Genomic DNA, 115343 nt, shown 5'->3' with positions numbered 1-115343 from the left:
GGGTTAGCTACACTTACTCTAGATCGCTGGTAAAAGTTAATACCGGCACTACCACCGACATGATTAATAAAGGAAACTACTACCCCAGCAACTTTGATAAACCCCACGACTTTACTTTAATCGGCAATTACCGGTTTAGCCGCCGTTTTAGTACTTCATTAAACTTTACTTATAATACGGGGCGGCCTATTACTTTGCCCTTGGCTAAATATTATGTAGGTAACTCCACCCGGGTATATTACTCCGACCGCAATGCGTACCGGGTACCCGATTATTACCGCGCCGATTTTGCCATGAACATCGAAGGTAACCATAAAGTAAAAAAACTAGCCCATAGCTCCTGGACCTTGGCCATCTATAACCTAACCGGACGAAAAAACCCGTATTCCATTTATTTTAAATCAGAAGGCACTAAGATTAACGGGTACCAGCTTTCTGTTTTTGGGCGGCCTATTCCAACTATCACCTATAATTTTAAATTTTAGATGTTCCGATTAAAACGCCCCTGGATAGTGCTGTATAGCTATTTTTTATTGCTGGCCTTAAGCAATTGCGTAGACCCTTTTGACCCGCAGGTAAAAAATATACCACAAAGTTTTTTAGTAGTAGATGGCTTTATTAATGCCCAGGGAGTTACTACCATTAAACTATCCCGGACGGTAAATTTAAGCGCTGATTCTATTGCACCCCCAGAAAGTAATGCCACGGTTTACATTGAGGAGGAAGACGGTGCCCCCATTTATTTAGCAGAACAGCAAGCCGGCACTTATACTTCGGGTAGTCTAAATTTAAATTTTTTAAAAAATTACCGGCTACATCTAAAATTAGCTTCTGGCAAAGAATACACTTCGGATTATACCCTTATTAAAACAACGCCACCTATTGACGAAGTTACCTGGGAAAGCAAAAGTAATGGCTTGCAGATTTACGTAAACAGCCACGATGCGAGTAAAGCTACCCAATATTACCACTGGCAGTACGAAGAAACCTGGGAGTATACCGCCGCCTATCAGTCGCCGCTGGAGTATAGCAACGGAACCATCATCAGCCGGAAAGAAGATATTTACCGATGCTGGAACACGCAACTTTCTAACGCCATCCGGATTGCCAGTACGGCTCGGCTTAGTCAGGATGTGGTTTCTAATTACCCTTTGGTTATTGTTCCTTCTAACTCTATAAAACTAGGGGTACGGTACAGTATTTTGGTAAAACAATATGCGCTTTCGCCGGAAGAGTACCTGTACTACGAAATGCTGCAGAAAAATACCGAAAACATTGGTTCTTTGTTCGACCCGTTGCCAACCCAGTTAACCGGCAACATTCATGCGGTAGCAGATCCCACGGAGCCAGTAATTGGTTTTGTAGGCGCTTATTCCGAAACGCAAAAAAGAATATTTGTTAACCACGACGAACTACCAAAAACCTGGGATATCGACTATGAAAGCTGCGTTGCCCCTGATTCTATCGTTATCGATAATTTATTTTATCGCAATCTTGCAGAGGTAGAAAATCACTTTAGCACCGGTATTTATTTACCCTTGACTCCCATTTTTTCTAAAGGCATACCCCGGTTAATCGGGTACACCGCCACAGCCGCTGGCTGCGCCGATTGCCGCCTGAAAGGCACCAACGTAAAACCTGATTTCTGGTAATAAAAACTTGGCTTCCGGGATAAATTTTAAAAAACGTAGCAAATTAAAAATTGATGAAGTATTTAAACCCACTTACCAGTTTTTACGGCCGCCAACCAAGCTTCCGGATATTGCATTTCTTTTTTTTGCTGCTCGCATTTTTAAATTCAAAGCTTGTTTACAGCCAAACCGATACATTAAAAAGTATTACCCGGCAATTTAAGCAGTACAGCGAACACCACTTATCCGAAAAATTATTTCTGCACTTAGACCGGCCTATGTACCTGGCTGGCGAAACCATGTGGTTTAAAATTTATGCCGTTGACGGTACTTTTCAAAAGCCACTGGATCTTAGTAAAATCGCTTATATAGAAGTACTGGATAAAGAACAGAAACCCGTGCTGCAAGGTAAAGTAGATTTGTTAGATGCTACTGGCCAAGGCTCTTTTGTGCTCCCAAGTTCTTTAACGTCGGGTAACTACCTGGTGCGGGTCTACACTAATTGGATGAAAAACTTTAGCCCGGAATATTACTTTCAAAGCCCCGTAACTATTGTAAACACTTTTACGAACCTCGGCTTAAAGCCCAATAAAGACTCGGCAGCGTACGATATTCAGTTTTTTCCGGAAGGCGGTAACCTGGTAAAAGGTTTAACCAGTAAGGTAGCATTTAAAATAACCGACAAATCGAGTCGGGGAATAGACGCTGACGGCTACCTCCAAGATAAATCAGGCAATAAGCTTACAACCTTTAAAACGCAAAAATTTGGCTTAGGTAATTTTACTTTTACCCCTTCCGAGGCAACTGCCTACCAGGCTACCTTAAAACTGGCAAATAGCAAAGTAGTTACAGCAACTTTACCGGTAGTTTACGAGCAAGGCTACGTGATGCAGTTAACAGATGTAGATGCCGGACAAATTAAAATTACGGTACAAACGAATGTAACAGACCAGGCTAATAGTGATATTTTTTTATTGGGGCACGCGCGGCAAAATCCATTAGTATCAACCTATAATCGGTTAAACAACGGCCAGGCAGAATTTACCATCAATAAGAAAAACCTAGCCGAAGGCATTAATCATTTTACTCTTTTTAACTCCCGGAAACAGCCGCTCTGCGAAAGGTTATACTTTCAGCAGCCGCATCATCAGTTAGCCATTGCGGCCACCACCGATAAAACGACTTACACTACCCGCGAAAAAGTAATTATGGAGCTAAGCACGGCTGATCAATCGCAAGCAGCTACGCCGGCTAACCTATCCTTGGCCGTTTACCGCCTCGATTCGCTGCCCACCACTACCCCGCCAGCTATTAACAACTATCTTTGGCTTACTTCCGATTTGCGGGGCACTATCGAAAACCCGGAATATTACTTTAGCCCGGCTAGCCCCGAAGTTGCCCAAGCGGCAGATAATTTAATGCTAACCCAGGGCTGGCGCCGCTTTCAATGGGAATCTGTTTTTTTTAAAAAATCCGATTCTATTCAGTTTGTACCGGAATTAAATGGTCATTTAATCCGGGGAAAGATTACGGATCGGCAAACCGGGCAACCAGTTCCCAATATGGCCACGTATCTGGCTTCACCGAGTCGTTTGGTACGGCTTTATCATACTACCAGTAAGGCTAACGGCGCTATTCAATTTGAAGCCAAAGATTTTTATGGTTCCCGCGAAATAGTAGTACAAACCGGCCTTCCGCAAGACAGTTTATACCGCTTCGAAATACAAAACCCTTTTTCTGATAAAAACTTTACAACCCAGGTTCCGCCTTTTACTTTAACCGAAAAATTTAAAATTGATCTGGAGCAACGCCATGCGCAGATGCAGGTACAAAACGCTTATTTTAAAAAATATGCGAGCCGGTTTAAACCCACAGTAACAGATAGCATGGCATTTTACGGCCAACCCGATGAAAAATATAAGCTGGACGATTTTACCCGTTTTAAAGTAATGGAAGAAGTTTTGCGCGAGTACGTGCCCGGGGTACAAGTCCGGATCCGGAAAGACGGCTTTCATTTTATGGTATTCGATAATGTAAACAAAACCATTTTCCGGGACAACCCGATGGTTTTGCTGGACGGCGTACCCGTATTTAACATTAACAAAATAATGGCTATGGATCCGCTTAAAATTCAAAAGCTGGAAGTAATTACAAGCCGGTATTTTCAGGGCACGGCAACGTACAATGGTTTGGTTAGTTTTTCGACGTATAAAGGCAATTTGGATGGCTTTGATTTGAACCCGAACACGTTTGTGCAAGAATACGAAGGTCTGCAGTACCAGCGGGAGTTTTACGCACCGCGCTACGAAACCACCACCGAAAAACAAAGCCGCTTACCCGACCAGAGAAATTTATTGTACTGGAACCCACAGGTTATTACTACTAGCAACAAACAAAAACTAGAATTTTATACTTCAGATAAAGCGGGAAAATACCTGATATCTATTCAAGGATTATCTAAAACCGGCTTAGCAGGTAGCACCAATCTAATTTTTGAAGTAAAACAAGCCTTATAGTTTTTTATTAGGCATAAAAAAGCCTCTTGGTTAAGAGGCTTTTTTAAAATTTTGAATTTTAGCGGAATAATTTCTTGCAACTCTAACATCCAATATCCAACATCTAATATCTATATTCCTACTTGTGCTGTTTACTTAGCCTGCACGTGCCAGATGGTATTAGCGGCATCATCGGCTACCAACAAAGCACCACTGGGCAACACGGCTAAACCTACCGGACGACCGTACACTTCGCTTTTAGCGGCATCGGCAATAAAGCCTGTTAAAAAGCTTTCGGGTTTACCGGCCGGTTTGCCATCTTTAAACGGTACAAATACCACTTTATACCCCACAAATTCTGAGCGGTTCCAGGAACCGTGTTGCCCTACGAAAGCGCCATTGCGGTATTTCTCCGGAAAAGTTTTACCATCGTAAAAAGTTAAACCCAAACTAGCCGTGTGCGATCCCAAAGCTACATCCGGTACAATGGTTTTCTTTACCATGTCGGGTTGTTGTTCTTTTTCCATACGGGGGTCGGGGTGAGGTCCCCAGTAGGCAAACGGCCAACCGTAAAACCCGCCATCTTTTACGCTGGTTAAATAATCAGGTACTAAGTCGTCGCCTAAATTATCGCGTTCGTTTACTACGGTGTATAAGGTTTTTGTGCCGGGTGCCCAATCCATCCCAACCGGGTTTCGTAAACCGCTGCCATACACGCGTTCGCCGGAACCATCGGGGTTTATTTCCAGGATATTTGCCCGGCGTTTTTCATTATCTAAACCATTTTCGGCTACGTTACTGCCCGATCCTACCGAAATATAAATTTTAGAACCATCGCTGTTGGCAATAATATTACGGGTCCAGTGGTTATTGTAGCCGCCAGCGGGTAAATCCAAAATCTTTTCGCCTTTACCGGTAATCTGGTCCTGACCTTCTTTGTAAGGATACTTCCAAAGGCCATCGGTGTTGGCTACGTAAAAGGCATTGTTTAAAATTAACATGCCCAAAGGCTGATTTAAATTTTCCAGAAACGTTTTATGTACCTCGGGTTTTCCATCCTGGTTGGTATCCCGGAACAGCGTAATCCGATTGGCACTGCCGCCAGTATTTACTTTTTCGCTTTTACCGGTACCTACGTTTTGTACTTTTTTAAAAATACTTTCTTCGGTGCTTGCTTCGGCCACTAAAATATCGCCGTTGGGCGCTACGTAAATCCAACGCGGGTTGCGCATTTTTTCGGCAAATTTAGTAACCGTAAAACCATCGGGCGCCTGCGGCATTTTACCGGCCGGCCAACCAATTACTTTGCTGTTTTTGGCAGTTGGTGGGGTAGCAAAAGGTTTAGGTAAGGTATCGTTGGCGGCGGTGGTAGCCGTTGAATCGGTAGTTTCGGTGGCGCTGGTGGTGCTATTTTCTGTTTGCGGTTTGGAGTTACACGCCCCCAAGGCAAGCGCCAATAAAAAACTACATTCTACTAATTGCACTTTCTTCATAATAAGAATAATAAATTAATTTTTAGTTCTTTACCAATCTGTAAAAATGTAAACAGATTCAAGTTATAGATGTTACTCCTAATTCTTGGTTTTCGTTATTATTTTTGGCAGGTTGCTAAAAAACAGAAAAAATGTTTGCCTGTTAAAAGTTTTCCGAAGCTGGGGTTTATTGCTTAAATTTTTAAAAAATTTTCTTTTCGGTCAGGCAAAAACTACCTGGCATTAATTGGTTCTCTTTGGGTAAGCACGGTTCTTTACTATTTTCAGAATAAACCTTTATTCTTATATTCCTTATCAGTAACTATGCAGGCTGTTGCAGAATCAAACTAAATTTGCGTTAGTAAATACTTTAAATTGCCTTGCGCTACTACACCTCTACAAAATAAATAATGGACAGAGATTCCGTTTTAGAAATTATTAAAAGCAACATTACCTGGGATTTAGTAATTATTGGCGGTGGGGCTACCGGTATTGGCGCTTTGCTGGAAGCAGCCTCGCGGGGTTACAAAGCTTTATTGCTGGAACAATCGGATTTTACAAAATCGACTTCTAGTAAAAGTACCAAATTGGTACACGGCGGGGTGCGTTACCTGGCGCAAGGTGATGTAAAATTAGTGCGCGAAGCCAGTATGGAACGGGGATTATTGTACCGAAACGCACCGCATTTAGTTAAAAATCAAATCTTTATAATACCAAGTTATACCTGGTGGGGCCGACCCTGGTACACAATAGGTTTAAAATTATACGATTTTTTAGCCGGTAAACTGAGTATGGGCGCCTCGGTGGCTATTTCTAAAGCTGCCACCATCGCCCATTTACCAACTATTAAACCCGAGAATTTACGGGGTGGCGTATTGTACCACGACGGGCAATTCGATGATTCGCGGCTAGCCATAAATGTTTTGCAAACGGCTTTTGAGCAAGGCGGTTACGCCATTAATTACATGGCCGTAACTAACCTGCTGAAAGATGCGGCGGGTAAAATAAATGGGATACAAGCATATGATTCCGAAAACCACCAGGCGTATACTTTGCAATGCAAAATGGTATTAAATGCGACGGGGGTTTTTACCGATCAGATTTTAAGATTAGATAACCCGGGCAATGCCCCTAGCATTCGGCCCAGCCAAGGTGTGCATTTGGTACTGGATAAAGATTTTTTGCCCGGCAACCATGCCTTAATGGTTCCTAAAACCGAAGATGGCCGGGTTTTATTTTTGGTACCCTGGTACGGCAAAGTAATTGTGGGCACCACCGATACCCCAATTGCGGAAGCTTCGTTGGAACCTCAGGCGCTGGAAAGCGAAATTGAATTTATTTTAAAAACGGCTGGTCAATACTTAACCCGGGCACCCCAACGGACAGATGTGCGGAGTATATTTGCTGGTTTGCGGCCTTTGGCGGCAGTAAACCAAAACTCGCAACGCACCAAAGAGGTATCGCGCAGTCATAAAATTATGGTGTCCTCATCAGGCTTAGTTTCTATCTTGGGCGGTAAATGGACTACCTTCCGCAAAATGGCAGAAGAAGCTATAGACCAAATAGAAACTACCGCTAACTGGCCGCACCAGCCATCGGTAACCCATAATTTAAAAATTCATGCGGCAGCAGAACCTGATCCATCAAACCAGCTAAGTAACTATGGTACCGATGCTGTACTTATTCAAAAGTTAATAGCCGAGCAACCCGAATTAGGAGCATATCTAAGCACTTCCTTAGGAATTTTAAAAGCGCAGGTAATTTGGGCGGTTAGAGAAGAAATGGCGCGCACCGTGGAAGATTTTTTGGCCCGACGCGTTAGAGCGTTGTTGCTGGATGCCCAGGAAAGCATCCGGATGGCACCCGAAACTGTCCGCCTGATGGCCCAGGAACTAAACTTACCCGAAACCTGGCAACACCAACAAGTGCAGGAATACACGAAACTAGCCCGTAATTACTTATTAAAGTAACCTTCCTGATTTTTTAAATTTTTCCTTTTTAGCAGAAGTTATTTTATTAAAAGCAGTTTTTGCTGCAGGTGTTTTACCGGGGTTTGTAATTGTAGGATGTATATGCCGCTGGTATTGTTACTGGTTTGCCACTCTACCTGGTAATTTTTATTTGCCTTTACTTCTTGCTGAAACAAGATGGCAACCTCGTGACCTTGGCTATTATATACTTTTACAGCGGCCATTTGAGTTTGGGGTAAGGCAAAACTTACCATTGTTTTATTAAACACCGGATTAGGAGAAATTTTTAAAATAATTTGTTCTGTTTGGGTACTTGTTTTTTCTGACAAGTCAGATTTTCGGGTGGCAACGATTGCTTTAGCTTCCAGAGCCACTTTAACTAGCCAATAATCCATACCACCCTGACTAAACTGCGTTCTATCGCCGCTTACCCCAGAATCAGACTTTCCACCCAAAAGCAAACCACCATCCGGGGTTTGCGTAACAACCCGGAGCTCTTCGGCGCCACTGCCGCCAAAACGTTTATCCCACTGGTACATGCCGTCTTTATCTGTTTTTACGATCCAATAATCACTATCTCCCCGGCTTTCTTGCGTCTTGTTACCACTCTTGCCCGAGAACGATTTACCGGCTAACAAGTACCCGCCATCTTGGGTCTGAATACTGGCCCGTAGTTCATCATTTTGGCTACCCCCAAAGCGTTTATCCCACACTTTTTCGCCGGTACTGGTTAGCTTCAAAAACCAGAAGTCTAAACCTCCTTGTGTTCCCCGGGTTTTATCCCCGCCCGCCGGAGAATCACTTTGTCCGGAGATAAAAAATTCTTTCCCATTTCGGCCTAAAGCATAAGCCTCGTCCTGGCCGCCGCCACCGTACGTTTTGTCCCAGATTTTTTCACCGTTTTTATCTACCCGGATCAACCAAAAGTCGCTACCGCCTTGGCTCACCTGGCTTTTATCGCCGCTTTTACCCGATACGGAACTACCTCCGAGCAAATAACCTTTATCTGCTGTTTCTACAATTCCCGTTAGCGTTTCATTTAAATTGCCGCCGTAGCGTTTATCCCAGATTTTGGTACCCGTAGCACTGACTTTAACGAGCCAGAAGTCAGTTCCTCCTTGGCTTCCCTGGCTTTTATCGCCACTGGCCGGAGAGTTACTGTAACCCGCCAGGATAAACTCGCCAGTGGTAAGCTGAATTACTTTTTTAAGTTCATCGTAACCTGAGCCGCCAAAGCGTTTATCCCATTGTTTTTCGCCGGCGTTATTTATTTTCACAATCCAGTAATCGCGGTCGCCGCGGCTTGCTTGGGTTTTATCCCCACCAATGCCCGAGCGGGAAGAACCGGCTAAAAGGTAACCGCCGTCTTTGGTTCGAAGAATCCGGTTTAAATAATCGTCCTGGGTGCCCCCATACCGGTACTCCCAAATTTTTCGGTTGTACTTATCACTTTTTACCACCCAGTAATCGTTTTTGCCCTGGCTAAGTTGGGCCTTATCGCCGCTCACGTCTGAGTTAGTGTACCCGCCCGCTAAAAAGCCGCCATCGGGAGTTTCAATGAGCGTTGTTAAATTTTCGTTGCCGGGGGCTCCGTAGCGCAGATCCCAGGTTGTAGTAAGCGGATTATTTTCTTTTATTTTTACTAACCAAAAATCAGTGGTGTCTTTCAGGTCAACGGTTTTATCGCCGCTTATTTCCGAGAAAGAAAGCCCGGCTAGTAAATAGCCATTATTCGGGGTAGTAAACAAAGTTGTTAGGTTATCATGGCCATCGCCCCCAATGGTTTTATCCCAAACTCTATTGCCCTGGCTAGTTACCTTAATAACCCAATAATCGTCGAGCCCTCGGCTAGGCTCACTTTTATCGCCCCATTCCGAGCCATCATCCGACGACTGCCCGCCAATCAGGTAACCGCCATCCGGAGTATTTAACAAAGTGGTGAGTTCCTTATTAAAACCAACAGGACTGCCGTACGAATTACGCCAGAGAAAATCTCCGGTATTCGAAATCTTTGATACTGCGTAGTAAGAACCAAATTCAGAATTATTATTGTCGTAATACTCGGTTGCCCCCAGCAATAAGCCCTTGTCGGGTGTTAAGATCATGGTGGCAAAAGCGGGAACATAACTGCCGGTACCGTATGCTTTATCCCATATTTTACGGCCCGCCGGGTCTATTTTTATGATCCAATTGTCCCAGCTAGACCAGGTAGGATATTCTTCGGTAATCGGGTTACTGCTTGTGTTATCGTTACCGGCAAAAGAGTTGGTAGAACCGCCTAATACGTAATTACCATCGGGAGTAGCTAGCATTGTCTTAAAATAAGAATGGCCGGTAGTAATGGTATCGGCTTGTGGTTCGCCATCCGGGCCATAATAATAAGTGAGCGCTGGCCGGATAACTCCGCCAAAAGAGTTATCCCAAAGTTTCTGGCCGTTCTTATTTATTTTAACTATCCAATAATCCGAATATCCTTTTCGGGGTTGCGTTTTATCGCCGCTTTTACCCGAGTAAGAAGTACCGCCTAATAAAAAATTACCGTTTTCATCAGCTATCAAGCTCGAGAGGGTTTCGGTGCTATCGCCGCCAAAAGTTTTTTCCCACACTTTTGCCCAGTTTTGGTTGATTTTCAATACCCAATAATTGTTATTGAAATTGCCGCCTATTAGGTAGCCGTTATCGTGGGTAGCAATTAAGGTAGTCATAGCTCCATTACTACTGGCCACCGTTTTCTGCCAAAGAGATTTTCCATCTTTGCTGATTTTAGTAAAACGAATAACCCGAACCCCGGGGCTGGCTATTAAATACCCGCCATCCGGGGTGGCAATAATAGGCTGGGGGCCAGCGTACTGGGCGGATATGCTTTGTTGCCATTCAAGAGTTTGCGCTATTACCGTAGAGCAAATACTACTCATTATTAATAACAGCAGACTAGCTTTTGTAAACCAGCCATAATATCTAGGTAAAATAACAGTTACAGAAAGGTAAGGCGGTACCATAAAATGATGTTAAGAAGTAAAACACGGAAGGTAACTAAAGCAGCTTTGGAGTAAACCGCCTATATTTTTAAAATAAAAGCAGGAAATAGACATAATAACAGGCAATTACTCAGGTAAGCTTACGCGTAACTGCTTGCTGGTACCAGCAGATTAGATATTTACCAGGAATTTAAAAAATTACACTTAAGGGTATAATACTGGCTATCAGTTCTGTAGTTTTAAAGTAAGTAATTCTATCATCCAAAGCAAGGCTATTTTGAACAAATACAGCTACTAACTCAATAATTTTTAAATATTTAATAATTAACTTAATTCAAAAGTAGCTTCGAAAGCTACTTACTTAAATTAACACATTAAACCAGCACTTCTTCCTCCGTTACTACGCCCGAAAATGCCAGTTGTTGTTTAGTGGTGTTAAACTCGTTTTCGCTTTTGGCAATTACAATAGTAGCTACCCCGTTGCCGATAATATTGGTGATGGCCCGCGCTTCGGACATAAACCGGTCTACACCGAGCAGCAAAGCTAGCCCTTCTACCGGAATAATTTTGGTAGCTGTAATGGTAGATGCCAGCACAATAAAACCACTGCCGGTAATACCGGCGGCCCCTTTGGAGGTAAGCATCAGAATGGCAATAATGGTGGCTTCCTGGGCCAGCGTGAGGTTAATATCAAAAACCTGCGCCAGAAAAATAACCGCAATACTCAGATAAATACTCGTACCATCGAGGTTAAAAGAATAGCCCGTAGGCACTACTAAGCCCACTACCGGTTTCGAGCAACCCATTTTTTCCAGTTTGCGCATGAGCTGCGGCAACGCCGACTCTGAAGAAGAAGTACCCAGTACCAGCAGCAGTTCTTCTTTAATAAATTTTAAATATTGCCACAGGCTGACTTTATAATAAGCCATAATCAGGTTGAGCACCACAAAAATAAACAGGAACATGGTAAGGTAAACCGTAAGCATGAGTTTACCTAAAGGCAATAAAGTATCTATGCCGTATTTGCCAATGGTAAAAGCCATGCCGCCAAAAGCGCCCAGCGGTGCCAGTTTCATGATAATAGCCAGCACCCGAAAAAATACCGCCGCCAGTTTTTCGAAAACCGCGATAATAGAACGACCAGCTTCGCCTACTTTGGTTAAAGCCACCCCAAACAACACCGAGAAAAACAAAACTTGTAAAATATCGCCTTTGGCAAAAGCATCGACAACGCTGGACGGAATAATGTGCATGAAATATTCGACCCAATTAATTTCGGCGGCTTGTTTGGTGTAGGTACTAATGTCGCCTTTAGCCAGAGCTGCCAGATTAATACCGTGGCCCGGTTTTAAAGAATTAGCGGCTACTACACCAATTATTAAAGCAAACGTAGTTACCACCTCAAAATACAACAGCGCTTTGCCGCCAACCCGACCTACTTTTTTTAAATTTCCCATGTTGCCGATGCCCAGCACAATGGTTAAAAAAATAATGGGCGCAATAACCATTTTAATCAGGTTAATAAAAATCTCGCTGATGGGCCGGAGTTGGGCCGCCGTTTCCGGAAAAAGTACACCCGTAAGAATACCTAAGGCAATCGCGAGTAAAACCTGGAAAGTAAGGTTGCGGTAAAGTAAGCGCATAAAATTTTTCTATTTTCGCTTAAAAGATAAACAGAATTACCCGAAACTTCCCACAAGTTTAAATTTGGGCTTTAGAAAAAAGAAATAGAAAGGTTGATTCTTGCCTTTTGCTTCACCACACCGGATTAAATCAATTACCAGGCTTGTAAACCAGGTGGCTACTTCTGCAAAATCTTATTTTTTAAATTTTTTTAAAAATGGGGTTGTAATAAGGCGAAGGGCTGGAACAGGAAGTTACCACGTAAAACATGCGACGCCTTTGCCTATTTATATAGTAAGTTGGTTGATTCTTGGCAATGCAATTTATACCGGATCCCATATTCCGGCCGGTTAAAAAATCAAATTTTTAAAAATTAAAATTTTGGCTATTCGGCGCGGGCAATTTCTTTCCGGGTATTATCTGCTTTCCGGGTTTTAATTTTGTTTACCACCAATTCTCCTACCTGCCGGCCTTCGGTTTGGCCGTTTGTAATGGATGGTATGTAATGAATACCGCCGTACAACCGGCTAACGGCTGCTTCTTCGGCGGCCTGGTGAAACGACTTAAATTGGCGGGGAGGCAACCCAAATACTATTTCGGTAGAGTCGGTGTAAGCAAAGTTGTCGCCGTATAATTCGGTAAGCGCAACCGCTGCCGCTGTAGAAATAACGCTATGCCCACTCGGATACTCCGGAAAAGGCGGAGTTTGCAGTAAGGGTACCCAATCTTTATCGATGTAGGTGTTAATAACAGTTTCGGGCCGGATGAGGGCGCTGCGGTATTTTTCGTCCCAGCACGATATAAAGCCATCGGCCACCGCCACCGATACCAGCGTATACGTTTCTACGGTTTTCATAAAATCGGCTTTCGACTTTTTAGCGGCTACCGCGGCAATATTAACCCAATGGCCGCCCGGGCTAATTTTTTTGGTAGCGTACATCACGTGGCCCGTGTTATGCATCACAAACGGATTACAATCCCAGAAAGAAGCAATGGCCCGTTGTTCTTCGGTAAGGTTTATACCGGCATCGTATACCTGCATTACTTCTTTATAAAAATCGCTGTTTTTACTTACATCAAATTTGCTGGGCACTGCCGGTTTAAATTGGCTGCAGGAGTCTAAAGCAAACGGCCGGATTTTGTACCAGAAAGGTTCTACGGCATCCATGTAAGCGGGCGGCGTAGGTTGCCATTTTCCGGGGTCGGTAACCACGGTATAACGCTGGCCGCGGGTTTGGCGGTAACCATCTTCGTTGGCCCATTCCAATATAGTTTTACCTACGGCTTCGCCAAACGCCATAGAACGGTTATACACTTCTTCGTTTAGGCCGGCTTCTTTGTATTTTTGGTAAACCAAGGGTTCAAATTCATCTATTTTGTCGCCGGAAAATGTTAAGGTACGGCCCACCGTTAAGAAAGCGCGCAAACTAGCCAAGGGGTAGCAATATTCCTGATTGGGCGCTGGTTGCGGTAAATTTTTTAAATTTTTTAATTGCCCGGCTAACGATTGGTAATCCGGATGCCCCGGCACCAAAGCTTCGTAAGCCGCAATATTGGCGTAAGCGTAAATGCGACTGGCTACAGGCGGCGAAAAAATATCGTGCACCATTACGTCGGTTAGCTTCCGCACGGTAGTATGCATCACATCCGGATTGGCCAGCGTAGCTTCGTCAGCCTTTTTTTTCTGGCAACTTACTCCGACTAGTAAAACAAGGGCAACTAAAATAAATTTAAATAGACGCATCACAAGAAAAACAATGCGCTTTCACCAGAAATTACCTCAGTTCTGGCAAAGGCGGCATTGGTATATTTTATTAAAGATACTAAATAAATAACAAAGGTTAAATTGATAAAAATTTAAAAAACTGCTTTGCTTAGTAGCAATTTAAGTAATTGAGAAAAGAGTAAGAAATATTAGAATGATAACGCTTAAGTTCTTTACCTTAATAACTGCAACTTTATCTTTCTATAATTAAACCTTCTTCCTTTAATTGTTCCAAATAGAGCAGTTGATCATTAATCGGAGGGTAAACTTTTTTAATTATTTCCCAGATAACTTTATTCTTGTTTTCATTGGTAGATTGTAAAATAGAGTAATTCCGCCATGTTCTGCCACGAGTAAAGAACATTCCTAAATCTTCATTCCAATAGAATTCGACGCCACTATCTATTGCTCCATTGGAGGCCGTAAAATGATCTATTTTATAATTTTTGCTTCCTATTTTAATGAAATATTCTTTTACAAGGTGAATGGTATCTGCATCAAAATAAGGGCTAACTAACTTTAATTTTGTTTTAGCTTTTTTATCAATCCTATAAGAAACAGTATCAAAAGCAGTTTTATAAGAAAAAAGAATGCTATTTGCCTGGATTTTTTTTTCAACAATAACTTTAATTGTGTCAATCGTTCTTTGCCCCACCAATATTCTTTTAATAAAATATTCTTCTGGTTTAGGCGTACACGAAACTAAACAGAAGTAAAATAAGGCTATAATGGAGGCGTACTTCATCCTGACTACCTGTAACTAAATAATACTCTACTTACTAACCAGAGCATTTACCGAGCCAGCAGAATTTTTTGGGCGAAATACTTGCAAAGGAGCATTGTTGCGGGAAACCAGATAAATAAGACCAGTAGCCGTTTTTAAAGTTTTAATATCCCTAACTTCGCCGTTAAGCAGAAAACCGCTGCTGGTAGGCATTACCGGCTTAAAGGCGCCTTTGCCGTTGCCCTGTAACATTAACCCGTAACTGGCATCGTAGCGGCCCTGGTACATGCTCACCCCGTAAAAATTACCGCCCAGTAAAACGTCTAAATTCCCGTCCTGATTAACATCGGTGGGGTAAAAAGTAAAAATTTTAGAAACCTGGGCCTCCAGGGGCAAAGGCACTACTTTAAACTGTTTTTTACCGTTATTTTCTAAATACACCGACTCAAACTGATTTACTTCTAATACTTTAGCTTCTTTCAATTCGTCTTTGTCAAATATTTCTTCAATGGTTTTACCCGGAAATTCTTTGTAGTTGGTAAACTTTTTATTGATGAACGGCATCTGCTTGCCCATTTCGTCTTTGGTGGCTACAGGAAACCATTTATCGCCTAAACTATAAGCCAGAATATGATCGAGGGTTTGGTTACCGTCGAGGTCTTTTACGTACAGCCGCAGTTTGGTATCGGGCTGTTTGCGCAGCTTGGTGTTAGTTCCCAGGTTGCCCACTACAAAATCCAGATCGCCGTCTTTATCAAAATCGGCGGCCTGAATAGTTTGCCACAAGCCATTGGTTTGCGCCAAACCGTTCGGAGCGGTAGTTTCTACTAAGCGGTTCTTCTGATTTTCAAAAATGCGGATGGGCATGTAATCGCCCACCACAATTAAATCTAAATCGCCGTCCTGGTCGTAATCAGCCCAGGCAGCATCGGTAATCATGCCGGCTTGCTGAAGAGCCGGAGCCAACTGCGCGGTTTGGTCGCTGAACTTTCCCTGACCGTTATTAATAAGCAAGTACGAATGCGGCGAATTACCATATTGATAGCCCACCACACGCCCGCCGACAAAAAGATCTAAGTCGCCATCTTGGTCATAATCAGCTACTTTCACGCAACTTTTATTATCGTACATGGGCGGCAGGTTGGCGCTTTTGGTGAATGTTCCTTTCCCATCGTTCAGATATAACCGGTCGAATTGCTCAGGCATTTTGCCGTAAAACTCGTTGCCGCCACTTACCACGTATAAATCTAAATCGCCGTCTTTATCAGCATCAAACAAAGCGGCATCCACGTCTTCAAAAGTAGAATCAGCCTGAAAAAGCGCCTGGTTAGTGGCCAGAAACTTTCCGTTTTTCTGCTGCACAAACAATTTACCGGCCTGCCATTTGCCGCCGCCCACGTAAAAATCATCTAACCCATCTTGGTTTACATCGCCTACTGCCAGCTTAGGCCCTTCGGTAGAAACCTGGAACGGCATTAAACTTTCGCGGTAAAAATCGAGGTAGTTATTTTCCTGATGTTTATAATCGATGCCCGTCGTTTTTGTAATATCTTCAAAAACCGGCGGCGTTTTCGGGAATAATTGCGCGTAGTACCTGGTGGCTTCTTCCTGGGCCTCGGCTTGTTTTAAATTTAGGGTAGCGTTCGCCTTTACATTGGTTTTGACTTGCACTTTTTGGTTCGGCCAGATCACAATCACAGTATCGGCTTGGGAGGCTTTGCCTAAGCCAAAATTTAAAACGGGCTCTACCGAAGATAAAAACCCGCGGGTTGGTGTAAGTTGCTGGTATTGCAATTGGCCAGCGTGCTTTACAAACACCTTCGCTCCCAGCCCGTAGGTATTTAGTTGTTCGCCTTGCAGCTTAATTTTTAAAAAATGGTGCTTGCTTAATTTGTCGCTTTGGTTTTGGTAAATGCTGGCAGGCGCATTAATGTTATTCGTAATTAAATCTAAATCGCCGTCGTTATCCAGATCGGCGTAAACGGCCCCATTAGAAATATTTGGTTCGGCAAATCCCCAATTCGTCGATTCATCCTGAAAGCGCAGACTGCTGGTACCACGGTATATGTAATTATGCACTTTCCCTTCCGGCATCATACTGATGGCTTTTTGATTGAGACTGCTGGATGTTTTCATAGCATAGCGCAGCGAATCATCAGAAGCAAACTTCACATAATCCAGGTTATTCGGGCGGTGCACAATGCCGTTGGTTACAAAAATATCTTTGATCCCATCATTATCGTAGTCAGCCAGCAGCGTGCTCCAGCTCCAGTCGGTGGCGGCTACACCGGCCATTAAACCTATTTCGGAAAACTTCTGACCCACCATATTTAACTGCAAGCAATTACGGCTGTATTGGTTATGGTAACCAAACTGAAGTTTATACTGGTAAATGTCGTAAGAATCTTCGCCCAACGATGATTTTTCAATTTTTTCATCTTCCGGATACATATCCAGAGTCATAATATCCGGGTAGCCGTCGTTGTTCATGTCGGCGGCATCGCAACCCATCGAAAACCGGCTTAAATGTTGAAAATGATTTTTAACACTTTCGGTAAAAGTGCCGTCGCCATTGTTCAGGTAATAATAATCATCTTCGTGAAAATCGTTGGTTACGTAAATATCTTCCCAGCCATCGTTGTTATAATCGCCCACCACAATGCCTAAGCCGTAGCCCATGGCGGCGCCGTAAATACCGGCCTTTTGGCTCACATCTTTAAATTTTACCGGCTTGTTTGAAGGAGCAACTTTACCACCTGAAATTAATTGGTTTTCTAAAAGATAATCTCCAGCTTCGTTGTTGCGTAAATGGCGCGTAGAAACCCGGTCGTAGCTGCGCGAGGTATGTACCGCATGGTTCAATAAATACACGTCTAAATCGCCATCGTGGTCGTAATCAAAAAAGGCGGCCTGGGTGGCAAAACCAGTAAAATCTAAACCATAATCGGCGGCTTTTTCGGTAAACGTTACGCTTCCATCAGGTTCGGCGCCATTATTAATGTACAACTCGTTCGCCCCTTCCAGGCCTTTAAAATTACCCACGGCACTCACGTAAATATCGAGCCAGCCATCGCCGTTTATATCCACCATAGTAACGCCGGTTTTCCAATCGGCAAATCCGCCAATTCCGGCCTGCTCCGAAATATCCTGAAACTGGAAATTGCCTTTATTTAAGTATAACTGGTTTTTGCCCTGGTTTGAGACAAAAAACAAATCTGTTAGCCCATCTTTATTTAAGTCGCCGGCAGCTACGCCGGCCCCATTATAGAAGTACAGGTAATCCAGAATATTAAGATCATCTGTTTCTTTTAAATTATTGGCAAACGTAACGTGGGTTTTGGCAGAATCTAATGCCTGAAAAAGCGGTTTACCGGCGGGTGTGTTTTTTTTAGTATTGGTGCACGCCGCAAACAGGCACAACACACTAAACAATGCTCCGAAAATGGTAAATGAAATGTTATTTTTGGTAACGATATACTTGTAATTTGTCATTGTTTTTAGCTAAAATAAGAAGTGGCTGGCCGTTGGCTCCTGTTATAATTTGGGAACGGCGCACCTGTCCTTTCACATGTAATCCGGATTTTTGCGGGGGTACCGCGCTAAAGTTGCCTTTGCCCAAGCCTTGCAGCATTAAACCCAAATTAGCATCGTAACGGCCAAGTTCCGGGAGTACATCAAAAAAGTTACCGGTTAGCAGCAAATCGGTAATCCCATCGTGGTTATAATCTAAGGTTTCGATGCCGTAAATAGGAGAAAATTGTGCTTCGATGGGTAAAGCTTTGGGTAAAAATTTAAAATTTCCGTTGTTAATCAGGATGGTAGTATTGGGGTTGGCAACTTTTTTTACAATGGCATCTTGTAAATCTTCTTCCGAGAAAATATCAGTTACTTGTTTATTAGCGAAGTTGGCGTACTTAATAAATTTCTTTTTAATGCCGGGCACCTGTTTTTGTAAATCGTGTTTCAGAACCATGGGGTAGCTTTTCCCATCTTCGGAATAACACGATATAATCTGTTCTACCGAACCATTTTTATCGAAATCACCGGCGTATAATTCGGCAGGTTGCTGGGCGGTAGCCGTAATGCGGCTGTTTCTACCGGCGTTACCCAAGATAAAGTCTACATCGCCATCGCCATCTACATCGGCAGCTTTAATGGTATTCCACCAGCCTGTTAAATTTTTAAATTCGGCTGGTTTACTGTTTAATAACTGGCGGCCTTTATTGTTTTTATAAATTTCAACGGACATCCAATCGCCCACTACAATTAACTCCGGATATTTATCGCCGTCTACATCGGCCCAGACAGCGTCGGTAACCATGCCCAATTCATTTTTGGGCAAGTAGCGTTTGGTATAATTTTTAAAATTTCCGCTTCCGTCGTTTATATACAAAAAGCTCGGTGGGTCGTAGCCGTATTTGCCCGAAATCATGCGGCTGCCAATAAACAAATCTATGTCGCCGTCCAGGTCAAAATCTGCGGCGGCTACGCAGGAACCATTTTCGGCAATATTGGGCAAACGATCATCCCGGGTAAAATTACCTTTACCATCATTCCGGTAAAACCGGTCCAGCAGTTCCGGCGCATTCGCTTCAAATTCGTTGCTTCCGGTTACTACATACAAATCCAGATCCTGGTCGTTGTCGGCGTCAAAGAAAACAGCGTCTACATCTTCGTAGATACTATCGGCTTTAAAAGCAACCGGCGATTTATCCGTGAAAGTACCGTTCTTTTGTTGAATGTAAAGTTTTTTCGCAGAACCAGCTGCCCCCCCTACAAACACATCTTCCAGGCCATCCCCGTTTACGTCGCCGGTAGCTAAGGCGGGGCCTTGTGTCGAGAGCATTTGCTTTAATAAGCCGTCGCGGTTATAATCTACAAAATTGCTTTCTACGTGCTGGTAGTTGAGCTTTACTTGGTCGGTTACATCGGTAAAAGTTTTCTTAACCGGTGTATTTTTAAATTTATACGTTTGGTTAGCCTGTTTATAATCGAGCAATAAGTCTTGGTTAGATTTTACCTGCGGCAAAACCTGCATTTTATCATCGGGCCAGATAATACGTACCGAATCGATGGCAGCCGTTTTACCCAGGCCAAAAACTAAAACCGGATCTACGGATGACTCAAAGCCTCGATTGGGGATTTGCTGCTGGTATATTTTTTTGTCTTTTTGATATATATAAACCTTAGCTCCTACGCCATTCGGGTTTTTATCCGGGCCTTTTAACTTTACCCGTAAAAAGGCATTTTTTAATTTTTCGGTAGTTTGGTTACGAAAAATAGAAACCGGGGTATTTACATTATTTACTACCAGATCTAAATCGCCATCGTTATCTAAATCGCCGTAAGCCGCCCCATTAGAGAAACTCGGTTCGCCTAAGCCCCAATCAAAGGAGTGATTTTTAAATTTTAAATTTCCGTAATTTTTAAAAGCGTAGTTCGGAATAGGAGTAGCCGGTATCTTATCTAGAAATTCTTTAAAATTAAATTTTTTACCGGCCGCCATTTGCCGCATATTATTTTCGTCGGCTAAAAAATTTACAAAATCCTGATCGGTAATATCTTTGGCAATACCATTGGCGACGAATATATCTTTCAGGCCATCATTGTCCATGTCAAAGAGCAAAGCGCCCCAACTCCAATCGGTGGCCTGCACCCCGGCTAAACGGGCCACTTCGTTAAAAGCACCATCGCCGTTATTCAGGTGCAACATATTCTGTAAGTACTGGTAATGAAAATCGCGGGAAAGTTTTAGTTGAAACAGCTCATAACTATCGGTAGTAAACATGGTTTTCAGGCGGCGGTCGTTGCCGGGCAGCATATCCGTTACAAAAATATCCAGGTTACCGTCGTTGTTAATGTCCGCTATATCGGCCCCCATAGATGATAAGCTCTGGTGCTGCATCCAATCTTTCGACGATTCCGTGAAAGTACCATTTTTGTTATTGATGTATAGGTAATCGTGCTCGTAAAAATCGTTAGAAATGTAAATATCCAGCCAATTATCGTTATTTACATCGCCTACCGTAATGCCCAAGCCAAAACCAATAATGCTGCCGTAAATACCAGCTTCTTCGCTTACATCGGTAAAGCGTGCACCATCGTTCCGGAAAAACTTATGCCCACCCAGCGAGTCGCGCTGTTCGCGCAAATTGCTGTACTGCAGGCGCCCCACCGGAATAAAGCTGTTATTCAGCAAAAACATATCTAAGTCGCCGTCGCGGTCATAATCAAAAAAAGCGGCGTGGGTAGAGTAGCCCTTATCATTTAATCTATATTCATCCGCTTTTTCGGTATAAGTAGGAATGCCTTTATCAGATAAGCCCGTGCAGATATACAATTCATTCGCGCGGTCGTCCTGGCTTCGGTTACCGGAATTGCACACGTATATATCTATCAGGCCATCGCCATTTACATCGGCAAAAGTAGCCCCGGTACTCCAGGCCCGTTTACCAGCTACCCCGGCCTCTACCGTTATATCTTGAAAGGTAAAGTTTCCTTTGTTCAGGAATAATTTATTTTCCTGCATGTTCGAAATCAGGAAAACATCGGACAACCCATCATTATTTACATCACCGAGGGCTACGCCACCGCCGTTATAAAAATTGCGATAATTAAAAATATTAAACTCTTTATCGTCAGTTACCTGGTTGGTAAAATAAATATTGGTTTGTTGCGGAGATAAAGTTTCAAACAGAGGATCGGTGGGCGTTTTCGGGTTAGATTCGGAATTTTGACTTTTATCGCGACACCCCAGCAGAGTAAGAAAAACAAAAATTAAAATTTTGCGCATACGCGTAATTCAAACAGTCTATAAATGTAATTAAAACTTACAAGTAAAATAAGCCCTAGACCGTAATTATTAAACAGTAAAGATTTTAATGAATATAAAAAAAGCAAGCCCGTTCCCGAGCTTGCTTTTCTAAATTGTTTTATTAGAATTAATAACCCGGATTTTGTTTCAGCTTCGGATTTAATGAAATCTGGCTGGTTGGTATCGGGAACAAATTTCTAAAATCTTCTGATTGCTCCTTAAACCTTCTGGCGGCAGTATATTTTCCGAAACGAATTAAATCTTGCCGGCGGTGATACTCCCAGGCGAGTTCGCGGCCACGCTCCGCTAAAATCATATCTTCATTAAGCGTTGTAAACGGATCTACGCCTCTTAATTCCCGGATAAAGTTAAAATCTTCCAGAGCTCCGGCCAGATCCCCATTCCGGAAACGAGCTTCGCCCCGCATAAGGTAAACATCGCCTAAACGGAAGATAACAAAGTCATTGTCCTGGTCGGTGTTTGGGTTATTTCTTTGAATTTCGTACTTCTGGCTTCTTACCCCGGCGGCCCGGGCTACAGGGCCGGCTGGCATTTCAAAGGCTGGAATTTCGGGAGTAAAAGCTAAAGGCTGGCCATCGTCTAACAGCGGCGTACCATCGGCTTTATACTGCTGGCCCACAATCCACATTTTTTTACGCACGTCTTTATCTTCGAAGGAGTTATAAAACTCAGCTAAAGTAGCGTAACCATTCCAGGGAGCAGTACCAATGTTATACGTTTGCTGGTTTAAATAATGCAGCGTCCGCATCTGAATATTCATGCCACCCCGTTTACTTTTATCGAAAGGCGTAGCCAGAATAATTTCAGGCGAAGTTTGGTTAGTGATACTGAAATTAGATAAAAAGTCGGTAGCCATCTGGTATTTACCCGAGTTGATTATCAAATCGGTTTGCTCAATAACTTTAGCCCACTGGGGTGTACCGGTATATACTTGCGCGTTTAGGTACAGCTTCGCTAAAATCATGTTGGCTACATACTTGTTCATCCGGCCGTACTGCACCGCACCTACTGTTTCCGGTAAATCTGGTAAAGCGGCCAGCAATTCTTTTTCTACCCAGGCATATACTTCGGCTCTGGATTTTTGCTCCGGGCTTTCGGTACCTACCGTTTCGGCAATAATTACGTTGCCAAAATGATCCATAGCGATGTAATGGTAAAATGCCCGCAGGGTTTTTAATTCCGCAATAGTGGCTTTATCGGTAATGGCCGGGTTAGCTAATTGCCGGTTAATAGCAGTAGAGTTATTGTAAACCCAGGTCCAGAGCCCGTTAAAGGCACCATCGTCCTGCGATGGGTTCCAGGTATGCTGGTAAAGGCGTTTCCAGGCATCGCCATCTTTCCAGTCACCACCGCGGGTAGGTACAATTTGTTCATCGGTAGTAGCATTAAGCTGCTGATACCGGTCGAAGTAACCGCCCAATTCGCCGTAAAGCGGCCCGATTAATGCGCTAAGTTGCTCGGGATTATTCCCAAAAGCATCCTGCGAAAGCTGATCACTTACTTCTTCGTCCAGATCGGTACAGGATTGGACAAATAGCAGCCCAAGTGCCGAACCAGCGAAAAGTAAAGGTTTAATATATTTATTCATCTGAGTATTTTTTAATTTTTTATGAATCAAAGAAATATGTATGTGCCGGATTCTTAATAGTTAGTTCTAGAAAGTTAAGTTTACACCCAACTGGAAAGATCTGGTTTTTGGATAAATACCGGTATTATCTAAACCAAGGGTGTTAGGCCGTTGGCTTCTGCCATTATCCCGTAAGTCGCCGCGTACTTCTAATTCAGGGTCAATGCCTTTGTATTTTGTAATTACAAATAAGTTATTACCGCCAAAATACACGCGGGCATTTTTAACAATTTTAGCATTAACAGGAACATTGTAACCTAACTGGAAATTATCTAACCGAACAAAGGCGCCACTTTCCAGCCATAAATCAGATAATTGGTTGGCGCTATAGTTCGTTTGGTAGTTAGCAATTTCGGTAAGCTGGTTACTTTCCAGGATACTACCCGGAATGGTTAAGTTAGAACGCAGGTTGTTCATGATTTTGTTACCAAATACCCCGCGCAACTGGAAGTTTAAGTCAAAATTACCATGCTGGAAAGTATTTATAAACGAAGCAGATAAACGAGGTTGGGCTACGCCGGCTTCGTATAACTTGGCTTTAGTATAATCAGTAGTTGGAGTTCCGTCTTGGCCTTCCATTAAAACTTTACCATCGGTGCTAAAGCCTTCAAATTTAGGGATAAAAAACTCTCCCAGTGGATGACCTTCCCGCAGCTGCGAAGCAAACACATCCGATAATCCCCGTCCACCAAACTCATTGTACCGGATAATACCTACGTCAAACATGTCGTTCTGTAAGCTTTCAATGTTGTTTTTGTAAGCAGTACCTACAATCCGGGCATTCCAGGAGAAGTTATCGGTTTTAACAATGTCGGAGCTTAAAGACAACTCAATCCCTTTATTACTCATTTCGCCTACGTTAGCGGTAATGGTATTTACAAAGTACTGTCCGTTAGAAGGTACGTTGTAGTTATACAACATGTCTTTGGTACGCTTGTCGTACACATCCACAGTACCGTTTATCCGTCCGAATAAAGTAAAGTCGATACCGATGTTAGCTTGCTGAATAATTTCCCATTTCAGGTTAGGGTTACTATTTTGCGTAACGGCATAACCCGGTACAAAATCGCCAATGCTACCATCATAATAAGTTCCTTGGCGGCCATACAAGAATAAAGACTGATAAGGAGAAATACCTTCGGAGTTACCGGTTTGTCCCCAGCCAGCCCGCAATTTTAAATAACTAAGCGCTTTGTTGCCTTGCAGGAAGCTTTCGTTAGAAATAGTCCATCCGGCGGCAAAGGAAGGGAAAACCGCCCATTTGTTATTAGCCCCGAACTTAGAGCTACCATCCTGACGCACGGTGGCAGTCAGGTTATATTTGTCTTGTAAATTCACAGTTGCCCGGCCAAAGAAAGATACCAGGGTAGTGCGGTTGCGGTAAGAAGTAGCATAATCCGAACGGCCAGATAATAAAGTACCCCGACCACCTGATAAGTTGTTATAACCAAACTGCTCATATAAACCACTGATATAGTTGTTGTTATTGGCACCAAAACCATCATCCACGTTATCTTGGTAAGAATAACCACCTAAAACATTAAAGTTGTTTACGCCACCTAATGACTTGGTATAAGAACCGGTAATTTCTAATAACTTATTATTGGTTTGATACAAGTTGCGGGAAGTATTACCTTGGTTAGAAGTATAAGCCAATACGTTTCGGTTATAAGCCTGGCTATTTACCGTATTGTCATTTTTTAAGGCCCCGTTTACGCCCACTACAAAACCATCCAGCACTTCGTATTTAATGTTCATAGCGCCAATCATTACCCGTTTAAAATCATTATTCTGGTAATTATTCAGCATCGCCACCGGATTGTAAAGGTCTTGCGTTCCGGGAATTTCGTAGTAAGAACCGTCTGGGTTTTTAACAGGCAAAGTAGGTAAAAACAAGGTAGCCCGGGCAATAATATTATCGTTCCGGTTTTCCTGGTCGGTTTGCGTATAAGATAAGCTATACTGCACATTTAAGCGGTTATTCAGCGCTTTTTGGTCTAAGTTAATTCTACCGGTTAAGCGGTTGAAGCCCGTATTTTTAATTACCCCTTCCCGTTTAATATAGTTAATAGAGCCCCGGTAAGAAAAAGCTTCGCTACCACCCATAATAGACAGGTCATGGTTATTCGTCATACCGGTGCGGCTGATTTGATCAAACCAATCGGTGTTATAACCTTGTCCGCTGGGATCCTTAGGAAAACGTAAGTTATCATTTAAGGAACCCTCGCCTTTAATTTTAGCTACTTGTTCCCGGTAAGCATTCGCATCTAACAAGTCGAGCCGATTAGAGATAATATCAGCGGCTACATAGTTGTTGAAACTAACGCTGGTAGTACCGGCTTTACCTCTTTTAGTAGTAATAATAATTACCCCATTTGCAGCCCGGGAACCATAAATAGCCGATGCGGAGGCATCTTTCAGCACGTCCATGGTTTCAATATCGGTTGGAGAAATACTGTTGATAGGCACGCCAATAATTCCATCTACCACGTAAAGCGGATCGCTACCCCCAGCCAGGGAAGTATAACCTCTTAAACGGATGGTAGGATTCTGGTTAGGGTCGCCGTTAGGTTGCGTAATAACCAAGCCGGCTACTTTCCCTTGAATGGCTTGCAGCGGATTAGGATTTACACCAGAGTTAAATTCCTTAGCTGTAACCTGGGTTACTGATCCGGTTACATCTTTCTTTTGCTGCGTTCCGTAACCCACTACCACTACTTCCTGTAAGGTTTTGGTATCTTCCGCAAGCGTAACATTAATTGCCCCTGGTCCGGTAAACGCTTTTTCCTGAGTAGTATAACCAATAAACGAAATTACCAGAGTACCCGCCGTTTCCGGCACCGATAGAGTAAAGGTACCATCGGCCCCGGTGGCGGCACCTGCAGAAGAACCTTTTAAAACTACGGTAGCACCCGGAATAGGCTCTCCTTTTTCATCGGTAACTTTACCGGTAAGCTCCCAATTAATAACTTTTAGATAAGAGTAGGTAGGATTTAATAGCGTACTGGAATACCCCGGGCTTCCTAGTGCTAATAATAAAAGTAAGCAACTATTCCGTTGCCAACGTTGAGTAACGTTTTTCATAGACAAAAGCTTGTTTTTGTTAAGAGAATATAAATTTTATAAATATACGAAGATGGTTCTTGAGTATATAACTAATTATAACAATAATTTTATTAAATATAATTTATTAAACATAGATTCACATACATTGAATATTTTTTAAAATTATCACCTTTTAACTAAATATTTAATAACAATAAAACTATATCGGATTGCTAGAATAAGAAATTTTATTTTTTAAACTCTCGCTTCGGTAACGTTATCAGTAAATACCAAGTATTGGAATTTGCTGGAATCTGGCAATATACCATTTACTAGTTATTGTACTTTTTACATTTTGCTCCTGCTACAAGTTTAAAATAGATTTTGTTGCTGCTGGAAGTAAAAAATTTTAAAAATTCCGGTTAAAACAATACAGAAAAGTACATAATTAGCTATTTACCATTAACTTGAGAGCTTTCTGGTGAGTATGAGTGCTTCAGGCTTTTTCTTTAAAGCAGATAAATAATAACAGCTCATTAAACCGTTCACAGCATTAACCCTTTTGTTTTCAGAGCTTAAAATAGATTTAAAACATCCTGCGGTTTCATTAATAATTCTAAACTTAACTCCGGCAGGCTTTTACATAAAGGTATATAGCGTTATGCATATAAAAATCCCTCCTGGTAAGTTAGGTTTAACCGCAATACGCATGAACGGATTTAAATACCGGCATTTACTGGTTTTTGCTTGCTTTTACTTATTTCTGGCGCTAGTTACCATACCTGCGTTTGCCCAATTTAAACTAACCGGTACCCTTACGGATGAAGCAACCCAAAAACCTGTAGTGGCGGCTAATATTGTAGTGCAGAATACCAGCAAAGGCGCCATCACTAACGAGCAAGGTAATTTTAGTTTATTGCTACCCGCCGGTAATTATCAAATTACTTTTTCTTCGGTGGGGTACCAGCCGCAAACCCGGCAGGTGCAAATAAGCCAAGACACCCGCCTGGATGTGGCTTTGTTGCAGGATAACAAGCAAATGGATGAATTAACCATTACGGGCAAAGCTGCCGACCAGAATATTAAAAGTATTCAGATGAGTAAAATTCAGCTGGATATGCTGGACATTAAAAAAATACCCGTTGCTCTGGGTGAAAGCGATATTATTAAAGTGCTGATGCTGCAACCCGGCGTAACTACTGTAGGCGAAGGCGCCGGCGGGTTTAACGTGCGCGGCGGGCGCGTAGATCAAAACTTAATATTATTAGAAGGAGCGCCGCTTTTTAATACCTCGCATTTGCTCGGTTTTTTTGCCAGCGTTAGTCCGGAAGCTATTCAGGATGTTTCGTTATATAAAGGAGGCATTCCGGCTCAATACGGCGGGCGACTATCTTCGTTGCTCACTTTAAAAATGCGGCCGGGTAATCCCGAAAAACTTATGCTATCGGGTGGTATTAGCCCCATAAGTACCCGTTTGTTGCTGGAAGGCCCGATTTTAAAAAATAAATTAACTTTTCTGGTGGGCGGGCGCATAGCTTACCCTAACTGGATTATTCGGGCATTTCCGGGGGATACCAAGAAAAACAAAGCTTTTTTTTATGATTTCAATGGTAAACTACAATATAAAGTAAACGACAAAAATTTCACCTCTCTTACTTTATACCGCAGTTTCGATAATTTTAAATTTCCGGAAGATACCCTTTATTCCTGGCAATCAAACGCAGCTTCGTGGCAGTGGAATAGCTTATTATCCGATAAAATAGCTGTTACTATAAATGCAATTCACAGCGAGTACGGCTTTAATACCGAAGGTTTAAAAGCGGATTATGGCTTTAAACTTTCATCTGCTATCCAACACCAGGAAATTAAAGCAGATTTTTCCTACACGCCTAATCCCCGTCATAAACTAGACGCGGGCGCCTCAGTTATTCAGTATCAAATAAGTCCCGGAGAAATAAAACCGGCCAGCTCGGAGTCCAACATTAATCCGCAAAAATTAGAAAAAGAATTTGGGGTAGAACAAGCCGCCTACCTCAGCGAGCAATGGAATTTATTACCAGAAGTTTCGGTGCAAATGGGGCTACGGTATTCCTGGTTTAATAATAAAGGCGCCGGCCAGGTAAATGTTTACGAAGAAAACGTACCCCGTAGCGCTGAAACCATCTCGGACACCTTACATTTTAGAAAAGGACAAAGCATTAAAACCTATGGCGGCTGGGAACCGCGGCTAGCCTTACGCATTGGCATTAACGATAAAACCGCTATTAAACTAAACTACAACCGTACCCGCCAGTACCTGCATTTAATATCTAATACTACGGCCATTTCGCCGGTAGATTTCTGGAAGGTGAGCGACCGGTATGTCCCCCCGCAAATTGCCGACCAGGTAGGAATTGGATTTTTTAAAAATTTAAAAAATAATACCTGGGAAACCAGCATCGAAGGGTTTTACAAGGATATGCAAAGTTTAGTGGAATACAAAAACGGCGCCCGCTTGTTGCTAAACCCTACCATTGAAACCGACTTGTTACCGGGCAAAGGCAAAGCTTACGGCGTAGAACTAAGCGTACATAAAAATACCGGTCGTTTAACCGGCCAGGGGAGTTATACCTTTTCCCGGTCGTTGGTAGCCTTGCAAACGCCTTATGCTATAGAACAAGTAAATAACGGCCACTATTTTCCGGCTACCTTCGACCGGCCGCATAACCTTGCTTTATCCGGGTTATACCTTTTAAGCAAAGGCTGGACGCTGGCTACCAATTTTGTTTATACTACCGGCCGACCAGCTACTTACCCCGATGGAAAATATATTTTAAACGAAGTACCGGTAGTTAATTACTCCCGCCGCAACGCCGACCGAATACCAGATTACCACCGGTTGGATGTTTCTTTTACCAAAGACACCCGCAAAACAAAAAACCAGGAAAAGTATCAGTTATGGGTAGTCTCGTTTTATAACCTGTATGCCCGCAAAAACCCGTATTCTATTTACTTTACCAACGACAGAAGCTTAACTAAATCTTATAAGCTTTCCGTTTTCGGAACCATTATCCCATCGCTCACCTGGAATTTTAATTTTTAAAAAATCGATGTTAAAGTATATAGCTTCTGTTTTGTTTTTGGGCTTAGGCATGCTTACTGCCTGCATCGACGAAGTAAATTTACCTATCCGGAACGAAGAGCAGAAATTAGTAGTAGAAGGCTTGATTACGAACGAAAAACCGCCTTACAGCGTGCGGCTTACCTATACAGGAACGTTTATGGCGGGCCGCATTGCCCCTGCTTCGTTAGCCGTTAGCGGCGCCCTGGTAACTATTTCGGATAATACCGGCGCCTCAGTTACCTTAAAGCCGATTATTCAGCAACCTGGCATTTACCGCACCTCCGATTCTAGTTTTGTGGGCCAGGTAGGAAAATCGTACACGTTAAAAGTAGTTACACCGCAGGGCAAAACATTTATATCCAGCCCCGAGTTGCTCTTACCGGTTCCACCCATCGAAAATTTAACGGCAGTTTTTAAAGAAATACCCGATTACAGTAAACCCAGTGGCTACCAGGTAATGGCCGATACCAAAGACCCCGCCGAAACCGAAAACTATTACCGCTGGACCGCCTACGGTTATAGTCGCCGGGAATCGTTGGGAGCGCCGCGAGCAGGTGGTATTTGCTGCACCAACTGCTGGATTCCGGTTTTTGATAACCGAACCAATATTTACACCGACGACTTCATAAATGGCAATTACATAAAAAACCGCGAAGTGTTTTTTGCCCCTTACTACGCCCGCGGTAAATTATTTGCCGAAGTCAGTCAATATTCGCTTACGCGCGCAGCCTACCAGTTCTGGAAACGTTTTCAGGAGCAGCAAAGCCGCGTGGGCAGTATTTTTGATCCGCTACCGGCGCCCATTGAAGGCAATATGGCCAATGCCGAAAACCCAGCAGAATTGGCATTGGGTTACTTTGGCGCATCCTGCGTTTCGCGTAAACGGCTTACGATTAGCGGCGATACCTTGCAGTTATTTCCGGACTACTACAAAGAATTTATTTCTCCCGGAGATTGCCGTTTGGCTTACCCGGATGCCAGCATTTATCAACCGGAAGGCTGGTAAAAGTACTTTATAAGTAAGAACCTAAAGTCTGCTGGTTTAATAAAATTTTAAAAATTTTGAATTTCGGCTTTATTATTTAACCATCATCATTCTGTTTTACTAAGGCTGCTTTACCTCATAAATCAATGCAAATACCCCGTTCTATAGCCTGGTTTTTCTTATTTGTTTCGAGCTTTATCTCTTGTAAACCAGATAAAGAAGTTACGCCTTCCAATCCGGTTATTAACTTACTGTCGGTGTACTCGCTCGATGCCACCCAAGCCGAAGCCAAAATAGAATTATCCGGAATGAGTACAAACCCAAACGGAGAGTATGGCGTTGTTTGGTCCGAGAATCCCAATCCTACTGTTTCGGCTAATAAAAAAACCTTTGTTGCCCGCCCCGAAAACGGAATATCGGCTTTACAATTTTCGGAATTACCTTTAGGTACCACCCTTTATGTAAAGGCCTACGTTCGTTTAGGCGAAGCTTATTATTACAGCAACGAAGTTAGTTTATTGCACCAGGCGCCGTTTGTCTGGCAGTCGTTAACCGGTATAGAATGGTCGGATAAATCTAATTGGGTGAGTAGCGTAGCCTTGGGCAATGGCATTGTGGTAGTTCGGCCAACAGATGAGTTTATTACCGAAGTATGGTATTATTTTGCCGGCAGCAACATTTGGGCGCAACAAAAAGATCTTATTTTTAAAGCGTCGCGGTTTGAGCCGCTGTTATTTAAGCTAAACAAGTTTGGCGATGAAGCTACTTACTTTGGCGGCGGCTACCAGATCCGGGAAAACATACCCGGGAAATACATCTACCAAAAAGATTTCTGGCAATACGGCTTTTTCTACGGGGGCACCGAAGAAGAATATCCTGATTTTCCTTTTGGGTATTCTACCCTCACCCATTTTACTTTAGATAACCGGACTTATGTAATAGAAAACCGGGCCGAGCGCAACGTATGGATGTTGCTAAACGGAGTGAGTTGGCACAAACAAAATAATTTTCCGGGGCCTTTTCTGGGCAATTTTGTTGGCTTCTCCATTGGAGCTAAAGGCTACATATTAATCGAGGAAGAGTCCTTGGCGGGCAAAACCAAAAGTTTGTACGAATACAACCCCGATACAGATACCTGGCTACAAAAAGCAGACTTTCCGGGCGAAGACCGTGTAAATGGCGTTGCCTTTTCGGTGAAAGGCAAAGGTTATTATGGCTTAGGTCAGGCCAAGAATACGCCGAATGGCTTACGCGATATCTGGCAATACAATCCGGAGGCGGATACCTGGCAAAAATTCACGGATTATCCCGGCCTTGGCAACGTGCAGGTAACCGCCAATACCATCGGGGATAAAGCTTATTTAGGGATTGGACTGCGGGTAAAACCTAGTTTAGCCGGAGCAGAAGAATACCAACCCGCCTCCGATTTCTGGGAATTTAATCCTTAAATTTTAAAATTATGAATTATTGGAAAACTTAAACAGCCACTTGCTTCATTTTGGGGGCTAACACATGCATTACCAACCAGGCCAACAGATACGCGCTGCCGCAAACCAAAAACATAATGTAATAGCCAATCTCGATGGAGCCTAAAGCTTTGTAGTGGTCGAATAACAAGCCGGCCAATTTCGCGATGAGCATGCCGCCTAAGCCGCCAAACATGCCCCCAATGCCCGTAACCGAGCCAATAGCGTTTTTAGGAAACATATCCGAAACCGTCGTAAAAATGTTGGCGCTCCAGGCCTGGTGCGCCGAGGCCGCAAAACCAATAATAAACACAGCCAACCACATGTTAAACGAACCTAGGTACTGCGAAAACAACACCGGCAACGCGCAAAAAGCATAAATGAGCATGGAAGTTTTGCGGGCTTTAAACACCGGCATACCGCCCCGGATAAATTTTAAGGGCAACCAGCCGCCGCCAATGCTGCCCAAAGTAGATAAAGTATAAACCAAGGCTACCGGCATTGCCATGGCTGTACCTTCTACACCATATTCGGCTTTTAAGAAAGCCGGCAGCCAGAACAAATAAAACCACCACACCGGATCGGTTAAAAACTTACCTAAAGCAAAAGCCCATGTTTGCCGGAAACCCAGCAACTTTAACCAGGAAACCGGTTTCCCGGAATTCTCGGTATCGGTGGCGGTATCCACGTCGCTATGAATATAATCGAACTCGGTACGGGATAACTTTGCGTGCCGGGCAGGCACTTCGTAGATAAAAAACCAGGCAACCAGCCAGATAAATCCGATTAAACCAGTTAGAATAAAAGCCCATTGCCAGCCCCATTGCACCGCAATAAAAGGCACCGTTAAAGGCGCAATAATAGCCCCGATGTTGGTACCCGAATTAAAAATACCGGTAGCCAAAGCCCGTTCTTTTTTCGGGAACCACTCGGCCACCGTTTTAATGGCCGCCGGGAAATTACCGGCTTCGGTAATACCCAATGCCGAACGGGCAATCACAAAACCAAAAGTGCTTTTAACTAAGGCGTGGCCTATAGCCGCCACACTCCACAAAGTAATAGATAAAGCGTAACCTAATTTGGTTCCTAGTTTATCAATCAACCGGCCTACCCCCAGCATACCCAAGGCGTACGACAACTGAAAAGCAATTACAATGTTAGAATAATCGGTTTCGGTCCACCGGAACTCGGTTTCCAGGTTAGATTTTAATAAACTAATTACCGCCCGGTCGAGGTAATTAATGGTAGTGGCAAAAAATACGAGCGAACAAATAGTCCAGCGATAAGAACCTACTCCGGTGGCAACAGTTTTAGTTAATGTTTGCATAGGCTATTTGTTTAAGTTACTCGTTTATTTTTTCATTATGCTCTTACTTGCTTCACCAGATCCATGGTGGCTTTCATGTGCGCTTCGATACCGGCGTAATTCTTGTTTTTTAACAAGTCCGAGGGTACTAACTGCGAGCCTAAGCCTACGCAAGTTACGCCTGCCTGAAACCAGGATTTTAAATTTTCGGCTTCGGGCTTAACACCGCCGGTAACCATTACCGTAGACCAAGGCATAGGTGCTAGTAAGCTTTTTACAAAAGCGGGCCCTACTACATCGCCCGGAAATATTTTTACTACTTCGGCGCCTAATTCTTCAGCCCGCGACACTTCGCCCATGGTAGCGCAACCCGGAATCCAACCTACTTTGCGGCGGTTACAGGTAATGGCCACATCGTCTTTTAAAACCGGCGACACAATAAAGCAAGCGCCAAGTTGCATGTATAAAGAAGCAGTTCCGGCATCAAAAACGGTTCCGGCACCCAAGATCATTTCGGGGCAATGCTGGGCTGCAAACTTGTTGAGTTCGCCAAAAATTTCGTGGGCAAAGTCGCCGCGGTTCGTAAATTCAAAAACGCGCACGCCGGCCCGGTACGAAGCCGCCAATACTTGCTGACATACTTCTAAATCTGAATGATAAAACACTGGTACTAAACCGGTTTCCGCCATTTTGGCGTAAGCTTGCAATCGGGTAAAACGAGCCATATTTTTAGTTGACAGTCCTTGGTCGATAGTCGATAGACCATAGTCCACGGATTATTTTTTTAATAATTTTATTTTTAAAAATTTATTATTGAATCAAATAACAGCTATGAAAATTTATATTCTATGTCTGTTTCTCATCGTCTATTGTCTATCGACCGTGGTCTATGGACCATCGTCTATCGACCATGGACTATGGACCAACTTATCTTTTTAAACGGCCGGAGCTATCGCCTTCCATTACGGGCTCCACTTCGGCTACGGTTACTAAGTTGGCATCGCCTTCAATGGTATGTTTTAACGCCGAAGCCGCTACCGCAAAATCCAAAGCTTTTTGGTCGTTTTGGTAAGTAAGCAACCCGTAAATTAAACCGGCCATAAACGCATCGCCGCCGCCAATCCGGTCTATAATGTGGGTGATATCGTGGGTTATGGTTTGCAACAACTCCTGCCCATTCCAGAGCATACCGGATAAGGTATTATGCGAAGCGCTTACCGAGCCCCGTTTGGTATTTACAATTTTTTTAATTTTAGGGTATTGCTGCATAATTTGCCGGCACACCGAAGTAAACTCATCCGCATCGTCTTGGAAAGGAGAAATTTTTAAAATATCGGATGCATCGCCAACGCTCGACACGATAATATCGCAGCCGGCTACTAATTCGGGCATTACTTCGTGGGCTTTTTTGCCGTATTGCCACAAATTTTTACGGTAATTAATATCTGCCGATACGGTTATACCTAACTTATTAGCTACTTTAATTGCTTCCAGGCAGCTTTGGGCGGCTCCTTCCGAGATAGCGGGCGTAATACCGGTCCAGTGAAACCATTGGGCATTGGCCAGTATTTCTTCCCAGTTTAGCATACCGGGTTCCAGTTGAGCAAAAGCCGAATCGGCGCGGTCGTAAACTACTTTGCTGGGCCGGGCTACGGCCCCGGTTTCCAGAAAATACAGGCCTAAGCGGTCGCCGCCGTAAACAATATGTTCGGTAGCTACCTGGTGTTGCCGCAGCAAAGCCGTAGCGGCGTGGCCTAAATCATTATCCGGGAAACGGGTTACGTGCCCGGCCGGAATACCAAAATAAGCCAGTGATACGGCCACGTTGGCTTCGCCGCCGCCATAAGTTACATTAAAACTGCTTGCCTGCGAAAAACGGGCAAAACCCGGCGTAGAAAGCCGCATCATAATCTCGCCAAAAGTAATAACCTGACGCACAGAGTTTGTTTTTGAATTCAACTTTATCGGGTAATTTATAGTAAATAATAGAGCTTTTATGCTTTTATATGCATTTTTTTAACGGCAACCTTTCCGGTAACGCTATCGGCCACTTTCCATTTCAATCAGTTTGCTTTGTTTTTCTCAACTGAATGGTTCCGGAAATCAAAAAAATTAAAAATTTAGCTTGTAACCGGTTCATGTAGATTTGCACCAAAAACTTAGATTCTGGGGTGCACTTAGCTGCACTTAAATTTAAAAACCGATGGAATTGCCGCCATCAACGGGCAAGTTAACGCCGGTAATAAAACGGGCAGCATCGGAGGCCAGAAACACGGCCGCGTGTCCAATATCGGCGGGTTGCCCAAAACCACCCAAGGGCGTGCGGCCCAACACTTTTCGTTTACGTTCCGGATCGGTTTCCAGGGCTTTTAACAACATCGGCGACTGAATAAAACCCGGGGCAATGGCGTTTACCCGGATGCCGTGGGGCGATAAATCGCTGGCGAGTACCCGCACCATACCCAAAACCGCCGATTTAGAAGCCGCATACGCGCTTACCAAAGGCAAACCGTACAACGCCGCCATGGACGTAATCATGAGAATAGAACCGGATTTGCGTTGGGTCATGCCTTTGGCTACTTCGCGGGTTAAAGCAAACAAACCCAATAAATTAGTTTGAATAATCGCCTGAAACTCGGCGTCGTTCACCTCCAGGGTGTGTTTTTTTAAATTAATACCGGCGTTGTTTACCAGTATATCAATCGGCCCGTATTTTTGTTCTACGGTTTGTACCAACCCCGGAATAGAATCTAAATCGGCTACGTCGTTTACCTCGCAGCTTACTTGCGGCCCCAACTGCTGACAAGCTTGTTGCAGCACTTCTTCGCGCCGGCCCGTAATTATTACCCGGGCGCCCGCCTGAATAAATGCTTCGGCAATACCTAAACCTAAACCGGTGCCGCCCCCGGTAATTAATGCCAGTTTACCAGTTAAATCAAAAGGAGATGATGCCATGTTTTTTCTGCGCTTAAGCTTTCAAATATGTTGAATTTAACTTAATACCAGAAATTTATTCGGCATTTATTCCGGATGAAAGCATTTTAGAAACAAGCTGCTAAACTTTTTTATTAAATTCTGGAGTTTAGCTACTTATTAAAATAATTGCCCCATTAGGTGTATTCTGGTAATTTTAGCTAGTTGCTGCAGTAAAATTTTAAAAATCAGCCACAAATCTTTAGCGGGCTTTCTGCTGAGTTAAAAGCAAGCGTAGTGCGCTAAATCTTTTAACTTTTGCGGATAAATTTTTAAATTTTTTAAATTTCAGCGTAGCCTGTTATTTAAAATAATCCGGCGCAACAACTACTCCGTGTATAACCTGGGTCCGGCCAACGGGTTATTTTTAATCCAGGCATAAGCTTTTTCGATTTGCGTGAAAAATTCCATTTCGAAAGGTAAAACCGGTATATCCAGCTTTTGTATAAAACCGGCGGCACTCTCTTCAAAATTATTGGTTGATAAAATAAAAGCTATTTTTTGGATGGGTAAGGTGAGCAGTTCCGGAAACCAGTTTTCAATGTACCAGGATATTTCGGTTGGTTCTATAGCCTTAAGTTGTTTTACGTTAGCTATAAAAAACCTTATTTCTTTCTGACGGGCTAAGTTCAGGGTTGAATTTAGACTTTCGCGGTAAGCCTCTTGGCCCGGGTAGTAATACCATTCCAGGTAAAGAATATCGTATTCTTCGTCCCAGTCAATGTGTAAAAAACTTTCTGACAAACAACGCATGTATCAAGCACCTCAATCAATTACAACCCTTTTCTTTGTTTACTTTATACGCCTATTTTTTAAAAATTTTAAATTCTAGCCGTATAACCAGCCTGTTTATTAGATTTTAATTATTTCTACGTGCCTTAAGGCTAAGTACCTTTTTACTAACTGCATCATTAAAAGAAATGTTTTATAAAATGCAGGATTATTGCTATATGGTAAGTTAAAAATTTAAAAGCCCGGTTCAGGCAAACCTGACCGGGCTTTTTAAACCGCAAATTGCGGGCTATTCAATTAAAAAGCTTACATCTACGCTAGCCGAAACTATAATTTCTCCGGCCGCAATGGTTGATCCGCCAGCTCCATCAAACGCGGCTGATTCCATCATTTTATTTGCCCGGCCGTAAGCAATTGGGCCCGGATAATTATTGCCCGATTCGTTAATAGAATACACCCGGCCTACTTTGGCGCCTAACTCAGATGTTAACGCGGTAGCTTTTTGGCGGGCCGCCTGCACGGCTAATTTACGGGCTTGTTCGCGGTGTTTTTGTAAATCTGAAGTTCTGAAATCAATGCCATCTACGCGGTTAGCGCCGGCTTTGTAAATGCCCGCCATTAATTCGTCGAAAGAACTTATTTTTTTAACCAGCACATTTATGGTTTTAGTAGCGGTATATACATCCGGGGTAGCTTGTCCAAAATTACCGGAGTAAATAGGCTGCACACTCATGTAAGTTGTTTGCACGTTTTTAGCATCTACGCCACTTTTTTTAAGGTAAGCCAGAATAGCGGCTACGTTTTTATCATTTTGCTTTTTAGCCTCGTCCAACGATTTATCGCGGGTTTCCACGGCTACCTGCAAGCTTATTTCATCGGGTTGTACTTTTACTTCGCCGTAACCCGATACATTTACCAAAGGCGGCAAAACGGTTGTAGGCTGAACCTGGGCAAAAGTAAATTGCTGCATAAATAATAAAATTAAAAGCGAAAATATAGTCCTTTTCATAAGTGTTAGATAAGTATAGAGTGGTTATTTAGAATATGAATAATAAGACAAGTACCGTGCCTACTTCTGGGTTTAACCAAGCACCCGCAAAAGCCCAAACAACAGGTATAAAGCCCGGATAATTTCTAATCATTTACGATTAGAGACCGTGATCTAAACGGATTGGTTGCATTATACTTTAGGTTTATTTCCTGTACTACCACCTAAACCAAAATTAACCTACTAAAGATAAATACTCTTCCTGCGCCTGATTGTGTAACTTTGCGCCCTAGCATTTTTTAAATTATGAATGATTTAACTTTATATAATCCTTTCCAGCAGCTTGCTATCATTCAGGATAACTGTTTTTTGTGCGGCCGGCCCGTAAACCCAACGGAGGTTATTCCTATTTTCCCGGATTGGCTCATGGCCAAGTATAACCTGGCTAAGCAAGAAATATTGTTACTAGATAAAAGCATATTAACCTACGCCGAGCTAACCTTGCCTTGCTGCGCCAATTGCCAGCACCAGCACCTGGCGCCTTTGGAAGAACAAGTACAAGCCGTAGCCGCCGAAGGTTTAACTGGTTGGCAGCAACTCGACGAGAAAGTAATTTTTCGGTGGCTGGGTAAAATTTTCTACGGTTTGCTGGTGCGCGAAATAAAAGCCGAGCAAGACCCGCTCTTACAACCCCAGTTTGTGCTCACCGAAGATATTTACATGCTCGATAAAATGCAGTCTTTTTTTAAAGTGCTGCAATCTATACGGGTGCCCATGGTGTTTCCTGATTTTATACCTTGTTCGGTTTTTGTAGTGCCCTTGCAGCCAGATGCCGGCAGCGCCGCTTTTGAGTTCCGCGACGATTTGTACACCATGATGATTAGTTTAAAAATGGACGATACCTTACTGGTTTGCTGCCTCCTGGATAACGGTATTATTAAAGAAGCCCTGCAGCAACGTTTATGGCACCCTCTGGCGGGCAAAGCGTTGCACCCCAAGCAAGCCGCCGAATTTTTAGCGCAGGTATATTATGCTGCTTATCTGTTAAATGTGATACCGGAGTATTTTGTGCGCTCCGTAAAACCCGGCGACCAGGCCCTGGTGGTAGATACTTTAATCGACGATATTACGGCTTCTGTGTTTAATCCGTGGCAACTGAGCGGCTATACCCACATGTTCGAAGAAATGCTGAAACGCTGGGGCATTACCGAAACCGAAATTTTAAAAAATCCGCAGCAGCCGCTAAGCTTTTTATTCGATGCCGCTGGTAGTTTTAAAGAAATGCAAGCAGACTAACCTAATCTTAAAAGTATGCGTAAACTAAAAGAACAATAAAGTTAATATTGCAATAAACAGGTTGATTTATTCTCTTTTTTTTAAATTAAAACTATTTTTTCAAAAAAGCTTACAAAAATCGGGGAGATATTTTTTGATCTTAAAAAAATAATTTTTATCTTTTGTTTACATAATTAGTACCAGCCCGACTATCTCACGTGAATGCAGTAACCGAAGTAGTCCGGAACATTTAGGCATAATTAATAGTTTTAGCTTTATGGTAAATTTAAACATTCCTCCCAAATACGTGGCCTTATATGCCCACTGCATCGATGATTCTTTACCCAGCTTCGAACCGGATGAGTGGATTGAAGCAGGCCGGATATATGCTGTTAAATGTTTTACCGAGCCTTTAAATGTTTCGGAAGGGGTAGCCGTTACTATTTTAAACCGCGATGGCCAGGAAATACATCCATCGGCTTCGCACTGGAGCTTTGCCTCTAACCGTTTCGAGCTATTTTCTATTTACCTGAACTAATCCGGTAATTAGCTATAAACAAAAAAAGCTGCCCTCAAGGCAGCTTTTTTTGTTTATAGGCTTAGCTTATGCCGCTTATTGACCAATCTGATTGTCGTTTTCTTCCAGTTCGTCTTCTATCTTTTTAGCTACGAAAATAACGCCTACGGCTACTACCGCAACAGCCAACACCAACTGGGTAGTCGATAATTTGCGGCTGGCTTTCATAAGTAAGTTACCGGCATCTTGCAGTAAATCGGGTAAACGCTCGGTATTACCTTGCTGAAACACGTGCATTACGTTTTCAAAAGTTTTAGATAAGTCTTCCGGCTGTATTTTCAATTGCTCTAATTGTTGATCTTTCATGAGTTTTATGCGTTAATGTTTGTGTTTTTTGGTCACTGTTTTCATTCACTTTTTCAGACTTAGGTCTGCCATTAGCAAACTTTATACGCAAACCTCTTTATTTGGTGTTCATTCCAAGCCTACTTTCTAAAATAAAAATCCGGCACTGATTAAAGGCAACCGGTTTTCGTCGGAAACCATGTAGCCCGCCGTAATTACAATTAAGTTTACCGGGGCAAACCAAAAGCCGCCGCCGTAGCCGCGGTGCCATTTATTAGATTGCTCATTACTGTTCCAAACGCGCCCGCTATCATGAAAAACCATGACGCCGGCGGCTCCCGGAAATAAATACGTTTGAAAATTAAATAATTGAATCCGGGCTTCGAGGTTATTGTAAAAACTCGAACGCCCCGAGTAGCGCGACCGCCGGAAGCCCCGCACGTTGTACAAGCCATCCAGGGTATTGGCCTGAAAAAATTCAAAATCGCCCAGGGTAGTACCGCCGCCCACGCGGCCGGCCAGCACCACTTTAAACGGCAAATACACCGTCTGGAAAAACGATAGCTGCGAATTAATGCGCGAGTAATTAGTAGAATAGTTGTTGGTACCTAGGTAACCGCTGGCCTCCGTTAAAAAGTACACGCCCCGGCTGGGTAAAGTTTTATTATCGCGGCTATCGAGTTCGTAAGACATTTGCAGCCCCGCGTAACTTTTGGAGGCAAAAGGGTCGTTGGGGCTTAGCTCCTCCGCGCTAAATTGCTCTAAATAACGGTTTACGGGCTCCTGCACCTGCACAAACTGATAAGTTGGCCCAAACAAAAGCCGCTGGTACTTGCCCCACCGGCGCCCCAGTAAAACGTTAAAAGTATAACGCTCCGAACGGTACCGGTAAAAATCAATGCCCACTTCGCGGTTATAAACCGATTCGTTAGACAAGCCAAAAAAGTTATCGGCGAAATTCCGGGTTTTTACGTCTAGGTTTAAGCCAACGTCGAAAATGCCTAAAGCCTGGGTAAAATAACCACCGTAGCGAAACAAAAAAGAATGCGTAGCTAAGGCGTAATTAGCCACAAACCGGTGCGAAGAAGCAAACGGATCTTTCCGGAAACCTTGTTGGGTAGCCAGAAAGCCGCCACCCAAATAAAAACCATCGTCTTTGTTATATTCAATAGAAGCTAATGGCCCGAGGTAGTTATACCGGAATGCTTTGCGGTCGTATTCATTTACGGCTTCGTTGCGGTCTGAGGTTTCGTTTTTAGATTCACTGGCTAACTGCAATTGGTTACCGGTAGCGGTGTCGTAAATAATGGTTTTACAACTGCCTTTTTTTACCCGCGAACTATCCGTAATTATATCGGCTCCTTCGCCCCCAATAATCCGGATGCGCATGCCTCTTTTAACAGTGCCGGTTACCTCAAACGTATCGTCGCCGCCCAAGCCGTACAACCGCACCTCGCGGGTTTCGGAAATTTTAAAAATCCGGTTGTAGATGGATTGTTCTACTTCATTTTTCTTACTGATTTTAAAAACTTCTACCTGCGTATTTTCATCATCCAGGCGGGTTACACGAAACAACTCCCGTTTATCGGACCCTACTACATCTACTGCACGCGCCAGGAATTTATAGTATTTAGCCGCATCTCTCACTAAGTGGGCGCGGCGGGCTTTAAGCGTAGCGGTTAGGGCAGCGCCCCGAATCTGGTAAATAGGTTCCGGCAGCTTTTTCAGGGCGTCCTCAATCACGTCATCCGTGAGGCTTTGCTGCAGCTCGGTAGCCGATTTTAACCAGTCGTTTAAAGAAAGCGCCGTTAAAAAAGTACGATCGAAGTAGCGGGCGTTGAAATTAAAAGTAGTTACATCCCGGATGGCTTCATCAAAGCCCTGAATTTTTGGCATAATCCATTTGCGGCTGGCAATTTTTGGAATTACGCCCTGGTTCACGAAAAAAGTCATGTCGCGGTCGCGCGGAATAGGCTGATACGTTTTTCCTTTACCGTTTTCGTTTTCAAAGCTGGCCCAGCGCCATTGGTCTTCGTGGCGGTCCCAGTCGCCGATAAAAAAGTCGAATAGCCGCGCTCGCACTACAGCTTGCTGGTCTACCTGGTCGTCGTTGTCTTCGTAAATTTTTTCGAGCACTTTATCGGTGCCGTATACTTTTTTAGAATTTCCAAAATGCGGCGATTTAGATTCATCGTCGTCAGGCCGCTCTTCGAACAAGCCAATGGTGTTGGCTAAGCCCGTTCTAAAACTACCTAACCGCGGATCGTCGGGGATAAAAAAGTATTGCGGATTGGTATGGTAAACTCCGGCCGCTTGCGCCAAAGAAGGCAGTACCAGCGGCGCATAGGGGTGCGAAGCTGAAATTTGATCCTTAACTATATCGGCGGCTACCGTGCGGCGCAAAGCTCTTGGAATAGCCTCGATGGGGTATTTCTCCACAGATCGCATTACAAATTCTTTCCCTTCAGAATCAACCAAACGCAACGACCTAGTTTGAAAACCGCCCCCGCGCTGCACTACCTTTAGCCCGCCCTTCATTTTACCTACATCAAAAACCGGCAATGTTACCGGGGTAGCCCACTCAGCACGGTAATTTTCGCCGAGCAGCCAGCGCTTAAACGCATTAACCTGGTACACACTGCTGGCATTTACCGTTACGGTACTATCGGTATAATCTATAGCCCGCGATGGTTTAATTTTAGCGTTTAATTGGGCCAAAGTTGTTTTTTTCATGAGCAAGCGCCGGTAAGCCATTTTGGCGGCGGGTTGCGCCGCCAACGTAGTAGTCCAGAACTCCAGCCAGGCTTCCCCGTTTTCGTAAAATATAATTTTAGAAAAACCCGGTTCCGAGGCGGTAAATAGCGGGGCAGGTTTTTGCCTGATATTCCGGTAAAGCGAGCGCCAACCCGTGCGGATGTAATTAATGCTATCCTGCCACGCGTACGCCAAAGCAGGGCTATTATCTTCCACGTGAATTAAACCCGGGTGCTGGCGGTAAATTTGGGTGTACGCTTTTTGCATAACCCGGTAGCGGTAGGGCTTAATGTCCTGGGCTACGTGGGTGGCCACAATTATTTGCTTTTGCGCATTGCTTTTAAGGGCATCGTCTACTTCGGCCAGCACGGCTGCAGCGCTATTGGCCGCACAGCCGGCATCCTCGTCAATTTGGGGGCTACGGGGCATAAACCATTTGGTATCCAGCAGCAGTAACAAAATATTATCATTGATCTCGATTTGGCTTGGACCAGGGCAGCTATTTTCGGGCATAAAAACAGCTTCGTTTTGCAGGTAATCCCGGATAAATTGCTCTTGGTACCGGGCGCGCCGGGAAGCAGTATTCTTCTCTTTTTTTAATTGATGATCGCCCGGAATAATATGCACCTGGCCTTTATAACCTTTCAGGGTAGCTAATTGCGCTTTTAAAGCTTGTTCGGCACTGGCCCGCGCAGAGTTATTGGGAGGCGGTAACAGGCGAGGGTAGAAAGTATTGCCAATAAATACCAGGTTACTGGCTTTACCCGAAGCCAACAGTTGTTCCCGCAACAAACGCAATTTAGCGCCGGCGGTGGTATCGAGGGGTGCCCCGGTATTGCCCACCAGAAACACGGTGTGCATTACTTCACTTTTAGGGAGCATGGGTTCTGCAGGTAAGCCCCCCGTTTGCGCCAACCCAGACAACGAATTAAGTAAAGCGAGAAAAAAGGTAAAATTTAAAAAATACACAGAAGATACAGGCATCATAATAGCACTAATTGGCGCATAGATATTGATTACTTAAACAGAGCAGGACAAAATTGGTTAAAGCGAATTAACCGAAAAACTAACGAAAATACGGTTCTAAATGCATTAGGAGTAATATACGGCGTAAATTAGTAGCTGTTTTAAAAACACGAGAGCCTTCCGCTAAATCGGAAGGCTCTCGTGCCATAATCGTAAAATTTTAAAATTATCCTTCGGTGCTAGTATTAAGCAACTTTAGAACCGCCTGCTCCTTGTACCGCTTCCGAAATCATACCAATAATTTTATCGGAGCTAAACATCATACTGGCCGGAAAACTTACGTTTACGTCGTTTATTTTTAAAGTTTGCGTAGCCGGGTCAAAAGCATATTGCGCCGAAACCCCTTTTTGGGATACTTTGCCCGAATTGCCTTCTAAATCAATCCCGAAACCCGATAATTTTTGTTTTAAGTTGTTGTAAACCGATTCGTTGATACCGGTATATTGTGCACTATTCGCCATATTCTAAAATTTTAAATTTTTATAAATCTACTAACAAATAAGAATACAAACTCCCGCGGGTTTAATTTTCGTTTAATTTCTTCTGGTTAATACTTTTACTTTTCACCCCTAATTTAAAAAATCTGTTAGCCTTTGTTTGCATTTTTCTTCGGGCAAAAGCTAAACTTTATTGCTTGCGACCGTTAAATACGTATTGGCCATGAGCAAACATGATTAAGAAAAAACGGCTCGTTTTAGTTTTACTGGTATTGGCACTAGTAAGTTACTGGCTTTTATCCCAAAAATCTGCAGTACCGGTAGTTCCGGTTAAAATTGTTTCCCGTACAGCCGCGGGTTTACCCGATAGTGTGGTGGTAAGCTCCGGGCCGGAATATCGCCGGTCAGCGGTGGCTACCTGGTTTTTAGGCCAACACAACCGCCCAATCTGGACGGAACCAGTTAAAGCAAAAGTACTGGATTTAAATAAAACTTTTGGCGGATTAAAAATTGCCGCCGTTGGGGGCGGGATGCAAACCTTAAGCTTTACCTTGCTCGACTCGGCTGGCCGCACTTACGCACTCCGGTCCGTAAATAAAGATCCTACTTCCGTGTTGTCTCCTTTCTGGCAAAAAACCTGGTTAGGCGATTTTGTGCGTGATCAAACTTCGGGGGCAAATCCTTACGGGGCCTTAATAGTACCGGTACTCGCCCAGGCCACCGGTATTGCGCACGCCCACCCGCAATTGCGTTACGTGCGGCCTAACGATCCTTTATTTAGGCCTTTTGCTGCCCGGGCCGCCGGTAAACTTTTTTTGCTGGAAGAAAAACACCAGAATCACCCCCGGCATTATCCCGGCTTGGAATCTGCCAGAGCTATTGTAGATACTGAAACTTTTTTAAAAAATTACTCACAATCCAGAACGCATCGTATTGCTACTGACCAATACCTGAAATGCCGTTTATTTGATTTTTTAATTGGCGACTGGGACCGCCATAACGGCCAGTGGATGTGGGCAGTTTACCCGCGCGATTCCATAACCTGGTATGTGCCCATCCCCAAAGACCGCGACCAGGCCTTTTGTAATTACCGCGATGGTTTGCTGCCCTGGCTGGCTACTCAAAATTGGGCCATGCCTAAATTCGGGCAGTTTTCGGGTGCCTTAACTAACGTTTATGGCTTAATGGTAAACGCCGCTTTCCTGGATAGCCTGGTACTGCGCCAGGTACCTTGGCAAAATTTTAAAAATACAGCGCACCAGCTCCAACAAGCTCTACCCGATACCACTATAAACCGGGCAGTGCAGCAATTACCCGCTAGCGTATACCGCTTAGTGGGCGAAGAAATAAAGAAAAATTTAAAAAAACGACGCAATCAGTTGCCCCGCGCTGCCCAGCAATTTTACCAATTGTTAAAACAGCCCCAACGAAAGCTGCTTAAAAGATAAAAAAGAAAAGCGTTAAGAATTTGCTGATCACAAATTCTTAACGCTTTGCCTGAACTGGTTTAAACAACTACAGCAAAATTATTTATTCTTCCGGACGGTGGTAGCGTTATTATCGGAAGGCCGCAGATACGCGTTGTATTTTGGAGTGTCGCTTAACAAATTAATGGCTGCTAAAATATCCTGATCGTCGTCGAAAGTAGATTCGATCATGCCTTTCTGGAAAAAGTAACGCGACGTAATTTCCTGCTCCAGCAATTCACTAATTTCGGGTTTAAACCGGATTAAATCGTTGGCTTTATTTGTCGAAACTTTCTTTTTAATTACCTCAATTTCGGCTTTAATATCGTCGAAGTGCTTATCATCTTTTGATTTTTTCACTAACTCATCCATGGCTTTTTCTACGCTGGTAGAGTAGGTAATGTCTTTGTTCGATAAGTAAGAAACAAACTTCTGATATTCGGCATCCGTTAAGTGAAAATCTTTGGCGCTGGCAATAGTTGGGTGCTCGGCGCGGTACTTAGTGGCATAATCAAAGAAATAACCTTTGTTCGCCAGGGTTTTCGCAATCTGCGAGTATTCTTTTTCTACAATTTCTACATCTGGGCTTACGCCACCACCATCGTATACTACCCGGCCACTGGTGGTTTTAAAAGCTACCCGCAGCGAATCCGGAATTTTACCTAAGCTGCCATCGTCTTTGCGGTGCGTATAATCTATAGCCTGAATGCAGCGCCCACTCGGAATGTAATATTTAGCGGTAGTTACTTTTAGCTGCGCATTATACGTTAATGGCCGGGTAGATTGCACCAATCCCTTACCAAAAGTACGCTCCCCTACCAGCACAGCCCGGTCGTAGTCCTGCAAAACCCCTGATACAATCTCGGATGCCGAGGCACTGCGCGAACTGGTTAAAACAGCCAATGGAATTTGGGTATCCAGCGGTTCGTCCAGAGCTTTGTACATTTTATTAAACTCTACCACTTTCCCTTTGGTACTTACAATATCACGACCCCGCTCTACAAACAAATTTGAGATATTAATGGCTTCGTTTAATAAACCGCCGGGGTTATCGCGCAAATCAATAATTAATTTTTTAGCACCTTGTTCTTTTAATTTAACCACGGCATTGCGCACTTCGCGGCTAGCATCCATGGTAAAACCGGCTAATTGCAAATAACCAATATCGTTGCTTACCATACCAAAATAAGGCACGTTATCGATCTGAATCTTGGCGCGGGTAATTTTTAAACTAATGGGTTTGTCTACGCCGTAGCGCTTAATTTCCAGTTCCACGATGGAGTTGGCCTGGCCTTTTAGTAACTTATTTACATCCGTCGACGACTTCTTTTCGATGTTAACGCCGTCAATTTTTAAAATTTCGTCGCCGGCTAGCAAACCGGCCTTTTGCGCCGGGTAGCCTTCGTAAGGTAATTGCACAATGGTTTTGCCGTCGCGTTTACCCACGTTTGCCCCAATGCCTCCGTACTGGCCGGTAGTCATGGTCCGGAAATCTTCAATATCGTCTTCGGGAATGTAGTTGGTGTACGGGTCCAGCGACTTCAGCATGGCATCAATGCCCGTTTTCACCATTTTGGTGGGGGTTACCTCGTCTACGTAATAGGTATTTACCTCTTTAAACAAGGTGGCAAAAATGTCGAGGTTCTTGGCGATTTCAAAGTATCGTCCATTATCATCGGGTTTAAACGAAACCAGGAAACCTACTGCTGTACAAACCAGCAGACCGGCAGTAAACTTTTTAACCATAGTATTTCAGATTTGCAACAACAGAAGCGCCTACTCCATACAGGAACGTTCTAAACCTGAAATTAGTTTTTTTTCAATTATATTAAAAGGCTTTTTTTCTTTGGCAATATACAGGATGCCAAGTAATTGAAGGGTACTTTGCCCGGCCGGAAACAGAATAGATTTGTGTAAGCGGTAAGCTTCGCGGATCTGGCGCTTTAACCGGTTACGATCCACGGCTTTTTTAAAATTCCGTTTAGAAACCGAAATGAGTACTTGCGGTATCATAGCTGCGGGCGCCGGTTGCTTAACGTAGATAAACCGCAGGGGATATAAATTAAAAGAAGAACCCTCGTGAAAAAGCTGTTCGATTAGCTTTTTACTGCACAAGCGTTCTTCTTTCGTAAAACTAGTAGCGTTTTTGTTGCTGGCGGGAATTTCAGACGCGGCATTCATGCCCGTATACCCCTTATCAGGACCAGTAATGTCCTGCAAAAATTAAGCTTTGTGTCTTCTTTCGTCTGAAACGGTCAGTTTTTTGCGACCTTTTGCTCTTCTGCTGGCAAGCACTCTTCTACCGTTAGCCGTTTCCATTCTGGAGCGGAAACCGTGCTTGTTTCTTCTTTTTCTTTGAGAAGGTTGGAATGTTCTTTTCATTTTAAACCAAAGCTTTTTATATGGCCTGCAAAATTAGGACACTTTTCTTAAATAACAAACAATGCGGGTAAATAATTGTAAGTTGATAGGGTTGAAAAGTTAGAAGGTTAAAAACTTGGAAGGTTAAAAACTTGGAAGGTTGAAGGTTAAAAATGAATTGCTTGTAAGTGATACTTTTAAATGACGCCAGTTTAACGGAGTGTAACTGGTGTCTGCTTAATAAGAGCCAGTTTTCAACTGGGGAAAGGCTTTCATCATCTTTTTCTACTATCTTGGCTCCTGCATGCGTAACTACTGTTTATGATTCAATACTTTATTTCTTACACTAACCCGCTTACTTCGTTTATTCAGATCCGGATGGTAATTCCTGCGCTGGATACGGCAGCCGTGCAATTGCAATTGCCCGCCTGGCGCCCGGGGCGCTACGAACTGCAAAATTTTGCGCAAAAAATTCAGCAATTCCGGGTAGTGGATGCGCAGGAACAACCTGTAAAATTTAAAAAAATAACGAAAGATTGCTGGCAAATACCGGTAAGCCAACCAACTGAGCTGACGGTATTATACAACTTCTACGCGCACCAAATGGATGCCGGTGGCTCTTGGCTCGATGAAACGCAGTTGTATATTAACCCGGTAAACTGTTTGATGAGTGTAGTGGGCCAAGAAAATCAGCCTTGTCAATTGCAACTGGCTATACCTACCAACTGGCAAATTGCCTGCGGCTTAAAGCAAATTAATCAAAACACCTTAGAAGCCGCTACCTATGAAGAATTGGTGGACTCACCGCTTATTGCCAGCACTGGCTTGCAACACCAAGCATACCTGGTTAACAATATTCCTTTTCACGTGTGGTTTCAGGGTGATTGCCAACCCGATTGGGAGATTATTCTTTCGGATTTTAAAAAATTTACGCAAGAGCAACTTACTTTATTTCAGGATTTCCCGGTAACAGACTATCATTTTCTGAACCAGATTTTACCTTACCGGTTTTACCACGGCGTGGAGCACAGCAATTCTACGGTAATTACGCTAGGTCCCGGCGAATTAGTAATGACGCAGGATTTGTATAAAGAGTTACTGGGCGTGAGTTGCCACGAGTTATTTCATACCTGGAACATAAAACAAATCCGGCCCGCCGAAATGATGCCATATGATTATACCGGCGAAAATTATTTCCGGACCGGGTACGTGGCCGAAGGCATTACTACTTACTACGGCGATTACCTGCTGGCGCGCTGCGGCGTATTTTCTGTTGACCAATATTTTACCGAACTAAATGAAGTACTGCGCAAGCATTTCGATGATTTTGGCCAATACCATTTGTCCGTGGCTGATTCATCGTTTGATTTATGGTTGGATGGTTATAAACCCGGCATTCCGGACCGCAAAGTATCTATCTACCACAAAGGCTGCATTGCGGCCCTTATTCTGGATTTAGAAATCAGAAAAATAACCGCGAACCAAAAGTCCTTGGACGATGTAATGCGGAGTTTATGGCAGCAGTTTGGCAAAACGCACTTGGGCTACACCGAACAAGATTACCAACAATTGGTTGAAGCAGTAGCGGGGCAATCGTTGCAAACTTATTTTGATGAAGTAATTAACGGCATTGTTCCCGTGCACGAGTGGTTAAACCGAGCATTAAACTACGTAGGCTGTACTTTACACGCCGAAACCAATGCAGGAATGACGGAAGCACGTTTTGGTTTTAAAACTACCTTTAACGGCACTCATTTAGTCGTTAGTTACATTGAACCTAACAGCCCCGCCGCGCAAGTATTAGCCACCGACGACGAGTTAGTTGCCCTAAATGGACGCAAGATAGAAGGCAATCTTGCTGGTTTACTGCAACAAACCGAAACGGTTGAACTAACGCTTTTCCGCAATAAAATGCTCCGCACGGCAACACTCGTACCCGATAGCAAATCCTATTTAACCAAATACCTGGTTCGCAAATTACCGGTATCCAGCCCGGCACAAAAAGAAAATTTTAAAAATTGGATTAATCAGGAATTCTAAATCTGGATGTTAGATATTAGATGTTGGAAATTAGAAACAAATCAAAGAGTCATTCAAAAACAAAAAAAACGGAACCACAAACTGGCTCCGTTTTTTTTTTGAATATTATAACTAAAAATCTAACATCCAACATCCAAATTACCGGCCTTGGTTGTCGCTGGGGTTGCTCCGGGGGCGGTTTAACCGGTTATGATGATCGTCGTTATCGCCCTGCACGTGGTCGCGATTTTTATTACCTTCGCGTGATACCTGGTTGCGGTCAGCATTCATTACTTGCGTATCACCGTTAGATAAGGCGCTTTTTTTGGTCATGTCCTCATTATCGTTAATGATTTCGCCGCTATTATTCAGAACTTGCTTATTGGGATCGTCAAAAACGTTATCAGGAATATTCGTTAATTTCGGTTTGCCTTTCATGATATCCTCCTTTTTAAATTTGAGTAATTACTAAGAATATGGATATACGGAAGCCTTGATTAAAAGTATAAATTACGCTGTTAAAAATCCGTTTTTATGATTTTGGAAATTGCTATGTTGGATGTTATTCCGGCGCAAACCCTGGAATTTGAACAAGCATTTGCTCAGGCACAAAAGATAATCAGCCGGATGCCGGGTTACTTATCGCACGAACTCCAGCGTAGCCTGGAAAAAGAAAACCGGTACGTTTTACTGGTGCAATGGCAAACCCTGGAAGACCATACCATTGGCTTTCGGCAGTCACCGGAGTATCAGGACTGGAAAAAATTACTGCACCACTTCTATGATCCGTTTCCGGTAGTAGAGCATTTTGTAAAAATAAATTTGCCATGATCACGAGCATTGCTACTGCCGAACACTATATCTGGGGAGAGAACTGCGAAGGCTGGCACTTGGTAAAAACACCCGCGTTAAGCATTATTCAGGAACGCATGCCACCGAATACTTCTGAGCAATTACATTATCATGAGTTGGCGCAACAGTTCTTTTTTATTCTGGAGGGCACCGCCACGTTTGTAGTAAACGGACAAACCCTTATGGTGCCGGCACAACACGGCTTACATATTTTACCTGGTCAGGTGCACCAAATCATAAATCAAACAGATACAGATTTACTGTTTACCGTTACGTCGCAACCCACTAGCCGCGGCGACCGCGTGGAAGTAAACTAATTTACAACCTTCTAGCTGTAACTTGCTCCTAATCCAGTAGCTTTAAGCCTTTTAATTTATTGCAATATGCCCAAAGAACTTTACTTTTTTATTGCCTTTATTGCCGGTAGTGGTATAGCGGTTCAGTCCGGGGCCAATGCCCAATTGCGGCTCTTGATTAATAACCCTTTAATTACCGCTTTACTATCGTTTTTGGTGGGCACTTTTGCTTTAATTGCTCTGGTGATTGCTACGGCATCCAGGGAATTACCTTCGTGGCAAGTACTTACGCATATTGCCTGGTGGAAATGGCTAGGTGGTATTATGGGCGCTTTTTACATTTGCTCGGTAGTAATTACAGCACCTAAGATTGGGGCTGCTAATACCTTAGGTTTTGTAATGGCAGGCCAGTTAATATTTGCCGTGCTGTTCGACCATTTTGGCTGGTTGGGCTTTCAAGCGCACGCCGTCAGTCCCATGCGTCTTTTAGGCGTAGCGCTGCTGTTGCTCGGTATTTTCCTGGTTCAGAAGTATTAGTTTAGATGTTAGATATTGGATATTGGATATTGGATGTTAGATTTTTTAAATATAATAACAGTATAAAAATAGCCGCGGCTTACAAGTAAACCGCGGCTATTTCTTTTAAAATTTTAAAAAATCATCATCTAACGTCTAATATCCAACATCTAATATCCTATGTCTAAATCTCAAAAGAAGCCAATTTTACAAATTGCTGTACGCGTTCCTGCACTTCGGTTTCGGTTAAGTTGATAATCCGTTCGGGGCCAAACTTTTCGACGCAGAACGACGCTAAAGCCGAACCATGTATAACCGCGCGTTTCATGTTTGCGAAAGAATAATCGTCGGTTTTAGCTAAGTAACCAATAAAGCCCCCGGCAAAAGTATCGCCGGCACCGGTGGGGTCAAATACTTCTTCTAAAGGCAAAGCCGGGGCAAAAAACACTTGTTCCTCGTGAAACAATAACGCGCCGTGTTCGCCTTTTTTAATAATTAAGTATTTAGGACCCATTGCCATAATCTTCTTGGCAGCTTTCCGTAAGGAATAATCGCCGGCCAATTGGCGGGCTTCTTCGTCGTTAATGCTCAGCACATCTACCAGGGCAATGGTTTGCATTAAATCTTCCAGCGCAATATTCATCCAGAAGTTCATGGTATCCATTACAATCAGCTTCGGACGATTTTTTAACCGCTCAATTACTTGCTTCTGCACCTGTGGGGCCAAGTTGCCCAGCATTAAATACGAACAATCCTGGTAACTTTCCGGAATAACCGGGTCAAAGTTGCCGAGTACGTTTAGTTCCGTTACCAGCGTTTCGCGGCTGTTCATATCGTTAAAGTAGCGGCCTTTCCAGAAAAACGATTTTTCGTTTTCTTTCACCTGTAAGCCTTCGGTATTAACCCCGTGTTCCTGCATCATGGCAATGTCGGATTTTAAAAAATCACCGCCTACTACCGATACTAAATTAACCGGCTTCACGAAATTGGAAGCTGCCAGCGCGATAAACATTCCCGCTCCGCCCAAAATTTTATCGGTTTTACCAAAAGGGGTTTCTAATGCGTCGAAAGCCACTGACCCAATTACTAATAAACTCATTCTATAATTTTAAAATTTTAAATTTTCCAATCAATACAAAGGGCAAAAATAGGATAATAATTAATACCTCGGCTTAATCTGGTTTTTAAAGCACCCGGTTACTTTGTTGCCTTAACCAGAATAGCAAGCAATATTTATTTACCGTTCAGCCAATTTGCCAGGATTTTTGCCTGCTCTTTGGTTGGCTTTTCCAAGGGAGTAATTTTGTAGCTGCGGATTTCGGTAGGCACCAGCGGAAATTCTAAATTTAATATCTGACCATCGCGGTTTACCAGTAAGTTTATTTGCTGCCCTGGTCTTGCCCCGGCTAACGACTGATTAACATCATCGGTTATGCGGTAGCCGTTTAAAGCCAGAATTTCGTCATTTACGTTCAGGCCTCCCTTCCAGGCGCTGCCATCCCGCGTTACCGAAGTTACTATTTGCCGTCCGCTCGTTAAAGAAAATTTAGCCCCCAGCACCGCTTCTTGCTTACCGGCGTTTTGATTTACAAAATTTAAACCCGCGTAATTAAAGTAAGTAGCATAATCCGGTGTTTTGGTACCGTACACGTAATCGTTGAAAAAAGCATCCAGTTTGACACCCGCAATACTTTCGGCGGCTTGCTTAAACTCCGCTTCTGTAAAACCGCGGTCCAGCTTTTTGTAATACTGTTGATACATTTGGCGCATCACATCATCCAGGCTTTTCTGGCCCTTAGTACGATACATAATTTCCAGATTTAACAACAAGCCAATAACCGATCCTTTGGAATAATACGAAGTACCGGCATTATTAGAGTTTTCGTTGGGGCGGTAATACTTAATCCAGGCATCAAAACTGGCCTCAGCCGCTGATTGCACCCGAACACCCGGTGCATTTTCTAAAGCAGTAATATCGTCGGCTTGGGCTTTTAAATATTGTTCGTTCGTCAGAAATCCGCTTCGCCGCACAATAATGCTGCCGTAATAACTCGTAAATCCTTCTGAAACCCAAAGTAAATTGGTGTATGTTTCGGCATCGTAGTTAAACGGACCTAAGCCGGCGGGCCGCAAACGTTTTACGTTCCAGAGATGAAAATATTCGTGCGCCACTAAGCCCATGATGGAGTTATACCCGGCCGGTGAACCATAGCTCCATTTTTTAACGTGCAACGTAGTAGAAAATTTATGTTCCAGGCCACCGCCGCCAATAGGTAAATTATGAATAATAAATAAATACCGGTCTATGGGCATTTCGCCTATAACCTGCGCTGCTGTGGAAGTAACTTTTTTTAAATCAGCTAAAAACTTTTCTTTGTTTACGTTCGATTCGCCGAACATAGCTACCTGGTGCGGCACCCCGTTTACTTCAAACTGCCATACCTCGTGGTTGCCAATTTCAATTGGCGAATCTACCACTTCGTCGTAATTAGCGGCCCGGAAAGTAAAAGGTTGATTAGCCACTGCCGGCAGTGCCGTTGAAACTACTTTCCAGGTTTTGTAAGGAACTACTTTAATTTCGGAAGCTTCGTTTTGCAAGCCATCGGGGTACATAAACATGCTGGCGCCATTTACATAACCGTGCTCGGCGTTTAAAAAGCTGGTGCGTACGGTTAGTTCAAAAGCATAAACTTTGTAGGTTACTTTTACTTGCGGAGCTTTAGCGGCATAAACCCGCCAGGTATTTTTCGTTATTTTCTCAAACCGGATCGGTTGATTGTTGGCGGTTGCAGTAAAACCTTCCACGTTCTTGGCATACTCCCGCACTAGGTAAGAACCCGGCGTCCAGACGGGCATTTTTACATCCAGGTACTCTTTACCGGGATTATCAAACACCATTTCTACCTCAAAATAATGCGTTTGCGGCTCGGGCATGCTTAAGGTATAATTTACCTTAGCCAAGGCCCACAACTTAACCGGAGAAAATAAAAAAATTAAAAAAAACAGAAGCAAATAGACTTGCCGGAAGGAATGCTGCATCATTACGAAAGAACTAAAACAAAAAAAATTAAAAATCACCTCGGCAGAGAAATACCTATTCAGCTAGCTTTATCAGTAAATCTGCTCTGGTGTGGGGTGCCGGGTAAATATACAGCATGCGAACGAAGTTTCCAGCTAATTGCAATTTGAAATAAAGCTTCGCCCAGCAGAACCAAATCAACCACAGGAAAAATCAGGAATTAAATTTTTTAAATAATTGATGCCTGCACTTTGGCGGAAACAGAATTTGGGTTGGCCCGGGCATAAAAAAACCTGCCTGCTTCATTAGACATGAAGCAGGCAGGCTATAAATCCTTTAAAATCTTACCAAGTTACCGACTGTTTCCAGACCAGTGATCTTCTCAGATCTTAAAAATAATGTTCATCTGTTTTAGCCGGTAAAACCGGATTACAACAGACCTCCGTTGAAGGATACAACATTATTCAAACCTGATAAAATTTGTTTGGGACTAGACATTTGTACCTCCTTTCTTTAAATCCGACATATCTCACCGGGGTTGCCAAGCACCTTATGGCGCGGCCGGTAAGCCGTAGCACTCACTACTATGTTATAAAGATAATTTTTATCCATTAGGTTCAAAAAAAATCGGGTAATTTTTTATAAATATTTTTGGAACTGAATCAAAATCAACTCCTTAAAATTGCAACTTTATAACGGTAGGATTAGGCAAAAAGCTTGTTTTTATACAACTACCTGTAATATAGAAAGTTATAATTTTATTAGATTCTTCTTGGCCTTCCATTATTAGTTTGTTTTCCGGAGTTTGTATGATCTGTTATCCTATCAGAAATCAAAACCAAGAATTTATTTCTTTATAATAGCTTGCTTTTGCTAAGTAAAAAACCGGACAACATTCTAAATGAAGCAAGGGAACGGTTATTACACGCTAACTCCACATTAGTAGCAATTAAAAAATTATTAAATACCGTCCTAAAGTTACTTCCCACACGTACTAAATTTATAAAAAACGGGTTCTAAAAAAAGGTAACGGAGAAATTGCTGAAACTTGGAAATTGACCAGCTAACCGTTATATTACTTATCTAACTTGGAAAAATGTACTTATGAAAAACCGATTAATGGCACTGGTTCTTTTTTTAATTTACAGTAGTTTAACCTTTGCCCAAACCACCGACAACTCTCCGGTAGGCACCTGGACCAACGAAGATAAAGAAGCCCGCTTCGAGATTTATAAATGCGGCAGCAAACTGTGTGGCAAAATAGCCTGGCTAAAAGAACCGCTACGCGAAGGCAAACCCAAGTTAGACCGCGCCAACCCCGACAAAAATTTACAAAACCGCCCCATACTTGGTTTGCCTTTTATGCAAGATTTTGAATTTGCCGGCAATAACAAATGGGATAACGGCACTATTTACGACCCTAAAAGCGGCAAAACCTATTCGTGTTACATGAAAGTTTTAAATAAAAATCAAATGGAGGTAAAAGGATATATTGGCATCTCTTTGATTGGCCGCACACAAAACTGGACCAGAATAAATTAAGTATTTAACTACCAACAAAAACAAGAAGGGGAGCACGCAGAACGGCTCCCCTTTATTTTTTACCAGCACACCCGCCTCACCCAGTGGGTACAAACACCTGGCTAAAGCAAATTTTTAAAAAACTTCTTCAATTTTATATTGCTTATCCCGGAAAGTAAAAGTATCGCCGGAAGTTTTATCGGCCATGGCTTTAAAAATAGGCGACATGGTAGAAATAGCGTAGTATTTTTCGCCGTTTAAATTTATTTCGCCCACGCTCGCCGACACAAAATATTTCTGCGAGTTGGTATGCACCACGGAGCCCAACGTAATAATCTTATTCTCTTTAGTAGCTACAATTCTTTTTAAAATAGCTAAGCCCGTAATAGCCTCATCCATTTGCTTGGCAAACATATCGCGCTGTATCTGGCAGGCTTCCCGGAAAGATTCAAATTTATCTTCTATGCCTGCGCCCTGGTGTTCGTTGGCACTTTCCTGCGCCTCATCCATGGCGCTTTTAGCCGTTTGAATCTGCACATTCTGAATGCGCAGGCATTCGCTAAGTAAACGCTGTTTTATTTCTAAATTTTTTGACGTTACTAACATAATTTAAAATAATTACTCTTTATATCCATTAAATCTTACAGCTAGCAAAAGGAACCTATATTACTATTAATAAGAAAAACTGTTTCGTAATCGGGATTAAATATTAACGAAACCGGAATACTACTTTATTACTTGCTAATGGCATGATGTTTATGACGTTTAAACAAAACAAGTACAGGCTAGTAACATTGGCCTTTCGTTATTTTTACAAGTTTGCTTCTTACTTCATTCTGCCCGCTTTAGCCTTATTATTTGGTTATTGTTAAGTAAATGTTAAACTATTTAAATCCGGAAATGTTATTTATTTTACAAAACTGAATGTTTGGCTTTAACTCTGGCAGGGCTTTGTTACTTACTTTTAAAAATCTTTTTGGCAAAAGCAAAGGTTCACAAACCACTTGTAAACGGCAATCGGGCTTTACCAGCGCCGACCAGGAGGCCTATGCCCAATGGCGGCAGAGTAAAACTTATTTAAACTGGACTCCCGACCTTTTTAAAGCCTACCATTTTGATAAAGCCGGTATCAGGCCAGCTTATAAGTTAGAACGATTGCAGCATCCCGGCAAAAACGGGGTTATTTTCTTTTTCGACGATCGCATTGGCGAACAAAATTTCCGCTTTCTGCATGAGTTATTTAAAGACCAGGTGTTGCAACTAGGCTACCGGCTACACTCCGCCGATATGCGCACTACTAAAAAAGATAATTTATCCGAAACTATTTATAAGTACTACTTTACGCCGCCGCCGGCTTGTTTAAACAACTCCGCCATCTGTAATCAAATGTATGGTAATGTAAGCCTCGATTATATTGTACTGGATGCGCAACCTTCTTTTATCCGGATTATAGCTAATTCTTACCTCAGCTGTGCTTTCTCCCAAGCTCAACCTTTTGAGGAACTGTTGGATTATTTGCTGACTCGCTCCGATAAAAATCAAGCTTAACCTTTTAATTCAATAAGCCCGGATAAGCTCTTGAAATCAACGGAATACCCGTTCTTTTATTTGTAGCCCACAAGTATTTTTTTTAAAAATTTTGTAGTTTAGACCAGTACTTTGGTTTATTACTACATGGCAAAACGGCTACTTTTTTTATTCATTTTATTTTGTTTCGCGCAGCTTGCCCGGGCCACGCATATTGTTGGCGGCGAATTTGAATTAGAACACCGTTCTGGCTCCAGTTACCAGCTTACCTTAAACATGTACTTTGATAATTACAACGGCAACCCGGGTGCCTTGGATCATTCGGTTATTGCCAGCATTTTTGATAAGCGCACCAACTTACTCATGCAGCAAGTATTTATGCCGCTTGCCTCCGTTACACCAGTTGCCTATACCTCTATTGCCTGCACCAATGCTGCTTTAAGTACCAGCAAACTGGTTTATACCAATACGCTACAGTTAAACCAGAATTATTACGACAGCCCCGCCGGTTACTACGTAGTCTGGGAAAGATGCTGCCGGAACAATGTTATAACTAACATCCAAAGGCCCCAGGATGCCGGCCAGGCTTTTTATATGGAGTTTCCGGCCGTGGTAAAAAATAATCAACCATTTATTAACTCCTCGCCCAAGTTATTCCCGCCACTCAGCGATTATGCCTGCGTAAACGAACTTTTCTATTTTGATTTTGCCGGCACCGACAAAGACCAGGACTCCTTGGTTTATGAAATGATTACTCCTTTAAATGGTTATAGCACGCCTGCTACGCCTCTACCTCCGGATCCGTATGCCGGCCCCTACCCTACTGTTCGCTGGTCCGATGGTTTAGGGGTAAACAACCAAATTCCGGGTAATCCCAGTATTTCCATCGATCGGTTTACGGGCCGGTTAACGGTTAACCCCAACCACGTAGGTTTGTTTGTATTTGGGGTGCGGTGCAGCGAGTACCGCGATAATGTAAAAATCGGCGAAACCCGCCGCGACTTTCAATTGCTGGTTTTAAACTGCCCCTCTAATGCCAAGCCCCAGATACTGGCCCGCGAGCAAGGCAACCCAACCTTTTACCACGAAGGCGACACTTTGCGGTTAACGCCCACCAGCAATCGCTGCATCGATATTTTTATGACCGATCCCGACCCAGATGAACCACTTACTATTACTTACCGGCCGGTTAACTTTGCCTTATCCGATCAGATTTTAAGCATTACGCAGGGCGTAGTAAACCGGAACGGTGCCAAAGACTCTTTGCAAGCTACGGTATGTTTCCCAACGTGTCTGAATTCGCAGGGTAAAGTGTATTTGCTGGACGTAATGGTAAAAGATAATGGTTGCAGCTTACCCAAAATAGATACCATTCGGCTGGCCATAATTGCCGAACCTTTACCCGATCAACCTCCTGCTATTCGTACAACTGCTCCCGATACTATTATACTGGCCAAAACGGGCGATATTTTAAATTTTGATGTTATTGGCAGCGACCCGGATAATGAAGTAGTATCTGTAAAATTAAAACCCCGTAATTTTAAACTACCCGGTCAGAAAATCACTTTTCCGGCAGCTTCCGCCGCCGGCACCGTAACCGTACCTTTCCGGTGGGAAATTGATTGTGCTGCCATGGGTCAAAGCAGTTATTTACTCGATTTCGAAGCTACTACCTTAAATTGTAACCAACCCGTAACCAAAACCACCACCATCGAAGTACGACCAGAAAACCAAAACGGTCCGCCCGAAATACGTACCTTACTGGCCGGACAAACCATTAAAATTCCGTACGGTGGTTCGGTTAAAGATTCTGTTTTTGGCCTGGACCCGGATGTAAATGCGATTATTTTGTCGGCAACCGGCGACGGGTTTAACATGGCCGATTATGGCATGCAATTTACCCCGGCTTCCGGCAACGGCTCCGCGAGAACCTTATTTTCCTGGACACCCGATTGCAAGTCTTTGGATAGAGAAACTTTTAAGGTAGATTTTGCAGTGCAGGAAAATGCTTGCCAGGCTTACCCGCCCGCCATAAAAAGTGTAACGTTTATAATTGAGCCACAAAAGTCCGATACCTTTAAACCAGCCAATATATTTACCCCGAACGGCGATGGTTTAAACGACTTTTTTGAATTACCCAACTTACCCCCTGATTTTTGCGAAAGCGTTTTCGCCAGCATTAAAATATTTAATCGGTGGGGCAACCAGGTATATACCAGCAACGACCGGGCATTTAAATGGACCGGTAAAGATGCAACCGATGGCGTTTACTTTTACTTAATCAAGTTTTCGGATAAAGAGTACCGGGGCTCCGTAACCTTAGTGCATTAGCCGTTAGCCGCTTTTAAAATTCAGGATAAGAAATTTTTAAATTTTTGCTTTTTCGGAAAACAAAGCCAGCGGCACGAACAATTATATGGAGATATTTACTATATCCGGGTCTGCGCCATTGTAGGGGCAACCTTTTAGCTAGTAATTAAAAAACAGGAAAACCAGGTAAATACCTACCCACAAAATATCCATAAAATACCAGTACGTACACAACATGGTTATTTGCTGCCGGCGATACGGGTTCCGGATGAATACTAACGTGCGGATAGGGTTAAGGGAAGCATGCAAGGTTCTGAGCAAAATATAAGATAAATACAAGAACCCTCCCAGCAAGTGCACGCTGTGCAGCGCCGAAATCAGGTAAATATACGTACCCGAGCCGCCCCCCTGAAATGGAATGCCGTGCATCGCCATTTCGCGCCAACCAGCAATCTGCGACCACACAAAGCCCATTCCGAGCAACAAGGTGGCCCACAATGTAATCTTTAATTTCAACAGATCGTCTTTGCGGTAAAAGTAAGACGAGCGGCTAATTACAAAACTACTGAGCAAGATTAAAATGGTACTGAAACTAAAAAACTGAGGGAAATGCCGGTTAATGGGGCCTTCTTCTAATAAACGGGTCCGGATGTAAGCTACCATTAAAATTAAAAACAGCACCGATATGCCTACTATTACCAAATACAGCATCATTAAAAAAGGATGTACCTTTTCGATGCGGGAAAAAGTAGAACTGCTGGAGGTACCTATCGTATTTTTGTTATCCGGTTCCATATATGCCTCACTTCTGCTGGTAATACAAAAACTAAAAAGAACAATGCTAAACGTTACGCATTACGTTTATTACCAGACAAATTACGAAATATTTATACTTTGCAAAAGCAGGATTTACACTTCCTATTTGCGCTCTAAGAACGTACTGCCACCAAACAACGCGCATTGATTTTAATCCAACTCGCCACTTATCTTATAACGTAGGTATAACAAAAAACCGCCAGGAATGGCTCCTGTTTTTTTAAGTTTTTAAAAATCGTGCGGCGTTTACCTTACCCATTTTACTTAGGAATATACCGGGCTAATAAATTAAAAGAGCTTCTGCACTTAACTACTAATTAATTTAGTCAAATATTACTTTTTGGCTTGTCGGCCATGGTTTTAATTCCGCAATAATTCCGCTGGTTTCCAGCTTTAAATGGTTAAATTTGTTTAATTAAATTTACCAGATTGCAACGTATTATTTTAAATATGAAACAGGCTGTTTTTTTATTAACCGTTATTTTGGGTGCTGCCTCCATTTTCATAAGTGCTCAGGCTCAAACTACATCTGCCACCGGTAAAAACCCGCAAGCAGCCCATTTTGGCCAGCCAGTTTCGGCGAGCAAGGTTATTCCGTCTACGCAACTACCCCAAGTTTTAGCTGGTAAAGATTCGGTGCAAGCCACTGTAACCGGCGTAGTGCAGGATGTTTGCCAGGTAAAAGGCTGCTGGATGGACGTAAAACTAAGCAACGACACCCGTATGAAAGTACGCTTCCGCGATTACGGCTTTTTTGTACCCAAAAACTTAACCGGCAAAGAAGTAGTGTTTGAAGGTACCGCTTACCAGGAAGTTATTTCGGTGGCCGACCAACAGCATTATTTAAAAGATGCCGGCAAGTCGGCAGCAGAAATTCAAGCCGTGATAAAACCAAAAAAAGAAATAACGTTTGTAGCCGATGGCGTACAATTAAGATAATCAAACCATTATTTTAAAAAAAGCTACTTACCAGTAGCTTTTTTAATTTTTGGGTATTCCGGCTACCGAAATAAACGTAGGATTTGTAGTTTTACTTAACAAACCGTACCAGCCTTATGAACGAACTTCAGGCGCAAGCCCGTATTCAGGAACTTACCCAACGCATCCATTACTTAAATCATCAATATTACCAAAACAGCATTTCGGAAATAAGCGATTACGATTTTGATATGCTGCTCGAAGAACTAAACCGCCTGGAGCAGCAATATCCGGTCTACCGTTTACCCAACTCGCCTACGCAGCGGGTGGGGGGCACCATTACCAAAACGTTTAAAGCCGTTAAGCATAAATACCCGATGCTCTCGTTGAGCAATACGTACTCCGAAGAAGATTTACGGGAATTTGATAAACGCGTGCGCAAAGTACTCGAAGGCGATTTTGAATACATCTGTGAACAAAAGTTTGACGGGGTTGCGATTAGTTTAACTTACCAGAACGGAGAGCTGACCTTAGGTGCTACGCGTGGCGATGGTACCCGCGGCGACGACATCACGCAAAACATTCGTACCATCCGGGCTTTGCCCTTGCATTTACAGGCCGGCGATTACCCCACCGAGTTTGAAGTGCGCGGCGAAGCCTTTATGCCTTTTTCGGTGTTTCAACAATTAAATGCCGAGCGCGAAGACATTGGTGAGATATTACTGGCTAACCCACGGAACGCTACTTCGGGTACTTTAAAACTGCAGGACTCCTCGGTAGTAGCCAAACGGAAACTCAGTTGCTTTATGTACAGCTTGCTGGCCCAACCCTTGCCTTTCGAAACACATTCGGAGTCGTTGGAAGCGCTGCAACGCTGGGGGTTTCCAGTTTCTCCTACGTATCGCAAATGCGCCACCCTCGACGAAGTGCTGGCCTACATTAACGAATGGGAAACTAAGCGCTTTACCTTACCTATCGCTACCGACGGCATTGTGATTAAGGTAAATAACTTTCATCAGCAGGAAGAACTAGGGTATACCGCCAAAAGTCCGCGTTGGGCCATTGCGTACAAGTACAAAGCCATGAGCGCTTCGTCGCGGTTGCAAAGTATCCGGTACCAGGTGGGCCGTACAGGCGCGGTTACCCCGGTAGCTTTGCTGGAACCCGTGCAACTAGCCGGCACTACAGTTAAACGGGCTTCTTTGCATAATGCCAACGAAATTTTACGTTTGGATATTCACGAGGGCGATGTGTTGTTCGTGGAAAAAGGCGGCGAAATTATTCCTAAAATTACCGGCGTAGATAAAAGCCAGCGTTTACCCGATAGCCAACCGGTAAAATACCGCGATACCTGCCCGGCCTGCGGCACCCCGCTGGTGCGCACCGAAGGCGAAGCGCATTTTTATTGCCCAAATGATACCGGTTGCCCACCGCAGATAAAGGCCAAGATTGAGCATTTTATTACCCGCCGGGCCATGAACATCGAGAACCTGGGCCCGGAAACGATTGAACAACTGTACGACGAAGGCTTGGTACGCAATGTAGCCGACCTGTACGATTTAAAATTTGAACAATTAGTAAACCTCGAAAGGTTAGGCGAGAAATCGGTAAATAACTTATTAGCGGGTCTGGAAAAATCGAAAGAAGTGCCATACGACCGGGTATTATTCGCCATTGGAATCCGGTTTGTGGGGAGTACCGTGGCCCGCAAAATTGCCGACCGCTTTGCCAGCATCGAAACCTTACAAGCTGCCAGCTACGAAGATTTAATTAATGTGCCCGAAATCGGCGACCGCATAGCCCTTTCTATTTTAAGTTATTTTAAAAATGAAGAAAATTTAAAATTACTGGAACGCTTAAAAGTAGCCGGGTTGCAATTTAGCCGCGAAGAAAATCAGATGGCTACATCTACCAAACTAGCCGGGCTTACCTTTGTGATTTCGGGTGTATTTGAAACACATAGCCGCGAAGAACTGCAGGATTTAATTACCCAAAACGGTGGCAAAGTAGTTAGCTCTATTTCCAAAAAATTATCGTACCTGGTAGCCGGCGACAAGATGGGGCCAGCTAAACTGGAAAAAGCCAATGAACTAGGCATTAAAATTATTTCGGAAGCCGAATTCATAAGTATGCTGGCTTAAATCGATAAATTTTTAAAAAATTTAACAATCAGCCTTTAAGAAAACCTACTTATCAGCCAGAAACTCCGGATTTGTACGGTAAAAGTAGCTCAACCGGATTTTCTGTTTTGATATTTTTAAGGTGCTATGTACTTTTGAAAAATGAAGCTCTTACCCCAAGAGCTTCTTTTTTCAAAATTTAAGGCATGAAAATATTACGCGGCACCGGAGTAGCGCTTATTACCCCCTTCACCCAGGACTTAGCCGTTGATTATGACAGTTTAAAAAAGCTGCTCCATTTTAATTTGGAAGGTGGCGTGGATTATTTAGTGGTAAATGGTACTACCGCCGAATCGCCTACACTAACGGATACCGAAAAGATAGAAATTTTGACCTACGTAAAAGATTTTGCGGCCGGTAGAGTTCCTGTTGTTTTTGGCATTGGCGGCAACAGTACCCATCAAGTGGTAGATGTTATCCGGCGCACCGATTTTACCGGAGTTACAGCCATTCTTTCGGTAAGCCCCTATTACAATAAACCTACGCAGCAAGGCCTATACCAGCATTACCTAGAAATAGCGAATGCCAGCCCGGTTCCGGTTATTTTGTACAACGTGCCCGGCCGAACCGTTATCAATTTAACCGCTGAAACAACGCTAAAATTAGCCAAGCACCCCAATATTATCGGGATAAAAGAAGCTTCGGGTAATCTGGAACAGTGCCTACAAATAGTAAAGCATAAACCCGCCGATTTTATGCTGATCAGCGGCGACGACATGCTTACGGTACCTTTAATCTCCGTTGGGGCCGAAGGCGTTATCTCGGTTCTTGGCAATGCTTTTCCCGAAAAATATTGCCAGATGGTAAAACTGGCTCTGGACCATAACTTTCCGGAAGCTACGAAATTACTGCTGGATTTTACCGAAATTAACCCGCTGATGTACGAAGAAAGCAATCCGGTTGGCATTAAAGCAGTCCTGGAGATTTTAGGCATTGCCCGCCCGTATGTACGTTTACCATTACTGGAAGCTACTATGGCTTTAAAAACCAAGTTGCAGAAGCTACTGTAAAGGCCCGCCTTCATAAATTTTTAAAATTTTACATTTCTAGAATAAACAAAAAGCCCGGTTAACGCATTAACCGGGCTTTCTTTTGCTTAAAAAATTTTACTTAACTACCAGCCACTAGCCAGCACATCGGCAATGTGCATGGTTTTAATGGGTTTATTGTTCCGTTGAATGTAACCATCCAGGTGCATCAGGCAACTGGTATCGGTAGATACAATGTAGTTGGCTCCGGTGGTTAACGCGTTTTCTACTTTTTGCTCGGCCATGGCCACCGAAATAGACTCAAACTTAACCGCGAATGTTCCCCCAAAACCACAGCAGGTATCCGTTTCGGGCATTTCTAATAATTGCAAACCAGTTACATTCTGGAGCAGGCGCCGGGGCGCTTCTTTAATGCCGCATTCGCGCAAAGCGCTGCACGAATCGTGGTAGGTAACAGTACCATCTAAACGGGCTCCCGGCACAGTATCAATTAACAACACATCCACCAGAAACTCGGTAAACTCAAATACCTTGCGTTCCATGTTGCGGTAGTTAATAAACTTAGAGGTAGTCACAAACATATCGGCGTAGGCGTTGCGCACCATACCCACGCACGAAGCCGAGGGGCTAACAATATAATCCGAAGTTTCGGCGGAAAAATCATCTAGAAATTTGTGCGCCACCTGGCAGCTTTCATCTAAAAAACCGGCATTGTAGGCAGGTTGCCCGCAACAGGTTTGGTTAGGGTTATAACGCACGTCGCAACCTACCCTTTCCAGCACTTTTACCATGTTTAAGCCGGTTTCCGGATACAATTGGTCTATAAAACAAGGAATAAATATATCAACTACAGGTTTCGCCATCATTCAGGGAATAAAAACAGTTTCGGCCAGGGTTAGCGCCGATCTAAAAGCTTGTTTATTAATTTTCAAAGGTACGGCAATATTTTCGAAATAAGCCACCAAATTTTCGGTTGCCAGATTACCCGTCAGGTGATCCGTAGCCATGGGGCAGCCCCCAAATCCTCTTAAAGCCCCATCAAATCGCTGGCATCCGGCGGCTACCGCCGCCGCCACTTTCTCTTGCCAGTTATGCGGCTGCACGTGCAAATGCGCGCCAAACTCAACTTCTGGAAAAGCAGGAATTAAATAACTAAATAATTCTTGAATATCAGCAGGTTGCGCTATGCCTACCGTATCGGAAAGCGAAATAATTGAAATTTTTAAATTTATTAATTTCTGTGTAAACGCTACCACCAAATCAGGATTCCAAGGTTCCTGGTACGGGTTACCGAAGCCCATGGATAAGTAAATAACCAGTGTTTTATGGTGCCGGTAACATAACTCCTGAATTTGGGCCACGTCCGTAAAAGCCTCCTGGATAGAGCGGCGGGTATTTCGTTGCTGAAAAGTTTCGGATAAAGATAAAGGATAACCGAGGCAGGTGATTTTTTCCTGCAGAGCAGCTTGTTCGGCACCGCGTACGTTGGCCACAATGGCTAATAATTGGGTAGTGCTGGCGCTTAAATTTAAAGCTTCTAACACCTGCGGCGTATCGGCCATTTGCGGAATAGCCTTCGGCGAAACGTAACTCCCGAAATCCAGGGTATCAAAACCAACGGCCAGTAATTGCTGCAAATAGCTAATTTTAGTGGCAGTAGGAATGTTACGAAAAAACCCTTGCATGGCATCGCGGGGGCATTCAATTAGTTTCATGGGGCGGTGTTAGATTTAGTAAGTTACTATAAAGTAAGAACCCGGACAAATAAGCCTTTCTAAAATTTACGCTTCCTCTTTTTAAAGTTTTAGCCTTTAATGTAACTACTTGTAAGACCTATTTTTTAAAAATTTTAAATTCCAGTAGCTATGCACAACCTAAATTAAAGTTTAGAGATAAACCACTTAAATCTGCAGCAGGCTTGCCACGTCTAAATAAATTTATAGGCCATTTATTATCTTTACGGCACTTTAACCATATAATCTACATTACGCTTGAAATTAGCCGCTATAGATATTGGGTCCAATGCGATCCGGTGCCAGATTTCCAACGTTTTTATTTACCACAATAATCCGGTATTTAAACGCATCGAATACATCCGGTATCCCATGAAGCTGGGCCAGGATGTGTTTGCCACCGGGGTAATTTCGGAAGCCCGCGAAACTAAATTTATTAAATTTTTGCACGCCCTGAAGCTGCTTATGGAGGTACACGAAGTAGACCATTATCTGGTTTGTGCCACCTCGGCCATGCGTATGGCGCAAAACGCCCCGGAGGTAATTAAACGCGTTTACGATTTACTGGATATGCGGATTGAAGTAATTGATGGTTTTAGCGAAGCGGAGTACATTAACAAAGTAATACATAACTTACTCGACGATAAAAATTACCTGCACATTGATGTGGGTGGCGGTAGCACCGAGTTTAACGTGTACGTGAACCACCAAAAAGTAGCCTCGCAATCGTTTGAGTTAGGTTCTATCCGGCAATTGCAACAAGATGGCCGCAGCGAAATATGGGGCGTTATGAAAGAATGGGTAAAAGAAAATGCCCGTAAAAACAACGTAACCCGCGCCGTAGGCACCGGTGGTAACATTAACAAGATTTACGAGCTAGCCGGTAAAATGGCCGGTAAACCCATCTTTAAAAAGCAAATAGAAGAAATTGTAGACCAGCTGGAAAACATGACCATGGAAGAACGGCAAACCATTTTGCTTTTAAACCCCGACCGGGCCGATGTGATTGTACCGGCGGCCCGGATTTATTTGTCGGCGATGCAATGGGCCCGGGTAGAGAGCATGCTGGTACCTACCGTGGGTTTAAAAGATGGTATGTTGCAAGCCCTGTACGAAAAGCACAAAGCCGAAGTAACTCCCATTTAAGGATTTACTTCGGCCATTATGGTAGATGAGTTATTCCGAAATGTAAAAATTTAAAAAATAATAAATAACTTACTCTAACCCGGCTTCCGGCTCTGGGTTAGAAACGGCCTCCAGTTCTTCGTCGGTTAAGTCTACTTCATCATCTGGCTCTGAGCCTTCGTCTGTGATATCATCTGCGTGAGAAATGTTTTTGCCATCAGCGGCTCGGGGATAAGCCGGAATAACGGTTTTCTGCTGCAAGTACTGGTGCAACGATACGCTATCTTCTAATTTTTCAGGGGTTAGCTTATAAAACTCCTGGTGCAGGTTAAAGGTATCTCCGGGTTCCTGTTTTTTAATGTAGGCCCCATCTTCGCGCATCACGTAAGTGTTTTTGTTGTCTTTTAAATTATATTTTAAAATTGTAATCGCTTCTTTTTTGAGTTGTTCATCTACGATTAAAAACAAAGCTTCAATGCGGCGATCGAAACTGCGCACCATCATGTCGGCGCTGCCGCCAAAAACTTTGGGCTCGTTGTTATTATGGAAGTAAAATAACCGGGTATGCTCCAGGTACTCACCCACAATCGACGAAACCGAAATATTTTCGCTCAGCGATTTCCGGCCCGGCCGCAAACAGCAAATGCCCCGCACAATTAACTTTATCGGCACACCTGCTTTGGATGCCCGGTACAATTCATCAATAATTTCTTTATCCTCCAGCGAGTTCATTTTCATCACAATACCACTCGGCAAACCGCGGCGGGCATTGCGCGCTTCCGACCGGATAAGTTCGGCTATTTGCAGGCGCATATCCTTGGGAGCAGTAATCAGGTATTCGTAATCGTTGGGTAAAGAATGGCCCGTAATAACGTTAAAAAATTCCGACACATCGTGGGCGTAGGTTTCGTTGGTAGTTAGCAAACTAATATCGGTGTACAACTTGCTGGTTTGTTCGTTGTAATTACCGCTGCCAATGTGCACGTACCGCGTTACCTTCTCCCCTTCTTTCCGGATGATCATCATCATTTTGGTGTGCGTTTTGTATTTACTCACCCCATAGATAACAAAGCACCCGGCTTTTTCCAGCCGTTCGCCTTCTTTAATGTTTCGTTCTTCGTCGAAACGGGCTTTTACTTCAAACAACACCGACACGTTTTTCCCGTTTTCAGCAGCTTTAAGTAAAGCCGCCGATACCCGCGACTGATCGGCTAATCGGTAAATGGTTTGCTTAATTCCCAATACGTACGGGTCTTCGGCCGCTTTTTCCAGGAGGCTTACCACGGGCTCAATGCTGTTGTACGGATGGTGCAGCAGCACATCGTGGTCTTTTAAATAATCGAATAAGTCTTCGTTTACTTCCTCTACGGGTAACGAAAAAGGCGACACCGGCGAAGGTTGCCGGAAAAGCTTATCCCGGAATTGATTGTGTTTAATAATTTGCCATAAGCCTTTCAGGTCTACGAGGTTGTTCAGGGTAAAAATGTTGCTGTTATCAATGGCCCAGCGTTCCTTTAAAACCTTCATCATGTACGGCGACGGATTTTTTTCAATTTCCAGCCGCACTACCCGGCCTTTTTTCCGGGTTTTTAATTTTAATTTTATTTCCTGAATAAAGTCCGCATCAATATCATCGCTTTCTTCAAGGGTAAAATCGCCGTTACGGGTAATCCGGAAAAGGTCGATGGAAACAATTTCTACGTTTCGGAATAGCTTACCAATGCGCCAGCGAATAATTTCCTCGATGGGCACAAATATGATTTTGTCTTTGCGCTGGATTTCAAAAAAGCGGGCCAAATTCTGCGGAATTTGTACAAACGTAAGGCGTTGCTGCAGCTTATTTTCGTCGTTGGTTTTGGTAACCACGCCAAAAATAAGAATCTGGTTCATGAGCAACGGAAACCCATGGTAGTTGTCGTACATCATGGGGGTGAGCAAAGGGTAAATGGTATCTTTAAAATACCGGTCTACTTTTTTTTGCTCTACTTCCGTTAAACTATCAATTTTGCAAATATCGAAACCGTTTTTGTTGAAAAGCGGCACTAACTCGTTGTTGTAGGTAAAGTACGCATCGTTTACGAACCGGTGCGCAAACTCAAACAGCTTTTTCCGGAAAGGTAGCTCCCGTAAACCCGAATAATCTACCCGCTCTTTGCCGTAATCGATGTAGTTATACAAGCTCCCTACCCGGATCATGAAAAACTCATCGAGGTTAGAAGATGTAATCGCCAAAAACTTGAGCCGGTCGAAAATGCTTTTGGAAGCATCTTTTACCTGGTCGAGCACCCGGTAATTAAACCGTAGCCAGCTTAAATCGCGGCTAATGTATTTACTTTTACGGATTTGGTCGGAAACTTTATTCGGATTCATTGCTGATTCAACAAGTATATGTCTGCCTTATTAGCGTGTTCTATAAACAAGATACGCTTTAAAAAGCCGGCGGGTTTGTGCTGTTTTGAACGTGCTAATTACGAATTTATTTAAAAAAATCGGGTAAAATAAAAAACAAAAAAGCTTGCCGGAGCAAGCTTTTTTAAAGATTTAATTTTGCCTTAATATAAGCTTGTTACGCGTCGATGTTAGCATATTTGGCATTACGTTCGATAAAGTCGCGGCGAGGGGCTACTTCGTCGCCCATCAGCATCGAAAACAAATGATCGGCTTCGGCCGCTGACTCGATGGTTACTTGCTTTAAACTGCGGGTTTCGGGACGCATGGTAGTGGTCCAGAGCTGCTCGGGGTTCATTTCACCCAAACCTTTGTAGCGCTGTACGTTTACGCTGTCTTCTTTGCCTTTGCCTAATTCCTGAACTGCTTCAATCCGGTCTTGCTCGGTCCAGCAATAACGTTCTTCTTTGCCTTTTTTAACCAAATACAACGGTGGCAACGCAATGTAGATGTACCCATTATCAATCAACTCGCGCATGTACCGGAAAAAGAAAGTCAAGATCAAAGTCCGGATGTGGGAACCGTCGATGTCCGCATCCGTCATGATGATAATGCGGTGATAGCGTAGTTTTTCTAAGTTTAAGGCTTTATGGTCTTCCGGGGTACCAAAACTTACTCCCAGAGCCGTAATCATGTTTTTGATTTCGTCGTTTTCGTAAATCCGGTGTTCCTGGGCTTTTTCTACGTTCAGGATTTTACCCCGTAAAGGCAGAATAGCCTGAAATTTACGATCGCGACCTTGCTTGGCCGAACCACCCGCCGAGTCACCCTCTACCAGGTAAATTTCGCAATTGGCAGGTTCCGAGTCGGCGCAGTCAGCGAGTTTACCAGGCAAACCAGTGCCGGACAATACGCTTTTGCGTTGCACCATTTCGCGGGCTTTACGCGCCGCATAACGGGCCTGGGCCGCCAATACTACTTTCTGAATAATAATACGGGCTTCGCGCGGGTTTTCTTCCAGAAACTGGTTTAGCATTTCGCCTACGGCGGTATCTACCGCTCCCATTACATCGGAGTTACCCAGTTTGGTTTTAGTCTGGCCTTCGAACTGCGGCTCGGCCACTTTTACCGAAATAACGGCGGTTAAACCTTCCCGGAAGTCATCGCCCTGAATATCTACTTTGGCTTTATCCAGCATACCCGACCGATCGGCGTAGGCCTTTAAGGTACGGGTAAGCGCCCGCCGGAAACCAGCTACGTGCGTACCGCCCTCAATGGTATTAATGTTGTTTACGTACGAGAAAATATTCTCGGTGTAAGACGAATTGTACTGTAAAGCAATTTCAATCGGAATGTTATTTTTTTCGCTTTCAACGTAGATTGGTTCCGGAATTAAATTTTCGCGAGTTTCTTCTAAGTACGTAACAAACTCCCGTAAACCACCTTCGGAATAAAAAGACTCGGCTAATGGTTTGCCGTCGGCATCTAACTCGCGTAAATCCTGCAGGTTAATACGAATGCCTTTATTTAAAAAAGATAACTCGCGCAAACGGCTGGCAATGGTATCGTACTTGTACTCGGTACTGGTAAAAATCGTATCATCGGGTTTAAAGTGCACGGTAGTACCGTGTTCTTCGGTTTCGCCAATTTCCCGCACGTCGTACTGCGGAATCCCAATTTTGTAGGCTTGTTCAAACTTTTTACCGTTGCGCCGAACGGTTACTTTTAAATCAGTAGAAAGGGCGTTTACGCAGGATACCCCTACGCCGTGCAAACCACCCGAAACTTTGTAGGTATCTTTATCAAATTTACCGCCGGCGTGCAACACCGTCATTACCACCTCCAGCGCCGAGCGGCCTTCTTTCTGGTGAAAATCGGTGGGAATACCCCGGCCATTATCCGATACGGTAATAGAATTATCTGTATTTATTGTAACGTCGATGGTATCGCAGTAGCCCGCTAAAGCTTCATCAATACTATTATCAACAACCTCCCACACTAAATGATGAAGACCTTTAATACCAATATCGCCAATATACATGGCCGGACGTTTCCGGACGGCTTCTAAACCTTCTAAAACCTGTATACTATCTGCCGAATAATCAGTCGCTTTTCTTTCTTGAACTTCACTCATATATCTAATTTATGCAGTCTGTGCTTAATCGGTAAAGTTACCTTTTTTATTTATCTTTTACCAGAATTAAATACAACCTCTATCTATAACTTTGATAATATAACAAATATTTTTTTAAAAAAATTTATATAAACCAAGCTATTAATTTATAAACACTTAATTCTCTTAAAATAATTGTAACAAAGGCTTATTACTGCCTGCCTGCTTCCTGGCGCACCATATTTACCCCAAATTCCCAGTTACTTTCTGCTTAAAATTAAATTTTACTTGTAAGGCTCAATGCCAATTTTACCATAGAGCTTCTGTACAACACTTACCAACCACATCTTATAAGCTGGCTCAGGCAAAATCTAACCTAAAATCTGCAAAACGTCCCGTCAAATCAGCCCTGTATCATCAATTTTAATCAAAATACGCCCTTGCACCATGTATTTTGAAGTGCTTTTTAAAATTTTTACACAAAATATTTACTTAGGTCTTTCTTTTTACAGATATTTATAAAACATTTGCATAAATACTTCGTGATACCATAAAAAATTAAAGGATTTTTAAATTTTTACTCTCGTGAAAGAACGGTTATCCATTATTCCCTTCTTAATTTTAGTTACCATCAGTATTTTGGGGGTGTTTTTAGCCGATATACCCACAAAACCTATGTCGACGGATGGAATTGTAGCGGGTGACGTAGCCTGGATGCTGGGCGCGGCCGGTTTGGTTTTACTCATGACACCCGGACTTGCCCTTTTTTATGGGGGCATGGTAAGTGCCAAGAACATGATCTCGACCATGCTGCAAAGTTTTATTTGCATGGGTATTATCAGTATTCTGTGGGTAGTGGTAGGCTTTAGTCTGGCTTTCGGCGATTCCATTGGCGGTTTAATCGGCGACCCGCGGACGTACTTTATGTTCCGTGGCATCTTAGAAAGCAAACCCTGGACCTTGGCCAGCACTATTCCGCTGGTATTGTTTGCTTTTTTTCAGCTAAAGTTTGCGGTTATTGCGCCGGCTTTAATTACCGGTTCTTTCTCAGAACGCATTAAGTTTACTTCTTACATATTGTTCGTTTGTTTGTTCAGCATGTTTATCTACGCCCCTATTGCGCACTGGACCTGGCACCCCGATGGCATTTTGTTTAAAATGGGAGTGTTGGACTTTGCTGGTGGCACGGTAGTGCATATTTCGGCGGGTTGTGCCGCCTTAGCAGCGGCTTTATACTTAGGCCAACGTAAAACCGGCCAGATGCATACTACTCCGGCTAACATACCTTACGTATTAATTGGTACTGGTTTGTTGTGGTTTGGCTGGTTTGGCTTTAACGCGGGTTCGGCAGTAGGCGCTAACATTCTGGCGGCAATTGCACTGGCTACCACTAACACCGCGGCAGCTTCGGCGGGTATTGCCTGGATTTTGTTTGATGCCGTGAAAGGTAAAAAGCCTTCGGCTATGGGTTTTTGCATTGGCTCGGTAGTAGGATTGGTGGCAATTACACCGGCGGCTGGTTTTGTAACTATTCCGAACAGCATTTTTATTGGTACGGCGGCCAGCATCATTAGCAATACCGTAGTAGCCTGGCGCACCAAATCGTCTATCGACGATACTTTAGATGTTTTTCCGTGCCACGGGGTAGGCGCTATTGTGGGCACGCTTTTAACGGGCGTTTTTGCCCATCAGGCCATTAACCCAGCCAATACTACCGGTAATGGTTTATTATACGGCGAAACCAAGCTGTTTTTAATGCACCTGGCTGCCTTAGGTATTGTAATCGGATTTTCGTTTGTCGGTTCGTTAATTCTTTTAAAAATTACCGATTTAATTTCGCCGCTGGGGGTTACCCGCGAAGAAGAAATTGCCGGCTTGGATTTAACCCAGCACGGCGAGCAAGTACTAGCTAGCGTATAACTGTAAAATAGCACCAAATTAACTAGCAGATTAATTACTGCACAATTCTAAAATTTTAAAAAGCGGCTCTTAACGTAGATTACGAGCCGCTTTTTTGTTAGACCTACCAATACCAATCCAGCAGATTTACTCAGAAAAGCAAAAATTTAAAAATCTGTTGATGCCAAACTATTATTTACGCCGTAACTCTTCTTGTTCTTTGCGATAAATGTTCTATGTTTGCTAAAAGGCTTGCAAACAAGCAACTTACCTATTCTCTGAGTTATTTTACCCTTTAAAATTCATGAAGAAATATACAAAAATTGCCAGTTGGTGGCTTTTGCTGCAGGTTTTAGTTTTGTTTGGTTGCGAATCCGATGACTCGGGCGATAAGGTAGATCCAAAGCCGGATGGGAGTGAGCTTTTTGTATCGGCTGAGGTAAAAAGTACGGTCCCTAAAATTGTGTTACAAGGTTTAGCCGCAACTTCGGGTTATGGTCAGTTTGCCCAACTCATTAAGTACGATGTTGCTTTTTACCGCTTTACCTACAAAACCACCTACCGCGATAATTTGATTAATGTATCCGGGTTGCTGGCCATTCCGCAGAACACGCCCACACCGCCGGCCTTGCTGAGCGCGCAACACGGTACCATGTTTAAAGATACCGACGCGCCTTCTAACTTTCCGGCCAGCTTTACGGGTTTTGAGTTGTTTGCTGCGGCTGGTTACGTTACCTTGATTCCGGATTTTATTGGTTACGGCATCTCTAAAGAAATCTTTCACCCGTACTACGACCAGAAACTATCGGCCCTTTCGGTGGTGGATATGTTAAAGGCCGCCAAGTATTATTTAAAAAACCAAAACATTGCCACCAATAATAACTTATTTTTAGTAGGCTACTCCGAAGGCGGTTACGTAACCATGGCCGCTCAGAAAGAAATAGAAACCAACCCCGACCATGATTTAACTATAACGGCCGCTGCGGCTGGTGCTGGTGGTTACGATCTAACCGGTATGTTATCCGGCATAGCCAGCACTACCACTTACGCCAACCCGGCTTTCCTGGCTTTTATCATACAGGCGTATAATACCACCTACGACTGGAAACGCCCATTAACCGACTTTTTTCAGGAGCCTTACGCTGCTAATATTCCAGCTTTATTAGACGGAACCAAAGATATTGACGCCATTAACCAAGGCTTAACTACTAGCCCAGCCGCTTTGTTTAATCCTACTTTCTACACTAACTTAGCCAACCCAGCCGGCGAAACTGTTCTTAAAAAAGCGTTAACCGATAATAGTTTCCTGGATTGGGTACCCAAGAGCCCGACGCGTCTGTACCATGGTACCGCCGACGAATCGGTTTTTTATCAAACTTCCGAATCTACCTTTAACCGGTTTAAAAACGCCGGCGCTACCAACGTCGAGTTTATTCCAATTCCAGGCGGCATGCACCGTACCAGCATAGCCCCCATGATGGCCGATGCCCTACCCTGGATTGAGTCGCTGAATAAGTAAAGTCCTATCTTATTCTGTCATTCCGGAGGAATCTATTCCATAGATAACCAATAAGATTCCTCCGGAATAACCCTTATTAAGAGGAATACGTGTTCTTACTTTATTTTAAGAATACGGCAAATAATTAATTTTTTAAAATTTTAAAATACTACTAGTCTACCCTTTTCAAACACTGAAGCTGTTTAGCATTTTAAAATGTAATGATTAAACAATCAGGTAGAAGCATTTAGGAGAAGTATTTTGTGGAGCTATCCCGTTTTGGTGGTGGAGACACCCCCAAAGGCGAGAGGATAATAAGCCTAAGAAAAAATAATTTTAAAAAATTCTTATAAACTGAAAGCCTACTCAACCCACTTATTGGATTGACAAACTAATCGTTTATTCCAGATCTAAATTTTTGTTTTAAAGCAAGACTAATAATTATTTATCCTTTTCAGGTACTTATTTAACGTATTACGCTTACATTTTGGCATTGCTGTTTTCAGATTGTAACTAGCAAGTCTATGTTTTATTATTAGACAACCAAGATTGATGAAGGTTAAACTGTCTACAAAGTTTCTGCTGGCCTTGTTTTTAATTTTAGCTGCCTTACATACAACCAAAGCCCAACGGAATAAACCCATCGACCGGAAAGCTACGCGCCAAACAAAGGCTTTATACCACAACCTCCGCCGGGTAGCTAAAAAACACACCTTGTTTGGTCACCAGCACGCCACCGAATATGGCCACGGCTGGAACGGCGACCCTGACCGTTCGGATGTAAAATCTGTAACGGGCTCGCACCCAGCGGTAATTGGCATTGATTTTAGCGGTTTTTCGGGCCGGTCGCCGGAAGCAATGCAGGCGGCCAAGGAGCGGGTACGTAAAATTGCGGTGGATACTTACAACCGGGGCGGCGTTGTCACGGCGGCCTGGCATTTTTCTAATCCGGTGAGTCCGGGTGGTTTTAACTGGGTCGATTCGGTGTCGAAACCGGCTGTAAAGTACCTTATTCCGGGCGGCGAAGCGCACGGCCAGTACAAAGAAATTTTGCGCGGCATGGGCGAATGGGCGCACAGCGTTAGAGGAAAAGACGGGAAATTGGTACCCATTATTTTCCGGCCTTACCATGAGTTTGATGGCGGTTGGTTTTGGTGGGGCAAACCCCACGCTTCGCGCGAAGAATTTATTGCCCTGTGGCGTTTCACGGTGTCTTACTTGCGCGATAGCCTGGATGTGCACAACTTTATTTACGCGTTTTCGCCGGACAATAAGTTTATCAACGAAGTGCAGTACCTGGAACGTTACCCCGACGACGAATGGGTAGACATGGTAGGCATGGACAATTACGGCGATATGGGCCGCAACCGTTATGCCCCCGATACCGCCGCCATAAAACTTAAAGTACTCAGCGACTACGCCCAAAAAGCAGGTAAGCTGGCCGCCTTTACTGAAACCGGCTTAGAATCCATTCCGGATACTACCTGGTGGACCAACACTTTACTGAAAACCATGCGAACATACCCGATGCCTTTAAGCTACGTCTTGGTTTGGCGTAACGATACCCGCAGTTCCACCCACTACTATGCACCTTTCCCAGGGCAGGTGAGCGTACCCAATTTTCTAAAATTTTACCACGATCCGTACACCTTGTTCGAAAAAGATTTAAAGAATATGTATCGCCGTAAGTTTCTGGGGATTTTTTAAAAATCAGTTTTCTGGAACACCGGAAAGTTTAAGTCAGTCACCATCTTAACCATATATATGACCGCCATAACCAAAGATTGTTCCGTCGAAATTATCCGGTACGCGATACCTCCTGAGCAGCAAACTATTTTTGAACAAGCGTATACCGAGGCTGGTATTCTCCTGCAAAACGCTCCTTATTGTTTAGGCTACGAACTGATTAAAGGCGTAGACGAACCCCAAAACTACTTACTCACTATTTACTGGACTTCCCTGCACGACCACCTGAACGGCTTCCGGAAGAGTGCTTCGTTCGGTCAATTTTTTAATTTAGTCCGCCCCTTTTACGCCCACATTCAGGAAATGAAACATTACGAGCCAACTAACCTGGTTTGGCAGAAACCCAGTTGAAGCAATTTTATTACTTGTTTGTATTCTATAAAAACAAAATAACCTCTTCGGTAATTACCAGTACACGGGTAAGGAAATAAACACCCGCGTGCATGACAGATGTTTTAATTATTGGCGCCGGAGCTGCCGGTTTAATGGCCGCCCGGGAGTTAACCCAGCAAGGTTTAAAAGTAACTATACTGGAAGCCCGCCACCGGCTGGGCGGCCGCATTTTTACACAGCAAGAAAATAACTTTTCGGTACCCGTAGAAGCCGGGGCCGAGTTTGTACACGGCGACCTGCCACTCACACAAGTTTTATTCCAGGAAGCGCAGGTTTCTTTGCATTTACTGGCTGGTAAAAACTACCAGATACTCGACGGTATCTTAAAAGAATCGGAAGAATTTATCGAGCATTTTGATGAGTTGCTCGCACGGCTAAATGAACTAGAAGAAGATATGCCCTTTGCCGAATTTTTAAAAAAATACCTATCCGGCGATGAATTTGCCGAATTGCGGCAAGGCGTTACCCGCTTTGCCGAAGGGTACGATGCTGCCGATATCAACCGGACCAGTTCTTTGGCCTTACGCGACGAGTGGCAAACTGATGGCGCCGCTAACTCTTACCATCCTACAGGCGGTTATCACCAGATTATAGATTTACTGGCCCATCAGGTACAAGCCAACGGCGGAACTATAGTAACCACTACCCCGGTAAAAGAAATAAACTGGCAACCCAAGCAAGTTCAAGTAACCTGCACCACCGGTAAAACGTATCAAGCTCCCAAAGTATTAATTACTGTACCACTGGGAGTACTCCAGGCCGAACCCACAGCCGAAGGTTCTATTCAATTTACGCCAGCACTGCCCCAGCGGCAACAAGCGCTGGCCACGCTGGGATTTGGGCCGGTAATTAAAATAGTACTGGAGTTTAAAAGCGCTTTCTGGGAAGAAAATGAAACCAATGCAGCCGTAACACAAAAAATGCCCGAGCTAGCCTTTTTATTTACCGATGCCTCAGCTATTGCCGCCTGGTGGACACAGCTCCCTAATCCAGCGCCGGTACTTACCGGTTGGATTGCCGGCAGCGAAGCAGAAATACGTCGGAATGCTACTCCAACCGAACTGCTTTCAGAAGCTTTAACTACTTTAGCTTTGCTTTTCGATACTTCAGTCGCATATTTACGGGAACAGTTGGTGGCTCAACAAGTATTTAATTGGGCAGCCGATCCTTTCGCCCGGGGCGCTTACGCCTATGCTACCGTGGGCGGCACCACAGCCCGGCAAATTTTAAATATTCCAGAAGCCAATACTTTGTATTTTGCCGGCGAAGCGCTCTACGAAGGGACAGCTATTGGCACTGTAGAAGCCGCCTTAGCCAGCGGCAAAAAAGCCGCCGAACAAATTATTCAAACGTTTATACATTAATTTATTCCTGTTAATATCCGTATTAATGCGCCGTTTGATTTTAGCTTTTGCGGAAAATAACGTTAAACACTATTAACTGTGTAATTTTTTGAATAGATTTCATTAAACTTAAACATTGCTGTATTAATACGGAAATATGCAAAATATTACAGCCTAGATACTATTAATTGAACCATTTAGTGGTAGTTGGTGTATGCCCTTATATTATTTTACAGAGCTAACCTATTACTTATGTTGTTGGAAAAGAATATGTTCCGAAATATTTCTTACTATCAAACCAATCAGGATGAATTAAAACACAATTACGCTAATCGGTATCTATTAATTAAAGACGAAAAATTAATTGGTGATTTTACTACCTGGAGCGAGGCTTGCCAACACGGACTTGAATTATTTAACAACGATAATTTTTTTATTAAGTATTGTTCTTAGTAACCAACATTAATTCTGGTACTACCTGAAAAAGATTAGGGTATTTCTACTTTTAAAAGCGCACGAAGATGAAAATTATAATTGCTGACGACCACAAGATAATACGGGACGGAATTAGATCCTTACTGCGCCAGGAACAGGATTTTGAAGTAATAGGCGAGGCTGCCAATGGCCAGGAGCTCATCGAGCTTTTAGCCACCGACCCGGCCGATGTTATTATTATGGATATTAATATGCCCGTGATGGACGGGTATAAAGCTACCGCTTATGTAAAAGAGCATTACCCCGAAACCCGGGTTTTAGCTTTATCGATGCTGGACCAGGAATATTACATCCGCCAGATTTTAGCGGCGGGGGCCTTAGGCTGCGTAGTTAAAAATTGCAGCCGCGACGAATTAGTTTTTGCGATAAAAAGCGTAGGTGCCGGTAATAAATTTATTTGTTCGGAATTGGCCTACAAACTCCTGGAAACTCCCGAAAGTATACTGGCTACGGAGCAAACAGCTACTGCCTCCGAAACCCTGAGCAAATGCGAATTAAACGTGCTCCGCCTCATTGCCGAAGGTTACACCAATGCCGAAATTGCGGAAAAACTATTTAACAGTAAACGTACCATTGAATCGCATCGACAAAACTTATTGGCTAAAACACATTCTAAAAATACTGCCGCTTTAATAAAATACGCCTTAGTACATAACTTAATAAATTAAGGTACGCCGCAACTATCTCGGTTTTACTCTATAAAAGGCCAGCTATCCCAGACCTATAAACTTTAATCTGGCTTAGTCTGGCCTTTATTTTTTAAAAATTTTAATTTTTAGAATAACTCTTGCGGCTTACCCTAAGACCGTAGAACCTGTAAACTTTGCCGGATCAAGACCGTAATCGGGCTTATGATGGAAAATAAAAATCCGGCCAAGTTCAGCCATCTGCTCCAGGTTCAGCCCGAAGACATTGATATGATGGGGCACGTTAACAACGTGGTTTACCTGCGCTGGGTGCAAGAAGTAGCCACGGCTCATTGGAACTACGCTGCGCCGGATAATTTAAAATCACGGTACTTGTGGGTGGTGTTGCGCCACGAAATCGATTACCTGCGGCCTGCTTTTTTAACCGACCAGATTCAAGGTTTTACCTGGGTGGGCGCGCACCAGGGTGCCAAGTTCGACCGCTTTGTGACCTTATACCGGGCTGGTTCCGATCAGTTGCTGGCTCAGGCAAAAACTACCTGGTGTTTGCTCGATGCCGCTACCATGCGCCCCAAACGCATTGATCCGGATATTTTGGCTATTCTGTAGATATTTGTTATTTTGACAATTATTTTTCAATAAAAAAGAGTATTACTTATTCTTTTCCATTAACTTTCAAGTTTAAGCCCGATTTTACTTCACCTAAAACCACTATTTGTATGCTCAAACATTACGCCTGTTATCTAGTCCTAATGGCCGGTTGCTTAAATTATGCCTGTCAGAGCAAAAAGCCCGAACAAGCCGCCGAAAACAATACCGAACAAACAGCTGCTGCTCCGGATAGCAATCAGAAATTTTTAAATAAACCGCTTATCACCGAAATCTATACGGCTGATCCTTCGGCGCACGTATTTAATAACAAAATCTACATTTACCCCTCGCACGATATTGAGTCGAATGTGCCGCAAAACGATAACGGCGACCATTTTGCCATGCGCGATTACCATATTTTATCCATGGATAGCGTAGGTGGTAAGGTTACCGATCATGGCGTTGCTCTAGACATTAAAGATATTCCCTGGGCGGGCCGGCAATTGTGGGCTCCGGATGCGGCTTTTAAAGATGGTACTTACTTTCTGTATTTTCCGGTAAAAGATAAAAACGATGTTTTCCGGATTGGGGTAGCTACTTCTACTTCGCCTACTGGTCCGTTTAAACCTGACCCTAAACCCATTGAAGGCAGCTTTAGCATTGACCCCGCCGTTTTTAAAGATACCGATGGCCAGCATTACATGTATTTCGGCGGCATTTGGGGCGGTCAGTTGCAGAAATGGGAGAATGGTAAATTTAACCCGAACGGCTCCAAAACTGATTCTGGTAAAGAAAACGAACCGGCTATCAGCCCGAAAGTAGCAAAATTAAGCGCCGATATGCACAGCTTTGCCGAACCTGTGAAGGATGTACAGATTGTAGATAAAGAAGGCAAGCCGCTCCTAACCAAAGACCACGACCGGCGCTTTTTCGAAGCGTCGTGGATGCACAAATACAACGGCAAATACTACTTCTCCTACTCTACCGGCGACACGCACTACATTGCTTATGCTACCGGCGATAACCCTTACGGTCCGTTTACTTACCAAGGCGTTATTTTAAACCCGGTACTCGGCTGGACCAATCACCAATCCATTGTGCCTTTCCGGGATAAATGGTATTTATTCTACCACGATACCGAATTATCCAAAGGCCAAACGCATTTGCGCAACATTAAGATTACCGAGTTGAAGCATAAGCCGGATGGTACGATTGAAACTATTACGGCGTATAAAGAATAAATATTTGGATAAAGAAGTTGTAATTTCTTAAATTTTTGATGGCACACTATGGCGCGGATTTACTTCCGTGCCTTTCGTTTCGAGCAATAAGTTCTCGTTCGCATAGCTGCTGTACCAGCTTTGATGGCTTAGTGGAGTTGTTTCATAGCTGAGGTTCTGTTCTTTTTGTCTTGACACAAAAAGAACCAAAAAAGTCAAGACGCTAAAAACTCGCTGAACGCTCGAACAGTTTAGCGTCAGAACTTGCACCTTGCCAACGCTGTTTGTTCTATAGCTTCCAAATTTTTAAATATTTAAAAATATTATCTTCTATGTCATTCAGGAGGAACCTATTTAGCTTCGAAGCAAATTGGATGCTTCAGAAATTACTCTGGCCATCCGGTTAACCGCTTTACTTGTGGTTTCCGTTTGTTGTAAAACAAAACCGTTTTATTCAGGTTAAACCATTATAAATAGTTTAGCATTATGGAAAGCGAGAAACAAGATAATAAACAATACCAATTAGCCACTTTTGCCGGGGGCTGCTTTTGGTGCATGGTAAAACCTTTCGACCAATGGCCGGGTGTGATAAAAGTGGTTTCGGGATATACGGGGGGGCACGTGGAAAACCCTACTTACGAACAAGTTTGCTCCGACTTAACCGGACATTACGAAGCCGTACAAATTACCTTCGACCCCAGCCTGATTTCGTACGACGAGATTCTTACGGTTTTCTGGCAATCCATTGATCCTACTGATGCGGGCGGTCAGTTCGGAGATCGGGGCTCGTCGTATAAAACCGCTATTTTTTACCACAGCGAAGAACAAAAAGCGGCCGCCGAAAAGTCGAAAGAAGATTTACAGCAAAACGGGCCTTTTGGGGGATTGCCTATTGTAACGCCTATTTTACCGGCTAAACCTTTTTACCCCGCCGAAAATTACCACCAGGACTACTACAAAAAGAACCCAATGCATTACCAGCGGTATAATGTTGGTTCAGGCCGCGCCGGTTTCCTGGAAAGACACTGGAAAAAAGCTTAATTTTTAAAATTTTTGCAAGTCATACCGAGCTTGTCAAGGGATTTAATGAGTACCGCAACAAACGGTATTAGTTAGATTCTGCGACAAGTTTAGAATGACGCAAAGAGAATTTTTCTTCGGCGAAGCTGTTCTTTTCTAATCTAATCTATTTAGTCTTTTTTACGCCCTGCTACTTAGAATGCATAGTGCATCATTCAAAAAAGCACGCTTTCGCATCCAGCCTTTGAGTATTTTTAAAAATCCTTGTATAGGCACCTACAACCTTTAACTTAAAACGAGTAACATTCTCAGGCGTGGTAAACCAATAAAGGCAGTTTGGTTTGGTAAGTCATTTGCTCCGATAAACTCTGGCTGAAAATATTACTCAGAAAACCTTTGTGCTTTTTTAAAATTACCAGTGCATCCGCCTGGGTAGTGCTTAAAAAACCTTTTAAGCCTTCCACTTCGTCGGGATGAACAATTTCCTGAAAGCGCAGGTTGGCGTTAGGGAAGTTAGCACGAAGATTCTCCTGGAACTTAGCCGCTTTAGAATCGGTGCTGGTACTTTGCTCCTCGCTCACGTGCACAATTTCTACTTCGGCTTTAAAAATAGCCGCAAACACTAATAACCGCTGAATAGCTTCTACATCTTCGGGTTGGTAGTTAGAGGCGTACACCAAGTGCCGGAACGGCTCGACCGGGGTTTTGGCCGGCACCGCCAACACCGGGCATTTTACGCCTTCGATTACCGCCTGGGTGTTGCTGCCGATTAAGATTTCTTCCAGGGAGTTGCCGCCGCCCGTAGTACCTACCACTACCATATCAAAATGCTCGTGCCGGCATAAATCCTTTACCGCATCCGATAATAAAGCTTCTTTCACCAGGTAATTATATTCGCAAAAGCCATGGCCGTATCGAGCGGTTAGGTGCTGGCAAATGCGGGAGAGTTTTTCCGTAGCGTTTTGCTTCTGATCTTCCAGGGCTTCATCGGCTACTAGCGCCGATTCGGTGGTACCAATTAAAGGTAAATGCACCACGTGTAACAAGGTTAAAGGTACTTGTAAATAATGCGCTACCATCGCGGCAACTTCTACAGCATTGGCGGCCGTTTTCGAAAAATCGGTGGGGCAGAGAATCTTATTCATAAAGCAGCTTCGGTCGGGAACAATTTAAATATAGCTTTTTTGCGTATTTATTACTGCTAAAAACATATTATGTTTTCATTACGCTTTAAACACATCTATTTTCCTGATTTTTCGCTATCTGCACTGATTCTCACTAGCCATCACCAGCCAGCGCATCCCATTCTTGTGTTATCAGAAGCCAATTTTTAAATTTTTATATTTCTATACATCATATAAGCTACTAAATAAAAAGATGATAGTGCAGTAGCAGTTGAGATTGGTGGCAAAGTACATTGCTATTGAATTGCTATTTTGTACACAGGGCAGCAGCTACTATCCTGATGCTTTTGTCTGATTACTTAAAAGCTTTTATTTCGGGCCAGGTCCAGCGTTGCTGGGGTTTCACACCGGCGTACCTAGACTGAAAATACGCCATTACCTGGGCATTTAAATCCGTGGGCTCTATACTTGAGGAATAGATAGGCCGTTCTGTAGGGTTGGCGTAGCGTTGCTTTTTTGGTAATTTACTGCCGTTTAAACGCAGAATAGGCCCGGTATCGGTTACACTTTCGGCCGTCCAGCGGTAGTTGCTAGTTTCTTGAGTTTGCAAAATTTGCGCTAAGGGTTTTAAGGGAACGCGGGGTAAAGTAGTTCGCGAGCTGATATCCACCCAAGTGGTGTACTTGTATTCTAACTCGTACCGGTTATCTGCATATTGGCTCAATACTATATCGTAACCAATAGTCCGGCTGAACAAAGCGTAGTAATGCACAGGTTGCGGCGTTTGAATCTGTACCAATCCAATTTCGGGGAAAAGGGTTACCTGGGTTTGCGGGCCATGGATTATCTGGTAATCAGCTATAACCTGGTTATACTCCGTTTCCCAATCAGCTTGGTACGCTTCCGGATGCGCCAGCACGTCGCCGAAAGTTGCCAGAAAATACGCGAACTTGGGCACCGACGCTTCCATTTCATTATCTTCGACCTCATCGGCGCCAAACGGTGGGTAAAACTTTTCTTTTTCTACTTTATTAATCCAGCAAACCAATTTTAAAGCTTTATCGGCGGCTGGCTGGCTTAAATCCAGTTCCCGAAAATCACCAATAATCGCCATTTGCCGCAACACGGCCTCGTTTTGTAAAGCAACTTCGGGGTTTAACACACTCCACACACCCACAAATCCATCCACGTCGAAATGGTTAGCACTCACGTAGGGAGCTTCTAATCCGGGAATTTGCTGCTGCAAGGCATTTAACACAATACCGGCGCTGGTATCATCGTCAGTTCCGGGTGGGTTTACGGCGCCCCGCCAATGAGCCAGAATCAAACCTTTGGGGTACAGGCTATCCACGATAATGGTGGGCTGGTGCTTTACTTGGGTAAACGGAATAAATTGCTTCAGCATGGATTAGTGGTTGGTTGCTCCTTATTGGTTTTTCAGAATTAAGTATTCTGATGATTTAGCATTAACTAATGCGAGCACAGGTTATTTTACCAGCTACGGTAATTTTTTAAAATTTTAGCAAAGATGAGCGATTCTAATCGGACTGAAAAGTTTCTTACAAATAGATCAACCCTTTCACCGGTGTTTGCCCCGGCGATTAGAAATGCGGGTAATGTTGTTCTTGTTTTTAATCCAGTTCAGGTATTTTTGCAAAGGTTCGGCTTGTTGCAGCGCCTCTACCGACGTAAAACCCCGGGCCAGTTCGCGGTTAGTAAAAGTGCGGTGAATGGTACTGTGGCAGGGCTGGCATAAATCTACAGTTTCGGAGTAGCGGCCGCCTTCTTGCTTGGGCAGCAAGTGGTGCCGGGTTACGGCATCTACCTGCCGATTACATAGTTGGCAAATACTTGTATCTTTTGCTGAAGCCATAAATAATCCTGAACAAAAGCTTTACCTTTGGGTTTTTAATTTTTACCGCATCAGCAAAACTTTTTACTTCCTCATTACCTCTTACTTATTCTATACGTAATTTTGATCTGCTTCTATTTTAGATTTTTAAATTTATTTGTTTTATGCCCGAAACAAACGCTCCTGAAACGTACGCTTTAACTCCAGATAACCCCGACAGCATTGTACCAAAATCGGTTATCCGGGAAGGTTGGTTGTTATTTATTCTGGCCGCCGTTCAGTTTACCCATATCATCGACTTTGTAATTATGATGCCCTTGGGTCCGCAACTGATGCGGGTATTTGCCATTGGCCCGAAACAATTTGGTTTGCTGGTATCGGCGTATACGTTTGCCGCCGCCACTTCGGGGTTTATCAGCACTTTTTTTATTGATAAGTTCGACCGGAAAAATGCATTGCTGGCCTTATACGTAGGTTTTATAATTGGTACGTTTTGCTGCGCTATTGCGCCTAATTATCAGTTTTTAATGTTGGCCCGCGTATTGGCGGGGGCTTTTGGGGGAGTTATTGGCGCGTTGGTATTTTCTATTATCGGCGACGTAGTTCCCGAACACCGGCGGGGCAGCGCTACCGGTAAAGTAATGGCGGCCTTTTCGGCAGCGTCTATTATTGGTATTCCGGTGGGGCTTTACCTGGCGAGTTTGAGTAGCTGGCACGCACCGTTTTTTGGCTTAGCGGGTTTAAGTGTACTGGTATTATTTATAGCCATCAAGTTTTTACCAACTATGCGCGGCCATTTAACCAACGCTGTAAAAACCAAACCGGTGCAACTGGTGCTGGATATACTTACCAACCGCAACTTACTCTGGGCCTTAACTTTAATGGTTGTACTTACGCTCGCCGGCTTTACGGTGGTGCCTTTTATTAGTCCGTATATGGTAGGTAATATAGGTTTTGCCGAAACCGAGCTAGCTTTTATTTACTTGTGCGGGGGCTTGGCCTCAGTAGTAACTTCGCAATTGGCCGGTAAACTAGCCGATAAATATGGCAAGCAGCGCATGTTTATTTACACCGCTTTATTTTCTATTATTCCGATTATTCTGGTTACCAACATGCCGCGGGTGCCGCATTACATTGCTTTAATTATTACCACCAGCTTCTTTATTGGTTTTGGTGCCCGCTTTGTACCGGCCGTGTCTTTGTTAACTTCCAGCGTCGAGAAAAGATTACGCGGCAGTTTCATGAGTTTTCAATCGTCGGTGCAGCAGTTAGCTTCGGGTTTATCGGCCTTTATCTCGGGTTTAATTATTCAAAAAACCCCTACCGGCGAAATCCTGCATTTTAATACCGTGGGTATTATTGCCTGCATCGCTACTGTGGCTTGTATGTTTATTATAACCCGGTTGAAGGTAGTGAGTTAGGTGGTTGAAAGGTTGGAAAGTTTGAAGGTTGGAAGGTTATAGGAATTAGACAATCGACTAACTAACGAGCAAAACATATCCTCAAAAATAAAAAAATTAAAAAAAGCCGCGTTGCTATAAGTGCAGCGCGGCTCTTTTTAATTTCCACTGTGAACTATGGTCTGTAGTTCGTAGAATAACGACTAATTAACCGGAGCATTCAGACTTTGAATCCAAGGGATAACGGATAAAACCATGGGCTCCAGGCTGCTGCTGTGGGTACCACCCGGGATTGGGATTAACTCCACGTTGGTAGCGCCAGCGGCTTTAAACTTATCGTAAACCGATTGGCTTGTTTGAAAAAATACTGACTGATCAGCGGTACCGTGGTACAAGCGGGTTGGGCTTTTTGGTACCCAGTTTAAAAAGCTGTTATCTACCAGCGCTTGCTTTAAGGCTTGCTCTCCTGCCGGATTTTTTAAATTAGCGTAGAAATTAGGATTAAACAACTCTTGCGGATTTTTTGCCAGACTGTTATTGATTTTACCAGCACCGTTAGTACCGTTAAATAATTCCGGAATACGGTCAGCATAAGGTTCCTGGAAGAAATCGGTTAAAGGACGGTTCCAGTTGTAAGTGGTATTATACGATTGCAGCACAAAAGCCAGGTACGAAGGATTGCCGTACGATTGCGTAGTAGTTACTGCCGACAACATACCCGTTAAGTCGTAACCACCGGCGCCTTCGGCAGCCGCCGTAACCGTTAAACCATGCTCCGGATGCATTTCAATTTCTTTCTGGGCCGCCATTGTTACATAACCGCCTTCGGAGTAACCCACCAAAAACAACTTATCGTTAAGCTTAATAGCTTGTTTTTTGGCGTACGATTTAGCCGCTTTAATCATATCCACTATCATCAGGCCAGAGTGCTTCTGGTCGTAGTACGGATGAAAAATATCCTTGGAAATGCCATAGCCAATGTAATCCGGAATAAGGGTAACAAAGCCCGTAGAGGCAAACAGCTCAAACCCGGAGAAAGTATTCGGGAAATTAGTCGGCGCATCGCTATCCAGGAAAGAAGTACCATGCTGGGTACTGAGTATCGCAGCCGGGGCAGTCATGTTTTGCGGTATGGCTAATAACCCCGATGCTTTAATTTCCTGATTTTTGTAAGTGGTAGTGTACACCATCTTATAAATGGCTACGTCGTACTTAATCTGCGGTACAAATTTGCTATATCCTTGGCTGGTAGCCAGCGTTTGCAGTACGTTTTGGGGAATTACGGCTAATTGTTCCGCCGAAACAAAATAATCTTTTTCCGGGGTTGTAGGTATTACAGTTTCATTAGCTTCCTTCTGGCAACCGGCGCTTACAAACATATACGCAAACAGCAACCAGCCTACTATTCCTATCTTTTTTTTCACTTGATTCTGCTTAAATTAATAGATTTGGTATCTATTTTAAAGGAAAATCCCGGCTTTAAAGTTCCTTTGCAGACCACTGCTTTACCTATTCTGACATTATAAAAACAGCTACTTTCCAAAAAACCAGATATAGTATATTCCAAAGATTCTGCCCGTTAGAAATTAAACAATTTTAAAAATTGCTTTTGTTATGGGTAAAACAAAAGCCCCTTGCATTTTACCGTAAGGGGCTTTTGTTTACTTGCTATTTCTTTTTTTACTAGTAGCTTTCTAACTCTAATCCACCAGTTTTTTCTGTAGTTTTTGTTTTTGCAAGCGGGCAACGCCTTTAAAAATATCGCTGGTGTTGGTTATTTCGGTGGCTTGCCAGTAGTCGCCTTTGTTCTGCATTTTTACTTCGAGCACAAAAGTGGTATCGTAGCGGGGTTGCGTAAACTCTAAACCCACAAAAGCGGTTTCGCCTTCTTCGCGGGTATAATTTACGCCCTTAAATTGACTGCTATCGCTTACTACCTTGTTCCATAAACCGTTCAGCGAAATATCTACTTTCTTTTCCCGGCTGGGGTCTTTGGCAAAAGAACCAGTCTCTACGTATTTCTGTACTTCTTTGCGCACCACGCTGGCCAATTGCGGTTTCATAAACTGAATGGCTTGCTTTAGAACCATACTGCCCGGATTTAACATACTTATCAGGCCTTTTTGCTGCGACATGTCGTTTACCAATCCCGTGGTAATACTTTCGATATTCACGTACTTTTCAAAAGCCGTCATGTCGTGGTCTTGCATGGCTTCGTGGGCTTGCAACAAGGAGTATTTCGGACTAGTTACCAGATTGTGGTAATACGTGTATCCACCAATTACCGCTATAACAACCAAGAGCAATACAATTTTTTTCATAAGGTTACGCGAGCTACTACTTTACTTTTCCGCTGGTTAAATGATATTTTTTTTTAAATATTCTTCTTTCCATCAAATACCAGTTTACCCGGAAAAGTTCAATTGCAGATTACTGCAGCTTAAATTTTACCGGAAGAGTCACTTCTACGTCAACGGGTTCGGCATTTACTTTCCCGGGCAACCAATTAGGCGGTAGCAAAAGCATAGCCCGAAGCGCTTCGTGGTCTAAGCCATAACCAAGAGGATTTTTAACCTGAAAGTCCCTTGCGTTGCCGTTTTTATCTACAATAAAGGAAACGAATACTGTCCCGGATTTCCCCCGGCGGGAAGCGTCCGCGGGATAACGCATTTCTTTACCAAGTACCGCATAAATACCATCATCGCCTTCCAGAAAAATAGGAGGCTGGCTTAATTTTGCCTCGGCCGAAGCGGGCGGGTTCACCAGGTGGTATTGCCTTTCTTTGGCTAGTTCGTTGGGTACGTATAACAAAAGTTTGTTATTAGTGTAATCGTATCTTAAGCTTACCTGTCCCTTAAAATCGTAACTCTCCCAAATACTATCTTTTGCTCCCTGGTTGTAAAATCCTTTTACCATTAATCTGTTGCCAAACCCAAATTTGTTGTACTCCCCGTGCCTGGTAGAATTATCTGAATTTAGAACAAAGTAAATTTCATTCGTTTTCTTGTCGATAACTTTTTTAGTTTCCTGGCCGAACAAGTAATCAGGAAGTAGTAATAATAAAAGTAAAAGTGTTTTATGCATGATATTGGTAGTTGTTAAAAGTGTGTAACATTTAATTATTTTAAAAATAGCCCGGCTGCATCCTGTAATTAGGTTCAAAATACAACCTCAAATTACTTCTAAGCTTAATTAAAGTATTACACAAAACGTAGATCAATGCTGTTAATTTATTGTTAACCTTTAATCAAGATTTAGATTTCAGATTAATAAAGATTGATAATTTTAAAAACTTAACTAATTCCATTAAGAGTCTAAGGCAACCCCTCTTCTTTTTCCAAAATCTTGTCCTGCGATTTTTTAGCCTTAAGTAAATTTTTTTACATAGAACTACGAAAAATTTCGTAATAAAAATTTGCATGTACGAAATTTTTCGTATATGTTTGATCCAGCTTAAGCAATTACCTTTAAATACAACAGTTATGCCTGATACTCAACCAATAAAACCAACGGAAACCGAACTGGAGATTTTACAGATTCTCTGGGAACATGGTCCGCAAACGGTGCGCTTTGTAAACGACAAACAAAACGAAACCAAAGAAGTAGGTTACACCACCACCCTGAAAATTATGCAGATTATGGCGGATAAAAACTTTATATCGGCAGACAAAAGTAATCGCTCGCATGTTTACCAGGCTTTGCTGCCCGAAGAAGATACCCAAAAGCAACTGCTCGACAAGTTCCTGGACACGGCTTTCCGGGGCTCGGCCATGAAATTAGTGATGCAGGCGCTGGGCAACCACCGCACATCCGAAGAAGAATTAAATCAAATTAGAAATTTACTCGATAAACTGGAAGGAGGTCAAAAATGAATTACTTACCCGCATTTCTCTCGCCCCGGCTGGTAGAGGCCCTCGGCTGGACTATTCTGCACTCGCTCTGGCAGGGTGCCCTGGTAGCCGTAGTTTTATCGGTTCTCCTGATTTTGCTGCAGCGGCACTCCGCCCGCCTCCGGTACGCGGTGGCCACTTCGGCCTTATTGGCTACCTTACTCATTGCCGGTATCACTTTTATCCGGACTTACCAGCAAGCATCTGTTTCTGCAACCTTAGCGAGCCGGGTTAATCCTATAACTACAACACCGGAAGTTGCCGCATCAAACAAAACCAAAGCCGATCTTTCGGCAGCTACCAGTACCAAACCAGTGCTGCGGGGGGCTATTCTGGTAAATTTTAAGTATTATTTCAGTAAGCATTTGCCGGCAGTAGTACTGGTGTGGCTGTTGGGCATGTTAACCATGCTACTGAAATTTTTAGGCGGTTTGGCCTACGTACAACGTTTAAAATACACCAAAATATATCCGTTAGGCCAGGCCTGGCACAACCGGTTAACCAGCATTGCGCATAACTTGGGCGTAACGCAAACAATACAACTTTTTGAATCGACATTAGTAAAAACCCCGCTGGTAATCGGCTACTTTAAACCGGTAATTTTACTGCCTTTCGGTACGATTGCGGGTTTAAGCCCCGACCAGGTAGAGGCTATTCTGGCCCACGAGCTAGCGCATATTTACCGGAAAGATTATTTACTAAATATGCTGCAAACTGTAGTCGAGATTTTATTTTTCTATAACCCGGCTACCTGGTGGATCAGCGATTACGTGCGGGTAGAACGCGAAAACTGCTGCGACGATCAGGCTATTGCCTGGTGCGGTAACCCACTAACCTACGCCCGCGCTTTAACTCATTTGCAAGCTATTTCGGTAAACGCGCCCCAACTGGCGCTGGCGTTTGCCGGTAAAGATGGTTCGCTGCTGGGCCGCGTAAAACGCCTGGTACAAAAACCGAATTTAAGGCCTACTTTTTCCGAAGGTTTTATGGCTGCCTGCGTGCTAATAGTGGGGCTTACCGTAATTTCGGTTAGTGCTTTTGCGGGCTTTTCGGCGGAAAGTAACCTAACAAAACCCGTTAAAACTGCGGCTATTAAACCAACTCCAGTAAAAGCAGCCCCAGTAGTTAAGCCGCCAACCGAAGATATCCTGAAAGCCAGTATCTACCACCTTACCGATTCATTAACCGGCAAAAAGAGCGACCTGATTATTATAAAAAATAAAAAAGGCGACATCACCGAATTGTACGTGGACGGAAAAAAAATCCCCAAAGCCAGTATTGCCGATTTCCGCAAAGAAATTGAAGCGGCTACCGCCAACACCCAACGGGCACCCCGTTTAAAAGCAAGCGAAGTTCCGCAGCAATTGGCCAAAACCAAAGAAGCCCTGAAAGAAGTAGAATCCGAAAACAAAACCTACGCTTTTAGCTATAGCGGCAATGCAGATGGTTTTGGAAAAATGCCACCCATACCACCCATGCCCGCAGTTCCAGGGGTACCAGCAATACCCGCAATGCCTCCTTTGCCTCCTGTACCGCCAAAAAAACCGTTGGAGTATTTAAGAACGCTGGATTTGCCCACCAACACCTTATATATTATTGATGGTACGAAGTACCTGGGTAAAAGCGGTAAAGCCGCCCTGGCAAAATTAAAAGACGATAAAATTAACAGTGTGCAAATTTACCACGCTGAAGCGGCTAAATCGCGCTTTGGCGACGAAGGGAAAGATGGCGTAGTAGTAATAAAAACGGGTGTAAGCGACCCGAACAATTTTTTACTGCAGGAGATCGGCGATGACCAGACAAGCCAAGAGGAAATTTTTAAAAATTTGCGCGAAAATCAGGAGCAACTGGCCAAAGAACACGAGTTGCGCCTGAAAAATTTTGAATTACAGAATAAGGCACGGCTCAAAGAACACGAAATCCGGTTAAAGGAACACGAAGCGCGCGCTAAGGAGCACGAAATGCGCGCCAAAGAACATGCAAAAAGAGCGAAGGAACACGAAAAACGGGCCGCCCAGTTCGAGAAAATAAAGCAAGAACTGATTAAGGATAAATTAATTGAAGCCGACGCCAAAAAGATGTCCATCCAAATAAACCAGGACGGGCTTACCATTAACGGCGTAAAACAACCCGCCGCTGTTTTTGACAAATACAAAAAATTGTTTTTCCCGGAACGTCAGGATTGGTCTGGTTCTTTTAACGATAGCATTAATATTAACATAACCGACGAAAATTAAACGGCATTTTGTAAGCTAGCTGAAAAGGAGAAACTTAGGTTTCTCCTTTTTTATTGTAGCCAGGTTTACTTTGTTGCTTACTTGCGTTATTATTTACAACGGTTTATTACTTTTATCAGTAAAATAGTACCTGCCGGGTATTAAAAATAGCAATACTTTGCGCATTACGGATTAACTTTGATTTTCTGGCTGCCATGGTTAGTACTTAATTTTAATTTTCTATTACTGCTTCTTACTCATGCCACTATCTAGCTCAGGTAAAATAAAAAAATTACTTTTTACTGTTATTTCAGGAGTCTTCTGTTTTTGTTTGAGTTGTTTAGCACCCCTGCGTGCCCTAAGTCAGGAATCTTGTTTATTATCACCGGTAGACCTGAATGAACGCGCTAAAGAGGCTACACTCATCGTAGAAGCCGAGGTAATTCATCAGGAATCGTACTGGAACGCCACCCACCAGAATATTTATACCCGCCAGACTTTACAAATTTTTAAAATTTTAAAAGGCTCCGCTCCCGAAACCATTACCGTTATTACCGAAGGCGGCCGGGTAGGTGCGGCCATGCACGTATTTACCGGCACTTTGCAGTTAAAAAATAAAGACCAGGGCATTTTTTTTCTGGTGCCCGCCCAATCTAAAATGTTGCCGGCCGGCCGCAGCGCCGTAGATTTTATGGTGTATAGCAGTTCGCAGGGTTTTATCCGGTATAATAGCACCAACCAACAAGCCGTCGAGCCTTTTAAAACCTATTCCAACATTACTACCGAGTTATATCCTGTTCTCCGGCGGGTTACGCCAAATTTTAAAAATTTACGCCCTAATCCGGCAGTAAAAATTATAAATCCCGCTACCGGAACCGGTATTAACAAGGCGCAGGGTAACCAACGAACTAAAGCGACTCCCGCGATTAGCAGTTTTACGCCGGATACTCTAACGGCGGGTACCGGCAGCTTGCTTACCATCCGGGGTTCCGGTTTTGGCAGCAGCCGGGGTACGGGCTCTGTTCAGTTCCGGAATGCCGATAACGGGGGCGCCAGCTTTATCGATATTACCAATGCCGATTATATCTTCTGGACCGATAATGAAATTCAGGTGCGCATACCCGGCAAAAACAGCAGCAATAACACTCCCGGCAGCGGCGATATTCAGGTTACCAACGATAGCGGACTTTCGGTGGTAAGCACCCAAGCACTGGTAATAGAATATGCCGTATCGCAGGTACTCTACGACGAAACACTTTATTCGCCCCGCTTAGTAAATGCCAACGAACAAGGCGGTTATACTTTTCAGTTTTCGAGCAATTTCGATCAGAATAATCCTGCTAAACAAGCTTTTACCCGCGCCTTAAACACGTGGTCGTGCCATACCGGCATTAATTGGAACATCGGTAATTCTTCGCCGCTTACGGCCGTAGCCGAAGACAACGTAAACTTGGTTTGTTTTGATGAAACCGGCGAGTTGCCCCGGGGTATTCTGGCGCGTTGCATTAGCCGGTATGCCGGTTGCGGCAGCGAAATAGCTGACCAGTGGCGCGTAGCCGAAATGGATGTTATCTTTAGTCAAACTACCCGGTGGAACTACAGCATTAACTCGCCCCAATCTACCCAAGTTGATTTTGAAACCGTGACTTTGCACGAAATGGGTCACGGCCACCAGCTAAACCACGTTATTAAACCAGGTACCGTAATGCACTACGCCATAACCCGCGGCCAGGAAGGTCGCCGGCTAAATGCCCGCACCGACGTGGCCGGCGGCCAGTTTACCATGACGCAAAACGTGATCTCGAACCAGTGCGGCCCCGGCCGGATGATTCCGCAACCCGTAGCTAATTGCACCTCCTCTACGGATGAGCTGTTGTTTACCGCCGAAATAACAAGCAACACCGAAGTGCAGACTACCTGGTCGATTAGCAGTGGTAATTTGGTAAATTATTTTGTTTTGGAACGAAGCAAAGATGCGGTTACGTGGCAAGAATTAAACACGGTTAGCCCGTCGCCAACCACCGATTCGTACCAGTACCCTGATGTAACGCCGTTGCCGGGCATTAGCTATTACCGCTTAAAAGTAATTAACCCCGATCAAACGTTTAGCTATTCGCCCATTGTGCGCATCATGCGGGAAGTACCTAGTGGTTTCGCCATTGCCCCTAACCCGGTAACCGAAAATACCTTGTGGCTGCAATACATTACCCAAGACAGTGGCCAGATGCAAATTTACTTATACGATGTGGTTGGCCGCTTACACAGGACATACAACCGAGCCTACCAACCCAACAACGACTTAATTGATTTGGATATAACTGATTTGCGCCCCGGAACTTACATATTAGTGTACGACGATGGCCGCCAGATTCACCGCGAAAAGTTTACCCGTTTGTAAGCCAAGTAGTTACCCATTAGTAATTGCGCATAATTTGGTTGTTAAACTGCTGCTAATTATATTATTAATACCCGCACAGAATAATCTGGGTTTGCTCTGATCGTCAACCGCTACTAAGATTTTTAAATTTTTAAAAATCCGGAAGAATATTTTGGTACCCCCAATTAGCTTACTTTTTCTTTAATCGTACTAAGAATCCGCCACCGGGGGCAAGCGTTATGGTAAGTGGCGTGTTTGGGGTAATGGCTTGCGTTAGAATCGTATAATCCGAGGCGTAGCGGTCGGCGTTTACGCCATCCTGGCAAATAGTAGCTTCGTAAGAACCAGCCTTTAAAAAATCCAGCTCTAAAGTAAAGTCCCGGCTAGTCCAGTCGGTCATTCCGCCAATGTACCAATCGTTGCCTTTTTTACGGGCCGTTATAATGTAGTCGCCTACTTTTCCTTCCAGCACCCGGGTGGTGTCCCAGGTAGTGGGTATGCTACCCAGCAACTCCATAAAAGCGGGTTCCTGTAATCCCTGCGCCGGATTACCCGAGAAAAACTGCATGGGGCTATCGTACACCACAAACATGGCTAACTGGTGGCACCTTGTACCCTGCGACATAACCTTGGTTTCGATAGGCCGGAAAGTTTTAACGGTAGCATTATCCAGCAAACCCGGTTCGTAATCCATAGGTCCGGCCGTCATCCGGATAAAAGGCAATTGCACGTTGTGTTCGGGAGTAGGTTTATGGCTCCAGATATTAAACTCCGACCCTAATACGCCTTCGCGGGTGAGGGCGTGCGGCCAGGTGCGGTTAAAGCCGGCCGGTTTAAAAGCCCCATGAAACATAAGCATGATTTTGTGCCGGGCGCAAGCGGCTGCTATTTTATGGTAAAAATCTACCGCTTTCTGGTCATCCCGGTCAATAAAGTCAGTCATGATAAAATCTACTCCCCATTTGTTAAACTGATCCAGGGCGGGTTCCAGTTGTTTTTCCAAGGTTAAAGCCAGCGTCCACATGCTTAACTTTATACCCTGCGCTTTGGCGTAAGCCACCAGTTCCGGGATGTTGAGGTTTGGATTAATTTTAAAAAGATCCTGGTAATCGCTCCAGCCAGCGTCCAGCATTATCCGATCGAAGCCGAAACGTTTGGCAAAATCAACGTAATACTTGTAGGTAGCCGTGTTAATGCCCGCTTTAAAAGGCACATTAAACAAATTAATGCCAATAATCCACTCATCGGTGCCTTTGCCCGACTTAATCCAGGAAACATCGGCTACGCGCGAAGGCGAAGCCAGGCGATAAACCAAATCATTGCCGGGTAAGTCTTTGTCTTCCGGGACTATGAGTAAAACCCGCCACGGGAAAGAACGACTGCCTTTGGTGCGGGAAATAAATGCGCTGCGCTGCGAAACTATCTTCTGCGGAAACTCGCCGCTGATTAAAACTTTTTCTTCTGCGGGGTAAGGGGCAAAATCGGCGGTTAATTGTTTGGTACCCGTACCCCGCAAAAACATACCCGGATATTCTTCTAAATCCGACTCGGTTATACTAATGCGCGGCCCTTGGGCTGGGGCGATTAAAGTAGGCGTAAAAATTAACTGATTGGCAGCAACGCTGTCCAGTGGCTTAATTTGGTACGGTTCCTCAAAACTAGTATGATATATATCGGCATCTGGCCGTTTTTGCACCGGCGAGTAGTAAACCATCTCGGCCCTCGGAAAATTAAACTCCGCTACTTCGCTGTTAACCTCAATGGATTTTTTAAAATGCGTGCACCAGCGCCAAGCTACACCATCGTTGTAAACCCGCACCAATAAACGGAACGGCTGCTTAAACTCCACGGTAAGCTCGCGGTAAACATCCGGAATAACTTTTCTTTTCTCGGGAATCGGCGAAATAATAGTAGCGTGCTTTAACTCAATCCGCGTTTTATGAATGCGTAACTGCTCAGATGTAGCCAGTCCCTGGGCTACATTTAACCGGATTGCTGAAGGCGCTATTACTAGCTGCTCTTTGTAATACACCGCGTAAGTAAGCCGATCTTTATTTTGTACCACTACTTTTATGGCACCATCTGGCGAGTAAATGGTTTCGGAATCAGCCGCTAGTAATTCTGCGCTTAGCAGCAGCAAAAAACAACCAATTATATACTTTATCATACAGTGCTTATCACTTATTTAGTGGGGAGCTTTTAAATTATAAAAAACAAAAAAACAGCTGACACTAAATTTTAAAAATTTAAAAAATAGGCCACAATACTTCTTCTGTTTATAACCTGCTAATGCAGTGTTCACTTCCAGAGTACTTATTGCTAAAAAAAGCAAATGGCTCCGTTTCATTTAAGCTTCTACGCGGGATAATACCTGGTCTTTCTTCTTATAAGTAGTACTTCCTGTATTTTAGTTAGGATTTATTCATCCGGTAAAAACTAGGGTTTAGCTGGTTAAACAACCTGTTAGCCTAAATTAATGCTTTTTTATCTTAAATTAATGAAACATTTTTTGGCAAAATCAGTTTTATTTATCTAATTTGTACTATATAATTTATTAAATATATTATATGATTCAATATTTTGAAGGTATTGATCTAAAAACAGGATAAATAAATTAAAATTAAATTATATACTAAAGCTTATGACAACTACCATTGCCCTTACCCGGAAGCAATACCTGATGTATTTACTCTGGACTGTTTTTTTGAAATAATATAAAGTACACGAACTGCTCTAAACAATCTAACTACCAACCAACATTTATACTTATTAAGATGAAAAAGATTTTTACCCTTTTCTTATTAATGCTTGCGTTTGTAACTACGCAAGCCAGCGCCTTAAACCTGGATCGCGGCAACGAAGAACGCTTAAAAGTGCAGGCCATTGAGCAAACCCGCGAACTGGCTACAAAACTTGGCTTAAACGAGGCCGACTATATCCGCGTGAAAAATATAATTTTTCAAAAACTGGTAGCGATACAAGCAGTAGAAGCAGCTTACGCTAAAAGCCCGGAACAGCTTCAGAAAAAAATGCAGGCAGTTACCGAAGAATATAACCAGCAAATAGCCGGCGCCTTATCGGCGAAACAACATAAAATGTATCTGGCCTTAGCATCGGCTGATTAAGAAAAAGTATGTAGTATACATAAAACAAAGGGCCACTACCAAGAGGCCCTTTTGTTTTTATTTTTAGTTTTATACTTAACCAATAGTAATTAGAGGTTCTCTACCAATATTAAGGTTGAACAATGGCGGTATAAACCCGGCAGGTTTTAAAAACCTGCCGGGTTTGAACAATACAAGGTTACGAGTTCAACTTTAATTATCTAATGTTAAATTCAGAAAATTTAAAAAATTGCTTAGTTATTTAGTTTGTACCACTCCGTAGTTTTTAATAACGGGCGGCGGCCTTCGTTTTTGGGGGCGTAGTTTTTAGCTAAGTAATCCAGCACTACGGGTTCCTGGGGGCCTAAATCCCATAAGCCTTGCGTTTGCTGCATCCACCGGATGGTAGCCAGCCAACCTTCGCGTGTAGCCCGTTTTTCGGTAATTAATTTGGGCGAATGGCACCGCACGCAGGTGGTGCTTACCACGGCAAAACCAGGCGCGATAATTAAACCGGTTTTTTTATCGATGCTATCGTTTAAACTGGCGGGGCGCTCCCAATTTACTAATGCCCGGTCAGATTTAGCCGGGCGGGAATAGGTATTGTTAACTGTAATAACAGCTACCAGCAGCGCCATAGCCCAAACTACCCATTTTAATTTTATTCTGTCCGCCTGCTCTATCTTTCTGTTCATTTTTTAAAAATTTAAATTTTCACTTCTTTCTACCTTAACCTGGCTTAAATAATTTCTACGGCAATGCGGTGGCAGGCATTATTTAAATAACCACCCGGGTTCCAGGCGGGTACCAGCATGGGCTGCATTTTGCCGTTGCTATCGGTAGCCCGGGCCCACACCTCGTAATATCCTTTATCCGGAAAATTAATCTGGGTGCTCCATTGTTGCCAGCAGTTGCGGTTACGTTGTTCTTTTAAGGTGCATTTTTGCCACGTAGAACCAAAATCAATAGAAACGTGCATTTCGTTTATTTTTAAATCGCCGGCCCAGGCGTGGCCGCGCACTTCCAGGGGCTTGCCGGCAGTTACTTGTGCCCCGGTTTTGGGGTAAGTAATCAACGATTTTACCGGCATGGCTTCTATAATCCGGAAATGCTCATTATCCTGGGGTATTTTAGCGCCTGGCGCAATCGGGTGAATGGGTAACCGATAATCCATCCCGTTCATTTTGGCGCCATCGTGTATTTTATTCCGGATAGAAATACGGGCCAGCCATTTGCCGCTGGTAGAAGCCGGCCAACCACCAAACAATACCCGTAACGGATACCCGTGAACCGCCGGAATGTCTTTTCCGTTCATAGCCCAGGCAATTAAAGCTTCGTCTTCTAAGGCTTTGCGCATGGGTACGCCCCTGGAGATGGGCACTTCGCCGGGTTTGCCGTTCAGGTGCGTGTCTTTGCCGTAATATCCAATATATACTGCATCATCTTTAATACCGGCCGCTTCTAACACATCCCGCAGACGTACCCCAGTCCATTCGCAACAACCAACGGCGCCATTCCCCCATTGATTGCCATGACCAGCTGGCGAAAATTCGGCCCGGCCATTTCCAGCGCATTCGTGCACCAACTGGTAGGTATAATGTTTAAATTTCTTTTTCAGCTCATCCAGGGTAAATACCGTTTTCTTTTTCACCGATTCGCCATCAATGGTCAGGGTCCAGGATTTTGCATCTACATTTACCGGCATTATCCCATTATTGCGAACAAATAATTTTTCGGCCGGAGTAATTGCATCGTCGAGCAGGTGCGGCGGGGTTTCGGCATTTATAGGTTTATCGCTCAAAATTATCAAGTCCGGGTGTTTCCAAGCTGGCAAAGGCGATTTATCCGGCAAAGCGGCAGAATTATAAACTGCGCGCGTTGCTGCTTTTGAGGATTTTGCAAACAAGCCCCAACCTAAACTTAAACCGGCCATTTGCGCCGTTTTAAAAATAAAGCCGCGGCGGTTAAGATTAAACAAAGAATTTGGCTTTGGAAATAAGCTTGTATTTGGATTTACTTTATTTTTCATAATACCTACGGGCAACTATTCCCGACATAAAACAAGGAAAATTAAGAATTATCGTTTAGTAAACGAAATTAACTACGCTCCAGAAGATTTTTAAATTTTAAAAATACCGATACAAGGTAAATAAACAGTATAAATAATAAAGTCTGTAAAGCAAAATAACCAGGATTAAGCAACAACCGCAACGGCATTTTAAATGATTATCCTGGTTAAAAGAGCGCGTAATTCCTGGCACTTTTGCTTATATTTGCTTTCAACTCAAGTCTGTAAAACCACTAGCCTCTTACTATTTTAATTTATACGCAACCTTCTTTTAAATTTTTAATTATTCCCAACGCTTTTATGAAAAGAAAATTAATTACCTGTCTGTTGCTTTGCACAGCTTTTTTGGCGCGTGCGCAAAGCAATAAGATTGATTTTATCGAATATACCCTGGATAATGGTTTGCACGTAATTCTGCAACCCGATAAAACTACCCCTATTGTGGCCGTATCGGTGATGTACCACGTGGGCTCTAAAAACGAACAATCGAACCGTACCGGTTTTGCCCACTTTTTTGAGCACTTAATGTTTGAGGGCTCCGAAAACATTAAACGAGGCCAATTCACCAACTTAGTACAAACTGCCGGCGGCACTTTAAACGCCAATACCTCGCAAGACCGCACGTATTACTACGAAGTTTTACCTTCCAACCAATTAGCTTTGGGTTTATGGCTGGAATCGGAGCGGATGCGCAGCGCTAAAATCGATCAGGCCGGGGTAGAAACGCAGCGCAACGTAATTAAAGAAGAGAAAAAAGAACGCATTGATAACCAGCCTTACGGAACTATTCTGGAAAAAGCTTTTGGCAACGCCTTCTCCGAACACCCCTACCGCTGGGTGCCCATTGGCTCGGCGCAGTACATCGACCAAGCTTCGCTAGAAGAATTTGTCGATTTTTATAAAACTTTTTACGTGCCCAATAATGCTACTTTGAGCATTGCCGGCGACATCGACGTAAACCAAGCTAAAGAATTAATTCAGAAGTATTTCTCAACTATCCCCAAAGGCACCAAAGAAATACCGCGACCAACCGTAAAAGAAGCGCCTAAAACCCAGGAAGTACGCGAAATTGTTTTTGATAACATTCAATTACCGGCAGTAGTACAAGCCTATCACATTCCGGAGCAAACCAACCCCGATTACTACGCCATTACCATGCTTACCAACCTGCTCACGGGTGGCGAAAGCGCCCGCCTGAACAAAGCTTTGGTAGATCAGCAACAAAAAGCGGTTTACGTGGGCTCTTTCCCGATGCAGCTCGAAGATCCGGGTTTGTTTCTAGCTTTTGCGGTAGCGAATGCCGGCGTAAACATTGACGAAGTAGAACGCAGCATGGATGCCGAAATAGAACGGGTAAAGAAAGAACAGGTGAGCGAAGTTGAATTTCAGAAATTGCGCAACCAGATAGAAAACAGCTTTATTCAAAAAAACTTTACAGCAGCTGGGCGCGCGGAGCAATTGGCTAATTACCATACCTTCTACAAAAACACCAACTTAATTAACACCGAACTGCAGAATTTTTTAAAAGTAACTAAAGAAGATTTAGCCCGGGTAGCCAACCAATATTTTACCCGCGAAAACCGGGTGGTATTGCACTACCTACCTAAGTCTAATAATTAAAATTTTTAAAAAATTATCTGTTAACCGGCATTGTCCGCAGCAAGCAAATGCAATGCCGCCTTACTCCATCATAAAAAATGAAACGTATCTATTATAGTTTACTGCTTACCCTTTGCTACCCCTTGGCGCTTTTGGCGCAAAACCAAACTCCACCACCGCCGGGTCCGGCGCCCAGTATTCAGGTAGGCGAAGCCCAATCTTTTCAGTTGAAAAACGGCCTGAAAGTTTTTGTGGTAGAAAATCACAAATTGCCGGTAGTTTCCATGTCGCTGGTTCTGGATAATGATCCTATTGTACAAGGCGATAAAAATGGCTATGTAAATATTGCAGGCACCATGCTACGTACCGGTACCAAAACCCGCAGCAAAGAAAAACTTGACGAAGAAATTGACTACATCGGAGCCAACCTAGAACCTTCGGCCAGCGGCTTTGTGGCTGCCGGGTTAAAAAAACACGTGGGTAAATTAATGGAGCTAGCCGCCGACGTAGTACTAAACCCTGATTTTAAACAGGAAGAATTAGATAAAATTAAAAAACAAACTTTATCGGGCCTGGCAGCTTCCCGGGAAAACCCCAACGTGATTCAGAGCCTGGTGCGTAGCGCGCTGCTTTACGGCAAAGATCACCCCTTCGGCGAAGTACCTTCGGAGCAAACCATTAACAACATTACTTTAGCCGATATTCAAGGTTATTACGGTACTTATTTTAAACCCAATGCAGGATATCTGGCCATTGTGGGCGATATATCCGTGAAAGAAGCTAAAGCGCTGGCAAAAAAACACTTTGGCGCCTGGAAAAAAGGCGACGTTAAACGCAGCGAAATAGTTAAACCAGCCCCAATTACGGGCACCCGGGTAGCCATCGTGGATCGACCCGCTGCGGTGCAAAGTGTAATATCTGTTGCCAATGTAGCCGATTTAAAGCCCGGCACCGACGATGCGATTACGGCCCGGGTTCTAAATACCATGCTGGGGGGCAGTTTCTCACGGCTCACGCAAAACCTGCGCGAAAAACACGGCTACACCTACGGCGCTTATTCTGATTTATCGGCTAGTAAATATATTGGAGAATTTGCGGCCAATACCAACGTGCGCAATGCCGTAACTGACAGTGCGGTACAGGAAATTTTATTTGAACTAAATCGGCTGCGCACCGAAAAAGCGACCGCCGAAGAAGTGCAAAAAATTAAAAATATTGTAACCGGCGAGTTTGCCCGTTCCCTCGAAGACCCGAATACCGTGGCTTTGTTCGCCATTAATACGGCCCGCTATAATCTACCCAAAGATTATTACCGCGATTATTTGAAAAAAGTGGCCGCGGTTACCCCGGAAGCCATTCAGCAGGTAGCCCAGAAATACGTGAACCCCGAGCAGGCCATTATTCTGGTAATTGGTAACGCCGACCAAATAGAAGACCGCTTGAAGCGCTTCGATAAAGATGGTACCCTGGAATATTACTCTGCCACCGCCGACAAAGCCGAACGCACTACTTTGGCTTTACCGGCCGGAGCCACTGCCGACAAAGTACTGGATAACTACATACAAGCCGTAGGTGGCCGGGCCAATCTGGATAAAGTAAAAGATTTAACGGTGCGGAGCACTATTTCTTCGTCGGGTGCTAATTTATCTTATACGCAGTACTTTAAGGGACCCGACAAAATGGTACAATCTATTAAAGTAGGCGACCTGGAAATTCAGAAAACCATTATCAACGGCAATAAAGGAAAAGTTATCAGCCAGAACGGCACCAAAGTAATGAGCCCTGAAGAAGTGCAGGAGCAAAAAATCCAGTACGGCCTGAACAGCTTTTTGCGCTACAACGCCCTTGGCGTAAAGAAAAGCTTAAGCACATTAGAGCGCATTGAAGGACGCCGGGCTTACCGCCTGGAACTGGAATTACCCACCGGCCAGGTGTTATTACAATACTACGATCTGGAAACCGGCTTAAAAATCCGGGAAATAGTGGTTACAGCTACCGAACTCGGCAATGCCACCCAGGTTACCGAGGTAAGAGATTACCGCGAAGTAAGCGGCATAAAAGTACCTTACTTAACACAATTGCGGGCCGGGAATCAGTTAATCAATACCACCGTGCAAAGTGTAGAAGTAAACAAAAACTTGAAAGACGATTTATTTAAGTTATAATTAACCTTAAAGTTAGAGTGCCAAAAAGGAGTCTAAACAGACTCCTTTTTTGTTTTGCATAACCCTGTCTCTTTTGCTTTAGAGTGTTTTGTGAAGACACAAACCACGGCATTGGAAGCTTGTTTAGTCTCCTTTTTGGTTTTTCGTAACCCTGTCTCTTTTGCTAAAACTTTGAAGTAGTTTAAGAAAACATAAACCACGTCGTTAGAAAAAGAGTGTTCACCGAAAACAAACTCTTTTTAATTTTTTATTGCTGCTGCACTTTTTAATAAAACTGCTTTTTTAACGGTTTGTGCAGATACAAAACAGGACATTATTTTCTTCAATTGGTTTATGCAGACAAAGACGATGGCCTTACCACAATTTGGCAAAGCCGATACAGAGGAAAACACTACAACGCCGTGGTTTGTGTCTTCACAAACCACCTTCCTTAATGGCCATACTGTGGTTTAATAAATCAACTCAGGAAAGCAAAATTTTAAAAAAATTGCATTTCCAGAAACCCAGATTCTAACTGTTGCCCTAGAATCAATAGTAAACAACTTTTGAGAAATTGCTTTAATCGAACAAAGAACCTTGCACCGGTTGCGGGATAGGTCGGGCGCTATTTGCAGATACCGGAATGTTGGTGGCGGCTGCCAGTTTATCCAACATGTACCGGATTACTTTAGGCGAATGCAAGATATCTTCGTAATGCACAAAAAAGTAAACGGTTTGCAAACCTTGTTCCAGCCAGGCAATGAGTTGCTTTAGCCAGGCATCGGTGCGGGCATAATCAACGGCATCGTGGCGGTAGCCGTTAAACCGCACAAAGGCCGTAGTGCTACTCAGGCGCAGGTGTAACACATCCCGCCGACCGGCTACATCCGTAATTACGGTGCTGGCCTCACAAGCTTCCAGCAAAGCGGCTAACTCTTCAAAAGCTGTTTTATCAGAAAACCACGCGGGGTGGCGCACTTCTACGGCCAAAGGTATTTTGCGGGGTAAACGGGTTAAAAAGTTTTCCAATACCGTTAATTTATCGGGGCTAAAAGTGGGCGATAACTGCAGGAAAGACATGCCCAAATTTTCTTTAAAAGCCAGCAAAGCGGTGCAAAATGCTTCGGTAGCGCTTTCGGCCCCTTGCAGTTCTTGTTCGTGGCTGATTTGCTGAGGCCATTTGGGGCAAAATTTAAAATCGGGTGTAACGGCGGTGCACCATTTAGTTACCGTGGCTTCGTCCGGAATGCGGTAGTGCGTGGTATTTAACTCGATTGTATTAAATTGTTGGCTGTAATAATGCAAAAAATCTTTAGCGGGTAAACCCGCCGGATAATACGTACCCAACCAGCTTTTATTCGTCCAGGTAGGGCAGCCCAAGTAAAGTTGCGGTTTTAAATAGGCCACTGGTTTATGGCGGGAAAACACCTGCTGATTAGCCGCTGGCTCCGGCGGAAAGTTAAAATCTATCTTTTCCAGATAAGGTACTTTACCAAAATCCATAAACTTTAGCTTTATAAAAAATTAAATTACTGTTTTGGCACTGACTTTTGTATTTTTTTCTGCTAATTATAAAAAATTTTTCCGGCTACTTACTAATTACGTAACATTCAGCCACTTTGGCCAAAATAGATGAAAATCGCTGTTTTATTAGTATTTACGCCAATACAAACATTGGATTTTAGCCCTTACAAAGCATCATTTTAAAAGAGTACTAGTTACCACTACGCTGCAACCAAACGAGCGCCAAGGGGCTATAATGTGGCTTTTTAAATTTTTTGTTCTATATTTGTTTTTCCACCAACCAATGAAGACATGATGTTATCAAAACTACCTTATGTATTCAGCTTTATTGCCCTCTTATTTTGCAGCCTTAGCCAGCAAGGTTTCGCGCAAAAAACAGGCGCAACAACTGGTTCGGCTACCTGGTACGGGTCGCAACACCATGGTAAAAAAACCAGCAGCGGTGAGGTTTTTAATAAAAACCAAATGACTGCGGCCCACAAATACCTACCTTTTGGCACCAAAGTAAAAGTAACCAATATTGCTACCCAGGAAAGTGTTGTAGTAAAAATAAACGACCGGGGTGCTTTTCGGCGCAAAGGCCACATAATTGATTTGTCGGAAGCGGCAGCCCGCCGGATTAATGTAGGCGGCGGCACCAAAGTTAAAGTGCAGGTTTTAAGTAATAACACTGCCGATGATTTAATGGCCCTGGAAGAACCAGAAACCCAGGAAATGCTTACCCCCATTGCCAGCCCGCTTTATACGGATGCGTACTTTGTAATTCAAGCCGGTTCTTTCTCGGACCCCAACAAAGCTAAATTATACTCCGATAAAATCAGATCCTTCCATCAGGAATTGCCCATTATAATGAACGAAGATACCGTAAACGGTAAAAAAATACACCGGGTAGTAGCCGGCAAGTTCACGGATCGCACCACAGCCGAACAAGTAAAAGCCGAGTTAGAGAAAAATGGCATTTCGGGCATGATCAAACAAGTTCATACCGGCTCCTGATCTATTTTCTCTCTTTTGTGCCGAAGAAGGATTTTTAAAAATTTTAATTTTTACCGGTTTACCCCGCCGGTTTTCCCCAATAAATAATCCGCCAACTTTTACTACCCGCAAATTTATTTTTTCAGCGGATTGTGTCCCCAACTTTTTAAAGAATACAGCCAGTTGCTGGTTGCTATATGAAGCGCTGGTTGCTGCGCCAAATGCCGGCCGATGTACGAAATAACTTGGTGCATGTGTTGGTAATCTACTTCTGTTAAATCCGCTTTTTTTAAAAATTTCTATAATCCGGCCACCTGATTTATAGCCCACCGATTTGCTGTAGCCACTATTCTGCCCCACTTTGTTCGACGCTGCGGTTTTTAATTATTATTCAATTTTCGTGAACCGCTAGTGCGCGGTTTCCTGATCGGGAGCTGCTACTTTACTGGTTATTTTGTTTTAAATGCAACCACTTGCCTTTTAAAAAGTTATTCATTTATCTGTTTTAAAATAACAGAAGCGCCTTTTGCCTGCGTTTAAAAACTACTTGTATGCATAATTAAATAAGCCGTAAAAACTTTACCTTTGCGCTCCCTTAAAGTAAAGCAAAGGCAAACAGCTTTTATTAATTAGATTTAACCCATGACCCGATTACGTTCCGAAGCTCACCCCGCCAAAAAAGGGATTCGCTCTACCTTGTTGGGCATTGGGGCTAACTTGGGCATGGTAGCAATAAAAGCACTGGCAGGCTACTTTGGTAATTCTTACGCCCTCATCGCCGATGCCATTGAATCAGCTTCGGATGTATTTACCTCGTTTATTGTTTGGATTGGTTTACGGGCCGCCTCTAAAGAGCCCGATTTAAATCACCCGTACGGCCACGGCAAGGCCGAACCTTTAGCTGCCATTGTGGTGGCTTTATCATTAATTGCCGCTGCCATATTTATTGCTATCCAAAGCGTAGATCATATTTTAACGCCGCACGTAGCTCCGGCGCCATTTACCTTAATTATTTTGGTAATAATTATTTTGGTGAAAGAAGGCATGTACCGCTATACCAACCGGGTAGGCTCCGAAATACAAAGTGCTGCCGTGAAAGCCGATGCCTGGCACCACCGTTCCGATGCCATTACTTCTTTAACAGCAGCCGTAGGTATTGCCATTGCCTTAGTTGGCGGCCCTGGTTACGAAAGCGCCGACGATTGGGCGGCTTTAATTGCTTCGGCGGTTATTGTGATAAATGCCTATCGTATTTTTATGCCGGCGTTCACTGAGATTATGGATGCGGCGCCACCCTCTAATTTAGCCAACGAAGTGCGGGAAATTGCGGCTACCGTGCCCCAGGTACAAGGCCTGGATAAGTGTCTGGTCCGGAAAATGGGCTTCGAGTATTTCGTAGATTTACACATTATCGTGGACGGCAATTTATCGGTGCGCGAAGGCCACGATATTGCTCACGCGGTAAAAGCCGAGGTAATGCGCCAGAAGCCGTCGGTGTACGATGTGCTTATTCACGTGGAGCCTACTTATTTATAATTTTTTTTAAAAACCTACCTCATTTTTAGGTAATTACTCGTTACCTACTTACATCATTTCTCTTGCGGTAAAAAGGAAAATTTGTTTAACAAACCTAAACCCCATTGCACGACAGAGTTCTTATAATTGCATGGGTTTGCGCCGTTTAATTTACTAGCTCAGGCCCCACCTTTGGGCTTTAAGCTTAAACCTGGCGTTTCGCTTTGCTATTACTTTTTTAATTTATTGGGCGGTTTTACCATTACTCCGGAATAAACAGCTAACATTTTTAAAATTTTAAAATTTCAAGAATTGCCGGTGGCTCCTACGAGCAAATCAGAGGAGTTACTGATTTTTAAATTTTTTAAATATTACCTTAAAACAAATTTGGCGAAACTTTAACTCTATACTCCAATGGCTAAATCCATTTTTACTCTGGTTTGCTGTTTGTTCTTCTCGCTGGCATTAATTAAACCCGTACAAGCCACGCACCTTTTAGGCGGCGAATTAACGTATCAATCCGATACCACCGCTTCAGCCAATCCGCTGCGCTACTATTTTAAATTAAGAACTTATCACGATGCCAATAGTGCCGCCGATGAACCTTCGGCTACTTTGTATCTAGGTGATGGGGTGAAAGTTACTTCTGAACGGGTAAGCAAAGTAACAATAAGTAACTCTTGCGGTGTTATTTTTTTGAGTACTTATTATTTTGAATACACTTTTCCCGGACCTGGCCAATACAGAGCAGTTTACCATTCCCCGAACCGTACCAACAATATAGTTAATCTTCCGGATTCTGATGAGCAGGCTTTTACCATTGCTGCCACGTTTACGATTGATGCTTTTGATCCGATCAACCGGCCTCATTCTTTTCTGGCGATCCCAATTCCCTGCGCAACGCAAAATCAAACCTTCCGCCACAGTCTGGCTACCTTTGATTTAGATGGCGATAGTCTGGCATACGAACTCATAACCCCTTTAAAAGGAATTCTGGCAGGCGATAATTATATCCGCTTCATAGATAATGTTAAAGGCTACACCTTACCGCCACAAGTAAGTATTAACGCCAGAACCGGCGAATTTATCTGGGATAAACCGGTACAAGTAGGCCGATACAGCTTTGCCGTGCGCGTAAATAGCTACCGCAACAAAATTCTGGTGGGCACCATGATGCGCGATTTTGTGGTTACCGTAGTTCCAAACCCAGATAATTTTACGCATTCTTTCTCCATCGAAAACCGTTCGGAGTTATCCATTAACGACGAAAACCAAATATTCGTGACGGCTGGCCAACCAGTTAAAATAAAAGTAAAATACCAAACTACCGGTCAGGCAAAAAACCTGGAAGCGTACTCCGAATTATTTTTTAAATCTGCCACTATTCCGATGGACACCATTGCTACTCAAGACGGAATTTTAGCCGAAATAACCTTAACTCCCGAAGAATCTTGGCGACGCAGCCAACCGTATGTATTGGTTTTACGCGGTGTTTCTGAAGTAAATGGCACCCTCATTCAACAAGACTTTACTCTTACCTTGGTAGCTAAACCCCCATTGGTAAGCGGTGGTATTGGAGAAAGCCCGGGCGTTTCCGAGCCGGGTACAAATGGGTTGTTTACGGCTTATCCTAATCCGGCCCGGGACTTTGTTTGGGTGAAAAATAAAGGGGAATTTCCTCGGACCCGGTACCGGCTGTATAATGCGCTGCAACAGGTTATCCTGCAAACCAAACTAAACGCCGGCACTACCCGCATTAAATTACCGCCTGTAGCCACCGGAATTTATTTTTACCAAATTTTAACTGACAGCGGCAAGGTACTGCAAAGTGGTAAGATCCTCATTGAGTAAATTCTTCTGTAACCTTCCTTAAAATAAGCCTCGAATTACCTTAGCTTTTTCCGGTAATTCGGGGCTTATTTATTCTATTTTAAAAGCTACTTGAATAGCATTCCGGGTTTATCCATCTCATCCAAGTTTAATTTTTTACCTGGTAAGATAATTTTTTAAAAATCACTAATCTGAGGTGGTTTTTATTTTTTCAATTCCAGCCTGATTTTTAAATTTTTCACAAGATTCTACCCGAAACCGCTGATATTTATAAATACATCTGGTATTTGCACAATAAAATTCATCGTGTTATCTTTGCCAAACTTATCAAGAAAGACGGAGGGACTTGGCCCGTTGATGTCTTAGCAACCCTGGCTGGCAGGGTGCTACTTCCAGCCCCATACGGTGCACGCCGCGGGGGAAGATGAGGATAAAAAAGGCGCGACGCCTGAAAAACTCAGCTCAAAACTCTTGATAAGCAAAAAATTATACCCTTCCAGAAGGGCTACACTTTTTTTGCTTATAACACCGATGACACGCATAGAAGAAGAAGTAAAAAAACGCATCCTGGTGCTGGATGGCGCCATGGGTACGCAAATCCAAGGCTATAAGCTCACCGAGGCCGATTACCGCGGCGAGCGTTTCCGGGATTTCCCGCACGACTTAAAAGGCAACAACGATTTACTATCCATTACCCGGCCCGATATTATCCGGGAAATACACTGGAAATATTTTGAAGCCGGTGCCGATATTGCCGAAACGAATACATTTAGCTCTACCACCGTGGGTATGGCCGATTACCACATGGAAGATCTGGTGTACGAACTCAATTACGAGTCGGCCCGGATTGCCCGGGAAGTGGCCGATGAATTTACTGCTGCTAACCCAGATAAACCGCGTTTTGTGGCGGGTTCCATTGGCCCTACCAACCGTACCGCTTCTATGTCGCCGGACGTAAATAACCCTGCTTTCCGGGCAATTACTTTCGATGAATTAGTAGAAGCTTATACCGGCCAGATAGAAGGTTTGGTAGACGGCGGCGTAGATGCTTTGCTGGTAGAAACCATTTTTGATACGCTTAATGCAAAAGCGGCCTTATTTGCCATTGACCAATATTCGCAGCGCACCGGTAAACGAATACCTATAATGGTATCGGGCACTATCACCGATGCCAGCGGCCGGACTTTGTCGGGACAAACCGTGGAAGCGTTTTTATTTTCCATCTCTCATTTACCTTTATTAAGCGTTGGATTAAACTGTGCTTTGGGCGCCAAACAATTACGTCCGCACCTGCAAACGTTGGCGAAAGAAGCGAAATTTTACGTGAGCGCCCACCCCAATGCGGGTTTACCTAATGCCTTCGGCGAGTACGACGAAACGCCGGAGCAAATGGCCGCGCATATCCACGATTTCCTGGAAAATAACTTCGTGAATATTATCGGGGGTTGTTGTGGCACGTCGCCAGCGCACATTAAAGCTATTGCCCAGGAAGCCGCTAAATATCCGCCCCGGGAAATTCCAAAATTACCATCCGTACCCAAACTTAGCGGATTAGAGCCGCTTACTATTTTTGAAGGTTCTACATTTGTAAATATTGGCGAACGCACCAACGTAACTGGCTCCAAGAAATTTGCCCGCCTTATTTTAAACGAGCAGTACGAAGAAGCTTTGAGTATTGCCCGCGAGCAGGTAGAAAACGGCGCTCAGATTATTGACGTGAACATGGACGAAGGCATGCTCGATTCTGAGAAAGCCATGGTTCATTTTTTAAATTTAATTGCCGCCGAACCGGATATTTCGCGCGTTCCTATCATGATTGACTCTTCTAAGTGGAGCGTGATTGAAGCGGGTTTAAAATGTGTGCAGGGCAAAAGCATTGTTAACTCCATCAGCTTAAAAGAAGGCGAAGAGAAATTTAAAGAAACTGCCCGCAAAGTATTAAGCTACGGCGCGGCGGTAGTAGTAATGGCTTTCGACGAAGAAGGCCAGGCTGATTCTTACGAACGCCGGATTCAGATCTGCGAGCGCGCTTATAATATTCTTACCAAAGAAGTAGGTTTCCCCGCCGAAGACATCATCTTCGACCCCAATATTTTAACGGTAGCTACCGGCATCGAAGAACACAATAACTACGCCGTCGATTTTATAAATGCCACCCGCTGGATTAAAGAAAACTTGCCCGGCGTGCGCGTGAGTGGTGGGGTGAGTAATATTTCTTTCTCGTTCCGGGGCAACGATTTAGTGCGCGAAGCCATGCATACTGCCTTTCTGTACCACGCCATTAAAGCGGGTTTGGATATGGGCATTGTAAACGCCGGCCAGATTGCCGTGTACGAAGAGATTCCTAAGGATTTGCTCGAACTCTGCGAAGATGTGTTATTAAACCGGCGTCCGGATGCGACCGAACGGTTAATTGAACACGCCGAAAAAGTTAAAAATAAAGGAAAAGAAGTAGTAAAAGATGAAGCCTGGCGCAACGCTCCCGTACAGGAACGCCTGACGCATTCGCTGGTAAAAGGCATTACCGATTACATTGATGCCGATATTGAAGAAGCCCGTCAGCAATACGACCGTCCGCTGGAAGTAATTGAAGGCCCATTAATGGACGGCATGAACGTGGTGGGTGATTTATTTGGCGCCGGTAAAATGTTTTTGCCGCAGGTAGTAAAGAGCGCCCGCGTGATGAAAAAAGCCGTAGCCTATCTGTTACCGTTTATCGAAGCCGCCAAGCAACCCGGTGACGAAAGCAAAAATGCAGGTAAGGTTTTACTCGCAACTGTAAAAGGCGACGTGCACGATATTGGTAAAAACATTGTGGGCGTGGTATTGGCCTGTAATAATTATGAGATTGTGGATTTAGGTGTAATGGTGCCCGCCGATAAAATTTTACAAACCGCGCAGGAAATAAACGCCGATATCATTGGCTTAAGCGGCCTGATTACGCCTTCGCTGGATGAAATGGTGCATGTGGCCAAAGAAATGGAGCGGCTTCAATTTAAAACTCCTTTGCTGATTGGTGGAGCTACTACCTCGCGCGCGCATACTGCCGTAAAAATTGACCAGAATTACAGCGGACCGGTAGTGCACGTCCTGGATGCCTCACGTACCGTGCCGGTAGTGGGTAATTTATTGCAACCTGAGCAAAAAGAAACCTACGCTAAAAATATAAAAGCGGAGTACAGCGTACTTCGCGACAGTTACCTGAACCGTAAGCAAGACCGGCAATTTATTTCCCTGGCCGATGCCCGGGCAAATAAATTCCCGATTGAGTGGCGCGCCGAAGAGGTGTATACCCCTAAAGTTCTGGGTACTCAGGTTTTTAACGATTACCCACTCAGCGAAATTGTTAATTACATCGACTGGACGCCATTCTTCCAGGCATGGGAACTGCACGGTAAATATCCAAAAATTCTCAGCGACGAAGTAGTAGGTGCCGAAGCCGTACGGTTGTTTGAGGATGCCCAGGTTTTACTTAAAAAAGTGGTAAAAGAAAAGTTACTGCAAGCCAACGCTGTAGTGGGCATCTATCCCGCCAATACCGTAAACGACGACGATATTGAAATATATACCGATGAAAGCCGGCAATTGAGCCAGGTAACGTTCCGCACATTGCGGCAGCAAAGCAAAAAAGGTCCGGGCGTACCCAATTTAGCTCTCGCTGATTTTATTGCTCCGCAGGAAAGTGGCTTGAACGATTACATCGGAGGTTTTGCGGTAACCGCGGGTATTGGTATTGAAAAACTAATTGCCCAGTACGAAGCCGACCACGACGATTACAACAGCATTATGATTAAAGCCTTGGCCGATCGGTTAGCAGAAGCCTTTGCCGAATTAATGCATGAAAAAGTACGCAAAGAGTTGTGGGGTTACGCGTCGCATGAACAACTTACCAACGACGAGTTGATAGCCGAAGCGTACCAGGGCATCCGGCCAGCGCCCGGTTACCCGGCTTGTCCTGAGCACACCGAAAAACTTACTTTATTTGAATTACTTGAGGTTGAAAAACATACCGGCATCACCCTAACCGAAAGCATGGCGATGTACCCAACCGCCGCCGTATCCGGAATGTATTTTGCGCACCCCAAAGCCCGTTATTTTGGCCTCGGCAAAATTGATAAAGACCAAGCCGAAGATTACGCCCGCCGTAAAAACATGACTTTATCCGAAGTAGAACGCTGGCTGGCTCCTAACCTGGGGTATAATGCTTAAATGAATTAAAAAATAAAAAATTAGAAATTATCAATTAGAAATTAGAAGTGGCTCCGGAGTAAAATTTTAAAAATTTCGACCATTTCTAATTTCTAATTTTTAATTCATAATTCCTGACATGAAAGTAACGGAACATATAGCAAACGCGAAAAAAACGCTTTTCTCTTTCGAAATTTTACCGCCGGTAAAAGGCACCAGTATTCAATCCATCTACAATGGCATCGACCCGCTCATGGAGTTTAAGCCGCCATTCATTAACGTTACTTATCACCGCGAAGAATACGTGTTTAAGGAACGGGAAAATGGCTTACTCGAAAAAATCAGCATCCGCAAACGGCCGGGTACCGTAGGTATTTGCTCGGCTATTATGCATAAATATAATGTAGATGCGGTGCCGCATATTATCTGCGGCGGCTTCAGCCGGGAAGAAACCGAGAATGCCC

84 protein-coding genes and 1 riboswitch (2 of these 85 cut by a window edge) are annotated in these 115343 nt (G+C 43.6%); of the genes, 43 read left to right on the top strand and 41 right to left on the bottom strand.

The features are described 5' to 3' along the window. The 3 genes in view from HUW51_RS10090 to HUW51_RS10080 are tightly spaced (at most 53 nt apart) and all read left to right on the top strand, a layout consistent with a single transcriptional unit that may run on beyond the window. Positions 1 to 485 carry the 3' portion of a TonB-dependent receptor gene (locus HUW51_RS10090; RefSeq protein WP_185273909.1) on the top strand. Its footprint begins 2296 nt before the window's first position, so only the last 485 of its 2781 coding nucleotides appear in the window; its start codon lies beyond the left edge, outside the window; it ends in the stop codon at positions 483 to 485. Further along, a complete protein-coding gene (locus HUW51_RS10085; protein WP_185273908.1) occupies positions 486 to 1652 on the top strand; it encodes a DUF4249 domain-containing protein in 1167 nt (388 codons plus the stop codon). It abuts the gene before it with no gap. Positions 1653 to 1705: 53 nt separating this feature from the next. Beyond that, positions 1706 to 4147: a hypothetical protein gene (locus HUW51_RS10080; RefSeq protein ID WP_185273906.1), complete on the top strand. Its 2442-nt coding sequence runs from the start codon at positions 1706 to 1708 to the stop codon at positions 4145 to 4147. 131 nt (positions 4148 to 4278) lie between these two features. On the opposite strand, the gene HUW51_RS10075 is transcribed toward HUW51_RS10080, so the two are convergent. Then, positions 4279 to 5619: a PQQ-dependent sugar dehydrogenase gene (locus tag HUW51_RS10075; RefSeq protein ID WP_185273905.1), complete on the bottom strand. Its 1341-nt coding sequence runs from the start codon at positions 5617 to 5619 to the stop codon at positions 4279 to 4281. A gap of 389 nt (positions 5620 to 6008) precedes the next feature. Between HUW51_RS10075 and HUW51_RS10070 the strand changes: the two genes are divergently transcribed. Then, the gene (locus HUW51_RS10070) at positions 6009 to 7568 is read left to right on the top strand and encodes a glycerol-3-phosphate dehydrogenase/oxidase (protein ID WP_185273903.1); all 1560 of its coding nucleotides are present in this window, start codon (positions 6009 to 6011) and stop codon (positions 7566 to 7568) included. A 38-nt stretch (positions 7569 to 7606) separates the two neighbouring features. Here HUW51_RS10070 and HUW51_RS10065 read toward each other — a convergent pair whose 3' ends face one another. The 8 genes from HUW51_RS10065 to HUW51_RS10030 all read right to left on the bottom strand — a co-directional run bounded on the left by HUW51_RS10065 (position 7607) and on the right by HUW51_RS10030 (position 26204). After that, the gene (locus HUW51_RS10065) at positions 7607 to 10483 is read right to left on the bottom strand and encodes a T9SS type A sorting domain-containing protein (RefSeq protein WP_185273901.1); all 2877 of its coding nucleotides are present in this window, start codon (positions 10481 to 10483) and stop codon (positions 7607 to 7609) included. Positions 10484 to 10920: 437 nt separating this feature from the next. Beyond that, entirely contained in the window at positions 10921 to 12189 is a 1269-nt protein-coding gene (locus HUW51_RS10060; protein ID WP_185273899.1) for a dicarboxylate/amino acid:cation symporter, read from the bottom strand. A 365-nt stretch (positions 12190 to 12554) separates the two neighbouring features. Continuing rightward, positions 12555 to 13913 (bottom strand): vanadium-dependent haloperoxidase, encoded by a 1359-nt coding sequence (locus HUW51_RS10055; protein ID WP_185273898.1) that lies wholly within the window; start codon positions 13911 to 13913, stop codon positions 12555 to 12557. 214 nt (positions 13914 to 14127) lie between these two features. Beyond that, positions 14128 to 14679, bottom strand: coding sequence for a hypothetical protein (locus HUW51_RS10050; RefSeq protein WP_185273896.1), 552 nt, complete (start codon positions 14677 to 14679; stop codon positions 14128 to 14130). Between the two features lie 27 nt (positions 14680 to 14706). Continuing rightward, complete coding sequence (locus tag HUW51_RS10045) at positions 14707 to 18150, bottom strand: VCBS repeat-containing protein (protein ID WP_185273894.1); 3444 nt, start codon at positions 18148 to 18150, stop codon at positions 14707 to 14709. Next, on the bottom strand, positions 18116 to 21451 hold the full coding sequence (locus tag HUW51_RS10040; RefSeq protein ID WP_185273892.1) for a VCBS repeat-containing protein: 3336 nt from the start codon (positions 21449 to 21451) through the stop codon (positions 18116 to 18118). Before HUW51_RS10040 ends, HUW51_RS10045 begins: the two co-directional genes overlap by 35 nt. A 148-nt stretch (positions 21452 to 21599) precedes the next feature. Continuing rightward, entirely contained in the window at positions 21600 to 23081 is a 1482-nt protein-coding gene (locus HUW51_RS10035) for a RagB/SusD family nutrient uptake outer membrane protein (protein ID WP_185273890.1), read from the bottom strand. A gap of 66 nt (positions 23082 to 23147) precedes the next feature. Then, on the bottom strand, positions 23148 to 26204 hold the full coding sequence (locus tag HUW51_RS10030; protein ID WP_185273888.1) for a SusC/RagA family TonB-linked outer membrane protein: 3057 nt from the start codon (positions 26202 to 26204) through the stop codon (positions 23148 to 23150). A gap of 670 nt (positions 26205 to 26874) precedes the next feature. Between HUW51_RS10030 and HUW51_RS10025 the strand changes: the two genes are divergently transcribed. The 3 genes from HUW51_RS10025 to HUW51_RS10015 all read left to right on the top strand — a co-directional run bounded on the left by HUW51_RS10025 (position 26875) and on the right by HUW51_RS10015 (position 31701). Further along, positions 26875 to 29247 (top strand): TonB-dependent receptor, encoded by a 2373-nt coding sequence (locus tag HUW51_RS10025; protein ID WP_185273886.1) that lies wholly within the window; start codon positions 26875 to 26877, stop codon positions 29245 to 29247. A 7-nt stretch (positions 29248 to 29254) separates the two neighbouring features. Next, positions 29255 to 30274, top strand: a complete 1020-nt coding sequence (locus tag HUW51_RS10020) for a DUF4249 domain-containing protein (protein ID WP_185273884.1) — start codon at positions 29255 to 29257, stop codon at positions 30272 to 30274. A gap of 125 nt (positions 30275 to 30399) precedes the next feature. After that, positions 30400 to 31701 carry a Kelch repeat-containing protein gene (locus tag HUW51_RS10015; protein ID WP_185273882.1) on the top strand — a complete coding sequence of 434 codons (1302 nt, stop codon included), beginning with the start codon at positions 30400 to 30402 and terminating at the stop codon, positions 31699 to 31701. Positions 31702 to 31729: 28 nt separating this feature from the next. Here the strand turns inward: HUW51_RS10015 and HUW51_RS10010 are convergent, their stop codons facing one another. From HUW51_RS10010 to HUW51_RS09985, 6 genes are all read right to left on the bottom strand, one after another. Next, positions 31730 to 33046 (bottom strand): MFS transporter, encoded by a 1317-nt coding sequence (locus tag HUW51_RS10010; protein ID WP_185273880.1) that lies wholly within the window; start codon positions 33044 to 33046, stop codon positions 31730 to 31732. Between the two features lie 35 nt (positions 33047 to 33081). Continuing rightward, positions 33082 to 33798, bottom strand: coding sequence for a bifunctional 4-hydroxy-2-oxoglutarate aldolase/2-dehydro-3-deoxy-phosphogluconate aldolase (locus HUW51_RS10005; protein ID WP_228466988.1), 717 nt, complete (start codon positions 33796 to 33798; stop codon positions 33082 to 33084). 154 nt (positions 33799 to 33952) lie between these two features. Next, positions 33953 to 34963 (bottom strand): sugar kinase, encoded by a 1011-nt coding sequence (locus HUW51_RS10000; protein WP_185273878.1) that lies wholly within the window; start codon positions 34961 to 34963, stop codon positions 33953 to 33955. A gap of 255 nt (positions 34964 to 35218) precedes the next feature. Beyond that, positions 35219 to 35980: an SDR family NAD(P)-dependent oxidoreductase gene (locus HUW51_RS09995; RefSeq protein WP_185273876.1), complete on the bottom strand. Its 762-nt coding sequence runs from the start codon at positions 35978 to 35980 to the stop codon at positions 35219 to 35221. Positions 35981 to 36325: 345 nt separating this feature from the next. Continuing rightward, on the bottom strand, positions 36326 to 36751 hold the full coding sequence (locus tag HUW51_RS09990; RefSeq protein WP_185273874.1) for a hypothetical protein: 426 nt from the start codon (positions 36749 to 36751) through the stop codon (positions 36326 to 36328). A gap of 268 nt (positions 36752 to 37019) precedes the next feature. Beyond that, the gene (locus HUW51_RS09985; RefSeq protein ID WP_185273872.1) at positions 37020 to 37739 is read right to left on the bottom strand and encodes an SIMPL domain-containing protein; all 720 of its coding nucleotides are present in this window, start codon (positions 37737 to 37739) and stop codon (positions 37020 to 37022) included. Between the two features lie 285 nt (positions 37740 to 38024). Between HUW51_RS09985 and HUW51_RS09980 the strand changes: the two genes are divergently transcribed. Together HUW51_RS09980 and HUW51_RS09975 are read left to right on the top strand one after the other, a co-directional pair. Further along, entirely contained in the window at positions 38025 to 39014 is a 990-nt protein-coding gene (locus HUW51_RS09980) for a hypothetical protein (RefSeq protein ID WP_228466987.1), read from the top strand. Between the two features lie 256 nt (positions 39015 to 39270). After that, the gene (locus HUW51_RS09975) at positions 39271 to 39531 is read left to right on the top strand and encodes a hypothetical protein (protein ID WP_185273871.1); all 261 of its coding nucleotides are present in this window, start codon (positions 39271 to 39273) and stop codon (positions 39529 to 39531) included. A 75-nt stretch (positions 39532 to 39606) separates the two neighbouring features. Here the strand turns inward: HUW51_RS09975 and HUW51_RS09970 are convergent, their stop codons facing one another. The 3 genes from HUW51_RS09970 to HUW51_RS09960 all read right to left on the bottom strand — a co-directional run bounded on the left by HUW51_RS09970 (position 39607) and on the right by HUW51_RS09960 (position 44096). Continuing rightward, entirely contained in the window at positions 39607 to 39876 is a 270-nt protein-coding gene (locus HUW51_RS09970) for a hypothetical protein (protein WP_185273869.1), read from the bottom strand. Positions 39877 to 40002: 126 nt separating this feature from the next. Continuing rightward, entirely contained in the window at positions 40003 to 43491 is a 3489-nt protein-coding gene (locus HUW51_RS09965; protein ID WP_185273867.1) for a BamA/TamA family outer membrane protein, read from the bottom strand. A 329-nt stretch (positions 43492 to 43820) separates the two neighbouring features. Then, on the bottom strand, positions 43821 to 44096 hold the full coding sequence (locus tag HUW51_RS09960; RefSeq protein WP_185273865.1) for a hypothetical protein: 276 nt from the start codon (positions 44094 to 44096) through the stop codon (positions 43821 to 43823). 209 nt (positions 44097 to 44305) lie between these two features. Here HUW51_RS09960 and HUW51_RS09955 point away from each other — a divergent pair, with 209 nt between their 5' ends. Beyond that, positions 44306 to 45520, top strand: a complete 1215-nt coding sequence (locus HUW51_RS09955) for a hypothetical protein (RefSeq protein ID WP_185273863.1) — start codon at positions 44306 to 44308, stop codon at positions 45518 to 45520. A 78-nt stretch (positions 45521 to 45598) separates the two neighbouring features. On the opposite strand, the gene HUW51_RS09950 is transcribed toward HUW51_RS09955, so the two are convergent. From HUW51_RS09950 to rpmH, 3 genes are read right to left on the bottom strand one after another with little or no spacing between them, the layout of a single operon-like run. After that, positions 45599 to 47284: a S41 family peptidase gene (locus HUW51_RS09950; RefSeq protein WP_185273861.1), complete on the bottom strand. Its 1686-nt coding sequence runs from the start codon at positions 47282 to 47284 to the stop codon at positions 45599 to 45601. Between the two features lie 30 nt (positions 47285 to 47314). Then, positions 47315 to 47758 (bottom strand): ribonuclease P protein component, encoded by a 444-nt coding sequence (gene rnpA / locus HUW51_RS09945; RefSeq protein ID WP_228466986.1) that lies wholly within the window; start codon positions 47756 to 47758, stop codon positions 47315 to 47317. Between the two features lie 3 nt (positions 47759 to 47761). Next, positions 47762 to 47920, bottom strand: coding sequence for a 50S ribosomal protein L34 (gene rpmH, locus HUW51_RS09940; RefSeq protein ID WP_007659000.1), 159 nt, complete (start codon positions 47918 to 47920; stop codon positions 47762 to 47764). 300 nt (positions 47921 to 48220) lie between these two features. Here rpmH and HUW51_RS09935 point away from each other — a divergent pair, with 300 nt between their 5' ends. Next, positions 48221 to 49939 carry a M61 family metallopeptidase gene (locus HUW51_RS09935; protein ID WP_185273859.1) on the top strand — a complete coding sequence of 573 codons (1719 nt, stop codon included), beginning with the start codon at positions 48221 to 48223 and terminating at the stop codon, positions 49937 to 49939. 138 nt (positions 49940 to 50077) lie between these two features. Here the strand turns inward: HUW51_RS09935 and HUW51_RS09930 are convergent, their stop codons facing one another. After that, positions 50078 to 50356 carry a hypothetical protein gene (locus HUW51_RS09930; protein ID WP_185273857.1) on the bottom strand — a complete coding sequence of 93 codons (279 nt, stop codon included), beginning with the start codon at positions 50354 to 50356 and terminating at the stop codon, positions 50078 to 50080. A 96-nt stretch (positions 50357 to 50452) separates the two neighbouring features. Between HUW51_RS09930 and HUW51_RS09925 the strand changes: the two genes are divergently transcribed. The 3 genes from HUW51_RS09925 to HUW51_RS09915 all read left to right on the top strand — a co-directional run bounded on the left by HUW51_RS09925 (position 50453) and on the right by HUW51_RS09915 (position 51603). Continuing rightward, entirely contained in the window at positions 50453 to 50749 is a 297-nt protein-coding gene (locus tag HUW51_RS09925) for an antibiotic biosynthesis monooxygenase family protein (RefSeq protein WP_185273855.1), read from the top strand. Next, positions 50746 to 51087 (top strand): cupin domain-containing protein, encoded by a 342-nt coding sequence (locus HUW51_RS09920; protein ID WP_185273853.1) that lies wholly within the window; start codon positions 50746 to 50748, stop codon positions 51085 to 51087. The genes HUW51_RS09925 and HUW51_RS09920 overlap by 4 nt, the downstream gene beginning before the upstream one ends. A 66-nt stretch (positions 51088 to 51153) precedes the next feature. Further along, a complete protein-coding gene (locus HUW51_RS09915) occupies positions 51154 to 51603 on the top strand; it encodes a DMT family transporter (protein ID WP_185273851.1) in 450 nt (149 codons plus the stop codon). A 163-nt stretch (positions 51604 to 51766) separates the two neighbouring features. Here the strand turns inward: HUW51_RS09915 and HUW51_RS09910 are convergent, their stop codons facing one another. Both HUW51_RS09910 and HUW51_RS09905 read right to left on the bottom strand, forming a co-directional pair. Beyond that, on the bottom strand, positions 51767 to 52681 hold the full coding sequence (locus HUW51_RS09910; protein ID WP_185273849.1) for a PfkB family carbohydrate kinase: 915 nt from the start codon (positions 52679 to 52681) through the stop codon (positions 51767 to 51769). A 134-nt stretch (positions 52682 to 52815) separates the two neighbouring features. After that, the gene (locus HUW51_RS09905) at positions 52816 to 54621 is read right to left on the bottom strand and encodes a M61 family metallopeptidase (protein ID WP_262891335.1); all 1806 of its coding nucleotides are present in this window, start codon (positions 54619 to 54621) and stop codon (positions 52816 to 52818) included. 1084 nt (positions 54622 to 55705) lie between these two features. On the opposite strand from HUW51_RS09905, the gene HUW51_RS09900 reads away from it, so the two are divergent. Next, entirely contained in the window at positions 55706 to 56143 is a 438-nt protein-coding gene (locus HUW51_RS09900) for a DUF2147 domain-containing protein (protein WP_185273846.1), read from the top strand. Positions 56144 to 56257: 114 nt separating this feature from the next. Here the strand turns inward: HUW51_RS09900 and HUW51_RS09895 are convergent, their stop codons facing one another. Continuing rightward, the gene (locus HUW51_RS09895; protein ID WP_185273844.1) at positions 56258 to 56728 is read right to left on the bottom strand and encodes a hypothetical protein; all 471 of its coding nucleotides are present in this window, start codon (positions 56726 to 56728) and stop codon (positions 56258 to 56260) included. Positions 56729 to 57046: 318 nt separating this feature from the next. Between HUW51_RS09895 and HUW51_RS09890 the strand changes: the two genes are divergently transcribed. Together HUW51_RS09890 and HUW51_RS09885 are read left to right on the top strand one after the other, a co-directional pair. Further along, positions 57047 to 57670 (top strand): hypothetical protein, encoded by a 624-nt coding sequence (locus HUW51_RS09890; protein ID WP_185273842.1) that lies wholly within the window; start codon positions 57047 to 57049, stop codon positions 57668 to 57670. Between the two features lie 126 nt (positions 57671 to 57796). After that, entirely contained in the window at positions 57797 to 59980 is a 2184-nt protein-coding gene (locus tag HUW51_RS09885) for a gliding motility-associated C-terminal domain-containing protein (protein ID WP_185273841.1), read from the top strand. A gap of 138 nt (positions 59981 to 60118) precedes the next feature. Here the strand turns inward: HUW51_RS09885 and HUW51_RS09880 are convergent, their stop codons facing one another. Then, positions 60119 to 60754, bottom strand: a complete 636-nt coding sequence (locus HUW51_RS09880) for a cytochrome c oxidase subunit 3 (RefSeq protein WP_185273839.1) — start codon at positions 60752 to 60754, stop codon at positions 60119 to 60121. A gap of 471 nt (positions 60755 to 61225) precedes the next feature. Between HUW51_RS09880 and HUW51_RS09875 the strand changes: the two genes are divergently transcribed. From HUW51_RS09875 to dapA, 3 genes are all read left to right on the top strand, one after another. Beyond that, a complete protein-coding gene (locus tag HUW51_RS09875) occupies positions 61226 to 61714 on the top strand; it encodes a DUF4920 domain-containing protein (RefSeq protein WP_185273837.1) in 489 nt (162 codons plus the stop codon). A 116-nt stretch (positions 61715 to 61830) separates the two neighbouring features. Then, positions 61831 to 63834: an NAD-dependent DNA ligase LigA gene (gene ligA, locus HUW51_RS09870; protein ID WP_185273835.1), complete on the top strand. Its 2004-nt coding sequence runs from the start codon at positions 61831 to 61833 to the stop codon at positions 63832 to 63834. Positions 63835 to 64019: 185 nt separating this feature from the next. Then, positions 64020 to 64883 carry a 4-hydroxy-tetrahydrodipicolinate synthase gene (gene dapA / locus HUW51_RS09865; RefSeq protein ID WP_185273834.1) on the top strand — a complete coding sequence of 288 codons (864 nt, stop codon included), beginning with the start codon at positions 64020 to 64022 and terminating at the stop codon, positions 64881 to 64883. Between the two features lie 104 nt (positions 64884 to 64987). On the opposite strand, the gene HUW51_RS09860 is transcribed toward dapA, so the two are convergent. Beyond that, positions 64988 to 65728: a (Fe-S)-binding protein gene (locus HUW51_RS09860; RefSeq protein WP_185273832.1), complete on the bottom strand. Its 741-nt coding sequence runs from the start codon at positions 65726 to 65728 to the stop codon at positions 64988 to 64990. After that, positions 65729 to 66577: a beta/alpha barrel domain-containing protein gene (locus HUW51_RS09855; protein ID WP_185273830.1), complete on the bottom strand. Its 849-nt coding sequence runs from the start codon at positions 66575 to 66577 to the stop codon at positions 65729 to 65731. 276 nt (positions 66578 to 66853) lie between these two features. On the opposite strand from HUW51_RS09855, the gene HUW51_RS09850 reads away from it, so the two are divergent. Then, positions 66854 to 67741 (top strand): Ppx/GppA phosphatase family protein, encoded by an 888-nt coding sequence (locus HUW51_RS09850; protein ID WP_185273828.1) that lies wholly within the window; start codon positions 66854 to 66856, stop codon positions 67739 to 67741. A 69-nt stretch (positions 67742 to 67810) separates the two neighbouring features. Here HUW51_RS09850 and ppk1 read toward each other — a convergent pair whose 3' ends face one another. Further along, positions 67811 to 70090 (bottom strand): polyphosphate kinase 1, encoded by a 2280-nt coding sequence (gene ppk1 / locus HUW51_RS09845; protein ID WP_185273826.1) that lies wholly within the window; start codon positions 70088 to 70090, stop codon positions 67811 to 67813. A gap of 196 nt (positions 70091 to 70286) precedes the next feature. After that, on the bottom strand, positions 70287 to 72242 hold the full coding sequence (gene gyrB / locus HUW51_RS09840; RefSeq protein ID WP_185273824.1) for a DNA topoisomerase (ATP-hydrolyzing) subunit B: 1956 nt from the start codon (positions 72240 to 72242) through the stop codon (positions 70287 to 70289). Positions 72243 to 72806: 564 nt separating this feature from the next. Between gyrB and HUW51_RS09835 the strand changes: the two genes are divergently transcribed. From HUW51_RS09835 to msrA, 10 genes are all read left to right on the top strand, one after another. After that, positions 72807 to 74141, top strand: coding sequence for an ammonium transporter (locus HUW51_RS09835; RefSeq protein WP_228466985.1), 1335 nt, complete (start codon positions 72807 to 72809; stop codon positions 74139 to 74141). Positions 74142 to 74424: 283 nt separating this feature from the next. Further along, positions 74425 to 75639 (top strand): alpha/beta hydrolase family protein, encoded by a 1215-nt coding sequence (locus tag HUW51_RS09830; protein WP_185273822.1) that lies wholly within the window; start codon positions 74425 to 74427, stop codon positions 75637 to 75639. Positions 75640 to 76170: 531 nt separating this feature from the next. Continuing rightward, a complete protein-coding gene (locus tag HUW51_RS09825; protein WP_185273820.1) occupies positions 76171 to 77325 on the top strand; it encodes a glycoside hydrolase family 26 protein in 1155 nt (384 codons plus the stop codon). 57 nt (positions 77326 to 77382) lie between these two features. Beyond that, complete coding sequence (locus HUW51_RS09820) at positions 77383 to 77715, top strand: antibiotic biosynthesis monooxygenase family protein (protein ID WP_185273818.1); 333 nt, start codon at positions 77383 to 77385, stop codon at positions 77713 to 77715. Between the two features lie 92 nt (positions 77716 to 77807). Further along, positions 77808 to 79121: a flavin monoamine oxidase family protein gene (locus HUW51_RS09815; RefSeq protein WP_185273816.1), complete on the top strand. Its 1314-nt coding sequence runs from the start codon at positions 77808 to 77810 to the stop codon at positions 79119 to 79121. A 231-nt stretch (positions 79122 to 79352) separates the two neighbouring features. After that, a complete protein-coding gene (locus HUW51_RS09810) occupies positions 79353 to 79553 on the top strand; it encodes a hypothetical protein (protein ID WP_185273814.1) in 201 nt (66 codons plus the stop codon). A gap of 68 nt (positions 79554 to 79621) precedes the next feature. Beyond that, positions 79622 to 80263, top strand: a complete 642-nt coding sequence (locus tag HUW51_RS09805) for a response regulator transcription factor (protein WP_185273813.1) — start codon at positions 79622 to 79624, stop codon at positions 80261 to 80263. 183 nt (positions 80264 to 80446) lie between these two features. Next, on the top strand, positions 80447 to 80851 hold the full coding sequence (locus HUW51_RS09800) for an acyl-CoA thioesterase (RefSeq protein WP_228466984.1): 405 nt from the start codon (positions 80447 to 80449) through the stop codon (positions 80849 to 80851). A gap of 110 nt (positions 80852 to 80961) precedes the next feature. Then, positions 80962 to 82074: a glycoside hydrolase family 43 protein gene (locus tag HUW51_RS09795; RefSeq protein ID WP_228466983.1), complete on the top strand. Its 1113-nt coding sequence runs from the start codon at positions 80962 to 80964 to the stop codon at positions 82072 to 82074. A 465-nt stretch (positions 82075 to 82539) separates the two neighbouring features. Continuing rightward, positions 82540 to 83094 (top strand): peptide-methionine (S)-S-oxide reductase MsrA, encoded by a 555-nt coding sequence (gene msrA / locus HUW51_RS09790; protein WP_185273811.1) that lies wholly within the window; start codon positions 82540 to 82542, stop codon positions 83092 to 83094. A 287-nt stretch (positions 83095 to 83381) separates the two neighbouring features. Here the strand turns inward: msrA and HUW51_RS09785 are convergent, their stop codons facing one another. The 3 genes from HUW51_RS09785 to HUW51_RS09775 form a co-directional block, all read right to left on the bottom strand. Beyond that, entirely contained in the window at positions 83382 to 84218 is an 837-nt protein-coding gene (locus HUW51_RS09785; protein ID WP_185273809.1) for a universal stress protein, read from the bottom strand. A gap of 334 nt (positions 84219 to 84552) precedes the next feature. Further along, on the bottom strand, positions 84553 to 85602 hold the full coding sequence (locus HUW51_RS09780) for a DUF6687 family protein (RefSeq protein ID WP_185273807.1): 1050 nt from the start codon (positions 85600 to 85602) through the stop codon (positions 84553 to 84555). A gap of 174 nt (positions 85603 to 85776) precedes the next feature. Next, positions 85777 to 86070: an HNH endonuclease gene (locus tag HUW51_RS09775; protein ID WP_185273805.1), complete on the bottom strand. Its 294-nt coding sequence runs from the start codon at positions 86068 to 86070 to the stop codon at positions 85777 to 85779. Positions 86071 to 86213: 143 nt separating this feature from the next. Here HUW51_RS09775 and HUW51_RS09770 point away from each other — a divergent pair, with 143 nt between their 5' ends. Next, complete coding sequence (locus HUW51_RS09770) at positions 86214 to 87470, top strand: MFS transporter (protein WP_185273804.1); 1257 nt, start codon at positions 86214 to 86216, stop codon at positions 87468 to 87470. Between the two features lie 182 nt (positions 87471 to 87652). Here the strand turns inward: HUW51_RS09770 and HUW51_RS09765 are convergent, their stop codons facing one another. The 3 genes from HUW51_RS09765 to HUW51_RS09755 form a co-directional block, all read right to left on the bottom strand. Then, complete coding sequence (locus HUW51_RS09765; protein WP_185273803.1) at positions 87653 to 88873, bottom strand: alpha/beta hydrolase family protein; 1221 nt, start codon at positions 88871 to 88873, stop codon at positions 87653 to 87655. A 276-nt stretch (positions 88874 to 89149) separates the two neighbouring features. Then, complete coding sequence (locus tag HUW51_RS09760; protein ID WP_185273801.1) at positions 89150 to 89770, bottom strand: hypothetical protein; 621 nt, start codon at positions 89768 to 89770, stop codon at positions 89150 to 89152. Between the two features lie 109 nt (positions 89771 to 89879). Continuing rightward, entirely contained in the window at positions 89880 to 90533 is a 654-nt protein-coding gene (locus HUW51_RS09755; RefSeq protein ID WP_185273799.1) for an energy transducer TonB, read from the bottom strand. 398 nt (positions 90534 to 90931) lie between these two features. On the opposite strand from HUW51_RS09755, the gene HUW51_RS09750 reads away from it, so the two are divergent. The 3 genes from HUW51_RS09750 to HUW51_RS09740 all read left to right on the top strand — a co-directional run bounded on the left by HUW51_RS09750 (position 90932) and on the right by HUW51_RS09740 (position 95953). Further along, entirely contained in the window at positions 90932 to 91321 is a 390-nt protein-coding gene (locus HUW51_RS09750; RefSeq protein ID WP_185273798.1) for a BlaI/MecI/CopY family transcriptional regulator, read from the top strand. Next, complete coding sequence (locus tag HUW51_RS09745; RefSeq protein ID WP_185273796.1) at positions 91318 to 93576, top strand: M56 family metallopeptidase; 2259 nt, start codon at positions 91318 to 91320, stop codon at positions 93574 to 93576. The genes HUW51_RS09750 and HUW51_RS09745 overlap by 4 nt, the downstream gene beginning before the upstream one ends. A gap of 310 nt (positions 93577 to 93886) precedes the next feature. After that, positions 93887 to 95953 carry a T9SS type A sorting domain-containing protein gene (locus HUW51_RS09740; RefSeq protein ID WP_185273795.1) on the top strand — a complete coding sequence of 689 codons (2067 nt, stop codon included), beginning with the start codon at positions 93887 to 93889 and terminating at the stop codon, positions 95951 to 95953. Between the two features lie 169 nt (positions 95954 to 96122). Here the strand turns inward: HUW51_RS09740 and HUW51_RS09735 are convergent, their stop codons facing one another. Further along, positions 96123 to 98099: a glycoside hydrolase family 97 protein gene (locus HUW51_RS09735; protein WP_185273794.1), complete on the bottom strand. Its 1977-nt coding sequence runs from the start codon at positions 98097 to 98099 to the stop codon at positions 96123 to 96125. 607 nt (positions 98100 to 98706) lie between these two features. Between HUW51_RS09735 and HUW51_RS09730 the strand changes: the two genes are divergently transcribed. Then, positions 98707 to 99057: a hypothetical protein gene (locus HUW51_RS09730; protein WP_185273792.1), complete on the top strand. Its 351-nt coding sequence runs from the start codon at positions 98707 to 98709 to the stop codon at positions 99055 to 99057. Positions 99058 to 99290: 233 nt separating this feature from the next. Here the strand turns inward: HUW51_RS09730 and HUW51_RS09725 are convergent, their stop codons facing one another. Together HUW51_RS09725 and HUW51_RS09720 are read right to left on the bottom strand one after the other, a co-directional pair. Beyond that, positions 99291 to 99731, bottom strand: coding sequence for a hypothetical protein (locus HUW51_RS09725; protein ID WP_185273790.1), 441 nt, complete (start codon positions 99729 to 99731; stop codon positions 99291 to 99293). A 44-nt stretch (positions 99732 to 99775) separates the two neighbouring features. Continuing rightward, the gene (locus HUW51_RS09720) at positions 99776 to 100969 is read right to left on the bottom strand and encodes a sulfite oxidase (RefSeq protein WP_394353954.1); all 1194 of its coding nucleotides are present in this window, start codon (positions 100967 to 100969) and stop codon (positions 99776 to 99778) included. A gap of 435 nt (positions 100970 to 101404) precedes the next feature. Here HUW51_RS09720 and HUW51_RS09715 point away from each other — a divergent pair, with 435 nt between their 5' ends. Together HUW51_RS09715 and HUW51_RS09710 are read left to right on the top strand one after the other, a co-directional pair. Then, on the top strand, positions 101405 to 102724 hold the full coding sequence (locus tag HUW51_RS09715) for a M16 family metallopeptidase (protein ID WP_185273786.1): 1320 nt from the start codon (positions 101405 to 101407) through the stop codon (positions 102722 to 102724). Between the two features lie 77 nt (positions 102725 to 102801). Next, on the top strand, positions 102802 to 104868 hold the full coding sequence (locus HUW51_RS09710) for a M16 family metallopeptidase (RefSeq protein ID WP_185273785.1): 2067 nt from the start codon (positions 102802 to 102804) through the stop codon (positions 104866 to 104868). 558 nt (positions 104869 to 105426) lie between these two features. On the opposite strand, the gene HUW51_RS09705 is transcribed toward HUW51_RS09710, so the two are convergent. After that, a complete protein-coding gene (locus HUW51_RS09705) occupies positions 105427 to 106350 on the bottom strand; it encodes a DUF72 domain-containing protein (RefSeq protein WP_185273784.1) in 924 nt (307 codons plus the stop codon). A 312-nt stretch (positions 106351 to 106662) separates the two neighbouring features. On the opposite strand from HUW51_RS09705, the gene HUW51_RS09700 reads away from it, so the two are divergent. After that, complete coding sequence (locus HUW51_RS09700) at positions 106663 to 107367, top strand: septal ring lytic transglycosylase RlpA family protein (RefSeq protein WP_185273783.1); 705 nt, start codon at positions 106663 to 106665, stop codon at positions 107365 to 107367. Positions 107368 to 107480: 113 nt separating this feature from the next. Here the strand turns inward: HUW51_RS09700 and HUW51_RS09695 are convergent, their stop codons facing one another. Further along, positions 107481 to 107600, bottom strand: a complete 120-nt coding sequence (locus tag HUW51_RS09695; RefSeq protein WP_185273782.1) for a hypothetical protein — start codon at positions 107598 to 107600, stop codon at positions 107481 to 107483. A 388-nt stretch (positions 107601 to 107988) separates the two neighbouring features. Between HUW51_RS09695 and HUW51_RS09690 the strand changes: the two genes are divergently transcribed. The 4 genes from HUW51_RS09690 to metF all read left to right on the top strand — a co-directional run. Then, on the top strand, positions 107989 to 108882 hold the full coding sequence (locus HUW51_RS09690; RefSeq protein WP_185273781.1) for a cation diffusion facilitator family transporter: 894 nt from the start codon (positions 107989 to 107991) through the stop codon (positions 108880 to 108882). 393 nt (positions 108883 to 109275) lie between these two features. After that, positions 109276 to 110712, top strand: a complete 1437-nt coding sequence (locus tag HUW51_RS09685; RefSeq protein WP_185273780.1) for a T9SS type A sorting domain-containing protein — start codon at positions 109276 to 109278, stop codon at positions 110710 to 110712. 300 nt (positions 110713 to 111012) lie between these two features. Then, positions 111013 to 111122: riboswitch (SAM riboswitch) on the top strand. 100 nt (positions 111123 to 111222) lie between these two features. Next, on the top strand, positions 111223 to 114900 hold the full coding sequence (metH, locus tag HUW51_RS09680; protein WP_185273779.1) for a methionine synthase: 3678 nt from the start codon (positions 111223 to 111225) through the stop codon (positions 114898 to 114900). Between the two features lie 118 nt (positions 114901 to 115018). Next, on the top strand, positions 115019 to 115343 hold the 5' portion of the coding sequence (gene metF, locus HUW51_RS09675; RefSeq protein ID WP_185273777.1) for a methylenetetrahydrofolate reductase [NAD(P)H]. It continues 629 nt past the right edge of the window; only the first 325 of its 954 coding nucleotides appear in the window; its start codon is at positions 115019 to 115021; its stop codon lies off the right edge, out of view.

The sequence above is a fragment of the Adhaeribacter swui genome (assembly GCF_014217805.1).
GTDB lineage: Bacteria > Bacteroidota > Bacteroidia > Cytophagales > Hymenobacteraceae > Adhaeribacter > Adhaeribacter swui.
Note: the sequence above shows the minus strand (reverse complement) of the source record. Positions and strands in the feature narration are given on the sequence as shown.

Excerpts from the sequence above, each read along its gene's own strand:
- HUW51_RS10085 (WP_185273908.1), top strand. The coding sequence starts at position 486 with ATGTTCCGATTAAAACGCCCCTGGATAGTGCTGTATAGCTATTTTTTA.
- HUW51_RS10080 (WP_185273906.1), top strand. The coding sequence starts at position 1,706 with ATGAAGTATTTAAACCCACTTACCAGTTTTTACGGCCGCCAACCAAGC.
- HUW51_RS10075 (WP_185273905.1), bottom strand. The coding sequence starts at position 5,619 with ATGAAGAAAGTGCAATTAGTAGAATGTAGTTTTTTATTGGCGCTTGCC.
- HUW51_RS10070 (WP_185273903.1), top strand. The coding sequence starts at position 6,009 with ATGGACAGAGATTCCGTTTTAGAAATTATTAAAAGCAACATTACCTGG.
- HUW51_RS10065 (WP_185273901.1), bottom strand. The coding sequence starts at position 10,483 with ATGAGTAGTATTTGCTCTACGGTAATAGCGCAAACTCTTGAATGGCAA.
- HUW51_RS10060 (WP_185273899.1), bottom strand. The coding sequence starts at position 12,189 with ATGCGCTTACTTTACCGCAACCTTACTTTCCAGGTTTTACTCGCGATT.
- HUW51_RS10055 (WP_185273898.1), bottom strand. The coding sequence starts at position 13,913 with ATGCGTCTATTTAAATTTATTTTAGTTGCCCTTGTTTTACTAGTCGGA.
- HUW51_RS10050 (WP_185273896.1), bottom strand. The coding sequence starts at position 14,679 with ATGAAGTACGCCTCCATTATAGCCTTATTTTACTTCTGTTTAGTTTCG.
- HUW51_RS10045 (WP_185273894.1), bottom strand. The coding sequence starts at position 18,150 with ATGACAAATTACAAGTATATCGTTACCAAAAATAACATTTCATTTACC.
- HUW51_RS10040 (WP_185273892.1), bottom strand. The coding sequence starts at position 21,451 with ATGCGCAAAATTTTAATTTTTGTTTTTCTTACTCTGCTGGGGTGTCGC.
- HUW51_RS10035 (WP_185273890.1), bottom strand. The coding sequence starts at position 23,081 with ATGAATAAATATATTAAACCTTTACTTTTCGCTGGTTCGGCACTTGGG.
- HUW51_RS10030 (WP_185273888.1), bottom strand. The coding sequence starts at position 26,204 with ATGAAAAACGTTACTCAACGTTGGCAACGGAATAGTTGCTTACTTTTA.
- HUW51_RS10025 (WP_185273886.1), top strand. The coding sequence starts at position 26,875 with ATGAACGGATTTAAATACCGGCATTTACTGGTTTTTGCTTGCTTTTAC.
- HUW51_RS10020 (WP_185273884.1), top strand. The coding sequence starts at position 29,255 with ATGTTAAAGTATATAGCTTCTGTTTTGTTTTTGGGCTTAGGCATGCTT.
- HUW51_RS10015 (WP_185273882.1), top strand. The coding sequence starts at position 30,400 with ATGCAAATACCCCGTTCTATAGCCTGGTTTTTCTTATTTGTTTCGAGC.
- HUW51_RS10010 (WP_185273880.1), bottom strand. The coding sequence starts at position 33,046 with ATGCAAACATTAACTAAAACTGTTGCCACCGGAGTAGGTTCTTATCGC.
- HUW51_RS09995 (WP_185273876.1), bottom strand. The coding sequence starts at position 35,980 with ATGGCATCATCTCCTTTTGATTTAACTGGTAAACTGGCATTAATTACC.
- HUW51_RS09990 (WP_185273874.1), bottom strand. The coding sequence starts at position 36,751 with ATGCGTTGTTTGTCAGAAAGTTTTTTACACATTGACTGGGACGAAGAA.
- HUW51_RS09985 (WP_185273872.1), bottom strand. The coding sequence starts at position 37,739 with ATGAAAAGGACTATATTTTCGCTTTTAATTTTATTATTTATGCAGCAA.
- HUW51_RS09980 (WP_228466987.1), top strand. The coding sequence starts at position 38,025 with ATGAATGATTTAACTTTATATAATCCTTTCCAGCAGCTTGCTATCATT.
- HUW51_RS09975 (WP_185273871.1), top strand. The coding sequence starts at position 39,271 with ATGGTAAATTTAAACATTCCTCCCAAATACGTGGCCTTATATGCCCAC.
- HUW51_RS09970 (WP_185273869.1), bottom strand. The coding sequence starts at position 39,876 with ATGAAAGATCAACAATTAGAGCAATTGAAAATACAGCCGGAAGACTTA.
- HUW51_RS09965 (WP_185273867.1), bottom strand. The coding sequence starts at position 43,491 with ATGCTCCCTAAAAGTGAAGTAATGCACACCGTGTTTCTGGTGGGCAAT.
- HUW51_RS09960 (WP_185273865.1), bottom strand. The coding sequence starts at position 44,096 with ATGGCGAATAGTGCACAATATACCGGTATCAACGAATCGGTTTACAAC.
- HUW51_RS09955 (WP_185273863.1), top strand. The coding sequence starts at position 44,306 with ATGATTAAGAAAAAACGGCTCGTTTTAGTTTTACTGGTATTGGCACTA.
- HUW51_RS09950 (WP_185273861.1), bottom strand. The coding sequence starts at position 47,284 with ATGGTTAAAAAGTTTACTGCCGGTCTGCTGGTTTGTACAGCAGTAGGT.
- rpmH (WP_007659000.1), bottom strand. The coding sequence starts at position 47,920 with ATGAAAAGAACATTCCAACCTTCTCAAAGAAAAAGAAGAAACAAGCAC.
- HUW51_RS09935 (WP_185273859.1), top strand. The coding sequence starts at position 48,221 with ATGATTCAATACTTTATTTCTTACACTAACCCGCTTACTTCGTTTATT.
- HUW51_RS09930 (WP_185273857.1), bottom strand. The coding sequence starts at position 50,356 with ATGAAAGGCAAACCGAAATTAACGAATATTCCTGATAACGTTTTTGAC.
- HUW51_RS09925 (WP_185273855.1), top strand. The coding sequence starts at position 50,453 with ATGATTTTGGAAATTGCTATGTTGGATGTTATTCCGGCGCAAACCCTG.
- HUW51_RS09920 (WP_185273853.1), top strand. The coding sequence starts at position 50,746 with ATGATCACGAGCATTGCTACTGCCGAACACTATATCTGGGGAGAGAAC.
- HUW51_RS09915 (WP_185273851.1), top strand. The coding sequence starts at position 51,154 with ATGCCCAAAGAACTTTACTTTTTTATTGCCTTTATTGCCGGTAGTGGT.
- HUW51_RS09910 (WP_185273849.1), bottom strand. The coding sequence starts at position 52,681 with ATGAGTTTATTAGTAATTGGGTCAGTGGCTTTCGACGCATTAGAAACC.
- HUW51_RS09905 (WP_262891335.1), bottom strand. The coding sequence starts at position 54,621 with ATGCAGCATTCCTTCCGGCAAGTCTATTTGCTTCTGTTTTTTTTAATT.
- HUW51_RS09900 (WP_185273846.1), top strand. The coding sequence starts at position 55,706 with ATGAAAAACCGATTAATGGCACTGGTTCTTTTTTTAATTTACAGTAGT.
- HUW51_RS09895 (WP_185273844.1), bottom strand. The coding sequence starts at position 56,728 with ATGTTAGTAACGTCAAAAAATTTAGAAATAAAACAGCGTTTACTTAGC.
- HUW51_RS09890 (WP_185273842.1), top strand. The coding sequence starts at position 57,047 with ATGTTTGGCTTTAACTCTGGCAGGGCTTTGTTACTTACTTTTAAAAAT.
- HUW51_RS09885 (WP_185273841.1), top strand. The coding sequence starts at position 57,797 with ATGGCAAAACGGCTACTTTTTTTATTCATTTTATTTTGTTTCGCGCAG.
- HUW51_RS09880 (WP_185273839.1), bottom strand. The coding sequence starts at position 60,754 with ATGGAACCGGATAACAAAAATACGATAGGTACCTCCAGCAGTTCTACT.
- HUW51_RS09875 (WP_185273837.1), top strand. The coding sequence starts at position 61,226 with ATGAAACAGGCTGTTTTTTTATTAACCGTTATTTTGGGTGCTGCCTCC.
- ligA (WP_185273835.1), top strand. The coding sequence starts at position 61,831 with ATGAACGAACTTCAGGCGCAAGCCCGTATTCAGGAACTTACCCAACGC.
- dapA (WP_185273834.1), top strand. The coding sequence starts at position 64,020 with ATGAAAATATTACGCGGCACCGGAGTAGCGCTTATTACCCCCTTCACC.
- HUW51_RS09860 (WP_185273832.1), bottom strand. The coding sequence starts at position 65,728 with ATGATGGCGAAACCTGTAGTTGATATATTTATTCCTTGTTTTATAGAC.
- HUW51_RS09855 (WP_185273830.1), bottom strand. The coding sequence starts at position 66,577 with ATGAAACTAATTGAATGCCCCCGCGATGCCATGCAAGGGTTTTTTCGT.
- ppk1 (WP_185273826.1), bottom strand. The coding sequence starts at position 70,090 with ATGAATCCGAATAAAGTTTCCGACCAAATCCGTAAAAGTAAATACATT.
- gyrB (WP_185273824.1), bottom strand. The coding sequence starts at position 72,242 with ATGAGTGAAGTTCAAGAAAGAAAAGCGACTGATTATTCGGCAGATAGT.
- HUW51_RS09830 (WP_185273822.1), top strand. The coding sequence starts at position 74,425 with ATGAAGAAATATACAAAAATTGCCAGTTGGTGGCTTTTGCTGCAGGTT.
- HUW51_RS09825 (WP_185273820.1), top strand. The coding sequence starts at position 76,171 with ATGAAGGTTAAACTGTCTACAAAGTTTCTGCTGGCCTTGTTTTTAATT.
- HUW51_RS09820 (WP_185273818.1), top strand. The coding sequence starts at position 77,383 with ATGACCGCCATAACCAAAGATTGTTCCGTCGAAATTATCCGGTACGCG.
- HUW51_RS09815 (WP_185273816.1), top strand. The coding sequence starts at position 77,808 with ATGACAGATGTTTTAATTATTGGCGCCGGAGCTGCCGGTTTAATGGCC.
- HUW51_RS09810 (WP_185273814.1), top strand. The coding sequence starts at position 79,353 with ATGTTGTTGGAAAAGAATATGTTCCGAAATATTTCTTACTATCAAACC.
- HUW51_RS09805 (WP_185273813.1), top strand. The coding sequence starts at position 79,622 with ATGAAAATTATAATTGCTGACGACCACAAGATAATACGGGACGGAATT.
- HUW51_RS09800 (WP_228466984.1), top strand. The coding sequence starts at position 80,447 with ATGATGGAAAATAAAAATCCGGCCAAGTTCAGCCATCTGCTCCAGGTT.
- HUW51_RS09795 (WP_228466983.1), top strand. The coding sequence starts at position 80,962 with ATGCTCAAACATTACGCCTGTTATCTAGTCCTAATGGCCGGTTGCTTA.
- msrA (WP_185273811.1), top strand. The coding sequence starts at position 82,540 with ATGGAAAGCGAGAAACAAGATAATAAACAATACCAATTAGCCACTTTT.
- HUW51_RS09785 (WP_185273809.1), bottom strand. The coding sequence starts at position 84,218 with ATGAATAAGATTCTCTGCCCCACCGATTTTTCGAAAACGGCCGCCAAT.
- HUW51_RS09780 (WP_185273807.1), bottom strand. The coding sequence starts at position 85,602 with ATGCTGAAGCAATTTATTCCGTTTACCCAAGTAAAGCACCAGCCCACC.
- HUW51_RS09775 (WP_185273805.1), bottom strand. The coding sequence starts at position 86,070 with ATGGCTTCAGCAAAAGATACAAGTATTTGCCAACTATGTAATCGGCAG.
- HUW51_RS09770 (WP_185273804.1), top strand. The coding sequence starts at position 86,214 with ATGCCCGAAACAAACGCTCCTGAAACGTACGCTTTAACTCCAGATAAC.
- HUW51_RS09760 (WP_185273801.1), bottom strand. The coding sequence starts at position 89,770 with ATGAAAAAAATTGTATTGCTCTTGGTTGTTATAGCGGTAATTGGTGGA.
- HUW51_RS09755 (WP_185273799.1), bottom strand. The coding sequence starts at position 90,533 with ATGCATAAAACACTTTTACTTTTATTATTACTACTTCCTGATTACTTG.
- HUW51_RS09750 (WP_185273798.1), top strand. The coding sequence starts at position 90,932 with ATGCCTGATACTCAACCAATAAAACCAACGGAAACCGAACTGGAGATT.
- HUW51_RS09745 (WP_185273796.1), top strand. The coding sequence starts at position 91,318 with ATGAATTACTTACCCGCATTTCTCTCGCCCCGGCTGGTAGAGGCCCTC.
- HUW51_RS09735 (WP_185273794.1), bottom strand. The coding sequence starts at position 98,099 with ATGATAAAGTATATAATTGGTTGTTTTTTGCTGCTGCTAAGCGCAGAA.
- HUW51_RS09730 (WP_185273792.1), top strand. The coding sequence starts at position 98,707 with ATGAAAAAGATTTTTACCCTTTTCTTATTAATGCTTGCGTTTGTAACT.
- HUW51_RS09725 (WP_185273790.1), bottom strand. The coding sequence starts at position 99,731 with ATGAACAGAAAGATAGAGCAGGCGGACAGAATAAAATTAAAATGGGTA.
- HUW51_RS09720 (WP_394353954.1), bottom strand. The coding sequence starts at position 100,969 with ATGGCCGGTTTAAGTTTAGGTTGGGGCTTGTTTGCAAAATCCTCAAAA.
- HUW51_RS09715 (WP_185273786.1), top strand. The coding sequence starts at position 101,405 with ATGAAAAGAAAATTAATTACCTGTCTGTTGCTTTGCACAGCTTTTTTG.
- HUW51_RS09710 (WP_185273785.1), top strand. The coding sequence starts at position 102,802 with ATGAAACGTATCTATTATAGTTTACTGCTTACCCTTTGCTACCCCTTG.
- HUW51_RS09705 (WP_185273784.1), bottom strand. The coding sequence starts at position 106,350 with ATGGATTTTGGTAAAGTACCTTATCTGGAAAAGATAGATTTTAACTTT.
- HUW51_RS09700 (WP_185273783.1), top strand. The coding sequence starts at position 106,663 with ATGATGTTATCAAAACTACCTTATGTATTCAGCTTTATTGCCCTCTTA.
- HUW51_RS09695 (WP_185273782.1), bottom strand. The coding sequence starts at position 107,600 with ATGCACCAAGTTATTTCGTACATCGGCCGGCATTTGGCGCAGCAACCA.
- HUW51_RS09690 (WP_185273781.1), top strand. The coding sequence starts at position 107,989 with ATGACCCGATTACGTTCCGAAGCTCACCCCGCCAAAAAAGGGATTCGC.
- HUW51_RS09685 (WP_185273780.1), top strand. The coding sequence starts at position 109,276 with ATGGCTAAATCCATTTTTACTCTGGTTTGCTGTTTGTTCTTCTCGCTG.
- metH (WP_185273779.1), top strand. The coding sequence starts at position 111,223 with ATGACACGCATAGAAGAAGAAGTAAAAAAACGCATCCTGGTGCTGGAT.